The 115,343-nt window shown below is 40.5% G+C and carries 135 protein-coding genes, 1 other RNA gene, 2 pseudogenes and 2 other annotated features (2 of these 140 only partly in view); of the genes and pseudogenes, 21 read left to right on the forward strand and 117 right to left on the reverse strand.

The features are described 5' to 3' along the window. From lepA to gpr, 4 genes are all read right to left on the reverse strand, one after another. A protein-coding gene (gene lepA, locus QR42_RS11525) for a translation elongation factor 4 (protein WP_024423038.1) crosses the window boundary here: on the reverse strand, positions 1–72 show its beginning. It extends 1,767 nt beyond the left edge of the window; 72 of the gene's 1,839 nt are visible here — the first part of the coding sequence; its start codon is at positions 70–72; the stop codon falls past the left edge of the window. A 141-nt stretch (positions 73–213) separates the two neighbouring features. After that, positions 214–546: a YqxA family protein gene (locus tag QR42_RS11530; protein WP_034622832.1), complete on the reverse strand. Its 333-nt coding sequence runs from the start codon at positions 544–546 to the stop codon at positions 214–216. A 13-nt stretch (positions 547–559) separates the two neighbouring features. Then, positions 560–1,768, reverse strand: coding sequence for a stage II sporulation protein P (locus QR42_RS11535; protein ID WP_024427950.1), 1,209 nt, complete (start codon positions 1,766–1,768; stop codon positions 560–562). A 66-nt stretch (positions 1,769–1,834) separates the two neighbouring features. Continuing rightward, entirely contained in the window at positions 1,835–2,950 is a 1,116-nt protein-coding gene (gene gpr, locus QR42_RS11540) for a GPR endopeptidase (protein WP_024423041.1), read from the reverse strand. Between the two features lie 198 nt (positions 2,951–3,148). Between gpr and rpsT the strand changes: the two genes are divergently transcribed. Further along, positions 3,149–3,415 carry a 30S ribosomal protein S20 gene (gene rpsT, locus QR42_RS11545; RefSeq protein WP_024423042.1) on the forward strand — a complete coding sequence of 89 codons (267 nt, stop codon included), beginning with the start codon at positions 3,149–3,151 and terminating at the stop codon, positions 3,413–3,415. Between the two features lie 134 nt (positions 3,416–3,549). Here the strand turns inward: rpsT and holA are convergent, their stop codons facing one another. Beyond that, on the reverse strand, positions 3,550–4,569 hold the full coding sequence (gene holA / locus QR42_RS11550; RefSeq protein ID WP_039180071.1) for a DNA polymerase III subunit delta: 1,020 nt from the start codon (positions 4,567–4,569) through the stop codon (positions 3,550–3,552). Between the two features lie 237 nt (positions 4,570–4,806). Here holA and QR42_RS19060 point away from each other — a divergent pair, with 237 nt between their 5' ends. Then, positions 4,807–4,941 carry a YqzM family protein gene (locus tag QR42_RS19060; RefSeq protein WP_012010638.1) on the forward strand — a complete coding sequence of 45 codons (135 nt, stop codon included), beginning with the start codon at positions 4,807–4,809 and terminating at the stop codon, positions 4,939–4,941. A gap of 39 nt (positions 4,942–4,980) precedes the next feature. Here the strand turns inward: QR42_RS19060 and QR42_RS11560 are convergent, their stop codons facing one another. From QR42_RS11560 to QR42_RS11570, 3 genes are all read right to left on the reverse strand, one after another. Next, positions 4,981–7,308: a DNA internalization-related competence protein ComEC/Rec2 gene (locus tag QR42_RS11560; protein ID WP_039180073.1), complete on the reverse strand. Its 2,328-nt coding sequence runs from the start codon at positions 7,306–7,308 to the stop codon at positions 4,981–4,983. Beyond that, the gene (locus QR42_RS11565) at positions 7,301–7,870 is read right to left on the reverse strand and encodes a ComE operon protein 2 (protein WP_039180075.1); all 570 of its coding nucleotides are present in this window, start codon (positions 7,868–7,870) and stop codon (positions 7,301–7,303) included. Before QR42_RS11565 ends, QR42_RS11560 begins: the two co-directional genes overlap by 8 nt. 65 nt (positions 7,871–7,935) lie before the next feature. Continuing rightward, positions 7,936–8,565: a helix-hairpin-helix domain-containing protein gene (locus QR42_RS11570; RefSeq protein ID WP_039180076.1), complete on the reverse strand. Its 630-nt coding sequence runs from the start codon at positions 8,563–8,565 to the stop codon at positions 7,936–7,938. A gap of 90 nt (positions 8,566–8,655) precedes the next feature. On the opposite strand from QR42_RS11570, the gene comER reads away from it, so the two are divergent. After that, positions 8,656–9,504 (forward strand): late competence protein ComER, encoded by an 849-nt coding sequence (gene comER, locus QR42_RS11575; protein ID WP_024423047.1) that lies wholly within the window; start codon positions 8,656–8,658, stop codon positions 9,502–9,504. Between the two features lie 48 nt (positions 9,505–9,552). Here the strand turns inward: comER and QR42_RS11580 are convergent, their stop codons facing one another. From QR42_RS11580 to QR42_RS11615, 8 genes are read right to left on the reverse strand one after another with little or no spacing between them, the layout of a single operon-like run. Then, the gene (locus tag QR42_RS11580) at positions 9,553–10,296 is read right to left on the reverse strand and encodes a class I SAM-dependent DNA methyltransferase (protein WP_039180078.1); all 744 of its coding nucleotides are present in this window, start codon (positions 10,294–10,296) and stop codon (positions 9,553–9,555) included. Further along, positions 10,293–10,649 carry a ribosome silencing factor gene (rsfS, locus tag QR42_RS11585; protein WP_003217467.1) on the reverse strand — a complete coding sequence of 119 codons (357 nt, stop codon included), beginning with the start codon at positions 10,647–10,649 and terminating at the stop codon, positions 10,293–10,295. The genes QR42_RS11580 and rsfS overlap by 4 nt, the downstream gene beginning before the upstream one ends. A gap of 13 nt (positions 10,650–10,662) precedes the next feature. Then, positions 10,663–11,226: a bis(5'-nucleosyl)-tetraphosphatase (symmetrical) YqeK gene (gene yqeK, locus QR42_RS11590; protein WP_039180080.1), complete on the reverse strand. Its 564-nt coding sequence runs from the start codon at positions 11,224–11,226 to the stop codon at positions 10,663–10,665. Next, positions 11,216–11,785, reverse strand: a complete 570-nt coding sequence (locus tag QR42_RS11595; RefSeq protein WP_039180082.1) for a nicotinate-nucleotide adenylyltransferase — start codon at positions 11,783–11,785, stop codon at positions 11,216–11,218. Before QR42_RS11595 ends, yqeK begins: the two co-directional genes overlap by 11 nt. A 13-nt stretch (positions 11,786–11,798) precedes the next feature. Further along, positions 11,799–12,089 carry a ribosome assembly RNA-binding protein YhbY gene (gene yhbY / locus QR42_RS11600; protein WP_008342507.1) on the reverse strand — a complete coding sequence of 97 codons (291 nt, stop codon included), beginning with the start codon at positions 12,087–12,089 and terminating at the stop codon, positions 11,799–11,801. Next, positions 12,083–12,925 carry a shikimate dehydrogenase gene (gene aroE, locus QR42_RS11605; RefSeq protein ID WP_039180084.1) on the reverse strand — a complete coding sequence of 281 codons (843 nt, stop codon included), beginning with the start codon at positions 12,923–12,925 and terminating at the stop codon, positions 12,083–12,085. Before aroE ends, yhbY begins: the two co-directional genes overlap by 7 nt. 21 nt (positions 12,926–12,946) lie before the next feature. Next, positions 12,947–14,047: a ribosome biogenesis GTPase YqeH gene (gene yqeH, locus QR42_RS11610; protein ID WP_039180086.1), complete on the reverse strand. Its 1,101-nt coding sequence runs from the start codon at positions 14,045–14,047 to the stop codon at positions 12,947–12,949. A 2-nt stretch (positions 14,048–14,049) separates the two neighbouring features. Continuing rightward, positions 14,050–14,571 (reverse strand): YqeG family HAD IIIA-type phosphatase, encoded by a 522-nt coding sequence (locus QR42_RS11615; RefSeq protein WP_008356191.1) that lies wholly within the window; start codon positions 14,569–14,571, stop codon positions 14,050–14,052. A 361-nt stretch (positions 14,572–14,932) separates the two neighbouring features. Between QR42_RS11615 and QR42_RS11620 the strand changes: the two genes are divergently transcribed. After that, complete coding sequence (locus tag QR42_RS11620) at positions 14,933–15,073, forward strand: sporulation histidine kinase inhibitor Sda (RefSeq protein ID WP_003217327.1); 141 nt, start codon at positions 14,933–14,935, stop codon at positions 15,071–15,073. 135 nt (positions 15,074–15,208) lie between these two features. On the opposite strand, the gene QR42_RS19465 is transcribed toward QR42_RS11620, so the two are convergent. The 4 genes from QR42_RS19465 to QR42_RS11635 form a co-directional block, all read right to left on the reverse strand. After that, entirely contained in the window at positions 15,209–15,358 is a 150-nt protein-coding gene (locus QR42_RS19465) for a hypothetical protein (protein WP_162842499.1), read from the reverse strand. Between the two features lie 78 nt (positions 15,359–15,436). Further along, entirely contained in the window at positions 15,437–16,165 is a 729-nt protein-coding gene (locus QR42_RS11625) for an SGNH/GDSL hydrolase family protein (protein ID WP_039183205.1), read from the reverse strand. A gap of 84 nt (positions 16,166–16,249) precedes the next feature. Continuing rightward, positions 16,250–16,990, reverse strand: a complete 741-nt coding sequence (locus QR42_RS11630; protein WP_025092934.1) for a polysaccharide deacetylase family protein — start codon at positions 16,988–16,990, stop codon at positions 16,250–16,252. A 168-nt stretch (positions 16,991–17,158) separates the two neighbouring features. Continuing rightward, positions 17,159–18,280: a response regulator aspartate phosphatase gene (locus QR42_RS11635; RefSeq protein WP_024427938.1), complete on the reverse strand. Its 1,122-nt coding sequence runs from the start codon at positions 18,278–18,280 to the stop codon at positions 17,159–17,161. Positions 18,281–18,498: 218 nt separating this feature from the next. On the opposite strand from QR42_RS11635, the gene sigK reads away from it, so the two are divergent. After that, positions 18,499–19,227 carry an RNA polymerase sporulation sigma factor SigK gene (gene sigK / locus QR42_RS11640; protein ID WP_034738387.1) on the forward strand — a complete coding sequence of 243 codons (729 nt, stop codon included), beginning with the start codon at positions 18,499–18,501 and terminating at the stop codon, positions 19,225–19,227. Positions 19,228–19,359: 132 nt separating this feature from the next. Here the strand turns inward: sigK and QR42_RS11645 are convergent, their stop codons facing one another. The 9 genes from QR42_RS11645 to QR42_RS11685 form a co-directional block, all read right to left on the reverse strand. Beyond that, positions 19,360–19,875, reverse strand: a complete 516-nt coding sequence (locus QR42_RS11645) for an Imm6 family immunity protein (RefSeq protein WP_039180088.1) — start codon at positions 19,873–19,875, stop codon at positions 19,360–19,362. Positions 19,876–19,890: 15 nt separating this feature from the next. Beyond that, positions 19,891–21,702: a ribonuclease YeeF family protein gene (locus QR42_RS19640; protein ID WP_084096412.1), complete on the reverse strand. Its 1,812-nt coding sequence runs from the start codon at positions 21,700–21,702 to the stop codon at positions 19,891–19,893. 351 nt (positions 21,703–22,053) lie between these two features. Then, a complete protein-coding gene (locus QR42_RS11655; protein WP_039180090.1) occupies positions 22,054–22,470 on the reverse strand; it encodes a hypothetical protein in 417 nt (138 codons plus the stop codon). 35 nt (positions 22,471–22,505) lie between these two features. Continuing rightward, positions 22,506–22,931, reverse strand: coding sequence for an NUDIX hydrolase (locus QR42_RS11660; RefSeq protein ID WP_039180092.1), 426 nt, complete (start codon positions 22,929–22,931; stop codon positions 22,506–22,508). A gap of 259 nt (positions 22,932–23,190) precedes the next feature. Continuing rightward, complete coding sequence (locus QR42_RS11665; RefSeq protein WP_039180094.1) at positions 23,191–23,382, reverse strand: hypothetical protein; 192 nt, start codon at positions 23,380–23,382, stop codon at positions 23,191–23,193. A 108-nt stretch (positions 23,383–23,490) separates the two neighbouring features. Further along, complete coding sequence (locus tag QR42_RS11670; RefSeq protein ID WP_039180096.1) at positions 23,491–24,894, reverse strand: polysaccharide deacetylase family protein; 1,404 nt, start codon at positions 24,892–24,894, stop codon at positions 23,491–23,493. A gap of 155 nt (positions 24,895–25,049) precedes the next feature. Then, positions 25,050–25,604 carry a hypothetical protein gene (locus tag QR42_RS11675; RefSeq protein WP_039180098.1) on the reverse strand — a complete coding sequence of 185 codons (555 nt, stop codon included), beginning with the start codon at positions 25,602–25,604 and terminating at the stop codon, positions 25,050–25,052. A 16-nt stretch (positions 25,605–25,620) separates the two neighbouring features. Then, on the reverse strand, positions 25,621–26,187 hold the full coding sequence (locus QR42_RS11680; protein ID WP_326996189.1) for a GNAT family N-acetyltransferase: 567 nt from the start codon (positions 26,185–26,187) through the stop codon (positions 25,621–25,623). 50 nt (positions 26,188–26,237) lie between these two features. Continuing rightward, positions 26,238–26,516 (reverse strand): spore coat protein, encoded by a 279-nt coding sequence (locus QR42_RS11685; protein WP_039180101.1) that lies wholly within the window; start codon positions 26,514–26,516, stop codon positions 26,238–26,240. A gap of 250 nt (positions 26,517–26,766) precedes the next feature. Here QR42_RS11685 and QR42_RS11690 point away from each other — a divergent pair, with 250 nt between their 5' ends. Next, positions 26,767–26,979 carry a hypothetical protein gene (locus tag QR42_RS11690; protein ID WP_039180104.1) on the forward strand — a complete coding sequence of 71 codons (213 nt, stop codon included), beginning with the start codon at positions 26,767–26,769 and terminating at the stop codon, positions 26,977–26,979. A gap of 41 nt (positions 26,980–27,020) precedes the next feature. On the opposite strand, the gene QR42_RS11695 is transcribed toward QR42_RS11690, so the two are convergent. The 4 genes from QR42_RS11695 to QR42_RS11710 form a co-directional block, all read right to left on the reverse strand. Further along, complete coding sequence (locus QR42_RS11695) at positions 27,021–28,361, reverse strand: sugar porter family MFS transporter (RefSeq protein ID WP_034280034.1); 1,341 nt, start codon at positions 28,359–28,361, stop codon at positions 27,021–27,023. A gap of 84 nt (positions 28,362–28,445) precedes the next feature. Continuing rightward, entirely contained in the window at positions 28,446–29,867 is a 1,422-nt protein-coding gene (gene araA / locus QR42_RS11700; protein WP_039180110.1) for an L-arabinose isomerase, read from the reverse strand. Between the two features lie 17 nt (positions 29,868–29,884). Then, a complete protein-coding gene (locus QR42_RS11705; protein WP_039180113.1) occupies positions 29,885–30,589 on the reverse strand; it encodes an L-ribulose-5-phosphate 4-epimerase in 705 nt (234 codons plus the stop codon). Continuing rightward, positions 30,583–32,208, reverse strand: a complete 1,626-nt coding sequence (locus tag QR42_RS11710; protein WP_039180116.1) for a xylulokinase — start codon at positions 32,206–32,208, stop codon at positions 30,583–30,585. Before QR42_RS11710 ends, QR42_RS11705 begins: the two co-directional genes overlap by 7 nt. Positions 32,209–32,480: 272 nt before the next feature. Between QR42_RS11710 and QR42_RS11715 the strand changes: the two genes are divergently transcribed. Then, positions 32,481–33,569 carry a GntR family transcriptional regulator gene (locus tag QR42_RS11715; RefSeq protein WP_039180118.1) on the forward strand — a complete coding sequence of 363 codons (1,089 nt, stop codon included), beginning with the start codon at positions 32,481–32,483 and terminating at the stop codon, positions 33,567–33,569. Positions 33,570–33,587: 18 nt separating this feature from the next. On the opposite strand, the gene QR42_RS11720 is transcribed toward QR42_RS11715, so the two are convergent. The 35 genes and pseudogenes from QR42_RS11720 to QR42_RS11880 form a co-directional block, all read right to left on the reverse strand. Beyond that, positions 33,588–34,598, reverse strand: coding sequence for a serine hydrolase domain-containing protein (locus QR42_RS11720; RefSeq protein WP_039180120.1), 1,011 nt, complete (start codon positions 34,596–34,598; stop codon positions 33,588–33,590). Positions 34,599–34,604: 6 nt separating this feature from the next. Further along, entirely contained in the window at positions 34,605–35,069 is a 465-nt protein-coding gene (locus QR42_RS11725) for a MarR family winged helix-turn-helix transcriptional regulator (protein ID WP_235354768.1), read from the reverse strand. Positions 35,070–35,159: 90 nt separating this feature from the next. Then, the gene (locus tag QR42_RS11730) at positions 35,160–35,885 is read right to left on the reverse strand and encodes a DsbA family oxidoreductase (protein WP_039180123.1); all 726 of its coding nucleotides are present in this window, start codon (positions 35,883–35,885) and stop codon (positions 35,160–35,162) included. 139 nt (positions 35,886–36,024) lie between these two features. Further along, on the reverse strand, positions 36,025–36,582 hold the full coding sequence (gene hxlB, locus QR42_RS11735; RefSeq protein WP_039180125.1) for a 6-phospho-3-hexuloisomerase: 558 nt from the start codon (positions 36,580–36,582) through the stop codon (positions 36,025–36,027). Continuing rightward, on the reverse strand, positions 36,579–37,211 hold the full coding sequence (gene hxlA, locus QR42_RS11740) for a 3-hexulose-6-phosphate synthase (protein WP_039180128.1): 633 nt from the start codon (positions 37,209–37,211) through the stop codon (positions 36,579–36,581). Before hxlA ends, hxlB begins: the two co-directional genes overlap by 4 nt. Before the next feature lie 239 nt (positions 37,212–37,450). Further along, a complete protein-coding gene (locus QR42_RS11745) occupies positions 37,451–37,807 on the reverse strand; it encodes a transcriptional activator HxlR (RefSeq protein WP_012010675.1) in 357 nt (118 codons plus the stop codon). A 75-nt stretch (positions 37,808–37,882) separates the two neighbouring features. After that, the gene (locus QR42_RS11750) at positions 37,883–38,752 is read right to left on the reverse strand and encodes an alpha/beta hydrolase (RefSeq protein WP_039180131.1); all 870 of its coding nucleotides are present in this window, start codon (positions 38,750–38,752) and stop codon (positions 37,883–37,885) included. 80 nt (positions 38,753–38,832) lie between these two features. Further along, a complete protein-coding gene (locus QR42_RS19370) occupies positions 38,833–38,982 on the reverse strand; it encodes a hypothetical protein (protein WP_162473403.1) in 150 nt (49 codons plus the stop codon). A gap of 18 nt (positions 38,983–39,000) precedes the next feature. Beyond that, the gene (locus QR42_RS11760; protein ID WP_039180134.1) at positions 39,001–39,348 is read right to left on the reverse strand and encodes a YxiJ family protein; all 348 of its coding nucleotides are present in this window, start codon (positions 39,346–39,348) and stop codon (positions 39,001–39,003) included. A 192-nt stretch (positions 39,349–39,540) separates the two neighbouring features. Further along, the gene (locus QR42_RS11765; protein WP_039180138.1) at positions 39,541–40,011 is read right to left on the reverse strand and encodes a hypothetical protein; all 471 of its coding nucleotides are present in this window, start codon (positions 40,009–40,011) and stop codon (positions 39,541–39,543) included. 160 nt (positions 40,012–40,171) lie between these two features. Next, positions 40,172–40,772: pseudogene (locus QR42_RS11770) on the reverse strand (hypothetical protein). A 48-nt stretch (positions 40,773–40,820) separates the two neighbouring features. After that, complete coding sequence (locus QR42_RS11775) at positions 40,821–41,450, reverse strand: hypothetical protein (protein ID WP_039180141.1); 630 nt, start codon at positions 41,448–41,450, stop codon at positions 40,821–40,823. A gap of 24 nt (positions 41,451–41,474) precedes the next feature. Further along, positions 41,475–41,627, reverse strand: a complete 153-nt coding sequence (locus QR42_RS19645; protein ID WP_235354819.1) for a DUF2750 domain-containing protein — start codon at positions 41,625–41,627, stop codon at positions 41,475–41,477. After that, positions 41,620–41,859 (reverse strand): DUF2750 domain-containing protein, encoded by a 240-nt coding sequence (locus QR42_RS19650; RefSeq protein ID WP_235354769.1) that lies wholly within the window; start codon positions 41,857–41,859, stop codon positions 41,620–41,622. The genes QR42_RS19645 and QR42_RS19650 overlap by 8 nt, the downstream gene beginning before the upstream one ends. 53 nt (positions 41,860–41,912) lie before the next feature. Beyond that, entirely contained in the window at positions 41,913–42,593 is a 681-nt protein-coding gene (locus QR42_RS11785) for a hypothetical protein (RefSeq protein ID WP_039180143.1), read from the reverse strand. Between the two features lie 66 nt (positions 42,594–42,659). Then, positions 42,660–42,842, reverse strand: coding sequence for a DNA-binding protein (locus QR42_RS19755; protein WP_144246082.1), 183 nt, complete (start codon positions 42,840–42,842; stop codon positions 42,660–42,662). A gap of 221 nt (positions 42,843–43,063) precedes the next feature. Beyond that, positions 43,064–43,474, reverse strand: coding sequence for a hypothetical protein (locus QR42_RS11790; RefSeq protein WP_039180146.1), 411 nt, complete (start codon positions 43,472–43,474; stop codon positions 43,064–43,066). Positions 43,475–43,483: 9 nt separating this feature from the next. Next, complete coding sequence (locus QR42_RS11795) at positions 43,484–43,882, reverse strand: hypothetical protein (protein ID WP_039180149.1); 399 nt, start codon at positions 43,880–43,882, stop codon at positions 43,484–43,486. 328 nt (positions 43,883–44,210) lie between these two features. Then, positions 44,211–45,272: pseudogene (locus QR42_RS11800) on the reverse strand (RHS repeat domain-containing protein); the annotation flags it as partial. 6 nt (positions 45,273–45,278) lie between these two features. Next, complete coding sequence (locus QR42_RS11805; protein ID WP_039180154.1) at positions 45,279–45,461, reverse strand: hypothetical protein; 183 nt, start codon at positions 45,459–45,461, stop codon at positions 45,279–45,281. Positions 45,462–45,479: 18 nt separating this feature from the next. Then, positions 45,480–45,827, reverse strand: a complete 348-nt coding sequence (locus QR42_RS11810) for a YxiJ family protein (RefSeq protein WP_039180157.1) — start codon at positions 45,825–45,827, stop codon at positions 45,480–45,482. Between the two features lie 57 nt (positions 45,828–45,884). Next, positions 45,885–46,283: a YxiG family protein gene (locus QR42_RS11815; protein ID WP_039180160.1), complete on the reverse strand. Its 399-nt coding sequence runs from the start codon at positions 46,281–46,283 to the stop codon at positions 45,885–45,887. Between the two features lie 47 nt (positions 46,284–46,330). Further along, the gene (locus tag QR42_RS11820; protein WP_039180163.1) at positions 46,331–46,807 is read right to left on the reverse strand and encodes a hypothetical protein; all 477 of its coding nucleotides are present in this window, start codon (positions 46,805–46,807) and stop codon (positions 46,331–46,333) included. Positions 46,808–46,846: 39 nt separating this feature from the next. Then, positions 46,847–47,530, reverse strand: coding sequence for a DUF7003 family protein (locus tag QR42_RS11825; RefSeq protein ID WP_039180166.1), 684 nt, complete (start codon positions 47,528–47,530; stop codon positions 46,847–46,849). 23 nt (positions 47,531–47,553) lie between these two features. Beyond that, complete coding sequence (locus tag QR42_RS11830) at positions 47,554–48,162, reverse strand: hypothetical protein (RefSeq protein ID WP_039180169.1); 609 nt, start codon at positions 48,160–48,162, stop codon at positions 47,554–47,556. A 56-nt stretch (positions 48,163–48,218) separates the two neighbouring features. After that, entirely contained in the window at positions 48,219–48,848 is a 630-nt protein-coding gene (locus QR42_RS11835) for a hypothetical protein (protein WP_039180171.1), read from the reverse strand. A 24-nt stretch (positions 48,849–48,872) separates the two neighbouring features. Continuing rightward, positions 48,873–49,256, reverse strand: coding sequence for a DUF2750 domain-containing protein (locus QR42_RS11840; protein WP_084096414.1), 384 nt, complete (start codon positions 49,254–49,256; stop codon positions 48,873–48,875). A gap of 49 nt (positions 49,257–49,305) precedes the next feature. Continuing rightward, positions 49,306–49,986, reverse strand: a complete 681-nt coding sequence (locus tag QR42_RS11845; protein ID WP_039180174.1) for a hypothetical protein — start codon at positions 49,984–49,986, stop codon at positions 49,306–49,308. A 66-nt stretch (positions 49,987–50,052) separates the two neighbouring features. After that, positions 50,053–50,295, reverse strand: a complete 243-nt coding sequence (locus QR42_RS11850; protein ID WP_039180177.1) for a hypothetical protein — start codon at positions 50,293–50,295, stop codon at positions 50,053–50,055. Between the two features lie 55 nt (positions 50,296–50,350). Continuing rightward, the gene (locus QR42_RS11855; RefSeq protein ID WP_039180180.1) at positions 50,351–51,109 is read right to left on the reverse strand and encodes a hypothetical protein; all 759 of its coding nucleotides are present in this window, start codon (positions 51,107–51,109) and stop codon (positions 50,351–50,353) included. Between the two features lie 66 nt (positions 51,110–51,175). Further along, positions 51,176–51,832: a hypothetical protein gene (locus tag QR42_RS11860; RefSeq protein ID WP_039180183.1), complete on the reverse strand. Its 657-nt coding sequence runs from the start codon at positions 51,830–51,832 to the stop codon at positions 51,176–51,178. Between the two features lie 156 nt (positions 51,833–51,988). Beyond that, on the reverse strand, positions 51,989–52,447 hold the full coding sequence (locus tag QR42_RS11865) for a hypothetical protein (RefSeq protein WP_039180184.1): 459 nt from the start codon (positions 52,445–52,447) through the stop codon (positions 51,989–51,991). 84 nt (positions 52,448–52,531) lie between these two features. Beyond that, the gene (locus QR42_RS11870; protein WP_039180187.1) at positions 52,532–53,380 is read right to left on the reverse strand and encodes a hypothetical protein; all 849 of its coding nucleotides are present in this window, start codon (positions 53,378–53,380) and stop codon (positions 52,532–52,534) included. A 196-nt stretch (positions 53,381–53,576) separates the two neighbouring features. Continuing rightward, entirely contained in the window at positions 53,577–53,945 is a 369-nt protein-coding gene (locus QR42_RS11875; RefSeq protein WP_039180189.1) for a hypothetical protein, read from the reverse strand. Positions 53,946–54,663: 718 nt separating this feature from the next. After that, positions 54,664–55,266, reverse strand: a complete 603-nt coding sequence (locus QR42_RS11880) for a TetR/AcrR family transcriptional regulator (RefSeq protein ID WP_039180192.1) — start codon at positions 55,264–55,266, stop codon at positions 54,664–54,666. Between the two features lie 129 nt (positions 55,267–55,395). Between QR42_RS11880 and cyoE the strand changes: the two genes are divergently transcribed. Beyond that, on the forward strand, positions 55,396–56,301 hold the full coding sequence (gene cyoE / locus QR42_RS11885; protein ID WP_144246070.1) for a heme o synthase: 906 nt from the start codon (positions 55,396–55,398) through the stop codon (positions 56,299–56,301). 42 nt (positions 56,302–56,343) lie between these two features. On the opposite strand, the gene blaBPU is transcribed toward cyoE, so the two are convergent. Both blaBPU and QR42_RS11895 read right to left on the reverse strand, forming a co-directional pair. After that, on the reverse strand, positions 56,344–57,132 hold the full coding sequence (blaBPU, locus tag QR42_RS11890; RefSeq protein WP_039180195.1) for a BPU family class D beta-lactamase: 789 nt from the start codon (positions 57,130–57,132) through the stop codon (positions 56,344–56,346). 126 nt (positions 57,133–57,258) lie between these two features. Beyond that, on the reverse strand, positions 57,259–58,422 hold the full coding sequence (locus QR42_RS11895) for an acyl-CoA dehydrogenase family protein (protein WP_039180198.1): 1,164 nt from the start codon (positions 58,420–58,422) through the stop codon (positions 57,259–57,261). A 144-nt stretch (positions 58,423–58,566) separates the two neighbouring features. Here QR42_RS11895 and QR42_RS11900 point away from each other — a divergent pair, with 144 nt between their 5' ends. Genes QR42_RS11900 through QR42_RS11915 form a run of 4 tightly spaced genes read left to right on the forward strand, consistent with a single transcriptional unit; the run spans position 58,567 to position 61,604 of the window. Then, positions 58,567–59,331: an amino acid ABC transporter ATP-binding protein gene (locus QR42_RS11900; protein ID WP_039180199.1), complete on the forward strand. Its 765-nt coding sequence runs from the start codon at positions 58,567–58,569 to the stop codon at positions 59,329–59,331. After that, positions 59,328–60,188, forward strand: a complete 861-nt coding sequence (locus QR42_RS11905; RefSeq protein WP_039180202.1) for an amino acid ABC transporter substrate-binding protein — start codon at positions 59,328–59,330, stop codon at positions 60,186–60,188. Before QR42_RS11900 ends, QR42_RS11905 begins: the two co-directional genes overlap by 4 nt. After that, positions 60,185–60,883, forward strand: coding sequence for an amino acid ABC transporter permease (locus QR42_RS11910; RefSeq protein WP_039180205.1), 699 nt, complete (start codon positions 60,185–60,187; stop codon positions 60,881–60,883). Before QR42_RS11905 ends, QR42_RS11910 begins: the two co-directional genes overlap by 4 nt. Before the next feature lie 13 nt (positions 60,884–60,896). Next, on the forward strand, positions 60,897–61,604 hold the full coding sequence (locus QR42_RS11915; protein WP_039180208.1) for an amino acid ABC transporter permease: 708 nt from the start codon (positions 60,897–60,899) through the stop codon (positions 61,602–61,604). A gap of 41 nt (positions 61,605–61,645) precedes the next feature. On the opposite strand, the gene QR42_RS11920 is transcribed toward QR42_RS11915, so the two are convergent. The 7 genes from QR42_RS11920 to QR42_RS11950 form a co-directional block, all read right to left on the reverse strand. Then, positions 61,646–62,476 carry a manganese catalase gene (locus QR42_RS11920; RefSeq protein ID WP_039180211.1) on the reverse strand — a complete coding sequence of 277 codons (831 nt, stop codon included), beginning with the start codon at positions 62,474–62,476 and terminating at the stop codon, positions 61,646–61,648. A 126-nt stretch (positions 62,477–62,602) separates the two neighbouring features. Further along, positions 62,603–63,643, reverse strand: coding sequence for a 2,3-butanediol dehydrogenase (locus QR42_RS11925; protein WP_017358082.1), 1,041 nt, complete (start codon positions 63,641–63,643; stop codon positions 62,603–62,605). Positions 63,644–63,713: 70 nt separating this feature from the next. Next, positions 63,714–64,934, reverse strand: a complete 1,221-nt coding sequence (locus QR42_RS11930; RefSeq protein WP_039180214.1) for an MFS transporter — start codon at positions 64,932–64,934, stop codon at positions 63,714–63,716. 372 nt (positions 64,935–65,306) lie between these two features. Next, on the reverse strand, positions 65,307–66,056 hold the full coding sequence (locus QR42_RS11935; RefSeq protein WP_039183227.1) for an SDR family oxidoreductase: 750 nt from the start codon (positions 66,054–66,056) through the stop codon (positions 65,307–65,309). Positions 66,057–66,100: 44 nt separating this feature from the next. Then, positions 66,101–66,874: a class I SAM-dependent methyltransferase gene (locus tag QR42_RS11940; RefSeq protein WP_039180217.1), complete on the reverse strand. Its 774-nt coding sequence runs from the start codon at positions 66,872–66,874 to the stop codon at positions 66,101–66,103. A gap of 85 nt (positions 66,875–66,959) precedes the next feature. Further along, positions 66,960–68,174: a formaldehyde dehydrogenase, glutathione-independent gene (gene fdhA / locus QR42_RS11945; protein ID WP_024423097.1), complete on the reverse strand. Its 1,215-nt coding sequence runs from the start codon at positions 68,172–68,174 to the stop codon at positions 66,960–66,962. A 413-nt stretch (positions 68,175–68,587) separates the two neighbouring features. Further along, positions 68,588–69,190 (reverse strand): class I SAM-dependent methyltransferase, encoded by a 603-nt coding sequence (locus QR42_RS11950; protein ID WP_039183230.1) that lies wholly within the window; start codon positions 69,188–69,190, stop codon positions 68,588–68,590. A 267-nt stretch (positions 69,191–69,457) separates the two neighbouring features. Between QR42_RS11950 and QR42_RS19785 the strand changes: the two genes are divergently transcribed. Continuing rightward, positions 69,458–69,583, forward strand: coding sequence for a YjcZ family sporulation protein (locus QR42_RS19785; protein WP_008342643.1), 126 nt, complete (start codon positions 69,458–69,460; stop codon positions 69,581–69,583). A 43-nt stretch (positions 69,584–69,626) separates the two neighbouring features. On the opposite strand, the gene QR42_RS19345 is transcribed toward QR42_RS19785, so the two are convergent. The 7 genes from QR42_RS19345 to QR42_RS11975 form a co-directional block, all read right to left on the reverse strand. After that, the gene (locus tag QR42_RS19345; protein ID WP_155734654.1) at positions 69,627–69,788 is read right to left on the reverse strand and encodes a hypothetical protein; all 162 of its coding nucleotides are present in this window, start codon (positions 69,786–69,788) and stop codon (positions 69,627–69,629) included. A 160-nt stretch (positions 69,789–69,948) separates the two neighbouring features. Continuing rightward, a complete protein-coding gene (locus tag QR42_RS19075; RefSeq protein ID WP_064497892.1) occupies positions 69,949–70,083 on the reverse strand; it encodes a YrzI family small protein in 135 nt (44 codons plus the stop codon). Between the two features lie 450 nt (positions 70,084–70,533). Continuing rightward, on the reverse strand, positions 70,534–70,764 hold the full coding sequence (locus QR42_RS11955; protein WP_034279976.1) for a YrhC family protein: 231 nt from the start codon (positions 70,762–70,764) through the stop codon (positions 70,534–70,536). A 72-nt stretch (positions 70,765–70,836) separates the two neighbouring features. Beyond that, the gene (locus tag QR42_RS11960; protein ID WP_039180222.1) at positions 70,837–71,985 is read right to left on the reverse strand and encodes a bifunctional cystathionine gamma-lyase/homocysteine desulfhydrase; all 1,149 of its coding nucleotides are present in this window, start codon (positions 71,983–71,985) and stop codon (positions 70,837–70,839) included. A 1-nt stretch (position 71,986) separates the two neighbouring features. Then, positions 71,987–72,910: a PLP-dependent cysteine synthase family protein gene (locus tag QR42_RS11965; RefSeq protein ID WP_039180225.1), complete on the reverse strand. Its 924-nt coding sequence runs from the start codon at positions 72,908–72,910 to the stop codon at positions 71,987–71,989. Between the two features lie 46 nt (positions 72,911–72,956). After that, positions 72,957–73,652, reverse strand: a complete 696-nt coding sequence (gene mtnN, locus QR42_RS11970; protein ID WP_024423101.1) for a 5'-methylthioadenosine/S-adenosylhomocysteine nucleosidase — start codon at positions 73,650–73,652, stop codon at positions 72,957–72,959. Between the two features lie 15 nt (positions 73,653–73,667). Further along, a complete protein-coding gene (locus tag QR42_RS11975; RefSeq protein ID WP_039180228.1) occupies positions 73,668–74,309 on the reverse strand; it encodes a class I SAM-dependent DNA methyltransferase in 642 nt (213 codons plus the stop codon). A gap of 186 nt (positions 74,310–74,495) precedes the next feature. On the opposite strand from QR42_RS11975, the gene QR42_RS11980 reads away from it, so the two are divergent. Then, positions 74,496–74,699 carry a DUF2536 family protein gene (locus QR42_RS11980; RefSeq protein WP_039183233.1) on the forward strand — a complete coding sequence of 68 codons (204 nt, stop codon included), beginning with the start codon at positions 74,496–74,498 and terminating at the stop codon, positions 74,697–74,699. Positions 74,700–74,917: 218 nt separating this feature from the next. Here the strand turns inward: QR42_RS11980 and QR42_RS11985 are convergent, their stop codons facing one another. From QR42_RS11985 to greA, 3 genes are all read right to left on the reverse strand, one after another. After that, entirely contained in the window at positions 74,918–75,583 is a 666-nt protein-coding gene (locus QR42_RS11985; protein WP_039180231.1) for a YrrS family protein, read from the reverse strand. 67 nt (positions 75,584–75,650) lie between these two features. Continuing rightward, positions 75,651–77,393: a peptidoglycan D,D-transpeptidase FtsI family protein gene (locus QR42_RS11990; RefSeq protein ID WP_039180234.1), complete on the reverse strand. Its 1,743-nt coding sequence runs from the start codon at positions 77,391–77,393 to the stop codon at positions 75,651–75,653. 50 nt (positions 77,394–77,443) lie between these two features. Beyond that, complete coding sequence (gene greA / locus QR42_RS11995) at positions 77,444–77,917, reverse strand: transcription elongation factor GreA (RefSeq protein WP_039180237.1); 474 nt, start codon at positions 77,915–77,917, stop codon at positions 77,444–77,446. A 624-nt stretch (positions 77,918–78,541) separates the two neighbouring features. Here greA and QR42_RS12000 point away from each other — a divergent pair. Beyond that, the gene (locus QR42_RS12000) at positions 78,542–78,889 is read left to right on the forward strand and encodes an Ig-like domain-containing protein (protein WP_039180240.1); all 348 of its coding nucleotides are present in this window, start codon (positions 78,542–78,544) and stop codon (positions 78,887–78,889) included. A gap of 52 nt (positions 78,890–78,941) precedes the next feature. On the opposite strand, the gene udk is transcribed toward QR42_RS12000, so the two are convergent. The 13 genes from udk to QR42_RS12065 all read right to left on the reverse strand — a co-directional run bounded on the left by udk (position 78,942) and on the right by QR42_RS12065 (position 92,196). Continuing rightward, positions 78,942–79,574, reverse strand: coding sequence for a uridine kinase (udk, locus tag QR42_RS12005; protein ID WP_024423106.1), 633 nt, complete (start codon positions 79,572–79,574; stop codon positions 78,942–78,944). 7 nt (positions 79,575–79,581) lie between these two features. Further along, complete coding sequence (locus QR42_RS12010) at positions 79,582–80,850, reverse strand: peptidase U32 family protein (protein WP_039180243.1); 1,269 nt, start codon at positions 80,848–80,850, stop codon at positions 79,582–79,584. 20 nt (positions 80,851–80,870) lie between these two features. Then, positions 80,871–81,800 (reverse strand): peptidase U32 family protein, encoded by a 930-nt coding sequence (locus QR42_RS12015; protein WP_039180246.1) that lies wholly within the window; start codon positions 81,798–81,800, stop codon positions 80,871–80,873. Then, positions 81,797–82,462: an O-methyltransferase gene (locus QR42_RS12020; protein ID WP_039180249.1), complete on the reverse strand. Its 666-nt coding sequence runs from the start codon at positions 82,460–82,462 to the stop codon at positions 81,797–81,799. The genes QR42_RS12015 and QR42_RS12020 overlap by 4 nt, the downstream gene beginning before the upstream one ends. Positions 82,463–82,673: 211 nt before the next feature. Further along, positions 82,674–83,756, reverse strand: a complete 1,083-nt coding sequence (mltG, locus tag QR42_RS12025; RefSeq protein WP_039180252.1) for an endolytic transglycosylase MltG — start codon at positions 83,754–83,756, stop codon at positions 82,674–82,676. Between the two features lie 73 nt (positions 83,757–83,829). Then, positions 83,830–84,918 carry an acetyl-CoA C-acyltransferase gene (locus tag QR42_RS12030; protein WP_039180255.1) on the reverse strand — a complete coding sequence of 363 codons (1,089 nt, stop codon included), beginning with the start codon at positions 84,916–84,918 and terminating at the stop codon, positions 83,830–83,832. Next, on the reverse strand, positions 84,906–86,369 hold the full coding sequence (locus QR42_RS12035; protein WP_039183236.1) for an acyl-CoA synthetase: 1,464 nt from the start codon (positions 86,367–86,369) through the stop codon (positions 84,906–84,908). Before QR42_RS12035 ends, QR42_RS12030 begins: the two co-directional genes overlap by 13 nt. Beyond that, complete coding sequence (locus QR42_RS12040; protein ID WP_039180258.1) at positions 86,369–86,935, reverse strand: biotin transporter BioY; 567 nt, start codon at positions 86,933–86,935, stop codon at positions 86,369–86,371. Before QR42_RS12040 ends, QR42_RS12035 begins: the two co-directional genes overlap by 1 nt. Positions 86,936–87,089: 154 nt before the next feature. Further along, positions 87,090–87,371, reverse strand: coding sequence for a DUF1292 domain-containing protein (locus QR42_RS12045; protein ID WP_024423112.1), 282 nt, complete (start codon positions 87,369–87,371; stop codon positions 87,090–87,092). A 15-nt stretch (positions 87,372–87,386) separates the two neighbouring features. Continuing rightward, entirely contained in the window at positions 87,387–87,803 is a 417-nt protein-coding gene (gene ruvX / locus QR42_RS12050; RefSeq protein ID WP_034279935.1) for a Holliday junction resolvase RuvX, read from the reverse strand. Positions 87,804–87,806: 3 nt separating this feature from the next. Next, positions 87,807–88,073, reverse strand: a complete 267-nt coding sequence (locus tag QR42_RS12055) for an IreB family regulatory phosphoprotein (protein WP_008358522.1) — start codon at positions 88,071–88,073, stop codon at positions 87,807–87,809. An 89-nt stretch (positions 88,074–88,162) separates the two neighbouring features. Further along, positions 88,163–90,799, reverse strand: a complete 2,637-nt coding sequence (alaS, locus tag QR42_RS12060; RefSeq protein ID WP_039180263.1) for an alanine--tRNA ligase — start codon at positions 90,797–90,799, stop codon at positions 88,163–88,165. Positions 90,800–90,879: 80 nt separating this feature from the next. Then, positions 90,880–91,087: a binding site (T-box leader), on the reverse strand. 44 nt (positions 91,088–91,131) lie between these two features. Continuing rightward, the gene (locus QR42_RS12065) at positions 91,132–92,196 is read right to left on the reverse strand and encodes an AI-2E family transporter (protein ID WP_039180266.1); all 1,065 of its coding nucleotides are present in this window, start codon (positions 92,194–92,196) and stop codon (positions 91,132–91,134) included. A 230-nt stretch (positions 92,197–92,426) separates the two neighbouring features. Here QR42_RS12065 and QR42_RS12070 point away from each other — a divergent pair, with 230 nt between their 5' ends. From QR42_RS12070 to QR42_RS12085, 4 genes are all read left to right on the forward strand, one after another. Continuing rightward, positions 92,427–93,155: an amino acid ABC transporter ATP-binding protein gene (locus QR42_RS12070; RefSeq protein ID WP_024423116.1), complete on the forward strand. Its 729-nt coding sequence runs from the start codon at positions 92,427–92,429 to the stop codon at positions 93,153–93,155. A 13-nt stretch (positions 93,156–93,168) separates the two neighbouring features. Beyond that, on the forward strand, positions 93,169–93,978 hold the full coding sequence (locus tag QR42_RS12075; protein ID WP_039180269.1) for a transporter substrate-binding domain-containing protein: 810 nt from the start codon (positions 93,169–93,171) through the stop codon (positions 93,976–93,978). A 77-nt stretch (positions 93,979–94,055) separates the two neighbouring features. Then, positions 94,056–94,709 (forward strand): amino acid ABC transporter permease, encoded by a 654-nt coding sequence (locus tag QR42_RS12080; protein ID WP_039180271.1) that lies wholly within the window; start codon positions 94,056–94,058, stop codon positions 94,707–94,709. Between the two features lie 15 nt (positions 94,710–94,724). Beyond that, on the forward strand, positions 94,725–95,375 hold the full coding sequence (locus QR42_RS12085; RefSeq protein ID WP_039180274.1) for an amino acid ABC transporter permease: 651 nt from the start codon (positions 94,725–94,727) through the stop codon (positions 95,373–95,375). An 80-nt stretch (positions 95,376–95,455) separates the two neighbouring features. Here the strand turns inward: QR42_RS12085 and QR42_RS19085 are convergent, their stop codons facing one another. The 8 genes from QR42_RS19085 to cymR all read right to left on the reverse strand — a co-directional run bounded on the left by QR42_RS19085 (position 95,456) and on the right by cymR (position 102,316). Next, positions 95,456–95,587 (reverse strand): YrzQ family protein, encoded by a 132-nt coding sequence (locus tag QR42_RS19085; protein WP_064497881.1) that lies wholly within the window; start codon positions 95,585–95,587, stop codon positions 95,456–95,458. Positions 95,588–95,607: 20 nt separating this feature from the next. Continuing rightward, positions 95,608–95,799 (reverse strand): hypothetical protein, encoded by a 192-nt coding sequence (locus QR42_RS12090; RefSeq protein WP_003216308.1) that lies wholly within the window; start codon positions 95,797–95,799, stop codon positions 95,608–95,610. Between the two features lie 13 nt (positions 95,800–95,812). Beyond that, entirely contained in the window at positions 95,813–96,331 is a 519-nt protein-coding gene (locus tag QR42_RS12095) for a PRC-barrel domain-containing protein (protein WP_052196552.1), read from the reverse strand. A gap of 73 nt (positions 96,332–96,404) precedes the next feature. After that, positions 96,405–98,789, reverse strand: a complete 2,385-nt coding sequence (recD2, locus tag QR42_RS12100) for an SF1B family DNA helicase RecD2 (protein WP_024423121.1) — start codon at positions 98,787–98,789, stop codon at positions 96,405–96,407. A gap of 19 nt (positions 98,790–98,808) precedes the next feature. Then, positions 98,809–99,462, reverse strand: a complete 654-nt coding sequence (locus tag QR42_RS12105) for a tetratricopeptide repeat protein (protein ID WP_025092425.1) — start codon at positions 99,460–99,462, stop codon at positions 98,809–98,811. Positions 99,463–99,522: 60 nt separating this feature from the next. After that, positions 99,523–100,641 carry a tRNA 2-thiouridine(34) synthase MnmA gene (gene mnmA, locus QR42_RS12110; protein ID WP_039180282.1) on the reverse strand — a complete coding sequence of 373 codons (1,119 nt, stop codon included), beginning with the start codon at positions 100,639–100,641 and terminating at the stop codon, positions 99,523–99,525. A 94-nt stretch (positions 100,642–100,735) separates the two neighbouring features. Then, complete coding sequence (locus tag QR42_RS12115) at positions 100,736–101,878, reverse strand: cysteine desulfurase family protein (RefSeq protein WP_039180285.1); 1,143 nt, start codon at positions 101,876–101,878, stop codon at positions 100,736–100,738. A gap of 18 nt (positions 101,879–101,896) precedes the next feature. Then, positions 101,897–102,316, reverse strand: a complete 420-nt coding sequence (gene cymR / locus QR42_RS12120) for a cysteine metabolism transcriptional regulator CymR (protein ID WP_024423125.1) — start codon at positions 102,314–102,316, stop codon at positions 101,897–101,899. Between the two features lie 208 nt (positions 102,317–102,524). On the opposite strand from cymR, the gene QR42_RS12125 reads away from it, so the two are divergent. Further along, complete coding sequence (locus QR42_RS12125) at positions 102,525–103,790, forward strand: replication-associated recombination protein A (protein ID WP_039180288.1); 1,266 nt, start codon at positions 102,525–102,527, stop codon at positions 103,788–103,790. A 34-nt stretch (positions 103,791–103,824) separates the two neighbouring features. On the opposite strand, the gene QR42_RS12130 is transcribed toward QR42_RS12125, so the two are convergent. From QR42_RS12130 to QR42_RS19350, 5 genes are all read right to left on the reverse strand, one after another. After that, positions 103,825–104,589, reverse strand: a complete 765-nt coding sequence (locus tag QR42_RS12130; protein ID WP_039180291.1) for a tRNA threonylcarbamoyladenosine dehydratase — start codon at positions 104,587–104,589, stop codon at positions 103,825–103,827. 92 nt (positions 104,590–104,681) lie between these two features. Next, positions 104,682–104,862: non-coding RNA, 6S RNA (gene ssrS / locus QR42_RS19090), on the reverse strand. 77 nt (positions 104,863–104,939) lie between these two features. Next, positions 104,940–106,718 (reverse strand): aspartate--tRNA ligase, encoded by a 1,779-nt coding sequence (gene aspS, locus QR42_RS12135; RefSeq protein ID WP_099663571.1) that lies wholly within the window; start codon positions 106,716–106,718, stop codon positions 104,940–104,942. An 18-nt stretch (positions 106,719–106,736) separates the two neighbouring features. After that, complete coding sequence (gene hisS / locus QR42_RS12140; RefSeq protein WP_024423129.1) at positions 106,737–108,011, reverse strand: histidine--tRNA ligase; 1,275 nt, start codon at positions 108,009–108,011, stop codon at positions 106,737–106,739. Between the two features lie 73 nt (positions 108,012–108,084). Further along, positions 108,085–108,323: a binding site (T-box leader), on the reverse strand. Between the two features lie 58 nt (positions 108,324–108,381). Then, positions 108,382–108,552, reverse strand: coding sequence for a YrzK family protein (locus QR42_RS19350; RefSeq protein WP_003216250.1), 171 nt, complete (start codon positions 108,550–108,552; stop codon positions 108,382–108,384). 137 nt (positions 108,553–108,689) lie between these two features. On the opposite strand from QR42_RS19350, the gene QR42_RS12145 reads away from it, so the two are divergent. Continuing rightward, on the forward strand, positions 108,690–110,270 hold the full coding sequence (locus tag QR42_RS12145; protein WP_039180297.1) for an N-acetylmuramoyl-L-alanine amidase family protein: 1,581 nt from the start codon (positions 108,690–108,692) through the stop codon (positions 110,268–110,270). Between the two features lie 96 nt (positions 110,271–110,366). Here the strand turns inward: QR42_RS12145 and dtd are convergent, their stop codons facing one another. The 4 genes from dtd to recJ form a co-directional block, all read right to left on the reverse strand. After that, the gene (gene dtd, locus QR42_RS12150; protein WP_039180301.1) at positions 110,367–110,810 is read right to left on the reverse strand and encodes a D-aminoacyl-tRNA deacylase; all 444 of its coding nucleotides are present in this window, start codon (positions 110,808–110,810) and stop codon (positions 110,367–110,369) included. An 18-nt stretch (positions 110,811–110,828) separates the two neighbouring features. Continuing rightward, positions 110,829–113,039, reverse strand: a complete 2,211-nt coding sequence (locus tag QR42_RS12155) for a RelA/SpoT family protein (protein WP_024427858.1) — start codon at positions 113,037–113,039, stop codon at positions 110,829–110,831. Between the two features lie 142 nt (positions 113,040–113,181). Beyond that, positions 113,182–113,694: an adenine phosphoribosyltransferase gene (locus QR42_RS12160; RefSeq protein ID WP_024423133.1), complete on the reverse strand. Its 513-nt coding sequence runs from the start codon at positions 113,692–113,694 to the stop codon at positions 113,182–113,184. Positions 113,695–113,717: 23 nt separating this feature from the next. Further along, on the reverse strand, positions 113,718–115,343 hold the 3' portion of the coding sequence (gene recJ, locus QR42_RS12165; RefSeq protein ID WP_039180306.1) for a single-stranded-DNA-specific exonuclease RecJ. The gene runs 699 nt beyond the window's last position; only the last 1,626 of its 2,325 coding nucleotides appear in the window; the start codon falls outside the window, past its right edge; it ends in the stop codon at positions 113,718–113,720.

Here is a 115,343-nt window from a genome sequence, read left to right on the forward strand (position 1 = left end):
GTCAATATGGGCGATAATGGAGAAATTTCGAATTCTTGATTGCCGCTCTAATCGTTTTTCTTTATCTGTCACAATCTATCACTCCTACTATAAAACGCGGGTTGCGCTAGGTTAGATTATATCAATAGGGCTGTAAAGATTCAATCGAAATCAAGAAAAGCCGCTTATCGGTCAGCGGCTTTGATCAAAAGGATGATATCTCATGAAAATCGTTTATTTCCCATTCACCCAATCATAAAGAGAACGGGCTGCATGTGTCATGCCATCAGACAGGGCTTTTCCTGCCTTGGAAAAGGCATTAAAGCCCTCTATTTCCTCCAGCTGTTTTTGTTTTTCGGCAAGATCCTTTTCTGTAACAGCCGTTCCTAAGATAGAAGCTTCCTTCTCTTCATTGTCGTTTATTTGAATGGAGAAAGCTCCTTTTAATTGCGGATCATGGTAGCCCTTCATTTGCAGCATGCCATTATTCGCTTGCTGCATTCCTAAAAAGACACCAAACAGCAAGACCAATCCTAAAATAATGGTTTTTCCAATAAATGAGCCCATCCCCGTCACCACCTTAAGAGCGTTTTTTCTCATCCTTTGCTTTGCCGTCCACCTTTTCCGCGTCCCAGAAAATGTCGCTGAATACATCAGCTGCCGCATTGGATGCATTTCTTAATTCTTCCATATTATTATCTACTCCACCAAATTCTAAAAGAAGGGCTTTGTCGGATAAATCTTGATTATAGATTCCATTATCGCCAATTTCTCCTTTGGCAAACACACCGACACTAAGACCTTTATATTTTTTCTCCATCAAATGGTGGAACTCTGTCGCAAGCTTTAAGTTTTTCTCATAGCTTTGATTCTTCTTCCCAACAACAAACGCAATTCTCGCATATTTTTTCCCTTTGATTTCGACAGTCGTATCTTTCTTTCTTCTTGAGTCCCGGTGAATATCAATTAAATAATCGAGGTCATCATTTTTCGCTAAGGCTTCTTTCACGACCAATCTTGATTCATTATAAGACTGCGGATATTTTAATCCTTTTTTCACCAGTCTTTTTTCAATTTCCGTTTTGTCGACTGTATTGCCGATTCCTTGCTGATCAAGCGCCTTTCCAAACATGTCGCCGACAAGGGTGACATTCACTTTTGAGTGCCGTGCATTATTTGGATTCGTTTCTCCTTTTAAAAATGGTAAATATGATTCCGTATTATGTGTGTGGTAAATGTACACAGCTTTTCGTTTTCCTGTTGACCGGTCCGGTTCTTTGGCAGGCTTTTTCGGCGCATCATCATCGAGCTTGTCCAGCTCCGCCAAATTTGCTTCTTTTTCATCTTGGATCACTTCACTAGGCGGCGGCGATTCCATCGGCATATTGGTATAGTCTGTTCCTTCACCCGCTAAGATGATTTTTGTATCAAAATGTTCAAAGCCTGGGAGCTCTCTTCCTAGGAAACTGCGCGGGTCTTCTAAATTAATACTGGTTGCAAGCTTCAATGACAGCCCAGAGAAATGAAATCCTTTTTGATCTTCTGGAACTGCTGAGGCGAAATATTGGTTTTCCATGCCCATTAATGTGGCAAAAAATGCGCCAGAGAGCTCATCTGCTACACCATATAACGAGGCTTGCGGCCTCAGCTCGGGTTTTAAAGAGGTCAAAGCCCCTGACATCACAAACACCACAACAAGAGAGGCAATAAATAAGAAGATGCTTTTTACTACTTTCGTTCCATTAATCGCAACGACCAACTGTCGAGGACGGCGGGGTCTTTTTTTCATGATTTACTCCCTCCAGCACGCTTTCTAGTAATTACACTATGAGCGAGCTAGAGAAAGTAGAACCGATTAATGATTATATGAACCCATATTATCTTGCGTGATTTTTTGATGAAGCGCTGTGTTTAATCCGTTGGCAAGTACGTTTGCCATATCATCAATGAATGTATCGACTTCCTTAGGCGTGACCATTAAATTTTGCCCCAGGGGCGCAAGCACTTCGTGGATCAGCTGCCTTTTTTCTTCTTCAGGAAGGGTTCCTACGATGCCTAAGAATGACTGACGCGTTTCTTCATCTGGCAAGTCTTCTTCGTTAAGTACTTTTTTCTTCCCGAATGTCAAACCAGCCGGCACAAGAGAGCGGGACGGTCTATCATCTTTTAGTTCTCTACCAAAATGCTTTAAGACATAATCAATTGTGTCACTAGCAATCGTTACTGCATCCACCACTGTCGGAACGCCAATCGCAATCACTGGAATGCCCAATGTTTCTTTGCTTAATTCTTTTCGCTTATTCCCTACACCAGAACCGGGATGGATACCTGTATCAGAAATTTGAATGGTTGTATTCACTCGTTCTACCGCTCGAGCAGCAAGGGCATCGACCGCAATGACAAAATCAGGCTTAGACCGCTCAATCACGCCTTGGATAATGTCACTTGTTTCAATACCGGTCAGTCCCATCACCCCTGGAGACAAAGAGGAAACCGGGCGATAGCCTTCCTGAACATTTTCCGGCTGCAATTCAAAGAGATGGCGGGTTACAAGCAGATTTTCAACCGTGAGAGGACCTAGTGCATCTGGCGTAACATTCCAGTTTCCCAGCCCTACTACAAGGCAGCTTGCATCAGCCTGAATGCCTCTGTCTTTTAGAAACTGAGCAAAATGATGGGCAAAGACTTCAACGACTTTTTCTTGCATCTCAGAGTCTTTCTCCCGAATGCCTTGTGCCTCAAACGTCAAGTATGTCCCTGCCTTTTTGCCGGTCAGCTCCTCCCCTTCTTTCGTGATTTCCACAGTACGTATGCGGATGCCTTGCTCTTCTTTTTCCTTTTCGACAATCCCTTGGATCCCGTCCTTTTTGACGACATTCGGATCGTTCTCTTGTTCTAGTATCTCTTTTGTTTCAACAGCGAGGTCTGTCCGGATTTGATAAACGCTTAAATCAAGTTTTTGTTTCTCCATAAAAAGACTCCTTCCACCAAGTAATTAACAGTAGTCTTTCCATCTCTTGAAAGAAACATTCGAGCACGTCATCAATGAAAAATACTTTACATTTATATTGCATTCTAAAGGTGTGTTTGATAGAATACAATTTGTTCTATTGTGAAGATTTAACCTTAAGACAATTGTGTTTAGGTTGTATCTTAGGAGGTGAAACACATGCCAAATATTAAATCAGCGATCAAACGTACAAAAACGAATAACGAACGCCGTGCACATAACGTAACAATCAAGTCTGCGATGCGTACTGCGATTAAACAAGTTGAAGTTTCTGTAGCTAACAACGATGCTGAGCAAGCAAAAGCTGCTCTTGCTTCTGCTGCAAAACGCATTGACAAAGCCGTTAAAACTGGTCTTGTACACAAAAACGCAGCTGCGCGTTACAAATCAAGACTTGCTAAACAAGTAAACGGACTTTCTGCATAATGCTTGCAACGCCTCAGTGATGAGGCACCTGTTTAACTGTACGTCCGTCCTGACCGGCCGAGCCTTAAGGACAGACTGGCAATTATACATCTAAACAAAAACGACCCTCTTTTTAGAAGGTCGTTTTTTTATATTCATGCGCCTAACAAACGAAGCAGGAACAATTCTAACAGCAGCTGCTTGTCCTTTTTACCCGTTTTCATTTCGTAATCAATCGTTGAAAGCTCTTTGACGATCTGCTTGAGCTCTTCTTCAGAAAACAGTCTTGCCTGATCCATCGCAAGTTTGACCCGGAATGGGTGGACTTTTAGATTTGAAGCAATTTGTTTTTGTCCATAGCCTTGCTGAGCGAAGTACTTCGTCTGCAAAATCAATCGAAATTGAGTTGAAATGAGTGCTAATATTTTAATGGGTTCCTCATTTTGCTTCAGCAGATCATAAAACATCTGCATGGCCTCAGAGCGGCGTCTGTTTACAATTTGATTAATCAGCTCGAAAATATTTTGCTCTAAGCTTCTTGCAACGAGCTGATTGACATCCGCTAACTCAATTTCCTCCCGCTCTCCAATATATGTACTTAGCTTCCGAACCTCTTGGAATAGAGAGGAGAGACTCCCGCCGCATAGCATCACAAGCTGCTCAGCCGCTTCAGATGTAATCGTCTTTCCTTCTGTCTTCACCAGTGTGATGGTGAAATCAGTTGTTTCTTTTGGGTTTAACTCTTTCGCCTCAACAACAGCAGCTTTCTTTTTTAGCAATTTGGTGATTTTTTTACGCTCATCCAGCTTTTCATACGGTGCTAATAACACGAGAATGGTATAGGGCGCTGGCTTTTCTAAATAAGCTTCTAATACAGAAAGCTCATGCTCGATCTTTTCCTTTTTCTTTTCAGCTGTAAGAAAATAAGGATTCTTGATCACGACGAGACGTCGTTCACCCATAAACGGAAATGTTTCTGCATCCGTCACAGCCTGTTCAAGCGGCACCTCTTCCATATCGAAGATGGAGTAATTAAAATCTTTCGTTTCCTCGTCTACTACAGCTTGTCTCAATTTAGCGGCGGTTTCTTGCAGTAAATATGTTTCTTTCCCATATAAGCAATAAACGGGATGGATATCCCCTCGTTTTAAATTGTTCCATACATCAAAGACCATCAATTGAATCCCTCTCTTTCACTTCCTCCTCTATCCTAAAGTGTGTGAAGACATTAGTAAAGAGGAAGCTGAAAGTGCCGCCTCCTCATTTATAGTAAACGTCCGGCGCAAGCTCCCGGGTCAGCCTGCTGTCAGACGATATTCATAAAATGATCATGAAAATGGAAAACGGTTACTTTACCTTCTAGCAATTCCAAATGAGTTCAAGTATACTAAAATTAGCCAGGAGGGATGAAAATGAATGAATTTGAAAAAAATGTTCAAAGCAAGCGGAATGATGTGACCGACTCAGCCGTTGGTTTTATCGTCACATTCGGATTTTTCGCCTCAATGTTTATTTTGGCAACTATTATACACCTCGTTGGATCTTAACTTCATGAAGGTTACATGACTGCCGTTTTGGCAGTTTTTTTATTGAGTTTGTAAGATATCATATGGAGGGTGAGTGTAAAACGTTCCTTCCTCATCGAGAAATTCATACGTCACACTCCCGTCGGTATCTGTACGATACACCTTCATTTGCTGGTCCTTTAATTTTTTCAAGACTTCCTGATGTGGATGCTGATAACGATTGCGTTCACCTGCTGAAATGAGTGCATGTGAGGGCTTGAGATGCTGAAGCCATTCTTCGCTTGTTGACCCTTTACTCCCGTGATGTCCAACCTTTAAGATATCTGCCCGCAGATGAGGAAAGGCTTCTATAATGTCTCGCTCTCCTTCTTGTTCAAGGTCTCCAGTGAGCATAAACCGCTTCCCGCCTAAAGTACATGTCAAAACAAGTGAATCATTATTCTTAGTTGTCACTCGATTACGAGACGGATGAAGAACGTCAAATATTTGCTCTCCAATCTGAAGCTGATCTCCTCTCTCTAATTCATCAATCATGATCCCTTGATCAGCTGCTTCTTTTAACAGCTCCGCATCCTCTGGACTCCGTGCAAAGCCTTTTGGAATGGCCAGCCGCTTTACTTTATTTCGCTTGATTAAACGAACTGCTTCTCCCATATGGTCTTGATCCGCATGCGTCAGAATAAGGACATCAAGTTTCGCTATTCCTTTAGAATGCAAAAACGGGATCAGCGTTTGATCACCGATCGTAGACACTTTTCGTCTTTTTTTCCACGGTTCTTCTTCAAAAGAAAGCCTGCCTCCCGTGTCCACAAGCAGGTGCCCCTTTCGATAGGGCAGCTGAATAAACAAACTATCCCCCTGTCCTACATCCAGCATCGTCACTTCCCCTTTTTCGAAAAAATTCGGGGTGAAATAGTGAACACTCAAGACACTAATGAGAAAAAGGAGCGGCACAGCATAGGACTTCACAGACGTTTTGCACTCCATCACAACTAACAGAACAATTAAGGCACTCACCTCAAGAACAATATGCCACCAAGTTGACTTCATAAAAATCAAGTTGAATCCATCAAAATCAGCCATATAGGCTGACAATTGATGACTAAGCTGGATCACCGAATCAAGCAGTTGAAACAATGTTTGTCCAAGCGGAAGATAAACGATCGTCAAAAGAAAAAAGAGTAAGGATAATGGCATGACGATCGTCGTAAAAAAAGGAACAAATATCATGTTCAAAGGAACGCTCAGTAAAGAGAATTGATGAAAATGATATAAAAGAACAGGGAGCGAAGCAAGCTGTGCAATAAAGGAAATCAGGAATAATTGCATGACCGAACTTTTTGGTTTTGATAAAATCCCCGTCGATAACAAAATAAAAAACGTCACCACGAAGGAAAGCTGAAATCCGATATCAAATAAATAAAGAGGATGAATCGCTAATAAGAGTAAAAACGTTGCACTTAATACCACAGCAGAAGGCTGTTTCAATTCTTTTGGCAGACTAGTCATCACTAAATAGATTCCTGCCATGAGACAAGCTCTTAACACAGATGGTGCAGCACCTGTCAAACAAGCATAAATAGGAAGAAAGCATAATAGAAGAATACGTGCTGTCTCTCTTGTCACACCCACACGAAGGAGACACCAAAATAAACACGCAAGAAGCGTTTGCACATGCAATCCTGAGATCGCTAGTAAATGAATAATACCGAGCATTTGATAATCTCTTAATGTGTCAGGTTCTATCAACTCACGATCGCCAAAAATAAGTGCCTGTACAATGCCAACAGAGTGTTTTGGCACATGGTCCTCTAAAAATGTCAAACCCTTTTGCCTCATCGCTTGAAGATAGTAGGAAGAACCGCCTTTTTTTGTACAGTTTTTGATCGACTGCGGCAGAAAAATAGCGTCAATGCCTTTTGTTTTTAAAAATTGATCGTATTGAAACCCGTTAGGAATGGTGGCGTGTTTTGCTGGGCGAACATCACCTGTCATGTGACAGCTCATACCAGGTTCTACCTCTTTTAATGCCTCTTTTTCACGCTCTGTTTGAATTGTATAAAAAGTGGCTAGTCGTTCATGGTCTGTCGATACAGTCGCTGAAAAACGATTGCCATCTGTTTTCGGAATGCTTTCAATCACAACGGAATCAGATAGGAATTTTTCTTGTACGGGCAGCTCCGTTTCAAGAGACTCATGAACCATAAAAATAAGTATATAGACAGCCCCGCATAGGCTGGCCATTAAAAAGAGCTGAGGCATTTTTTTCAGTAGGCTGAGAAGTAATATGATGAGAAGAAAGAGAAGGAAATATATATGAAGATGATATGCAGCCAGAGCAATTCCAACAGCTGCTGAAATTGCCCCAAACGGCAAATATTTAAACATAGGAAGTAAATAATTGATTCGCCTTCTCATGCATATCGCGAATTTCTGTTTCGCTAAGTCCTGATTCACTCAGCTTCCCAATTAAATCTGCAACAAAGGCCAATTTTTCTTGATTTTTTAAGTCGATGATCATTTCATCTAATTCAACTTGCTCCGTTTGAACACCCGCCTGCTCGAATAAATCAACGGCATATGGATGATTTTTATAATCCTTTGCATAGTACACTGTCCGTATACCCGCTTGAATGATGGCTTTACAGCACTGTAAACAAGGAAAATGTGTGACATATATTTCAGCATCAGCTGTAGGTGCTCCAAATTTGGCACATTGTAAAATAGCATTCATTTCCGCATGGATGGTGCGAACACAGTGATGATCAATGACATAGCACCCTACATCCGCACAATGAACATCACCGGCAATGGAGCCATTATACCCCCCTGCAATTATGCGCTTGTCCCTTACGATGGTCGCCCCAACAGCTAACCGCTCACAGGTGCTTCGTAAAGCAAGCAAATGGCTTTGTGCCATAAAATATTGATTCCATGAAATTCTTTCCACGAGCTGATCCCTCCAGAATGATGGTTGATATTAAGTGTACATGCCTTTCTTCTATACCGTCAATTCTACTTCACGGTCAATTGACTTTTCAGCCGTTCAATCGTCTTTTCCCCAAAACCTGAAATGTTCCGCAAGTCTTCAATTTGTTGAAAATCTCCGTGTTCCTCTCTATAGGTAATAATAGCTTCGGCTTTAGCTGGTCCTATGCCGTTAATGGTTTGCAATTCGGCTGCATCGGCCTGATTGACATTTACCCCCTCACTCTTTTCAACGTCCGTTGATGCGTCATCTGATGCTGTTTGCGTCTCTCTTTCCGCTTCCCCCTGCTTCCGAACATAAATCATCATACTATCCTCTAATTTTGCTGCTTGGTTGATTTCAATCGAGTCTGCTTTGCTAGTAAAGCCTCCTGCCCTTCGAATCGCTTCTTCTACCCGAGCATCAGATTGAAACGTATAAACACCTGGCTTTCTTACAGCTCCTTTGACTTCTACAAAAATCGTCGATGGCTCTTTTTCTGTCTTTTCTTGTTTGTCTTCTAATGTGACTTGTATGTCTTTATTTCCCTTCAATACATTTGGTTCTCTGCTGCCTTCCCCTTTTCCAGTGAAAAAGAAGAAACTGGTGATCATCACAACCATGAGCCCAGCTGCAATATAAAGACTGTATTTTTTTAATGGAATGAGTCGTTTCACTTACTCACGCTTCTTTCAATCATATTTTATTACTGTTCGACATACTGTTTAGAAGATAACAGATCCTATGCGTCTAAGGAGGGAGAACGTTTGAATATAGGGTTAATCGGTACAGGAAACATGGGTACCATACTTACTGAGGCATTTATTGAATCAAAGGCAGTCAATCCCTCATCGATCACCATTACAAACCGAACCATTGAAAAAGCGTTCAATATAAAAAAGAACCATCCAGAGCTTGAAGTAACGAAGCAGCTTTCAGGGGCTGTCACGAATAAAGATTTCATTTTTGTTTGTGTCAAACCACTTGATATTTATCCACTTTTAAAAGAGCTGAGTCCTCTTTTAACGGAGCAGCAAACCATTGTCATCATTACAAGTCCGGTTCATCCTGAACAGCTTCAGGATATCGTTCCTTGTCAAACAGCCAGGCTAATTCCAAGCATTACAAACCGCGCTTTATCAGGCGCATCACTTTTAACTTTTGGTTCATCCTGCAATGCCGCGACGAAAACAGCGTTAAGACAGTTAGCTTCGTGCATTTCAACACCAATCGAGATCCACCATTCGATTACAAGAGCGGCTTCCGATATTGTCAGCTGCGGTCCTGCTTTTATCAGTTTTCTCGTTCAGAAAATGATTGAAGCGGCTGTAGAAGAAACGGATATTTCTAAAGAAGAAGCCACCACCTTATCAGAAGATATGCTTGTTGGACTTGGACGTTTGATTGAAAAAAGAGTCTATACCCTTCCGACACTGCAAGACAAAGTATGTGTGAAGGGCGGGGTCACTGGTGAAGGCATTAAAGCACTTGAAGCAGGTGTGCAAGATATGTTTCACCGTCTCTTTCAAAACACTCATGAAAAATTCGATGAAGATCTTGAAGCAGTTGCGCATCAATATCCACCAAGTGTGTTCACTGATGATCGCAGAAATTAATCATCTTTGCAACAAGCGAAAAAAGGGTTTTAAAAAACCATCGTTCTATTAAACGATGGTTTTTGGTTTCTTAGCTGAGATGAAATATCTTTCGGCAAATTCATCGGGGGCTTCATTTGTAAAGTCAGCGGTCACTTCTATTTGTTCGAAACCAGCGGACTTAAGGAACGCTGCATATGTTTCAAATGGAAATGTGCGCTGTTCATGCGTCTCATCATAACGCTGATACATGTCTCCATCTTTTACAAAAAAGCTTAAATCATGAATGACCGAATACATGTCATCCCCTTTATCACTCTGCCAAATATAGCTAATCTCTTCATCTTGATCTGCAAAAGTCGATCCCGGGAATACCTCTTCCATTTTATAAGGCGTATGAACATCAAAAAGTAAAACCCCATCTTCCTCTAAAAGCTGAAACATGTTTTTAAAGGTTTTTTTGACGTCATTTTCGTTTTTTAAGTAATTCAAGGAATCACAGCAAATAACGGCTGCCTGGAAGGCTTGCTCAAAGCCCGTAACCTCTCTCATATCTTGATGTAGAAATTGAATCGACTGCTTTTTCGCCTGGGCTTTTTGCTGCGCGAAGGCCAGCATTTCTTCACTGAGGTCAATTCCTGTGACCTTGTGGCCCTTTTCAGCTAACCGAAGAGAAATCTCTCCAGTTCCACAGCCTACATCGATGATGGCAGCATTCGGCTTCATATACTGCTGGATCCATTGAACCCATTCATCATAAGGTGCATGTGTCATGAGCTCGTCATACACACCTGCAAACCCTTGATAAATCATGAGTTAATGCCAAGTGAAAGCGTTTCTCTCGGCGCATCTCCCCAAAGCTTTTCTAGATTGTAATATCCTCTTTCTTCTTTGTGGAACACATGGGCAATGACATCTCCTAGGTCAATCAATACCCATCTTGCTTCATCAAAGCCTTCCATCTTCTTTACTTCAATTCCGCTTTCCTCTGCAAGATGTTTTACTTCTCTTGCAATGGCTTGCACTTGTTTATCAGAATTCCCGTGACAAATGAGAAAATAATCTGCAACAAGTGAGATTCCTTGCATATTAAGGGCAATAATATCCTCAGCCCGTTTATCATCGCATGCTCCTGCTGCGACGTTTAAAATTGATGATGAATCCATCCAAAATTCCTCCTTAGTTGTTCTTATGCACAAGCGAGTTGTAAGTAGCAAGCGTATCTGGAAAGACTGGCTGATTCTTTTTCATTAGAAAACTGATGGTGTTTTTTAATGATTGGATCAGTGCACGATCTAGATCATGTTCTGCTAACTCCCTTACTTCTTCGACACCAGGGAAATGTCGTCCTGGTTCAATATAATCTGCGACATAAATGACTTTTTCAAGTAAAGTCATGTCTGGTCTGCCGGAAGTATGAAATTCAATGGCTGTTAACACATCGTGATCATCAATTCCAACTTCTTTTTTGACCAAATAGGCACCAACCGGGGCGTGCCAAAGCTCGGGCGAATATTCAAGCAATAAAGGGTTCATCTGTTCTTTTTGGATAATCCCCTTCATTTCTTCCTTTGGTCTAAATTTCGCATAATCATGAAAAATAGCGGCGATCTCTGCTTTTTTCACATCTGCACCGAACCGTTCCGCTAATGAAATGGCTGTCTCCATGACTCCAAGTGTATGTGTATATCTATGCTCTGTTAACTGCTCTTTGACACAGTTCAATGCTTCTTCACGATTCATATAAATGATGCTCCTTTATATAACGCTCAACAGCTTTCGGAATCAAATAATCAACAGGTATTCCCTGCTCTATTCGCTGCCTAATCAATGTCGATGATACATCAAAAGCTGGAACATCTGCAAATAAAAGAGGATATGCCGTACTTCCAACGTAACCCGGTCTTTTCATCCCAATAAAAGTGATCATTTGAAGCAAGTCATCGATCCGATGCCATTTTGGCAAATACTCGACCATGTCCGCTCCTATCATAAAAAAGAACTGATCTTCTGGATGACGCTTCTTTAACAGATTGACTGTATCTACCGTATAAGACGGACCCTCCCGCTCCATTTCAATGAGCTCGAGCTGAAAATACGGATTTGACTGAATCGCCGCCTCCACCATATTTATCCGGTGATGACTATCTGCTCGTTTCCGCCCTGTTTTGTGAGGAGGCATATGGTTTGGGATAAACCAAATTTCATCAAGCCCAACTTGAATCCGCACCTCACTTGCCATCAGCAAATGCCCATTATGGGGAGGATCAAACGTACCGCCGAACAACCCTATTTTTTTCATATCGCATCCACCTTTACGGCAGCTTAATTTGTTTATTTTCCTTAGATTCTTTGTAAAGGACAATCACATTTCCGATCGTTTGAACGAGTTCAGCCTTTGCACCTTTTACAAGTGCTTTCGCAACTTCTGTTTTGTCCTCATCGCAATTTTGCAATACGCTGACCTTTAATAGTTCTCTTGCTTCAAGCGCCTCGGAAATTTGCTTGACCATATTGTCATTTACCCCACCTTTTCCAACTTGAAAAATAGGTGATAAATGATGTGCTTGTGCACGTAAAAAACGTTTTTGCTTACCTTTTAACATGGTGTTCCTCCTAATTTCTCTATGACAATTGACTTCATTTTTCCGGCGTCAGGCGTAATGCCTGTCCACAGTTCAAAGGCTCTTACTGCTTGTCCAACAAACATGCCAACCCCATCTACTGTTTTCAAGCCTAAACCTGCTGCTTCACTTAGCAGTTTTGTTTCTATTGGATTATACACAATATCACAAACGACCGCTGTTTTTTTTGCGTTCGCTAAAGAAATCGGGGTTTCCTCAACATTCGGATACATACCAATCGAGGTCGTATGGATGATGACATCATATTCCCCAAGTTGCTCTTCTGCTGTATTTAATGTGATTGCATGAGATGTAATTTTCCCCTCTGCACTTTCAATTAAAGCTTCAGCTTTTTCAATGGTGCGGTTCGTAATATCAAAGCTCTTCGGTGCATACTGAGCAATTGTCGTATAAATCGCTCTTGCCGCTCCGCCAGCACCAATCAAGAGAAATGACAGCTCTGATAACGGCTGATCCAAGGCTTCAAGCAATGAATGAAGAAAGCCTTCTCCATCTGTATTGTACCCAACGAGCTGATCTCCTTCGAGCCGCACCGTATTGACGGCACCGAGGCGTTCAGCTGTTACATCAATTTTGTCAAGGTACTTCATGATTTCTACCTTGTGCGGAACAGTAACATTAATGCCGCTGATTCCTAACGCTTTCATGCCGCTAATCGCATCTTTCAGGTCATCATTTTCTACTTGAAAGCCATGATAATGTCCATCAATTCCAGCATCCTTTAGTGCTGCATTATGAATATCCGGAGACATTGAGTGGCCAACAGGGTTACCGATTACTCCGTATAAAGGTTTCAAGGTCTCTCCCCCTTTGAACATTTAAATTAACGAACGTCTCATAAACACATGTACGCCTTTTGGCGCATAAACTTTGATTTGCTTGTCCGCATCATTTGCAGTGACCCAGCCTAAACCTGAAAAGACGATGTCCATTTTTGGCTGATCAATGGTAAAGGTATGCGGAACGAGCGGCGGGAAATCTTCTATTCCCTCTTTTGATGGCGGTGACAGCAGTTCTCCTGCATGTTTTTCATATAAATCATCTGCGTTCTCCAGCTTTGTACGGTGAATGTTCAGCTCATTTGGCATATAGCAGACAAATGACGTTCTGCCGCCTTTTACGTAATCAAATCGAGCCAGTCCGCCAAAATAAAGCGTTTGTGCTTCATTTAATTGGAACGTTCTCGGTTTCAATTCTTTTTTCGGCGTTAAAATCTTCAAGTCATTTTTGCTGACATAGTGCGCCATTTGATGGCGGTTGATGATGCCCGGCGTATCGAATAAAGCAGACCCGTCATCAAGCGGGATTTCAATCGCATCAAGTGTAGTACCTGGATATTGGGATGTAGTAATGACGTTCTCTTCGCCAGATACTTCTTTGATGATTCGATTGATAAATGTTGATTTTCCAACATTCGTACAGCCGACAACATAGACAGTTCTTCCCTCTCGGTAATGATCGATCGCTTCCATCACCTCAGGCACACCCTGGCCTCTGCTTGCACTGATCAAGAAAACATCGATAGGGTTTAATCCGTTTTCCTTTGCTTCCCGTTTCATCCAATGAATCAGACGATCTTTTTTCACGGATTTCGGTAAAATATCCACTTTGTTGCCGACAAGTAAAATCGGATTACCGCCGACAATACGGTTCAGCCCATTGATCCAGCTTCCGTTAAAGTCAAAAATATCCACGACCTTCACAATGAGAGAATCTGTCTCTCCAATGCTGTGCAATATATTTAAAAAGTCGTCTTCTGTTAAAGAAACATCCTGAATCTCATTGTAGTTCTTTAACCTAAAACAGCGCTGACAGATCACATCTTCTTTCAATAGAGATGCTGCCGGCGCATATCCTAATTGATCTTTATCTTCCGTCTGAATGGCTACACCGCAGCCAATACAAACAACCTTTTCCATTATTACTCTTCCTCCCACTGAATGTGGCCCTTACGCTTTAAGGCTCCTAAAATTCTGCGTTCAATCTGCCTGTTAAACTTTGTGAAAAATCCGTCCGAGGCAGCAACAGGAACGACCAAAATCGTATGGAAGCCATGACGATTCCCGCCAAGAACATCTGTCATGAGCTGATCCCCAATGACAACCACATCTTCTTTTTTCAACTGCATATCAGCGACTGCCTTATTAAAGGCTCTTCCCATAGGCTTTCGCGCTTTATAAATAAACGGGATATGAACCGGTTCAGAAAAAAGCTTGACCCTTTTTTCATTATTGTTTGATACAATCGTCACTTGTATCCCGTGATCTTTCATTTCTTGAAACCATTCAATTAAGCGCGGTGTCGCACTTGGACGGTCCCATTCTACTAGTGTGTTATCTAGATCGGTAATAATTCCTTTTACATTTCTTTCTTTTAATTTTTGCGGCGAAATGTGGAAAATACTTTTCACAAATTCATCCGGTAAGAAATACTTCTTTAGCACAATTTGCACCCTTTCTTCCATTGGTTTTCAGCGATTGTGTCGAATCAAATCACAATTTGTCTGTCTATCGAATACAATGAAAAAGTTTTCGACATATGATGAGGACCTTCAACAGGTGTGGATAATTTTACACACATTATCCACCTATATTTCATCATGCTTTCATTCAATTATAAACACTCTACCCACAAGTTATCCACTTAACCATGTGGATAACAGAACGATTGTTCTTGTTTCCCATTCATGGTAGATTAAAGGTACTTCAAAGACAGTCGATCAACCTATGATGATATGTCTTTTCCTCAAATTTTATGCCAACTTTTTCAGGGGAGGTGTTTTTCCCATCATATGGGTTTCTAGTATGAAAAAGCTGTCAGATGATTTACTTATAGAATCGTATTATAAAGCAAATGAAATGAACTTAAATCGCGACTTCATTGAATTAATTGAGACAGAAATGAAAAGACGTTCGCTCGGGCATATGCTCTCTGTTTCCTCTTAATTCCATATCACAGGAACCATGCCTCCCGAGCACTCTCCTTTTTTAAACTCAGGTGACTGATATTATATCACTTGCGCTATAGGCTTACTACTATTTTCCGTAAAAAACACCCCTTCTGATGAAAGAAGAGGTGTCTTAATTGCAAGGCTGTTCATTCCAAAACCATAACCCTCCGCCTACGACTAAAATGACCACAAGGAACACAACAAGAAAAGCGTAACCGATTCCTGCTCCTTGTGCTGGATAAGGCGAACACGCAGGGTAAGGATAAGGACATCCCCACATATCAGTTACCTCCTTCTAGGAAGATATACTGTTAGACTATGCTGGATGGATGGTCTTGTTTAGGCAGATGGCCATCATTTAAAAATGTTTGATGACATCACGCTCTTTGATTTCGTTATAAATAATTCTCGCCCCTTTTGGTGTCATATGATTGCCAGAAGGGTCGATCAATCCTGACTGAATCAGAGCATGATCACTATCTTCTCCAGCTTCTCGGATGAAAGCTTTCCAGTTGTCGACAAGCGGTACCTGCTCATCCTTCGCTACTTCTCTTGTGATGTCATTATAAGAGTTTTGCCAAGCTCTTGCCCCGCCTCTCCCGGCAAAATAAGATGACTTATATCTGGAGTAATAATACAGGCCCTTTTTCCCGCCTTCTACAACAGGCACACAGGTCATGAGAATCGGGGTAATGCCTTCTTTTCTACTTTCAGAAATGAAGTAGGTTAAATTTTCTTTAAACCGTTTTTTCGTCACTCGGGGATGTTTCCCGTCTAAAATCGCCGCATCATTCGTACCGAACATGATGAGGACGTAAGTTGGTTTCTGTTTTAAAATATCCTGCTCAAAGCGTAGTTTCGCGTCTTCAGTCGTCTGCCCGCCAATGCCTGCATTCTTCACTTGAATTTGGCCGCGCTCGACGTTTTTCATGAGATTCACCCATTTTTCAGATGTTGGATAATCTCGAAAGTCCCAGTTTGATCCTCTTGTATTGCTGTCACCAAATGCAATGACGCTTTCTTGTGCTGGCTTAGAGCATCCAGCAGCAACACATAATAGGATGAAAAGGAAAACATATTTCTTCACAACATTCACCTCCAAAAGCCCTCTTCATATAGTAAACGACAAGACTTTTGGTTTCAATGAATGAATGTTTTTGACGAATGCTGCCTATTGCATCTGAACAGGCATATATGCTTTGTCGTGGTGCAGCAGTTCACTTACTTTTACAAATTCATAGCCCCTCTTCTTCAACTCAGGAATCACTTGTTTCAATGCTTCTACCGTTTGCTTGCGATTTCCCCCGCCATCATGTAAAAGGATAATATCGCCGCCTTGAATATGATCAATAATTCGGCTTGCAATTTTACGTGCGCCTGGTCTTGACCAGTCCTTCGGATCTTGCGTAAAGGACCACATGACCACATCGTACCCTTGCTTTGACAGAATGCGGAATGATTTCATTGTTAAGCGTCCACCAGGAGGGCGAAATAATAAGGGACCGCCAGGCTGGAGTGAAGCGATATGAGCCGCTGATTCTTTTAATTCCCGCTTGATCTCCTTTGACGACAAAAGGTCAAAATACGTATGATTCATCGTATGATTGCCGAGTTCATTCCCTTCGTCCACAATCCGTTCTGCGATCATTGGATAAGCATGGATTCTGCTTCCTATCACAAAAAAGCTTGCATTCACTTGATGCTCCTTCAGCACATCTAATATTTGATTTGTATACACTGGATGAGGTCCATCATCAAAGGTGATCGCAATCTTTTTCCGTTCCGCTCTCATGTCCCAAAAGGCACGTCCTGTTTTTTCAAGATCGACTCGTTTTAATGTATGTGCCTCTACTTCATTAGGAACAAAAGCACATAGCAGCCATATACACATCAAGATATGCAGCCCTCTCATTCGACCGCCTCCTCCACCGAACATCATTACCGATAAATTGCCCGCTTTCGCATCAATTCATGCAAGCTTCATGGTGATATCTGCTTCTTTTTCAAATAAAAAAAGCCGGCCATATCGGCCCGCTCTTTGTTTCACGTTTGGTTTCTCTCTTCAACTGTCGAACGTTGCTTAGAATTCATACAGACACTCTCCTTCTTGGATTTGATTTTGAGCCCATAATAATTTCTGATAATACTGGTTGGACTTTTTGTATTGTTGAGAGGCTTCTAAGGCTGTCGCAATTTCTAGTGAGATATCCTCTATATAAGAGTATAGGCTAAGTTTTTCCAAATAATCAATGGTTTTTTGCAGTTGGTCTTCATTGATTTCCTGAACATATAAAGCATCCAGATACTCAAACATATGACAGAACAGCTGGTCTTCATGCTTCTTTGCAGCCAATTTCCCATCTTCTAATATGCGCAGGGCATCCGCCTGTTCATTCTGTCTAAAAAGCAGCTTCGCCAGCGTATAGAGCGTATGTGGAAGCGTTGGAAGCAGCTCTTTGCGGGCAAGATCAGCGGATTCCGTTAAATATCGTTCCGCTTCCTCTCTATAGCCAAGCTCGCCATAACATTTTCCTAAATTATAAAGCGCTGAACTGTATATGCGCGGGTGATCAATTTGAGATGCGAGCTGTTTTGCCTTTTTTAAATGAGGCAGTGCCCGGTCTTTTCGTTTTAAATCTTGATAATTTCCTGAAATGACAAAGAGACATTGAATGATGCGAATGGTATACGCATCATGCTGATCGTATATTTCCAGCGCCTTTAAAATATGGTGCATGGAGACATGTGTTTGTTTCATTATATAGTAGGCTTCTGCCACTTTAAAATGAAACTCTGCCTGCTCAATATCATCAAATACCATGGACAGCTGCTTTTCTGCGACTCGATAATATTTGACGGCTTCTAAATATTCTTTTTGACTAAATTCATGCATGCCACGAAAAAATGCATGGTAATAATGCAGCATATCAGATAACTCATGATTGGAATTTTCGATTTTATCGACTAGATTAGATACTGAGAAAGGTTGGTATTTTGAAGGGTGTATATAGTCAAGCATGATTTGGTGCCGAAAACACATGAGCTGATAATAAATCAGTAAATGCTGGTCCTCTTCCATCTGTTCAATTTCCGCTTCAACTTCCGCTTTCAAGATTTCCGCATCTGGAACACTGAACTGCCGTATCATTCGATACCATTCATTAATTTTCATACCTACATGTGAAGATAGAACCTTCCCCATGTTCCGAAATGACCCCTTCCTTTTCGGTCTAATATTACATATTTTAGCACGCTTCTTGACCGCCAAGCACCGAAAAGAAACCGCAAACATAAAAAAGAGACGAACAGAAGCACGATTTTTTTGAAAAAGATGATTTTTTCATCGTACAGACACAGACAATCCCTCCTTCACATACATTTGAGGATATAGGCAGCAGCCTAAACATGGTGGAGGTGAAAATCGTGGCAGGAGTATTTACAGCGATGGGATTGATGGTCAAAGAATTGGTGTTTTTAGTGTCCTATGTCAAAAACAATGCCTTTCCACAGCCCCTTTCGGGAGATGATGAAAAAAAATACTTAGCCCTCATGGCACAGGGCGATGAACACGCAAGAAACATGCTGATTGAACATAACCTTCGGCTCGTCGCCCATATTGTAAAGAAATTTGAAAATACCGGGGAAGACGCTGAAGACCTCATCTCCATCGGGACGATCGGACTCATTAAAGCCATCGAAAGCTATTCCTCTGGAAAAGGAACAAAGCTTGCAACGTATGCGGCGCGGTGTATTGAAAATGAAATTCTCATGCACTTACGCGCGCTCAAAAAAACGAAAAAAGATGTCTCCTTGCATGACCCAATCGGTCAGGATAAAGAAGGCAACGAGATTTCATTAATCGATGTCTTAAAATCCGAAAATGAAGATGTGATTGATACCATTCAGCTCAACATGGAGCTTGAAAAAGTAAAGGAGTATATCGACATTCTCGACGGCCGAGAAAAAGAAGTCATCGTCGGCAGGTTCGGACTTGATTTAAAGAAAGAAAAAACGCAGCGGGAAATAGCCAAGGAGCTCGGGATATCGCGGAGCTATGTGTCACGGATTGAGAAGCGGGCGCTGATGAAGATGTTTCATGAGTTTTATCGGGCGGAGAAGGAAAAACGGAAGCGGGAGAAGGGGAAGTGAAAATGAATTTTCCTAACTTATAACAAAAACAGACCTCATTAGGTCTGTTTTTTATTTAAGCACTAAGCTACTGTCTCTGTGCATTTCTTTTGATGATAGCTGCCTTTATTCATATCGCCCAATAAATCTAATTTAAATGACTGCGATGTCCTCTTTGTTAATTAAATATATTTTGTTATGATCGTGATCTTTGCTAGGATAATGATCAACTAAATATTTTCTCAAGGTATTTAATTCATCCATTTCAATCATTTTTGACTCAATTGCATTTTCCCACATTACAATTAAAGTTTCATCGTCTATTATCTCTAGCACTTGAGGAACAAATTTTTTATTTTCTCGTTTATACGCTTGATACGCCGTGTAAGAAACTGCATCTAAAACTGAATACCAGCCATATTGTTTTTGTTCATCTTTTTCTTTATTAGCGAACTCGGCTACATCCATATAATCTTCACTATCTATATAATTACATAAATCATCTGCACTTAACTCTTTCCCAGAAAGCCATTTCCAGCAATCATCTAAAGCTTTTTCTCCTATGTGGTAACCATCATCTTCTTTATCTATGAATGTATACATTTTTTCAGCTATTGCTAATCCTAGAGCAACTTTAGCTTCTTCACTAAGGTCATTTATAAAATCCATTCTATAGCCTCTTTCCTATTTTTTCATTTTAACAACATTTTCTGTAACACCATTTTTAACATCAAAAGATAAAGTATCTCTTGGATGTGGGACACTTGGATCTCGTTCTGTTGTTACTTTTATTTTCAATTCAGGATAGTGATCTGTCAGTTGCTTGAATATTCCTCTTTCCTCACTTGGAACTCGATCAAACAAACCTTTTGTACATTTATTACAAACTCCATTTGGATTGGATTGATGGATATTTAGTATACCTTTTATCTCTTCTGGTTTAAGTCCTGCCTTTTTAACTGCATCCTCAAATTCTGCTATTACGCCTTCTTCTGCATGATCCATAAATTGAGCGTGCCCTCTAACTGATCTTTTATATGGTGCCTTAATTTTCCGATCAGGATAAACTTCATCTAATGAAGGAAGACCTCCTTCTTTCCTAACTTTTGGTGACCCACCTTCGAACACGCTACGTTCCAAACCTCTGACATCTGTTTTTCCTACAGCAACAGTTTGAGTTTCTGGAACATTCCACTTCTTCCGTAAACGATCTAAATCAGAATTTCCTACGCTTGCTTGATTAAGGTGGGTGCTTTTCTGATTAATTCCCATTCTGCCATTAAACCCTTTCACCCCGAACGGCAAAAGCATCCCCAGAGCCGCGTTCATACTCGCTTCCTGCTGTTCTTTCGAGATCTTATTTCCAAACATGTCTCGGCCTGTGATTGCTTCGCTGAAGCCGTTGGTGGCGGTGAGGCCATATAAACCTTTTTGAGATGTTTTCAGGGCGTCAAAGGATTTTTGTGATGTCTTGTAAATGTCGACTGCTCTTACTGCGGCTGATGTGGCTTGGGTGGTTTTATAGACAGCCTTTCCGCCTTTGAAAATGCGGCCTGCCCAGCCGACGATTGGAATGTAACCGGCGGCTGCCATTCCACCTGCCGCGACACGCTGTCCAGCGGTGAGTTCCTCGCCTGTGATCGGATCAACGCCTGTTGCGGCACGTTTTGCATCGTTCACGCCGGTCAGTTCATTGACGATATTTCCACCGTAATCGAGCGCTTTTTCATACCAAGGACGGTTGGCGAGGGCTTCTTGTTCTTTTGCAATCTCGCGGGCTTCTTCTTGTTCTTTTTTGATTTTCAGATATTCAGAAGTTTGCTTTTCAATATCGCTTTTTGCCTTGTAGATTTCGCTATTTTGATACGCTTTCTTATCAAAATTCATAGGCGAAATCGCTTTTCCGTCATTTGTCGCATTCATCATTTCAGCGTACAATGCCATTGTAGCTTGCTGCTCTGTCTCTGACAAAGCATATTCATCTTTTAAATTTTGATCAAGCTCTCTTAAATCTTTGACTGTCTTTTTTCGTTCATCTTCCGCATCTTCTATTTTTTCATCGAAAGTTTGACTATCAAATACCTCTAGGGAAATAAGGTCATCGATGTCTTGAAAAATCGTTTTGAGTGCCTTTTTTTGATCCTTTACAATGCTTTTGGCGTTTTTGATGCCCATATGTACTGCGTTGTCTAAAAAGTGTTCTTCTATAAAGGTATCACCGCCAAAGTTTGTATCATCCAGTGTCCCAGAAATACCTTCATGAAAGGCTTTTTGCTTATCGATGAAGCTGATAAACATGTCTACATTTCCGGCGAGCTCTTTATAAAAGCTTTTAATGTTATCGGCACCTTTCCCAGTGAAGTCGTCACCGAGGTTGGCAACACCTTGTAATGCCTTTTTTAAATCTACCATTTGTTCGCGGAGTTCCTGATAGTGTTTTGCCCTTGTGTCCATGGCACTTGTTAGTGCTTTTGCATCAAGTATCTTCCCCAGCAGAATTCACTCCTTCCTATTCATTGACAAGGTCAATTTTACCAACACAAAGTTTGTCATTAAATAGGAATAAAGATACAAAAACAGCACTCAAATGATTTAGAGTTCTCGAAACTTTAAACCTGTAGTAAAGGGTACTCCTCAATATTAGCCCTACTTCGTCCCTCTTCTCATATTCCGTTGAAAACGTTAACCCGTAACTTTTCTGATCAAAAAACAATAGCCATCTGCCTGTTTCTAAACTCTTAACACACCTTCATAATCAAAACCTTGTTCAACATATCCTACATGTAAATGCATACTCTCATCTAAACTATGTATTCTTTTATTTATACACACTTTCACCTTACTCCCCTAACTTTTCACATTATGCTGAAAATCAATATTCCTCAACTCAACCCAAGCAACAAAGTCAGGGACTTTTTTTGTCGTCAAAAAATGTTGAACGATTTGATACGCTTGATTGCGGTCGACATAGCTGCACGATGGCACATACAATGGTGATCCAGCGACCAAATGCTCGATCGTTTCGATCTTTTCTACCTTTTGAAAAGGGACTAAAAAATCTGGATATCTGATGATAAAGAATCCATACGGTTCAGTATAAAAGAAAACTAGACTTTCGCATTCCAAATCTCCCTCTAACTCAATGGAAGATTCCCCGTTTCCTTGTTCCCAATACTCTTCACGCTTCTGAAAGAAGATCCTTTTCATGAATTCTTCTCCCGGATTTTCTACTGGAGCTCCTGTGGGGCCATAGTATAAAAACATCCATATCGCTCCTTTATGCCTATATCAATTTGGATTTAACCAATTGTTCTATTTCCCTCAAAATCATAAAAAGCTTGCGTTTGTTGGTTTAATTTTAGCATGTGATATAGCTTTGGGTTTAGCTTTTGAAAGGTTTGAGTGCTGACCCATTTTACTTCTTCAATATCATGATCCGGATCTAGAATGTTCATCTCTCCCCCGATCATTTCCGCAAAGAACGTAATGATAAGTGCATGATGCTTTTTATCTTGAAAGAATGCTTCACGAACCGAATGAAGTTCATTTACTTTGACAACATACCCTGTCTCTTCTTTCACTTCACGGATGACAGCCTGCTGCAGGTGTTCACCTTTTTCCACAGCACCGCCCGGAAGTTCCCAATATCCCTTTACATTCTTGACCGTTAATAGATTTTCTTCCTCGTCATAAATAATAGCTGAAACCACGTCTACTCGTTTCAAATGAATCCCCCTTAACATTCCATTCACTGGCACGAACTGTTCATTTTATACACTCTTATTGTACTGTATCCTTCATACCGATTGGAGGTCATTGCTTGTAGATGGTCATCATGTTACTTATTGTCCTCATACGATTTACGGGGAATTTCGTTTCTCTTTTGAGACAAATCAAAGCACCAAACGGGAAAATCATCAAACTGTTAGAACATAAAAAAAATAAAACCTCACGCAACTAGAGGTTTTTTCCATAGGAGGAATCTTACCGTTTTTCCTCAAACAACATATATCTAATTCGCCGAATATAATGGAGCGCAATATGACCGAGACATAAAATGAGCCCAATCATCGCAAGAATATAGATGGGCAGCATCAAACCAGGTACATAGTTTATAACAAATCCCAAACTAAACACTGTCAGCATATATATGCTGATCAACCTCATCAATACCATTCGAAGCCCTCCCTTTCTACAATCACTTTAACATAATTTTCCCTTTACCTTCATAATTGGCTTTAAAAAAGATGCGAATCCATTAAGACTCGCATCTTTTTAACGTATTCAATTCACCTTTTTCGCCCGGGCTTCCTTCCACTGCTCAAGCTCTGATACCGTTAGTAACTGATATCCTTGTTTGGTCAATTCCTTGATGATCGTGACAGCTGCGTTGACAGAGGTGTCATAGATGTCGTGCATTAAGACGGTTTCTCCGCTAGACGCATGTGAAAGAATGTAGTTTGCGACGTATTGGCTGTTGCGATATTTCCAGTCTTCAGGATCAACGTCCCAAAGCGTAACTTTCATGTTGACAGCCTCGTTGATCTGTCCGTTTGTTCCACCATATGGCGGTCTAAAGTGAGTGGGTGTGAATCCGCTAGCTTTTTCAATAATTTGCTGCGTATCTTCTACTTGTTTGATGGCTTGTTTTAATGGCAGTCTTGTGAGTAAAGGGTGGTTATAGGAATGATTTCCGATTTCATTTCCACCTTTTCTGATTTCACCTAGCATATCGGGATAATATTGAACCCTGCTGCCTAATACAAAAAATGTCGCGTGTCCTTTGTTTTCTTTTAAAGCTGTTAAGATTTTTGAAGTCGTTGATGGATTTGGTCCATCATCAAATGTAAGGGCAATGGCTTTTTGATGTGGGTTAAATATTCGCTGTTTAGGCAGTTTTACAATCTTTCTTTTTGCGATCGGTTCTTTTTTCTCGTTTTTGTTCTTTTCTTTATTGATGTATTCTGGCTTTAACATTCCTTTAAGCAGTGTTTTCTTAATCGCCAGCACTTGAGGGCCTTTCTTGTCTGGTGCAATTTGCCCTGCTGGGAAGTAGAATTCAATAAAACGATCTTTGATGGCAAAATACTGATAATGCTCTGCCTCAGGAGATGTTCCTTGTTTAAGCAAATGCTTGTTTTCAGCAAGAGAGCGATCTTTTTTTAACTCCTCAAATGTCATTTGAGACAGTTTTTTCAGACTTTCTTTCTTTGATAAAAATAGATCATCTATCGATAAAAAATGCTGTTTCTTGAAATCAAAATTGAATATCTTCGTTTCATGTGTGCCTTTTACTCCGCCTTTCAATTCATATGTATTGAATTTGATTGCAGCAGTTTGTTTGGCATAATGAGTAATCTCGTAATCTATGTTTAATTCGTATCGATGATCTTCATCGACATCACTTGCTTCACTAAATGATGTTTTGAATTTATCGAGCGCTGTTTCTGCAAATCTTTTCATCTCTTGATCTAGCTTTTTTTGATGAAACACAGGATAGTTCACAGCATATCTCAAGTATCTCCCGTCATTCACGAGGGTCACAATTTCAACTTCTTTATAGCTCGCATCGGGTGCTACCTTCTTCTTCTCTGTCCCGCTTGCCTGCTGATTATGATAAAACGCGGCGATTCCTATGATCATCGCAAGTCCGCATAGGACGAGACTGACTTTCCATTTAATTGACACAATGATTCTCCTCTCGTGATGCCGTCATACCTGAATGACGTGTTTGTAGGATAGACTTTGCATGCCCCCTTTTTAGTTTGCAAATCACACAACTGTCACATTTTCGACACATTTTTAGAGAGGAATAAAAAAGGACTGATTTCTCAGTCCTTTGATTACTTTTGCATATATAGTTGAAATAATTTCGTTTCTTCATCAATGGAACGCGCTCGATCAAATGCGGCTCTGACTGTCTTTGTATTGTTCATGAGCTCGTACATCATGGTCAGCACAAAGATAAAAGCTGCATTCCCATCTATGTAATCGTCCGGCGCCGAATAAGATGTAGCTCCTGCCTCTAAAAAAGCATCTGCTAGATTTTTCTCTCCTAGTGTGCAGCCTGTAGAGATAACATGAAATCCTTCTAAGGAAGCATACCGCTTGATTTCATCCGCTCCAAAAGCAGTATCCCTAGGCTCTTCATCTTCGTATACATCTTCCCCTAATTCAGGCATGATAAATGCTCCTTCTTCACCATGAAACGATAAAAGAAGGTAATCTATTTCTCCTCTATTTCTACCAGATAACACATGAATCAGGTCATTCGGTCTTCCGATCCAATGCATATCGACTTTCGCGCCGAAGTTTTCAAGTGCTGCACGCAGTGCAAAAGATTCCAGCTCACTATTGGGACCTGCTGCTAACGTAATGCGCATGGCCTGTTGATTCACTTCTATCTCCTCCAGTCTATGATAAAAATAAAACCATTTTTTCCTCATCTGTATATGTATAAGCCCATTTTAACGCTTTTTCTTCAACAGCGTACGACTCAAACCCAACGGAGCGATAGAGGCGCTTTGCTGAATGATTAGTTGTCACCACTGATAAATACACTTGCTCGATGTCCTGCTGTTCTTGCGCGAACGAAAGAGCTTTCGTCATCAAGGTCTTGCCTGCTCCCATTCCGCGGGCACTAGGTGTTACATACATCGCAGTCAAATTCGCTCGGTGCTTTAACTTCTGCAAGGTTTCTTGGATGAGCGTGACTGCCCCCACAAGCTGCCCTTGATGAAAAGCGCCGAATGTCCACATAGATTGCGCCGAAGCAAAACGCGCTTTATATTTGTCCTTTGTATTGAATTGCTCTTCCTCATAGCTCATCGCAAAACCCTCTGGATTTAATTGCAGTGCTTCTAATCTGAGTGCTGCATATTCTTCAGCATCATCTGGTGTTAACAATCGAATATTCAGAAAATCACCTCCAAAAGAATGATGGATACTTCCAATTTTATCTTGAAAAGAACTTTGGATCAAAATTTTATTCCTGAATATAAAAAGGCATCCCATAAAAGGATGCCCCTTCACTACCACTTACAGCGCTTCACCGGACGGCAGCAAGGGTTTTTGATATCACTGCCGCAATCGTATTCTTCTACAATATACTCGTTGTGAGTCGATTCAGTGACCGGATAGTAGTTTTCTATTCTTTTAATGTTTTTATTGACGTTTGTGATATGCGTTGGATGAATTTTTCTGATCGTTTGTTCATTCGTTCTTGTGTTGACAATTTGACGTGTGGGGAAAACAACCGTTTCTTCTCGGCGAGGTCCAAAGAAGAAATCATCTAATCGATTTCGGCTCATCTTAACACCCCTTCAAGTTGTCTTTCACTTACACTCTATCGTATGTTAGAGTTACCTTTCGTGATTAGATGCATGTCTATTTTTAAAGAAATCCACTTTCTATCTAGTTTTCTTTTTATTTACAAAAGGACAATTTTAACATATTATAAAAATGATATATTGAGAAGATAGGACATCCATGAAAACAACACATAAGCTCTTTTTATTCACTGTATTTTCTCTACACATCATCAAATAAGAGGTGCACGATATGATTAACACGACACAGCCATTCGAACGAAACAAGCTAGACATTGCACTAGAACTAACTCAATTACATCTGAATCAATATCAAACCAATCATCCTGATCAGCTGAGTGAAATTTACGCGAAATATTATGCACTGATTGAAGTGCTGGATTTGTCTTCCTACGATCAATTAATTGATTTACTGCCAGATGAGCTTAAACAGACGCTTGAGTAAAAAAACCATCTATCCCGTGTGGGTAGATGGTTTTCTTAAATTTATACACGTGCAGCCATATCGGTTTCGATTTGCTCTAAGCTTCTTCCCTTTGTCTCGACTAGCACAAATCGGGTGAATAATAGTCCGATTAAGCAGATGACGCCAAATGAGGAGAAAATAACCCCAAAGCTGAATTGATCTGCCAGGATAGGGAAAACGAGTCCAACTGCTAACGATCCGGTCCAGTTAAAGGCAGAAGAGATACCTGCTCCGATGCCTCTGACAGAAAGCGGGAAGATTTCGCCAATGATGATCCAAGTGATCGGTGCCCACGAGAAGGCATAGCACAAAATAAAGCAGCAAAGTGAAATCAATGTCACCCAGTTTAAAATTCCTTCACTTACGCCAAGTGCACCTAATGCGGCGGGAGCAAAGAAAGAAAGAGCCATGCCTGATCCCCCTACAGTGAGAATCGTTCGGCGATCGAAGCGGTCAACAAATTGTAAAAAGATCACGGTCGTGACGACAAAAATGACACCGACAATGACTGTAAAACCTGCGGCGACCTGCGGCGCAAGGCCTACATTCCGAGCGATACTCGTTGCATAATAGACAATGGAGTTCGCGCCTTGAATTTGTTGAAGGGTCGCCATTCCAACCCCAATGAAAAGAGCCATTCTGAATTTCTTTTGAAACAATTCACGAATACCCGAACGTTCTTCTTTGGCGACTTCTAAAATTTCCTGCATTTCTGATTCGATTTCTTCACGGGAAGAACGCAGTGATCCTAATACCTCTCGTGCTTTATGAGCCATTCCGTGTTTAATCAAATATCTCGGAGATTCAGGAAGCTTCAGCATGCCAATATAAAGCACGATCGCAAATAAAGCAGCACTTCCCAGCATCCAGCGCCAGCTGTCTGGGATGGGTTCAAACACAAACGCGACAATATAGCTGAGCAATAGTCCAGTTACAATCATGAGCTGATTGAGTCCAGATAATTTCCCGCGGATTTTAGCAGGAGCGATTTCAGACATGTAAGCCGGAACCAATGATGAGGCTGTTCCTACTGCTGTCCCTAAAAAGATCCGAGCGATGGTGAGTGAAATCTCTTCTGGTGCGACAGCTGATCCGATAGCCCCGACAAAAAAGATAACGGATGAGACCAAAATGAGTTTTCTGCGGCCAAATTTATCCCCTAAGAGACCGCTTAAGATGGAGCCAATGATGGCCCCGCCCATTAATGAAGAGACAACAATTCCAAGCCATAATGGGCTGAGCTGAAATTCTTCCTGAATATGTCCTTCCGCCCCTGCAATAATACCAATATCATACCCAAATAAGATGCCTGCAAAGGACCCGAAAAAGAAGATAAATTTGCTTGACACTTTTTTCTCCAAGTGGATAACCCCCTCACTTAATTAACCGCTTTCATTTCTCCCTGTGCTTCCACTGTAAACAGTAGAAGACCTTTCACCCTTCTTCTATAAAACCACATATTCTGCATTGACAAGCTTTGCAAATTGAACAATTTGATCAACCGTTAAATTGAGAGACACGACTGTATGATGGCCTCCGCCTTGCTTAATCCATGCTTTGACGCCATCCTGAAAATTCGGTTTGATTTTCCACAATACACGCGCAACTGGTAAATGAGGTGCCGCTTCCTCCGGTTTAAAGGCTTCGACTTCTTGTATCAGCCATTTAAAATGTGTTCCAAAATCAGCTATGGAGACAACGACACCTTCGCCTGCTTTTCCATCAAATACAAGACGTGCTGGATCTTCCCGGTTTCCAATCCCAAGTGGAGACACGACAATGACAGGTTTTGTATGGGCGAGCGCTGGATCTACTTCCAGCATATGAGATTGCAGCACTGCTTCCTGCCCAGAGGTCATTTCATATGTGTAGTCCTCCATAAAGCCAGTAGATTGATGATGGCTCATCACCTTTAATAAGCGGGATAGTGCAGCCGTTTTCCAATCGCCTTCCCCAGCAAAGCCGTATCCCTTTGCCATCAGCCGCTGTACCGCAAGTCCAGGCAGCTGCTTCATCCCATGTAAATCTTCAAAGTTTGTTGTAAAGGCATGATAGCCGCCTTCATCTAAGAAACGTTTGATGGCGATTTCATATCGCGCCTGCACCTTGACACTTTTTTCCCATTCGTCAACTGAATACGTTCCATAATTCACATCATATTGCGTTAAATACTCAGCAAATAATGCATCTACCTCTTCTTCCTCTACTGCATTTACATATTCGACGAGATCGCCTATTCCAAAGTAATCAACGGTCCATCCTAATTGAATCTGCGCTTCGATTTTATCGCCTTCTGTCACGGCCACATGCCGCATGTTGTCACCAAACCGGGCTACTTTGATGTGAAAGCTCTCATGATAGGCAGCCGCAACGTCCATCCAATCAGCAATTTGCTGCTGCACTTCAGGCTTCGACCAATGACCGGTTACAATTTGGTTTTGTTTATTTAAACGTGCATTGATATAGCCATATTCTCTATCTCCATGTGCGGATTGATGAAGATTCATATAGTCCATGTCGATCGTGTCCCACGGGATCTTTTCATAATATTGTGTGACAAGATGCAAAAGAGGTTTTTGCAAAAGATTGGTCCCGCGTATCCACATTTTCGCTGGAGAAAATGTATGCATCCACGTCATCACGCCAATGACTTCATCGCGATAATTAACCTCTTTCATTAGCTTTGTGATTTGATCGGCGCTGACAGCCAGCTCCTGCAAGATCACGGGATAAGGAAGTAAACCGCTCTCATTTAAGGCATCTGTCATCTTTTGTGCATTTGCTTTTACTTTTTGCAGTGCTTCATCACCATATAAATGCTGTGACCCAACGATAAACCAAAATTCTTTTTTCTGACTTGTTAACATTGATATCCCTCTTTTCTTTATCTTGAAGGTTTTTGTCCGTAATACGCATGCTTTCCATGTTTTCTTAAGTAATGTTTATCTAAAATTCGCTGCGGCAATGGCTCCGCAAATTCGTTCAATTGCTTGGCAAAAAGGTTCATTTTGGCAACTTCATCTAAAATCACACTGTTTGTGACCGCACTTTTTGCATCCTTCCCCCATGTAAACGGACCATGACCTTGAAGCAATACACCGGGTACTGCCATGACATCTAGGTTTCTTTTCTCAAACGTTTCGATGATCAGCCGGCCGGTCTCTACCTCATAACCGCGATTGACTTCTTCTTCTGTCAGAAAACGAGCGCACGGAACGGCGCCGTAAAATGTATCGGCATGTGTTGTGCCCATTGCTGGTAAATCAAGACCTGCCTGCGCCCAAACGGTTGCCCACATAGAATGGCTATGTGAAATGCCCCCTATTTCCTCAAAGTGTTTGTAAAGAACCGCATGTGTAGCTGTATCTGACGAAGGACTGAATTCTCCTTCCACCACTTCACCGTCAAAGTTCACCACGACCATATCTTTTGCTGATAGTTGGTCATACGCTATGCCGCTCGGCTTAATCACAAACAAACCACTGTCACGATCACATGCACTGACATTGCCCCATGTAAATTTCACAAGTCCGTATTTTGGCAAATCTAAATTTGCTTGATACACTTCTTCTTTTAAGCGATCTAGCATACCGTCGTCACTCCTTTCTTTTGCATCAGATGCGCTACTGCCGCCTCTTCAATCGGAAGCCCCTTTTGATAGCGCTTTAAAAATTCGTCAAAGCCTTTGACATCGAGTGGATCGGGCTCCATGGGCTCTTCTGATGTATGGGCAAATACCCGGTGGGTAAGAAATTCAGCCAATGTTTGCTGATGATGATGGACCATATATGAAGCAAGGACCGCCATCCCAAACGCACCGCCTTCTCCCGCTGTTGAAACGACTGATACAGGTGTATTCAGCGCTGCGGCAACCATTTTTTGTCCAACGAGCGGTGTTTTAAATAATCCCCCATGTCCTAGTAAGCGGTCAATCACTACATGCTCCTGTTCCTTTAACCGGTCCATGCCTATTTTCATAGCACCAAAAGCGGAGAACAAATGGGTGCGCATGAAATTAGCGAGGTTAAAGCGGCTTTCAGGAGACCTGACAAAAAGAGGTCTTCCTTCTGGCAGTCTCGTAATATTTTCACCAGAGTAATAGCCATAGCTTAAGAGTCCGCCGCCATCTCGATCTGCTTCTAAAGCTTGCTGCAATAGGGACTCGTATAACCTTTCTGACTCCACTTGCATGCCTAGTGCTTCAAATGCCTCTCTGAATATATTCATCCAAGCGTTTAGGTCACTTGTACAGTTATTCGCATGAACCATGGCAACTGGCAGTCCATCCGGCGTCGTGACAAGATCCACTTCTGGATAGACACCTTTTAGATCCTGCTCTAGCACAATCATGGCAAAAACAGATGTCCCAACAGAAATATTCCCAGTCCGTCTTTCTACACTGTTTGTCGCCACCATTCCCGTTCCAGCGTCACCTTCCGGCGGGCAAAATGGAATGCCTGGCTGCAAATGTTTTCCTTGATCCAAAATGGCTGCCCCTGCTGCCGTTAACACGCCTGCTTCTTCACCCGCTAAATAGACACGCGGCAGAAGGTGGCGAAGCTTCCACGGGTAGCCTTTTTCTGCAATCAATGCTTCAAATTGCTGGAGCATTTCTTCATTGTAGTCCTTCGTTTCGTCATCAATTGGAAACATCCCTGACGCATCGCCAATACCAATGGCCTGCTTTCCGGTTAACAGCCAGTGAATATATCCAGACAAAGTGGTCATATATTCTAATCGGGATAGATGTTTTTCCTCTTCTAATACCGCTTGATACAAATGAGCAATACTCCATCTTTCTGGAATATGAAATTGAAATACATCTGTTAGCTTTTGACTCGCCTCGATGGTCGTTGCATTCCGCCATGTTCGGAACGGAACGAGAACCTCTCCTGTATGATCACATGCCACATAACCATGCATCATCGCTGATACCCCGATTGAGCCAATGGTTTGAATGGTCACACCATACTTTTGCTCAGCCTGTTCTTTCATCTCTCGATACGCCACTTGCAGACCTGTAATAATATCAATTAAGTTGTACGTCCAAATTCCATCCTGGAGAAAACTTTCCCATTCATATGCACCTTGTGCAATTGGCTGAAATTCCTCATCTATTAAAATCGCTTTAATTCGTGTTGAACCAAATTCAATGCCTAAAGATGTCCGTCCTTCTTTCAAGGCTTTGGCCGTCTCTTTATGATTCAATCTACGTTCACCCCCATTTTGATAGCGGTTTCAATTTTGTTTTTCTAGATTCATTGATTATCTGGTACAATCACAATATAATATTTGTACGTACATATGTCAATAATAAATATAATTGTACATACAAAATGTGACAAAAACCTGCATTTTTTCTGGAGGGATCATGACAGAAAAGGAAAGCGCCTGTTTTTGATTCGACAACCATGTTAAAATATGTCCATACAATTTCTTCTCAATCCGAGTAGATGATCAACTGAGAAAGAAGTGAAACGATGAAAAAGAAGTACCAGATCATTATTGATGATATAAAAAGCAAAATACTCACAGGGGATTATCGGATCGGGGAGCGCATTCCAACCGAATCAAGCCTGCAAGACATGTATCAAGTAAGCAGACATACAGTTCGAAAAGCCATTTTGGAATTGTCCAGCGAAGGATTTTTGCGCAGCGAAAAAGGTTCAGGCACATTTGTGACCAATCAATATCAAACAAAACCTGCGGGACATGCACATATGAAAACGATTGGGGTCATTACAACATACATATCCGATTACATTTTCCCTTCCATCATTCGAGGCATTGAAAGCCGATTAAACGAAGAGAACTATTCCTTGTTACTGGCAAGCACAAATAACGATGTTGAGCAGGAGAAAAAAGCACTGGAAATGATGCTGTCTTTTGGGGTGGACGGACTTATTGTCGAGCCAACGAAAAGCAATTTATATAATCCAAACATTTCGTACTACTTATCCTTTAAAGAACAGGATGTACCGCTCATTATGATCAATGCCTATTATGAGCAGCTAGAGGTTCCTTTTCTCTGTTTAGATGATGTGCAGTCCAGCTATTTAGCCACAAAAGAGCTGATCACCTCAGGCCATCAGCAAATTGGACTTATTTCAAAAACAGATGATTTACAGGGAAAATATCGGATGAAGGGCTATATTCAAGCGCTAGGTGAAGCGAAGCTTAATTTCATGCCTGAGCATGTGCTCTTTTTCGATACAGAATCGAAGCAGCATTTGGGAGAGCAAATTCACTCATTCCTGTTGGCGCACAGACATGAACTGACCGCCCTTGTTTGCTATAACGATGAGGTAGGATTAGAAGTCGCCAGCGTATGCAGCGAAATCGGGCTGTCCATTCCAGATGATCTCTCGATTATTGGACAGGATAATTCGTATATTGCCCAGAAAAATGCCCATGTGAAGCTGACAACACTGACCCATCCACAGGAGCAAATGGGCCGTGATGCAGCAGACTGGATGATTAAAAAAGTACAAGGGAAAAAGAATCTCCCTGATCAAACGTTTTACGAGCCTGAATTGGTTCCAGGTGAAACGATCAAACGAATAAAATGAGCCCTTACTCCAATTGGCTCATTTTATTTTAGATTCCAGCATATCCATCAGATCATACGCTATACGATCGGGAGAGTCTTGCGTGATTCGATTACGGTAGTTGGATAAAACGACCACGCCTGCTTTTGAATGCGGGCGAAAGCCAATAAAACTGGAGAATCCCGACGTCGCCCCATTATGGCAAATAAGTCCTGTGTCATCGATGACCCAGCCGAGTCCCATTGACATGTTCCTGCCCATATCCCCTCTTGGTTCATGCGTGATTTTCCAAAAAGAATCCGCATCTGCGTGTAGATGGGCCGAGAGAAATGACAATAAATCTGTGATGGTCGAGCGAATAGCGCCAGCTCCTTGATAGTCAAGCATATGAAGCGGCGGAACCTCTTTACCATTTTCTCGATGACCTAAGATCATCTTTGATTTTATATCATCCTTGATAGTAATAAAGGTACTTGATAGATGAAGCTCATCCACGATATATTCCATCAATAGCTGTTCATATGTTTTGTGACGAGACCAGCCCATGATTAAACCAAGCAGCCCGACACCCACATTGGAATAACGAGATGGAAAGCTTTTTGGCTGATTCCACTTTTTCGAGTTTAACAGTTTCATTAATTCATCGAGTGAATATTGACAGAACATATCTCTTCTCACTTTAGGAAGGAAGCATAGCTGCAAATCTCTAAGAAGACGATGCGGAGGAAGTCCAGACGTATGGGTTGCCAGCTGCTCTATTTGAATGGGATGATTCTTTCGAATATGAGAACAATACAGTGAAATCGAATCATCGAGTTTCATCTGCCCTTTTTGCAACATGCTTGACAATATACTTGTCGTAAAGACTTTTGAAATCGAGCCAATCTCAAAAATGACATCCTCTGGCTCCACTCGCTTTTGTATAGGGTGATCCCCGAAATGAAAGACATGTGTTTCCCCTTGATGAATCAATCCGATCACAAGCAGTGCGTCCTTCTTTTTCTCTATATAAGAGGAAGCGATTCTCTGTACTTCTTGTTTGAGCGTCATTCATTCTCATCCTTTCTCTTCGTTTTGATGTGGGATCAATTGATCGAGCTTTTCATAAATCGATATCAATGTGGAGATCTCATCGAGGGATAATGCTGAATAATATTTTTCAATAATCGCAAGCTCTACCTTTCTCATATTCTCGAGGTACGTTATGGCCTTCTCAGAAAGTTCAACATGCAATTCCCTCCGATTATGCGGGTTAATGCTGCGGCAAATCCATTCTTTTTTTTCAAGCGTGTTTAACAATTGACTCACTGCACTTTGAGTGATACCTAATTGCTGGGCAATTTGAATAGGAGAACTTCCCCCTTTCTGTTCAATAAAATTCAGTACAATATGCTGCTTATCGGTTAACTCATCTACAAATAATTCTTCAAACTCTAATCGGAGCTTTTGATGGATGCGAGCTTCGATATTGTTTAGCTCTTGGATCATAGCTGTTTTGGATATCAATTTTATCATCTTCATAATTAAGATACCTTAATCATGAAGTAAACTTTATATTAATTCAACAAAAATCCCCATCTTTTAGAAAGATAGGGAACTTGCCTTTGCCTATTACGATTCTTCTTTAGGGGAAGGCACCGCACATACGCCATCTGCACATGCTGCTTCAAACGCATTGTCAGCAGCTTTCTCTGCTTGAGCTGCTTCCTCTGTCCAAGCTGTTTCAAGTGCGCGCAGGAACGTATCTGCTGGCTGTGCACCTGCCACTGAATATTTGTTATTGATTAAGAAAAATGGTACGGCATTAATACCAAGCTGTCTCGCTTCTTTTTCATCTTCTCGTACATGATCTGCAAATTCCTCGCTGTCAAGAGCTTGCTCTACTTCCTTTAAGTCAAGACCTGCTTTTTCTGCAATGTCTATAAGAGTTTGACGGTCACCAACATGCTTTCCATCTGTAAAATACGCTTGAAACAGCTCTCCCATGACGAAATCACCTTTCCCCTTTTGACCAGCATATTGCGCCAATCGATGAGCATCAAAAGTGTTTGTCAACACGAGCGGATCGAATTGAAAATCGATTCCTTTCTCTTTACCAGCCTGCTTCACCTGCTCATTCGTTGCCATGGCCTGGCTGCGGCTCATGCCATATTTTTTGACAAGCATATCGTGAACGTCATGATCGACATCAACAGGTGCATGTGGATCAAGCTCAAAGCTTTTAAACTCTATCTCTACCTGTTCCTTCTCTGGAAATTGTTCTAGCGCTGTTTCCAGCTGTTTTTTTCCTATATAACAAAAAGGACAGGCGATATCTGACCAAATTTGTACTTTCATGTTCATCTTCCTTCCGTGCTGCACTTTTTCTTTAACGATGTAACAATTATAGTTACATCAAATAGATGATGTCAAGATTCTGATCTTGATTTAAATGAAAAAGCCTCTCCTTTTAAGAAAGGAAAGGCTTTGAAAATATCTATTCTAAATTTGCATGGTGACCGTACATTGTATGTGTGTCGAGCTCTTTTATTTCCATTAACCTTAAAATGACCGCATCGTATGTCAGAAGAAGCGATTGCTCAAATAGTGAGCCCATTGGCTGAATGGTATGATGGTTTCCTTCCTGTTGATCCTTCGGTGCACCTGACAATAAGATGACTTCATCCGATAAATCAGCTAAAGGTGACTCAGCAGAAAGCGTGAATGCTGCCACTTTTCCGCCAATTGCTTTTGCCTTTTTTGCAAGGACGAGTAAAGACTCTGTACGGCCAGAGCCGCTCCCGACAATCAAAAGATCCTCTTCTGTAAAAGAAGGCGTATTCGTTTCTCCAATTACATATGCCTTGACGCCAATATGCGTAAGTCTCATCGCAAACGATTTTCCCATCAAGCCGGATCTGCCCGCACCTGTCACAAAGACTTTTTGTGCAGATAAAATCTTTGTGACCAGACGCTCTGCTTGTTCGTCTTGAATGGCAGACGAATGATCAGAAAGCTCATTTAAAATGGCTTTCACATAGTCGCTGGTCTTCATGATTGTGCGATCAGCTGTTTCATTTGTGCAGCCACTTCTGCTTTATTGTCCTGGCTTGCAATACCGCCGCCGACAATGATTAAATCAGGGTTTAATTTCACGACTTCAGGTAACGTATCAAGCTTAATTCCACCTGCAATCGCTGTTTTCGCTTGCTTGACAACTTCTTTAATCGTCATAAGATCAGCAAATGAATTTTGACCAACCGCTTGCAGGTCATAGCCTGTATGCACACAAATATAATCGACTCCAAGCGCATCCAGCTCTTTTGCACGGCCTGCGATATCTTTGATGCCAATCATATCAACTAAAATTTGTTTTCCTCTTGCTTTCGCTTCTTTCACCGCTCCTTGAATAGACATATCTTCTGCCGCTGCAAGAATGGTGACGATATCTGCTCCAGCTTCAGATGCCTGCTGCACTTCATAGCCGGCAGCATCCATAATTTTCAAATCAGCGAGTACACGTAAATTCGGAAAAGCCTGCTTGACTTCTTTTACAGCACGAAGCCCTTCGTTAATCACAACAGGTGTCCCAATTTCGACCACATCAATGGATGCTTCTACTTCTTTGATCAGCTCAATTGCCTCTGGTATATTCACTAAATCTAATGCTAATTGTAATTTCATCAACTTTCACTCCCGTTTTTCATCTCATCTTCAAGAGCTCCGCGGATGATGCATCTTGAACGATGAAATGAGTATAACAACAGGAATGACGCAATGTAAGTACGCACTTTTTTTTTACATACTATACTTTTCCGCATATGGTTACAAAAAAGATACTGTCTTTTGGGCAGTATCTCAGGGTAAAGACAAAGGGCTAAAATAAAGTTATTTTAGCCCTTTGTCTACAATCGGTAGTCTTTCTATTTATCATCTTTTAAGAAATTGCTGTCGAGATACTGTTTTCCCCAATCATACATCGCCTCTAAAATCGGCATTAAGCTTTCTCCTAATTCTGTGAGAGAATACTCAACCTTTGGCGGGACGACAGGATAAACCTCCCGGTGCACAATGTGATCTTCCTCTAATTCTCTTAGCTGATTGACAAGCATTCTTTGCGTAATCCCAGGCATTAACGACTTTAACTCACCAAAACGTTTTGTCCCTTCTCTGCCCAGATGCCATAAAATCAGCATTTTCCACTTACCGCCGATAATATTCAGCGTCAGCTCCTTTTCGCAGTTGAACACTTTATTTTCCATTCGTGATGACAACGACATACACTCCTTTAATAACAAACCACTTAGGTTTTATCATAACTGCAACAAAATGGATTGCCTAGCATATGGTCTTCGTTATTGATTTTGTTTTTTAACAAAAGCCATCACAGCCTCCGTCATTTTTTGTGCTTCTTTTGGCGCCCTGTCTGATCCAAACCATTTGTTCAAGTCACTGTGGCTCAGCGTATGCACCCGAAAAACAAACCGAGAGCCTTTGTCATGATTCAGTTTTTCAGCAAATCTGTACACCTCAGGATTTTCCCAGCCCGTGACCAAATAGACAGGTGGTAAATTCTTTTGATTCATATAAGTGACAGGTGATGCCTTTGTCCAGTTCTTCTCTTGTTTGCCAAAGACTTTTTTGTACGATGGGATGGCTTGTATAAATTGATTGATGTTTAACGGCCCATCTAAAATCACGATGGAATTGATCGTTGTTGGCGACAGCCCCACACGTTTTAAGTAGGTCGAATCTGTGGCAACCAGCGCCGTCAAATGACCGCCCGCTGAGTGACCCATGACATTGATTTTTGATGAATCAATTTGATACTCATCCGCATGATCCTTCACCCATTTAATGGCGTTTACCGTATCATCTGCCATCTGCTCATAGTTGGCATTAGGGTGAAGCCTGTAATTCATCGAAACAAACACATATCCTTGACCTGTAAAATAATCAGCTTTAGAAGCGACTCTATTCTTATCGCCGCCTGTCCAGCCGCCGCCATGGAGATAGATCATGACTGGATGCTTCTTCTTTTTGTCTTCATCTTTGCCCTTCGGCATATACATATCGAGGGTTTGCTGTTTATTTTGTGTGTCTGCATAATGGATGTTTGTCGTCGGTTTAGGCTGGTTGAAACGGAACACAAAGAATGCGCATACCAATAAGCCAGCGATGACCGCCGCAAATAAGAGCCATTTCAAGATTCGATTCAATGTCATTGCACCTTTCTGTGTTGGGATGGGGAAACATGAGTAGAAGATATGTAGATAAACTAGCACCATTCAATTCGATACTAGATTCATATTGGATGTGCAAAAGCAAAACAATTGATCAAGTCGTCATATTCATTATACTCTTTAAAGTAGTGGAATTCATTGATTTGCTTTAGATGACTGATATCGAAATCAAGGATTTGCTTCTGGATTTTTCCATCTAAAAACCATGTCATTGTTTGTCCTCCAAGACGTTATTGTATAAATGCAATGATTCGTTTTCTTGTTTCTTCATGGTATTGAACGTAGGAATGCAATAAAGGATACGATTCAAGGATATGTTGAAACGATTTGATTTGAGGGAATTGCTCTTCAAATGACTGACGCAGCACGTTTAACTGTTTTTTGGGTATTCGTTTATGATCGATCACATAACTTAAGCTGCCTGCAACAAGTGAAAAAAATAAATAAAAATCATCTGAGGGCATACCAGTTTCTTCTTCAAAAGAGACGATATCATCTGGATAAGCGGAATCTAATAAGTATTGATAACGCTGCTTCAAATCATTGATTAAGCCTTGTTTATCTTGGCTGAACTTCATGGACCTTTCCCCTTTTCTCTCATTGTTTCTAAATTCTCATCTAGACTTTTATGTTAAATAGAAAATTTGCATTTGCATCAGATTCTTCAAGTATTTCATTGTTCAAGTGCCATATCCCATGAGGATGGTAGCTGCATTAGATTCATCTTTCTAAACTACTAAACATTTCATTTACTCTCCTAACAAATCATGTCACGGAGTTTGTATATATTCTTCAAATGATATAAAGTCCGCTTTTTCTCGAAATTCGCTTAAGATTTTCTGATCTCCTGTAAAAATAACATCTGTCGAATCAAAAAAACCGATTTCGAACACAGCTTGAGGAATAACGGGTGTATAATTTACATCCCAATATTTTTCATTTTCATCAATTTGAGGTATTGAGTTGATATTCAAATGATGTACATGACGAGGCAATGCGGTCAAAACAGCGAATATAAATGAATAAGAATAGTCATTTAAGAATTTTTTGAAATGTTCACCCTTTAGAAATAAAAAATCCATATAATCTGGCATCACTTCTGATTGGGATTGATTTTTACTATCATGAAGCATTGTGAGTGTCACATCGCTTATGACCCAGTTGTAGTCTTCTACGTTTAAATTCACTTTCTTAACTAATTCATTTGCTTCGAATAAATCTTCTGCTAATACGATTCTCATATACTTGCTCCATTTCATAAAATTTAAATCCCATTAGGCAAACTAAAAATATTCTACAGTATCGAAGTCTGTCCATAATTTCCAATCAGTGTTCGTGTTTACATTTAAAATCAATAAATCTAATCTTCAAATACATAGAACATGTAGATATATGTAAAATTTATTTTCTAGTTTTATAATTTCGAATAAGTTCTTTTTTAAAATCATCAGGAAGTCTTTGATTCGGAAATACAACTGAAATCCAACCTAATACAACCTCATCTAGAGTTCTCCACGTTTTTAACGTTTGGCTATTCATCTGTTCTAATTGATGAATCGCTAATACTCCTATCTCATAACCTCTTTCGCCATAAATGATCCATTTCGCAGAAGGGGAAACCCATATCACACGTGAAGTAATATCCATTATGCTATCATTTACACTCTCTATCGGATAATCCGTTAAGAGATCCAGGTAACCACTTGGTGTAAGGTTTAACGGGATTTTCACCCAAGGATAATAACCAAAACTATGATAATAATCATCCATCGTCTTCTTCTCATCTAATACTGCCATTAGTATATATTCATCTCTATGGTTCAAAGCTAAATCTTTTAGTGTCTCCCAGCTATCGTCTGATAACAACCAATGAAATTCTTCGAATAAGTATTTTTGTTTTCAACACTTGATCAGGGAATGTCTTTGTCCTGTGAACGAGCATATGAATAAATGATTGAACATGTTCAAATTCTTTTGGATCGGATATAAACAAATGTTTCACTTTATGCTCCTTTTATATCTTTGGGTGAGTCTATCATCAGTCATCATTTCACCGCTTGTAACATGACGCATAATGAGATAGCATTTGATTGAGATAGTCATCAAATGTTTTTTGATCCTTCAATATTAGTTCTAGCCAATTTGCTAAATCAGGGTGGTTCAGTGGCTTCCACTCTTCTTTTAATAACCTATTTTTCACAGAATTTTTTGTTGACACCATACCTATGATACAAATTTCCATATCTCTATCTCCCCAAATTGCCCACTGTAAAGAATGAGATAACCAGACCACTATGTTCGAATTCGTGATTATATCACCCGCTATGTAACCTTTTGGGTGCGTCCATAGTGCATTTACATAATCCTCATCTGAAATGTTCACACTCGTTTTCAGCCAATTATAATAACCAAATTCCTTCAAATAGTATTCGGTTGGATCTGGTTGAAGGACTGCAGTCAAAAATTCTCTATCTTGTGTAACATTTGATAACTCTTTTATTGTTGGTAAAATATCATCACTCAATGCCCAATCAAACTCTTGAAACAAAAAACAATCAAAATTCTTACGGAAAACTTGTTGTGGCAGCATTTTATTTTGGTCAAACACATTGTCCACTAAATTCTGATAGGATTTGAATTCTTCTTCTGAACGAATAAATAAGTCTTCAAGCTGTTTCAAACAAATGCCTCCACTCGTGTCAATCTAGTAGTTTTTTAATTCTTCCTCTATATCTTTCTTTAATGTTTGAATTTCAATTGAAACCGAATCTTTTCGATTATAGAAAATGGACGGATTGATTCCATCTGCTATCATGCCCGGAAGCCACTCTTCTATAAAATCGTCTAAATCAATCATTTCTGGCACTGTTTTTTTCCCATGGATCGATTGCGCTATAAGCGGCATGATTCTCTGTCGGCCAAAAATGAAGCTGCGGCACACCATGTTCATCCTCTGACATCACCCATCCATTCTCATTTCTTAATGACCAAACCTCTTCAAAATCAACAATCTTTTTGATGAAATAGGCATAACGCTTTTTCGCAGATAACTGGATGGTGGTTTCTAATTCTTTCGGGTGCATGGTCATTGCGTCACTCCTTATCTATTTATTTACTGTAGAGCGCGACATGATTTTAGAGATTACTTATTGAATACGACGACCCCATATGGATTGTAAAACAAATCATCTTCAGGATAAAAATCGTATTCAATCAGATCTAACTTTATTTGCTGACCTTCATCATAGATAATCTTTTCTTTTAAAGTTTCTCTTTTTTCTTGAATAGATTTGTTTATCCAATTTAAAAAGTGCCGCTCTATTTCATCAGCATGAAACCCTTCAAACATCATTTCAGGCTCTCCAAATTGTTGAAAACCACTGGTGACATACACAACATCACTTTCTTGCACAATAGAAGTCATATATTGATAAGTGTTGAATTTTTCCATTAAACTTAACCATGACTCCTTCATAAAAGATCGACCAGATGATTCAACTTTTATCGCCGTGCCATCAATCTTTAGTAAAACCGTAGTACATTGTACAAGAGCGTTTATTTCTTCTAAAGATTCAGTCATCCCAATGATATATAAGCATGTTTGATGCTTATCTATTTGTTTAAGTTCTTCTGCATTGAATTGTTCTTTTGGAAGGAAAGTCTCGCTTAATTGATCAATATGATCAACTACTTCAAGGTCGTAATAAGTTCCAGTTAGTTTATGTATAATTCGATGATTAACATATATATAATCATTCAATTCTTCGAGTTCTTTTAAATGATGTGACCAAAATCCTGGAATTGCGATAACTGTTTCAGGCATAAAATTTACTCCTTTTATTTAAATTAAGGCTAAGCCATAAGAATATAACAAGATGTTCTATAGGAACTATTTGTATTTTTCTAACCAGTCATTCAAATCATCTACAGAATGTAAGTAAGAATTAGGTGAATCTTTCAAATCAATTCCACTCAAAAGAACCAACATATCCCAAACTTGATCATCGTCTATTTCTGGATCGTCTGAAGAAACGTAATTTTCAGCCCAATCAGAAACTTGTTCTCTGGTGATCGTCCCCTATAAGACACGGAGTAAGACAAATATTAATAAAGCTGTTATAAATCATCAATTCCGACTTATTTTTTCTGTTTATGAATAAAAAAAGAATATTTAATATGAAATACCATATTAAATATTCTTTAGGGAGAATAGCCGTTATTACTTAGAATCTTTTACAATACAACTCTCTATATACACAAACAAAAAATTCAACAAATTGATAAACTTCTTGCCTAGTTAGCAATATTTTTATAACTAGATATGAAGTGTTCTAGCTGATTCTTTAAGTCTATTATTTTGAATTGGTCTAAGTTTAATTCAAAATCAAGTGTTTCTTCAAAATCAACTTCATTATATTCAAGTTTAATTAAAGTTTGTTTAGTGCTTCTTTCAATTATAACTTTAAGTTTTCCGTCTAATGAACTTGATACATTTTTCTTATTAACATGTAAAAGACTTTTATGCCAACTGTTGAAGAAACGAAGATTTAATTCAATTTCTTCAAAGCGAATGTAAATATTTTTTTTAGATAATAATAATTGACTTACAAAATGATAACCATTATCAAATTCATCTGACTGTTTGGCTCTCAGTATCTTAAATTCTATTTTGTCATCATTATTTATAAAACTAAAACTCTCCATACAATCCTCCTAAAATACAGAGATAAATTCTACTATGTCATTATGCAATGATTTCAGCAAAAAATGATCTATTTTCTGCTCAAGATAAATAGTACATTGCGGATTTTCAGAATCTTTACTGATAATTATAGAAAAAGTATAATCATCTACTTTTTCTATAATTAGTTCAACTTGTTTTGTAAAATCTCTCAAACAGCACTCTTTTAAATGACCGTTAAGTATACTTTTTACATCAGCCAAAAATTCATTCAATAACTTCTTATTAAAATTAAGTTTGTAAAGAAGAATTTTTTTATTTAAGGATGAGTAATCAAATCGACATGTAAATATCTCATTTTCACCCTCAATATATTCATCTAATTCAAGTGAAATCTGGCAAATGGTATTGTTTAAAGAAAAAACTTTCATGTGTATGCTCCTTATTAAGGTTACCGGAAATCTAACGTTTCTTTTTCTTCTTAATATCTTCATAATGGAAATGTCGAATCTTTTTTGATTTCGAATTATATACAACCTTGAGTTTGCGTTTTTTTTCATTTTTATACATAGTCGTCCAATATGCGCTATAACCTTTTGCTCCATCATATCCCTTTTTACCTGTTACTATAGCAGTAGCTAAATAATACCTTGGTACAGATCTGGATGGATCTTCAGCATGTTCAGCAGCTGTCGAATCGTATTTTAAAATTTTTGCTAACTTATTTATTCTTTTACTATCCTTTTTTATTTTTTTGCTTTTCTTAGATTTCTTAGATTTCTTAAAGCCTTTAGATATTTTTTTTATACCTTTTAACTTTCCACCACCTAAAAATCCTGATGCGGCTGCAACCGTTACACCCTTCCAATCTTTTCCTGATTTATAAGCTTTGTATCCGTCATATGCCGCAAATCCTGCATTGATAACAAACCATACCCAATGACCGTCTGGGTCTACATTCATGACTGGGTTGTTACTTCCATAGGTATATCCGTTTTGATCTAGTGAATCTCCATCGCTTCCTGGGTCTGGATCTAGTGACAAAAATACGCCGTTTCTCGGTTCATAGTAGCGGGCGATTAAATAGTAAAGTCCTGTTTCTTCATCGAAGCGGTAACCAGCATAGCGATATGGGTTTCCTTTTACTTCTTCATCTTCTTTTATTTTAGTTGGAACGCCCCATGTATCGTATTCGTACTCGGCAACGATTTTTCCTACACTATTTGTGATGGCTATGACATCACCGTGTGCATTGTAGTGATAGAAATATTTGTTTTCATTTTGCGTGAATGCAAGGAGTTGTCCACTGTCACCGTATGTGTATGCTTTTGTGACTTCATTGTCTCCATCTGTTTCGTATAAAACATTCAGGCTGTCGCCGTCATAAAAGTAATTGGTGACTTTTCCATTCACTGTTTTTTGAATTCTATATCCACGCTCATCATATTTGTAAGTGACAACTGGCTTGTCTTCGCCTTTTTTCGTGATAGCCGTTATGTTATCTTCTGCATCCCATTCATAAAGGAATTGCCTGTCAGACGTTCGGTTGCCATTTTTGTCATAAGTTAAAGTCTCATCATTTACCTTTGTCAGCTGGTTCATGATGTTGAATGAAGCGTTGATTGTTTTTTTAGTGCCATTTTTTTCTGTTGTGACTGTTTTTCTGTTCCCAAATCCATCATACGTGTACTCAATGACCGTTCCATCTGGATGAGTTTCTTTAATCAATTGATCTAATTTTCCATACTCATAACGAATCTTCCCGTTACTTCCTTGATCAATCGTTATTCTGTTTCCATTTTGATCATATTCGTAAGCTTCGTTTGCTTAACCAAAAATGTCTGCTTTATGGGTTGCAGATTCGTATGGGATGTGTAGATGAATACAGTTGATCAAGTCGTAATGTTCATTATACTCTTTAAAGTAGTGAAATTCATTGATTTGCTTTAGATGGTTGATATTGAAATCAGGGATTTGTTTCTGGACTTTTTCATCTAAAAACCATGTCATCGTTTGTCCTCCAAGAGGTTATTGTATAAGTGCAATGATTTGTTTTCTTGTTTCTTCATGGTATTGAACATAGGAATGCAATAAAGGATATGACTCAAGGATCTGTTGATACGATTTGATTTGGGGATATTGCTCTTCAAATGACTGACGCAGCACGTTTAACTGTTTTTTCGGTATTCGTTTATGATCGACCACATAACTTAAGCTGCCTGCAACAAGTGAAAAAAACATATAAAAATCATCTGAGTACATACCAGTTTCTTCTTCAAAAAAGATGATTTCATCTGGATAAGCAGAATCTAATAAGTATTGATAACGTTGTTTTACATCATCGAATAAATCTTGTTTATCACGGCTGATTTTCATGGATTTCCCCATTCTCTCATTGTTTTTAATTCTTATTTAGGAGCTAATGAGATCTTCCTATACACTGCAAATAAATTCTTGTGAATCAAAACATACGTTTTTCGATTCTATTGCGAGTAACATCCCATTGATGTTAAATAGAAAATTTGCATTTGAATCAAATTCTTCAAGAAGTACATTTTTAAGGTTCCCTATCCCTTGAGGATGGTAGCTGCATTCGAAAATTTGCCAATTCATCTCTTCTTGTATCAATTCTTCAAATCTATCATTACCTTCACCCCCATTATAATAAAAACTCGCCACATTCATAAATCGCAATTCATGTTGAGTAACTTTATTTAATTCTGATACTTTTACGCTCAGTATTAATTCTTTATGAAACAAATCAAATGTGACTCCAAGTACATTACAACCACCATCTAGATAATCGATCCATTTTTGTACACTATTAAACATCTCATTCACTCTCCTATTTTTTCAGGATGAACTCTATTCTTATCATGTCACAGAGTTTGTAAATATTCTTCAAATGAAATAAAGTCCGCTTTTTTTCGAAATTCGCTTAAGATATTTTGATCTCCCGTAAAAATAACATCTGTCGAATCAAAAAAACCGATTTCAAACACGGCTTGAGGGATAACGGGTGTATAATTCACATTCCAATATCGTTCATTATCTTCAATTTGAGGTATTGAACTGATATTCAAATGATCTACATGACGAGGCAATGCGGTCAAAACAGCGAAAATAAAAGAATAAGAATAGTCATGTAAGAATTTTTTAAAATGTTCACCCTTCAGAAATAAAAAATCCGTATAATCCGGCATGACTTCTGAATGAAATTGATTATTCCAATCATGAAGCATTGTGAGTGTCACATCGCTTATGACCCAGTTATACTCTTCTACGTTTAAATTGATTTTCTTTATTAATTCATTTACTTCGAATAAATCTTTTTCTTTTGCTAATACGATTCTCATTACTTGCTCCACCTCATCAATTTAAAACATCAGACGAAACTAAAAATATTCTACAGTATCAAAATCAGACCATAATTTCCAGTCAGTGTTCGTGTTTACATTGACAATGAATGTTGGATCTTGATAGATCAAACTCTTAGCAATCGATTGAAAAAAAGAAGATTGACTAGGTAGTTGACCATCCGTTTCTGGATGAAACCATGATTCAGTTGTATAAAGCGGTTTATCATATACATGCTGAACGATGTCAAATTGTTCTTGATCTGTCATCCATAATCTATCCAGTAAATCTCGGTGTTTAGCTATTTCTCTTAACAAAGTAATCCATTCATTTTCTTCTGTTACATTAGCTTGGCATGACTCTGGTATTTGAATATTAAAATAGTCTCCATTTAATTTAATTCGTAAAGGATGCTTTGTGAACCCAGGTTCTATCTCACCTTCATCTATTATTTCATGATGATGATCCACGAAATCAAAAAGCTCATCCAATAAAAAATTGATTGATCCATTCTTCAACTCATGACCAATAGCAAAAAAATCAATAGCCGGTCCTACCTTCGATAAACCGAATAATTGAATCGTGATCAGCCAATTTTCCTCTCTAATAAATAGAGCAAGCTTCCCTTTGGCAAAATCAAAGTTCCCATTATCTAATAGAGGAAACTCTTTATTTAGGAAAGACTCATCTAGTATAGATAACACATTGTCTATTTGATTCATGTCTTCCTCCTTATGAAGTTATTTCATTCTACGTTTGTATAATTCCGAATCAGTTCTTTTCTAAAATCATCAGGAAGTTTTTGATTCGGAAATACAACTGAAATCCAACCTAATACAATCTCATCTAAAGTTCTCCACGTTTTTAACAATTGTTTATTCATTTGTTCTAATTGATGAACTGCTAGTACTCCTATCTCATAACTTCTTTCGCCATAAATGATCCATTTCGCAGAAGGGGAAAACCATATCACACGTGAAGCAATATCCATTATGCTATCATTTACACTCTCTATCGGATAATCCGTTAAGAGATCGAGGTAATCACTTGGTGTGAGGTTTAACGGGATTTTCACCCAAGGATAATAACCAAAATCATGATAATAATCATCCATACTCTTCTGCTCATCTAATACAGCCATGAGTATATAGTCATCATGATGATTCAAAGCTAAACCTTTTAACATTTCCCAGCTATCATCTGATAACAACCAATGGAATTCTTCGAATAAATAATGAGGGGGGTTCGTTTGCAACACTTGATAAGGGAATGTTTTTCTCCTGTGAACGAGCGAATGAACAAACGATAAAACATGTTCAAATTCTTTTGGATCGGATATAAACAAATGTTTCACTTTACGCTCCTTTCATATCTTCGGGTAAGTCTATCATCAGTCATTGATACTCCATTTCAACGCTTGTAACATGACGCATAATGAGAAAGCATTTGAGTGTAATAGTCATTGAATGTTTTTTGATCCTTCAATAATCCTTCAAACCAATTTGCTAAAACAGGGTGATCCATTGGTTTCCACCCTTCTTTTAATAACCTATTTTTCACAGAATCTTTTGTTGATACCATTCCTATGATACAAATTTCCATATCTCTATCTGCCCAAATCGCCCACTGCAAAGAATGCGATAACCAGACCACTATGTACGAATTCGTTATGATATCATCTGCTATAGACTCTTTTGGATGCGTCCATAGTGCATTTACATAATCCTCACTTGAAATGTTTACATTCGCTTTCAGCCAATTATAATAACCAAATTCCTTCAAATAATATTTGGTTGGATCTGGTTGAAGGACTGCAGTCAAAAATTCTCTATCTTGTGTAACAGTTGATAACTCTTTTATGGTTGGTAAAATATCATCACTCAATGCCCAATCAAACTCTTGAAACAAAAAACAATCAAATGTCTTACGGAAGACTTGTTGTGGCAGCTCTTTATTTGTGTCAAACACATGATCTACTAAATTCTGATACAATTCGAATTCTTTTTCTGAACGAATAAATAAGTCTTCAAGCCGTTTCAAATAACTACCTCCACTCTTGTTGAACTAGTAGTTTTTTAATTCTTCCTCTATATCTTTTTTTAATGTATGAATTTCAATTGAAACCGAATCATTTCGATTATAGAAAATCGACGGATTGATTCCATCTGCTATCATTCCGGGTAGCCACTCTTCTATCAAATCATCTAAATCAATCATTCCTGGCACTGATTTTTCCCATTGGTCGATCGCACAATAAGCTGCATGATCCTCTGTCGGCCAAAAATGAAGCTGTGGTACACCATATTCATCCTCTGACATCACCCATCCCTTCTCGTTTCTTAATGACCATACTTCTTCAAAATCAACAATCTTTTTAATGAAGTAGTCATAACGCTTTTTCGCAGGTAATTGGACGGTGGTTTCTAATTCTTTCGGATGCATGGACATCGCGTCACTCCTTATCTATTGATCTACTGTAACGGCTTGATTTTAGACATTACTTATTGAAGACGACGACTCCATATGGATTGTAAAACAAATCATCTTCGGGATAAAAATCGTATTCAATAAGATCTAACTTTATCTGCTGACCTTCATCATAGATAACCTTTTCTTTTAAAGCTTCTCTTTTTTCTTGAATAGATTTGTTTATCCAGTTTAAAAAGTACCGCTCTATTTCATCAGCATGAAACCCTTCAAACATCATTTCCGGCTCTCCAAATTGTTGAAAACCACTTGTCACATATATAACATCACTTTCTTGAACAATAGAAGTCATATATTGATAAGGATTGAACTCTTCTATTAAACTTTGCCATGTCTTCTTCATAAAAGAACGACCTGATGATTCAACTTTTATCGCCATGCCATCAATCTTTAGTAAATCCGTAGTAACTTGCACAAGCGCGTTTATTTCTTCTAAGGATTCAGTCATCCCAATGATATACAAGCATGTTTGATGCGTATCTATTTGTTTAAGTTCTTCTGAATTGAATTGTTCATTTGGAAGGAAAGTCTCGCTTAATTGATCAATATGATCCACTACTTCAAGTTCGTAATCAGTTCCAGTTCGTTTATGTATGATTCGATGATTAACATATATATAATCATTCAATTCTTCGAGTTCTTTTAAATGATGTGACCAAAATCCTGGAATTGCGATAACTGTTTCAGGCATAAAATTTACTCCTTTTATTTAAATTAAGGCAAAGCCATAAGAATATAACAAGATGATCTATAGGAACTATTTGTATTTTTCTAACCAGTCATTCAAATCATCTACAGAATGTAAGTAAGAATTAGGTGAATCTTTCAAATTAATTCCACTCAAAAGAACCAACATATCCCAAACTTGATCATCGTCTATTTCTGGATCGTCTGCAGAAACGTAAACTTCAACCCAATCAGAAATTTGTTCTCTGGTCATCGTCCCCTCTAAGACTTTTCGTATTTTATTTAAACAGTCTAGCATTTTGGGTTCGTCCATTAATTACATCCTTTATATGTAATTTTTCCAAAATTCACTTCACGCTGTAAGCTGCCTATATTTCATATTTGATAATATCCTCCATTGACATACCTTTAAAATATAAAGAAAGAATGCTTATAATAGTGTATTCACCAAGTATACCAATCGGGTTAAATATCATTTTAGCCGTTTTTGGGTCAGCAACCTCTAAGTCCATAACAGGTGCAATGGAACCTTCTTTTCCCTCGCTTACGTAATAATTTTCATCTCTATATGTCACGAATTTCAGATTTTGAAGATCATCTTCTTTTATAAAATCTTGATTTATTTTTGTGATGACTTTCCATAAACCATTTAAAAAGCCTGTCAGGCCTGTATTTGCAACAAATAGCCCCTTCTCTTTTTTTATCAATTGTTTTAACTCACTTTTTTCTATTCTGTCATCAACAAATAAATCATAGTATTGGATTAAAATATCATCATATTGATTTTTCCCCTCACCCGAAATGATCAAAGCATAGCTCAATTTTCCAACTTCTTCTAACGGGAGTTCAATAATAGCTCCCGGTTCTACTTTACTTAAAGTTTTTGCTTTTTTAGTTGCTATTTTAATGTCCGTTACTTCTTTCTCATTTAAATCATCAAAATAGTGACTGCCTCCGTTATTTAAGACCGTCATGATTGTCAAAAGCATCTCATCAATCGTTGGCTTTCTTTCCAAATGTTCCTCAGTCATTTCATAAAATTGTTCAATCGCTTCTTCAAAAATATCTAATCCGTCATCACCGATGATGATGTTCTTTTTCTTATGTTCTTCTTCCCAAAAACCCATAGAAAAACATCCCCCTTTTTGCGTTCTAGATTTTCACAAGTGTTATGTTATTCTCATTTGGCTTTATCACGATAATCGTATACTTGTATAAACAGTTTTATGTGTACGTTTGAATAGTGCCGCTTCATGATCCGTTAGCCATTTGAGCTCTCGCATGTGGTATGAAACTTCTTCTAAATAAGTATCGGTTTCAGCAATTAATTTTTTATCTAAAATATTTCTTTTATTGTCTTCAACTACAAGATAAAGAGTAAACTGCTTTAAATCTAATTTGATAAGTGGGTAAGCTTTCTTTTTTTTATCGGGACTTAGTTTTGTTTTCCCTTTAATCTCCGCTTTATATTCCTTCTCTTTCATTTTCTTAAATGTCGCTTTGACTAACTGACTGTCCCAATTTTTCAGTTCACACAGATAGAGCATCGCTTTTTCCAAAGTATCTGCTAAGATCTTTTTCTTATTTGTTGCATTTCCAAATTCACTGTAACAAAAAGGTACTTCTAGCTCATACGTATTTTTTAAAAATAACATGTTAGGTTCTTCTTTTGAGGTACTAATTAATTTGTAGTCTTTAAAAGAGCCACAAATCAAAACAATGGCCTCACAATCTTTCGTTTGTAATCTCTTTTCTAATTCGTATAAAAACATTTCAGTCATACAAAGGGATTGGCTAGCTAAAATTCCATGATCATCATCTGACATTAATTGTATATTTTTCAAATGCACTCTTTATAAGCCTCCTAATAAGATTTTATTCATCATGGCTTTGAATGGTTTGCTCATTCTTTTTCCTTTACTTGCTTTCTTTACTGCAAATGCTCTACCTTATCTTGTTCCTATCTTAGCACCATTTCTCTCCCTTTTAGACCGGTTAAAAAAATCCTAACTGCTTAGGGTTTGAAGAATTTCTGTTGCTTCTTTATACAATTCATCAATTAATGGTATAATCATTCCCCGCAAATCTGATTCATTTTCAAAATCTATTAAATATCCTTTTTTGCTCACGAGATTATTCGATACACAAATCCAAATATCGAGATGGTCTATACAGTAACCTTGATCACCTTCTTCACCATCATGAAACTCTTCGCCATTTAGATAATCTACTGAAAAATATATGGATGAATGATATCCTGCTGTAAAACAATCTGAGACTTGAATTTCTCTCCCTCTAGATTTTTTTCCATATACGAATCGTCCAAATTCAGCATTGATCGTTAAATCTAAATCTTTAAATTTTGCTTGTTTTTCTTTTACTAGATTCAGTGCGATATTTGTTATTTCTTTTTCAATATCTGCGATAGATTCTTTGGTCATCGTGTTTAATTTAACTTTCTTCAACTTTTCCTCCAGTATAAAACCCTTCCTATTCTTAGAGAGGGTTATTTAAACTAATACTAAAAGTAATTCATGACATTATTACTACTACATTAGTTTACTTTTATACAGCTTATTTTCTACAAAGATATAAAGATATCCTTCAACTACTTTGTAAGTAGGATCACACTGTGAGGGATCAATTCCATCTAAAAATAATTTCATTATAAACGTTTTATCGTCAACTATTTTAAAAGCATACTGTTTATGTTCCATATTATTAAATAACAAGATTTGACTCTCAGAAACATATAGTTGGTCACAGTACCTGTATTCTTTTCTATCTAGGTGGTACATTTTCTTTTTTTGACATGACTGATTATCAGGGTTTAAATCATAAGAAAAAGTTGAAATAACAATTGTTTGCTCTTCTTCATAGCTAGTGTATAGTTCTGAACCTAGAGTTTGTATTGAAGAGCATTCATACATTATCCCTTTAAACTCTTCCTCAAATAACACTTCTCCTATAATTAAGTTCATACAGTAAATTCCTTTACCCTTAGGGTTTAATTCATCAAATATCCCCTCTTCTGAGATACCAATCCATAATAATCCGTTTTCATCCAGATGAAATGTATTAACACTTAGTAAAAAAGAACATATTTCTACCATATTATTTTGTTTTAAATCTAAAAAATTTATTTTACATATATCATCTTGTTCAAACACAATGACAATGGTATCGTTTATTTCTTGTATTAAATAAATATAGCTATCAGAATCAAGTTCATTTAATGATTTATTCATTATAATACTATGATCCTTGACTACTTGAAGTATTAGTTGATCATCAATAAGAAATACCATATATATTTTCTCATCTCTTCCAACATTAAAATAAATTAGATCTTCTTTTGGACAATCAATTACTTTCTCTGTAGTTATTTCACTTATCAATCATCTCAACTCCTAATATGAAAATCTTGTTCTTAGAGTACCATCTTTTTGGACTACCACTCTAACTCTCTTTGTTTTTTCCTTTCCCATTGACATCAACATGTTTTTTATAGGTTTTCTCATAAACTGTTGATCTTGGTTTATTCCCAGCTCCAGGCTTTCCAGTCCTCGAGGTTAGTTGCACAGTACTAATACTTCACACTTTTAAGACACTAAGAACTTTATAATCTTCACAATAGAATTTAAAGGTCTCTTCTTCGAAATCTTCAACTAAATAGTTTAATCTTTCCCAACCTTTGTTAAGTTTTGATATGTTAAAACTTAATATCGACTCTTCATGAAAGTCTAAATCTTTTATTTCAATAGATATAACATTTATAAACTTAAGATGTATTTCAAAATTTTCTTTTGAGTTTTTATACGGTATGTTTAATTCGATTGACTTTATTCTTTCATAGGCTTCATTATAATCTTTGTAATAACGAAATTCGTTTAATTGCATTAAATGGATTACATTAAAATCTCTTATATATTTTTGAATTTTACTATCTAAATACCAATCCATTTCATTCACCTCCAAAAATGATATGTTTTTTCCTTACCTCTATGCCCATAGTAACTTTTATAATTCATAAAGATGTGGTTTTGAATGGTCTTTTGGCATTCCATGATCAGAGTGATCGACTCGATATTTCTTACGGCCGAACTTATCATTTATTACAGTTGATTTCTCCTTTATACCATTCTTAATACCCAATCCTCTTCGCAATCAGTAGTTTTCTTGTTTAAGTATGAATATCGTTTGTTTACATCCAAATGTATTGTTGATTCAAATACTATCTTATTACAGAATGGCTAAAAATCAGTTTTCCCTTATACACAAATCCATATATCGAGATACGGATTTTAAAAACAAATCATCTTCTGGATATAAAAAATCGTATTCAATAATATCTAACTTTATCTGCTGACCTTCATCTTAGATAACCTTTTCTTTTACAGCTTCTCTTTTTTCTTGAGTTGAACTCTTCCATTAAACTTTGACTCTTCTTCATAACAGATTGACCAGATGATTCAACTTCAATTTCAGTAATTCCGTAGTGAATTGTACAGGAGCCTTTACTTCTTCTAAAATTCAGTGTACCTAGAAATTAGGTGAATCCTTCAAATCAATCCCACTCAAAAGAACCAATATATCCTAAAATCGATCATCGTCTACTGAAACGTAAATTTCAGTCCAATCAGATTTCTCCTCCATATTAAAATCTGAAGAACCTTCATTTTTATTTAAAGGAAATTATTTTTTTTAGAGATTTTTCTAATAAATCAATTGGTATATGGTCATGACTAATATAGTGAAATATTGCAATACCATTTTCCAATGAGAGAATTGTCCATGCCATTTCTTCAGGTGAAAGAGTAGATGTAAGGTTCTCTTTTTCTATTAAATTCTCAATGGATTGAGAGATTTGTTTTACCGATTGTAGGATCATATTTGACCACTGACACCTTACTTCCTCATTTCTCATTGAATACAAAAGAAATTCCATATTAAGCAGGCTCCACGTCCGATTTTCTTCACAATTTTGAATAGACATTTGATTCATTTTTTCTGGAAAGTGTAAAAGAGAAGGCTGTTCTGCTAATAAAGCATTGATTTTTTTAACATGTAATTGCATTTGTTGTTCCAATAGAGCCAGAAATATCTCTTCCTTTGAATGGAAATGCGCATAAAAGGCCCCTTTGCTAAATCCTGCATATTCTGCCAATTTATCAATGGAGACCCCATGAAAACCATACTTGGCGAAATTCTCAACTGCAGAATTTATGAGTAATTTCCGTGTTTCATCTTTCCTTTCATTTTGCGTTTTTCTTTGTCTAATCATTCCTTTACCTCCTTATCTTGACAATCATACCATATAGAATTAATATACCAATTAGTATATAAATTCTATATGGTATATATCTTGATGTACAGCATAAACAATTAATCGCTATGGAAAAGGAGCAAAACAATGCGAAAGATGGGGAAAAAAATTCACAAAACGAAAAGGGACATAATCGCTCAAACAGTTAAATCAGGGATTATTACATCAAATTTAATCCCAATGTGTGCTGGCTTAACCTTGGCATTATACACTTATCAAATTGACATCCTTCATAAATCTATTGAGATACTATTTGCATTTGCAGGTTCAATTTTATTAATTGGTGCTGCTGGAGCTTTAAACAATTTGTATGATAGGGACATAGATTCCGTGATGAATAGAACAAAAAACAGACCTACTGTAACAGGAGAAGTCAATCTTAAAAAAGTTCTATGGCTTAGTATCTTAATGTCTATTTTAGGATTGATTTTTTTAGCATTTACAACCTATCTAGCAGCTATTATAGGATTGATTGGTTTACTTTTTTATATTTTCCCTTATACAATGTGGAGTAAAAGAAAAACCGTTTACAACACAGAAATTGGTAGCATTTCTGGGGCAATGCCGCCTCTCATTGGTTGGACGGCTATTTCACCAGACATCTCACACCCAGCTATTCTGGGGTTATTTTTCATTACAATTATTTGGCAGATGCCGCATTTTTACTCAATAGCTATTAGAAAGCAAAATGAATACAAGGCAGCAAACATTCCCATGCTACCTGTTGTAAAAGGAATGAAAAGAACATACTTGCAAACCAATCTTTATATCTTAGCAATAACCTTAAGCAGTTTTCTTTTCCGTTCTTTAAGCATAGGGCTTGTGCTTATGTCTTTTTTTCTAGGTTTTATATGGATTTGTTTAAGTATTTTAGGTTACAAACGAATGAATTCAGAGAAGTGGGCATCATTTATGTTTGTCTATTCACTAATTTATATGACAACTCTTTATTCAATGGTCATTATCTATACTCTTATTCGTCAAATTTTTTGATTTATTCAAACCTTAGTTGTGTAGATAACCATAAAAAGCATCCTAAACGGATGCTTCAATCAAATGATATTTCTCCAAAATACGATAGGTGATTTCTTTTGCTTCTAGTCCGGTGCCTTCGATATTTGTGGCGAAGATGTAGGTTTTGTTTTCATGTTTGATGAAGCCTACGTACCAGCCGATGCCTGAGCCGGAGCCTGTTTTTCCGTATAGGGTGGCATGTTTCTCTTCTTCTTGTATCATCATTCGTTTGACCGTTCTCATGACAGATAGGTCAAATGGGAGACTTTCTTCATATAGCTGTTTGAGGAAATGGACTTGTTCTATTGGAGAAATGCGCAACGAACTGCTTAACCAAAATTGATCGATTCCGCCAGATATGTCTTCATTGCCATAGTGAATGGCTTTCACCCAATGGCTCATGCGCTCTTCCCCGATGTCACGCGCCATGGCTTGATAGTACCAGACGACTGAATCTCTCATGCCAGAGCCCAGTGTATGATCCTTATTCCAGTTATCAATTTCTCTTTTTACTCCGTCCCAATATTTGATGTCATATTCATCTCTTACCGCGCCGGTTTGGAGTCCGATGAGGGCATTTGCCACTTTAAATGTTGATTGTGGGGCAAAGCGCTGATTCGCTCTTTTTTTGTTATACACCCATGGAGATTTTTCTTTTACTTCTTGTATCACAAATGTGCCTTCCCTGTCTTTCAAGAATTCATCTACTGACCATGCTGGTGATGTTCCCTCACTTGATGACGGCTGACCGATACAAAGCGCCATCAGCATAATGGATGAAACCAACCATTTCATATGCTTTTTCTTCAAAAAAAACCGCTCCTTTTCCCATGATTTGTATCGATTGTAGCATGCCTGAGCGATGAGACATAAGGTACGCTTGTCCTCTTTTCTGCCAAATAAAAAAAGCCGGTTTCATCCGGCTTTCTGATCATATTAGCTTTCTTTTTTCTCTTCAATGGCCTGCTTCGCGATTTTTGAAATCGTCATATCATCCATTGGCGGGTTATGGAGCCCAGCCCGAATATCTCGATAGTAACGCTGCAGCGGACAGCCAAGACTCAAGCTTTTTGCACCGACTAAACGCATGGCTTTATCGACCACCTGCAGACTATGATTGACGACTGTATGCTTCACTGCACCGAATTCATTGATTAACAGCTCTCTTTTCTCAGGCTGCTCATACAATGTTGTCGTTGAATAGATGACGTGGCGTGCTTGCTTTAGTAGTAAATCAATTTCGCCAATCAGTGTTTGGACATTTGGCAGGTCACTAATCGTTCCGCTAATACTGTTCGGTGAATGGGTAATGGCATACTGAACAGCATAATCTCTTGCCGCTTGCGCAATCCCTAAATAGCAGGAAGGAATATGTGCGATCCAAGGGTTTAATGTACCGCCTCGAGGTCCTTTTTGCACTTCAACAAGCATGTCATCTGGGACTTCCACTTGGTCTAGGATTAAATCATGGCTTTCTGTTCCTCTCATGCCGACAACATCCCATGTTTCTTCTATAGAAACACCTTCCGTATCACGGTGAATTAAGAAGAATCCCATCGCTTCTTTTTCTTCAATCCATACGCCAACTAAAAAGTATGTGAGAGCTGGTGACATCGTTGTGAAAATTTTACGTCCATTGATCACCCAGCGATCACCTGATTTAATCGCTGTTGTTCCAGGCTTGCCGCCTCTTGTTGGGCTGCCTGTCTGGGCCTCACTCACAGCGCGGTTGACAAGGGCGCCCTTCTTCACTTCTTCCGCAAAGAATTGCAGCTGTTTCTCATTCCATAGTTTCTTTTCATAAATTTCACCTACAACTCCTTGGTGCCAGCCGATCGATAAGGCAGTCGCTCCGTCCATGCTCCCAAGCGTTTCTTGAAATAGAACCATATCTGTTACAGATTGACCTCCGCCTCCATATTCAGCGGGGAGAGACAGGGTTGTATATCCCATGTTTACTAATGATTCGATATTCTTTTTAGGAAAATAGGCGCCTTCATCATGTTTTTTTGCGTTTTGTTCGATCGTTTCACGAAGAGATTCCAGCTGATTGAGCCATGTTTTTTGAAAATCGGTATCGACAAATAATGCTTTAGACAAAATGTATCCAACTCCTCTGTTTCTCACAATCTATGATATCTCATTTTTCCAATTGGAATGAATAAAACACACTTTACTTATAGGATTTAATGTGTTAAATTTTATCAATATTAAGTACATCTGTCAAAGGAACGTGATGCTTTTATGATCTCAGCTACTAATCTACATAAATCTTATGGGCAGACCCATGTGTTAAAAGGCATTGATTTTTCCGTACAAGAAGGTGAAGTGGTCGCAATTATTGGACCGAGCGGATCAGGAAAAACAACACTTCTCCGCAGTTTAAACAGCCTCGACATTCCAGACAAAGGAGAGCTGACTGTTGGAGAAGCCACGATTCAATTTGAACGATATCATAAAAAAGATCTTTTAAAACTAAGGCAGCAATCTTCCATGGTATTTCAGCATTATCACTTGTTTCAAAATAAACGGGCACTTGAAAATATTACAGAGGGATTGATTGTGTCTCAAAACATGTCTAAGAAAGAAGCAGAAAAGGTTGGAGAGCAATTTTTAACGCGGATTGGACTGCTTCATAAAAAAGATGCATTTCCGAGTGAACTATCCGGCGGTCAGCAGCAGCGGATTGGAATTGCCCGTGCTCTTGCGATGAATCCTGCGGTGCTTTTGTTTGATGAACCAACGTCCGCACTGGACCCAGAGATGGTTGGAGAAATCCTTGAAATGATCAAAGATATTGCAAGCCAAGGGATGACGATGGTCATTGTGACGCATGAAATTTCGTTTGCAAAGAACGTAGCGGATACGGTGATCTTTATGGCAGATGGGGAAATTGTTGAAAAAGGCTCACCAGAAGATGTTCTGATGAAGCCTCAGCATGAACGTACGAAACAATTTTTATCCAGAATTCATCGCGGAATGTGGCAAGGATCGGAGGAAGACATATGAAGCAAAAGACAGCATTCATGACATCTGGTGTCCTTCTGTTTCTCCTCTCTCTGATTGGCTGCAGCAGTGTAAAAACAACAACAGATGATGGGAAACAAATTGTGAAAGTCGCACTGAGTGCAGAGGTCAATCCACCCTTTTTAGCGACAAATGACCGAAACGAACCGATTGGCTATAACATTGATTATTTAAATGAAGTGGAAAAAAGACTTCCGCACATCCATTTTGATTACATCTTTGGCGAGGAAGAATCCAATCTTATTGGTGTTGGCGCGGGGAAGTTTGAAATGGCAGCTAATTGGTTTTTCAGTAACCCTGAACGCGAAAAGCGGTTTCTTTATCCTAAGGTTCCGTACGGCTATTCGATGACAGGTTTAATTGTGAATGAATCAAACCAGGATATTCAATCGCTTGACGATATGACATCTAAAAAGCTGGCTCCTGTCAGTCCTAGCGGCGGATTGCGTTCCATATTAAATCAATATAATGAAGAACATGATCCAGATATTCCGCTGACAACCATTGAAAGCCCTTCAAATGAACTCAACTTAAAGCGCGTTGAAAGCGGACGGTCTGATGCTGCGTTTATGAATATTTCAACCTTTGATACCATTCAAAAGCATCTGAACCTGAAGGTCAAAGTGGGCGGGATCGTGTCAAAGGAGCCGATCTATCTTGTCTTACAGCCAAGTCAAAAACAGCTTGCAGCAGATTTGGACCGGGTTACACAAGAGATGATTGATGATGGAACATTGCCTAAGCTTGCCAAAAAGTGGTTTGGAGTTGATTTCTTTCAAGATATTGACTACATCTCAGAGCAAGGCTATCAATATGAAGAAAGGAAGGAAGCGTCATGACGTTTACAGCTGGAGATTGGCTGCGGATCTTTTTACAGGTGCTTGAACGCCTGCCACTCACTTTTCTCATTATTGTAGTGTCATTGTTTTTTGCCATCTTGATAGGGCTTTTATTTGCATGCATTCGTATTAAGCAAATCCCAGTGCTGAAGCAATTGGCTGTTGTCTATTTATCTTTTACACGAAGTACGCCATTAATTGTTCAGTTATTCTTAATTTATTTTGGACTGCCTCAGCTTTTACTTGTGGCAGGAATTCAAATCAACCATTGGGATCGTGTGTTATTTGTGATGATGACGTTCTCTTTACATACGGGCGCTTATTTATCTGAAGTCTTTCGCAGTGCGTATTCATCAGTTGGGAAAGATCAGCTGGAAGCCGCCTACATTGTTGGGATGACAGATACACAGGCCTTGATCAGGATCATTATCCCGCAGGCCTTTCTCATTGCCCTGCCAAACCTCGGAAATTACACCATTGATCTTGTGAAAGACACGGCGATTGCCTTTACGATCGGGCTCATCGATATTATGGGACAGGTGAAGATCATCTTAGGAAATAACTATGGAATCGGCATGTTTGAAGTGTATGTAATCATTGCGATTGTGTACTGGCTCATTTGTATGAGCATTGAACTAGTCACCATGCTGCTTGAAAAGAAATTTGTAAAAGGCCGCACCAGCCTGTCACGTTAAGGAGGCGATTTAGATGCAAACCATTGATATTCCATTTGCGATTGACCAAGTACCTCATATTCTAAAAGGCGTTCCTTTCACCTTATTAATTGCACTAGTTTCTATGGCTGTGAGTCTTGTGATCGGATCTGTTTTTGCTTTCATTCGTCTCTTTCGCATCCCTGTACTCAGGCAGCTGGTCACGCTCTACGTCTCCTTTTTTAGAGGTACACCTCTAATTGTTCAACTGTTTGCTTTCTTTTATGGGCTTCCTTTTGTTCTAACTAGCATGAGCGGCACATTCGGGCTGACCTTTCATCCGGATATGGTCTCCCCATTAGCTGTTGCCCTCATTACCTTCAGCCTGCATTCAGCCGCCCATTTAACAGAGGTGGTGCGAAGTGCACTTCTTGCAGTAGACAAAGGGCAGCTGGAAGCGGCAAAAATTGTAGGCATGACCACAAGGCAGGCGATGCTTCGCATTATTTTGCCGCAGGCATTTGTTGTGGCCTTACCGAACCTAGGCAATCAGCTCGTTCAGCTATTAAAAGCGACATCTCTTTCGTTTACAATTGGGGTACTCGAAATCATGGGTATTTCCCGGATCATTGCAAATGACGGCTATCAGTTTTTAGAAACTTATCTCGTCTCTGCTTTGATCTATTGGCTGCTAAGCATTGTCTTTGAATTAGCTTTTGCATTATTAGAGAAACGTGTCAGCGTGTACGGCAGAACTCTCTGACGTTAAAAAGTCGATCAGGCACAAAAACCTGATCGACTTTTTTATTCACCCTTTTTTGGTGTGTTAAACAGTTCTTTTGGTGCAGGTTTGAGCTTTGGTGCTGAGCCGAATACGACAGGTGCAGAAATATATCTAAACTCTCCTTTTCCATCCATGCTGCGGCCATGTGCCCATCTGCCTTCCTTGCTTTCTTCCCCTCTTGAGAAGTTAAACAAATCATAGGAAACCTGCTGTTTTTCTAGTGAACGAGGGAAAGTGGTTGGTACGACGACATCCCCTTCCCGCTCTTCTAATTCCTTAATTGCCGCAAGCCACATATTTTGATGATATGTATCACGAGCAATGAGGAAGGAAAGCATATCTTTGACGCCGCGGTCATCTGTCATCTCGTAAAGCCTTGTGACCTGAAGTCTCCCTTGTGATTCTGCATTTAAATTGGCTCTGAAATCCGCCATTAAATTTCCGCTTGCAATGATATACTTGGCATTCCACGGATACCCTTGACTATCCGCTGCCATCCCCCCTAAACCGGCAACAATTGCATGCTGCGGATTCATTCCGCCCATAACAGCTGCAAGTGCTGGATCACTTTGATACGCCTGTTCCTGTTCTTTTACCGGTGCTTTATCAAGTAGACGTGCAATCATTGTCGCCAGCATTTCGACATGACCAATTTCCTCTGTCCCAACATCAAATAATAAATCCCTATATTTTTGGTCTGCCCGGCAATTAAACCCTTGAAATAAATATTGCATCATCACACTGATTTCACCATATTGACCGCCTAATACTTCTTGCAGCTTTTTCGCGTAAAGCGGATCTGGCTTTGAGGGCTTTGCTTCATATTGCAATTCTTTGATGTGATAAAACATGATGTCATCTCCCTTATCATGAAACATCTTTTCAATTATCACTATTCAACCGCAGCTCTCATTATGAAAATGACCTGATCACATAAAAAAAGAGAATGGCTTATGCCATTCCCTTTGTCATCTTACTTATTCAGCACTGACTAAAATTTTCACTTGATCTTTTTCATTGATTAAAGCATGGAAGCCATCCTCGATCACATCGTCCAGCTTGATTTTTTTCGTGACGAGTGTGTCTGCAGAGAAATAGCCTTTTCTCATTAAGTTTAATACAGATGGGAATACGTCTCTGTAGCCGATAATTCCTTTCACTGTACGTTCTTTGATGACAATATCATTTGGCATAATTTCTGCGCCTTTTTCCCAAATACTTACAATGACGGTTTCGCCTGAAATTCTAGTTGATTGGATTGCTTGCTTCAATACAACAGGTACACCTGTCACTTCAAAAGAAACATCGACGCCACCGTTTGTACGGCGTGCGATTTCTTGAACAACATCTTCATATTGAGAAGGATCTACAATGATCGCTCCAAGCTCTTTTGCTTTCTCTTGGCGTTCTTTTGATAGTTCAACTGCATAAATATCAGTAGCACCAGCTGCTTTTAATGCTTCAATGACAAGTAAACCAATTGGTCCGCAGCCAAACACAGCCGCTGTATCCCCAGCTTGTACTTTACTAGAACGTACCGCATATAAAGCAACTGCAGAAGGCTCAACAAGCGCGCCTTGCTCATAGGAGATTTCGTCTGGTAATAAATGAAGTAATTCTTCATCAACTGATACATATTCAGAGAATCCACCGCCGCCTCCGGCAAGTCCTAAAAAGCCCATGTTTTCATCTAAGTTATAAGCACCTTGATGCCCGTGAGTTGCAAAAATAGGTTCAACAACCACTCGATCGCCTACTTTGTAATTGCTCACGCCTTCTCCTACTTCAACAACTTCCCCAGAGAACTCGTGTCCCAATGTAATTGGTGCTTTTTCTTTTGTAAGTGGATGAGGTTCATTCACAGGAATGAAGATCGGTCCGCCTAAATATTCATGTAAATCACTACCACAAATGCCGCACCATTTTACTTTCAGTTTCACTTTACCTGGAGCAACTGTTGGTTCGTCAATTTCCTCTAGTCGAATGTCCTTTTGATCGTGCCAGCGTAGTGCTTTCATTTGTAAGACTCCTTTTCTCATCAATTTAATTAACTTACTTAAATAATGATAACATAATTTTTTTAATTTTCTAAGTAGGATGCACTATTTTTTTGACAGTCAATGGACGAAAGATGACAAAACATAGCAATAGACAGATAAGAAGCATACATATACACCCAATGATGACGGACATTCTGATTGATAAAACATGAGCGAGCCCGCCGAATATTCCTGTCATGGCTATTGTCAAAATGGCTTCAATGAAAGCATAAAAGCTGGCTATCCTCCCCATCACCTCTACTGGGATATTTGTTTGATAGAACGTCATAAAACCTGTATTCGCAAAAGCTAAAAAGAAGGCTAAAACAAAAAATCCAACAGCGGCTGCACATAGGGTGCTGGAAAATGCATAAATAAGATAGCCAAACGCCACAAACAAACTGCCGATTCCAAGCATCAGCGAAACTGACAGCCTTTCGACAATGATCGAATTAAGACTTGCCCCTGCGATGATGCCTGCTCCAGCCACACTAACAAGAAGGCCATATTGGGTATCAGTCAGCATCAGTACTTCTTTTGCAAAGGCTGTTTCAAGTGAGTCAATGGCCGTAGGAAGGACCGATATCGCCGCACTAAATAATAAATATACCGCCATGATCTGGCGTGACGTCAGACTAAATCGCAGAACAAGCTTTGCATCCTCTTTTAACATTGAAAGGGAAAACCCCTTTTGGCCAGCATCTGTTTTGAGCAAATTCGGTAAACACATCGTTAACAGAGCAGATATCAAAAGGCAGAACGCATTTACATAAATTGAAAGAACAGGCGTCCCGATGAGAAAAAGCAGACCTGCTGCTGCGGGTCCAAGTAAAAATCCACCGGATTGTAATAAAGAGCGAATGGCATTAAACCGTTTTCGGTTATCGGCCGGGATGAGTCCTGTCATATACACCATCGACGCTGGATGAAACATCGCTTGTGCCATCTGTATGAAAAACACCATGACATACAGGATGAGCAGATGTCCTGAAAATAAGGCAAAAGGGATGCATGCAATGAGCAAAGCACGGGTAATATCTAAACTGATCATCACATTCCGCTGATTCAGCCTGTCAATCAAACTGCCAGACCAGCTATTGGTCAAAAGAGAAGCTGCCGGTCTTAGCAAATAAACTGCTGTTACAGCAAGAACAGAGCCCGTTTCTTGAAAAATAAGCAGATGGAGGGCAATCATATAAATCCATTCTCCTATGTTTGCGATCCCGATGGCTCCAAGCAAAATACTCATATCCAGCCAATGTTTTTTCATCATTGTCCCCCCTATTTGTCATAAAAAAAATCCCGCCCCCAAGACATTTCTGTCTTGAGGACGGGATTTACTCCGCGTTGCCACCTCAGTTCATTCATCTGTTGCCAGATGAACCTTAGCGGGTGATCATTCACCCTTCTCTGTAACGGGAGAAATTCGCTGCACCACCATCCGAGAGAATCCGGTGCAGAGCTAAGAGGCTTGGTTCCATCATGCTTCCCAGCTCCTTCTCAGCTTCACGGAGTTCTCTGTGTGGGGCAGCTATGATGTACTCTTCTCTATTGGCGCTGTGTCTTTTTTTCATCACGATCTTCAGCTGAATTGTTACATATTGTACTGCCGCTCGATCAAAGCGTCAATGTTTTTTTCATGTTAATCCGCATAAATCATTTTTCTAGTCATGCCGCCATCAACAACCAAATCTGTGCCGGTCACAAATTGATTGTCTTCATCTGTTAAATAAAAACAAGCTTTCACAATATCCTTTGGCGTGCCGACTCGATTGGAAAGATGCTGCTGATGGTCAACTTCTCGAAGACTTTTCTCATCCTTCGTTTCAATCCACCCAGGGGAAATGCTATTCACCGTTATGTGATCCTGACTAAAAGAAACCGCCAAGGCATGAGTAAGCGCGGAAATCCCGCCTTTTGATGCAGCATAAGCTTCCGTATGAGGCTCTGACATGGTCGCACGGGTAGATGAAATGTTCACAATGGAACCGCCTTTTGGATTCTCTTTCATATAACGCGCTGCTTCTCTAGCACATAAGAAAGTCCCTCTTACGTTTGTATGCAGGACATGATCCCACTCATCGACTGTTAATTCATAAGGTGATACTGTGCACATGACGCCTGCATTATTGATGAGAATATCAATCGTTTTACAGCGCTCCGCTGCAAACGACATTAAGCGCTGGATATCCTTCTCTTGTTTCACATCCGTTTTGATAAAATAAACTTCATAGGACTCTTTTCTCAGCTGCTCCTCCAAACGCTCCCCCTTCTCTTCATCTATATCCGCAAACACCACACGCGCCCCTTCTTTTGCATAACCGCAGGCGATCGTTTCACCAATTCCATTGGCTGCGCCTGTGATGATGACGGTTTTTCCTTTAAAATTCAGCATTTGATTGATTCCTTTCTATGACTGGTTTGTATGATTAACTTTTACCCTTTCCTGAAAAGAGCAACCCAGTCATCTACCTCTATTGATTCTATTTGATCCTCTGTCATTTTCAATCTATAATATTGCTTTATTTTCTCGTTAGCATCTAACAAGTATTCTGTAACGATCTCTTCTTCCTTTAAAGTTTTCGTTGTTCGCTTGACCCATTCTTGAAAAGGGTAACGTTTTTTTCGTTCCATCGATTTTACTTCTTTTATTCCTTCTGTTAAAAACAATTCTCGCCATTGTTCTGTCGATAGACAGGAGACATGACTTGGGTCTCTCAATCGTTCTAGCTCATTGATAAATAGTGCAAGCTCTTCATCATTTGGCGAAACATTATCAATAAAGAAAAACAGACCATTTGACTTTAATACACGAGATGCCTCTTTGGCAAACTGTTCAGGGTGCGGGAAATGGTGTGCTGCAATTCGGCATGTGACCATATCAAATGTGCCATCTAAAAAAGGAAGGCTTTCTGCATCCGCTACTACATAAAAAATTTGTGGATACGCTTTTAAATGAAGTGATGTATGAGAAAGCATTTCTTTCGTTAAATCCGTCGCAAACACTTGTTTCACATATGGAGCCAGTGTTTTTGCGGTATGCCCGCCACCAGTTGCTATATCGAGAACGACCCAGCTTTCTTCTGGAGCTGCCCATTCAACAATGAGATCTAGGTCTGCTCCCTTTGCATGAGTTTGACTCGTCACATACTTTTCTGCATTTCTCCCAAATTGTTCTATAACTCTTCTTTTGGCTTGATCTGTATTCATCTGATTCCTCCCCTTTGAAATAGATTGGATTTTCCACAATAAAGAGCCGTCCCATTTTATTGAGCGGCTCCTTTCATGTTAAAAATTATCGAGAAAGCATCCCGTGCGGATCAATGACAAATTTCTTCGCCACACCCGAATCAAAGTCACTATATCCTTTAGGGGCTTGATCAAGGTCAATGACGGTCGCATTGACGGCTTTGGCGATCTGTGCTCTTCCGCTTAAAATGGATTTCATTAGACTGCGATGATATTGCATAACAGGGGTTTGACCTGTCACAAAGGTATGAGCTTTCGCCCAGCCAAGTCCAATTCGCACTTTCAGAGAACCGACTTTTGCATCGGCATCCACTGCTCCTGGATCTTCTGTGACGTAAAGCCCTGGAATTCCAAGCTTGCCGCCAACTTTGGTAATATCCATAATTGTATTTAAAACGGTCGCTGGTGCTTCTCCCTGATCTCCATGACCCGAAGCTTCAAAGCCGACACAATCGACAGCACAATCGACTTCTGGCTCCCCTAAAATATTCGTGATTTGTTCGCCGATTCGATCATGTTTTCGTAAATTGATCGTCTCGCAGCCGAAGCTTCTTGCCTGCTCCAGTCTTTGCTCATTCAGATCTCCAACAATCACAGCAGATGCGCCAAGAAGCTGAGCCGAATGGGCTGCTGCAAGACCTACTGGACCAGCACCTGCAATATATACGGTCGAACCAGGCTTTACTCCTGCCGTATAAGCACCATGAAAACCTGTCGGGAAAATATCGGAAAGCATTGTGAGATCAAGGATTTTTTCCATCGCTTGATCTTTGTCTGGAAATTTGAGCAGCTGAAAATCTGCATATGGAACCATGACATACTCGGATTGACCGCCAACCCATCCGCCCATATCTACATATCCATAAGCAGAGCCTGGACGGTCCGGGTTTACATTTAAGCACACATGGGTCTTTTGTTCCTTACACATGACGCAGCGTCCGCATGCAATATTAAACGGAACGGACACGAGATCTCCTTTTTGAATAAATTCCACATCTCGCCCAACTTCAACGACTTCACCTGTAATTTCATGACCAAGGACAAGTCCTTCAGGTGCAGTCGTACGCCCTCTTACCATGTGTTGATCACTTCCGCAAATATTCGTCGTCACTACTTTTAAAATGACGCCATGCTCACATTTGCGCCCCACATTGGCTTTAGGTACACCCGGGCCATCTTTTAAGACCAAATCAGGGTATCCAATATCCTCAACTGCTACTTTTCCTGCTCCTTTATAAACGACACCTTTGTTTCCCGACATGATTTCATTCCTCCCTTTTGTTTAAAAATGAAGTCTCTACAATTTTCTCTATTTCTTAAGCAATTTCCTTCTTCAAACCGCACATTATGTGAAAAAGAAGGAGGTACATGTCTACATGAGAAAGAAAAATGTGTCTTCCAGTGAAATAAAAAAGAAAATATTGAAAAAAAAGCTAAACTTTTGCAGAACGGTGTCGATATAAGAAATAAGCCAGACAGGTATCCTTAATCGACAAACAAATTCCTTATATATACTATCATTCCTTACACACCTGGCTGGCGCCTACCTTACATACAAAAGGCTCTTCTGATGAAGAGCCTTTATTTATTTTTACATTCAATTGCAGACAAAGAGGCTCCTCTGACGAAGAGCCTCTTTTTGAGTGCTTGTTCATTACCTGGGAAATATTTTCATCATTTTAAAGCTTTGATACAGATGTATGTATCATAGTGATAAACCGAGACTTCTCTAAAGTGATATGCTGAAAACAGATGGCTGATCTCTTGTTCACTGTACGATGAAAAAGATGTTGACCGTTTTTGTTCCTTTATCAGCTCCTGCTTTTGAAAAGATAAAAATACTTCACCATCCACTTGAAGGACGCGGTACACTTCCTTCATAACTTGCTCAATATCCTTCAAGTAATAGATCGTCTGCACCGTAAATAATTTATTGAATGATCTGTCTTCAAAAGGTAATTGCTCAGCCTTACCAAGCGTAATAACGGCTTTGTCCTGTTCCGCAAGCTTCTTATGTTTTCTTTTTGCATATTTAATCATATGACGAGAGGCATCCACTCCATATACTTTTCCGCGGTCAAGTTTTTCTGCTACCTTTGATAAGGTGATGCCTCTTCCAGTCCCAATTTCTAAAATTCGGTCATTTTCTTGTATATTTAAGAGTTGAAGCGTCCATTCATTGATATTATGATGATTTTTTTCCATATAGCGGGCAACCCATTTTGAGAACAAGCCTTTTGGTTCCCTCATTTGTTTTCCAATCCAGCTTTGAATCAATGTTAACACCTGCTTTTCACCAGTAAATATAACTATTTACAAATTTTCTTACTTTTCATATCGGCTCTCACCTAACAAAAATTAAGACCTAGTCCTAATTTATTTGTCCTTTATAAGACGCTCCTTTTCAGAAAATGTTTCGCAGAAAGTGAAAATTTTTTGACCTGAATAGGCGTTTTCATTATTTGTGCTCAGATTGATTTCGTTTTCTGCATGAGCTGCATAATTTATAAATGTATCTTGATAAGATAAAGGTGGTGCTAGATTATGGGCTTTGGCGGTTATTCTGGAGGCTACTGCGGTGGCTACGGTGGCGGTTTTGCAGGCGGATTCGCATTGCTTGTTGTACTGTTCATTTTGTTGATCATCATTGGTGCAAGCTGGATTTGCTAATGTAAAAGGAGCAGGAAACCATGACGTTTCCTGCTCCTTTTCTTTAATACCAATAAGTCCGGTACTGATACATATAACGTCTGAGCATTTCCTCTCGCTCTCTTTGCATGCGGTATGGATTGCCGTACCCGTGCTTTAAGGAATGCGGAATAGATGCATATCCGTGCCCCACAGACGGAAATCTCATATAGGGTGACATCGACATTTATTGATCACCTCACAATCTCCTTTTACGGTTATCATATGTGCAGGTGATCAATGTGGAGCGTGTCTAAACCTGGTCCTTCTCCCTCGTATAACAATCAAGCATGGCAAGCATCATAAACATGTCAATCTCCTCCTTTTCACTTTTTTCATTTCCTGTTTTAGTTCATATACTTTAGTTGTTTCTGTTTCATTTCTTCATAAAATGTTTCGACTTCTTGTTCGTAAAGAACAGTCTCAATATCCTTGTATTTACGTTTGATCGTCAATGTAATAAAAAATAAATGGATTGTCATATACGCTCACCTCCCTTCAGTTCGCAGCACGCGAAATAGCCCGCAGATCTTCTTTATCAGTTGACCTGCGGGCACACAAAAATACAGCTCAAAAGACATTGTCTTCCAACCTGCAATGGATGATACGTGTGAAATCCTCGTTTACTACTTAAACAGTTATAAAGCGTGCACCGTATAAGGCAAAGGAAGAACACGAACTCTTCCACAGGCTGATGACATGATGAAATTGTTGGTTGAATTGATCACAAGTAGATACGAATAACATATTCTTCAGCCTCCTTTACGTTTTTTTAATTACTTTGTAAGTATATCCAGCAAGCACCATTTTGTAAACCTGTTTTTAGTAATATAGATGATTTTTGTGTTTTTGACTAAATTTCTACAGTTATTCTTGTCCGATTGTCCAATACAATGAAAAAAGCCCCTCAGGCACATGAGGAGACTTTCGAATTAATCTTCATCTAATTCTTGCAGTTTCTTTTGAAAGAAAATCGCACGTTTAACACAAACAAAAGCTGCTAATAAGAAAACACAATCTATTCCCATCATCAGCATTTTTGGAGATGCTTCGATGTGCTGGTTCGGTAAGATCGTACCAATATATAAAAAGGTGCTGACAGCAAGCAAAATAAAAGCGTACTGCTTGTAATCTGTCACTAAATCACTCCACTTTTTCTTCACTTGTTTCACCTTCCAGTTATTAATGTCTATTCATAGCTTAACATAGTGAGAGAAAGTGAGGAGCATGTAAATCTATCCATTCGCCAGCGCGCTAAGTCCTTGCTTGATATCATGTAGTAAATCATCAACATCTTCAATCCCAACGGAAATACGAATTAAACCATCTGTGATGCCAAGCTCCTCCCTGCGGTCTTTTGGAATGGACGCATGGGTCATCCGGGCAGGGACAGAAATTAAGCTTTCTACCGCTCCAAGGCTTTCTGCGATCGTAAACAGCTTTAGCTGGCTCAAAAATACATCAACATGTTCTTCTTTTCCAATATCAAAAGAGATCATTCCGCCGAAGCCAGATGCTTGCGTTTTCGCAAGTTCATGGCCAGGATGAGTACCGAGACCTGGATAATAAACACGTGTGACAGCTGGATGTTGCTTTAAAAATTCAGCGATTTTCTGTGCATTTTGTTGATGTGCTTCCATTCTTAGCCCAAGTGTTTTCATCCCTCTCATGAGAAGCCATGAATCCTGCGGTCCAAGAATTCCGCCTGTCGAGTTTTGAACAAAGTGCAGTTCTTCTCCAAGCTCTTTCGTCGCTGTGACGACAAGCCCGCCCACAACATCACTATGACCGCCTAAATATTTAGTCGCACTGTGCAGAACAATGTCCGCACCATATTCAATCGGCTTTTGGAAATACGGTGTGAAAAATGTATTATCGACAATCATCAAGATGTTGGCTTCCTTTGTCAATTCGCCGATCGCTTTTAGATCCGTCATTTTGAGTAAAGGATTGGTTGGTGATTCAATGTAAACGGCTTTTGTTTCAGGTAAAATGGCTTTTTTCACCGCTTCAGGATCACTTGTGTCAACAAAGGTTGCAGTAATGCCAATTCGGTTTAGCACCTTTGTGATGACGCGGTAGGTTCCGCCGTACACGTCATCTGTCAGGACAATATGATCCCCGCTGTTAAACAGCATCATCACCGCCGTAATGGCTGCCATTCCTGAACCAAATGCGTAGCCGTTTGCTCCTCCTTCAAGATCACGAATGACTGTTTCCAGTGCGGTTCTTGTTGGATTTGCTGTTCTGGAGTATTCATACCCCGTATGTTCGCCTGCTTTCGGCTGCTTATACGTGCTCACTTGGTAAATAGGTACAGACACGGCGCCTGTTCTTTCATCACCCGTTGTTCCGCTGTGAATCATCATTGTTTTTGGTTTCATTCTATTTTCCTCCCTCATAAATTCCTTTACTTAAATATCGCTCACTGCTGTCAGGAAAAATGGTCACAATGACTGACCCAGGTGCTGCTTTCTTTGCTTCCTCTAAAGCGGCAAATAAAGCGGCACCAGAAGAGCTGCCGATGAGAACACCTTCTTTTTCAGCTGCTTCTTTCACCATTCGAAACGCATCATCATCACTGACAGTGTAAATCTCATCGAATAAAGCCTGCTCCATATAATCTGGGATAAATTCAAGACCAATTCCTTCTGTTCTATGCGGGCCCGGATCCCCACCATTTAAAATTGACCCTTCAGGCTCCACAACAACCGTTTTTAACGACGGATGCTGCTCTTTTAAATAGGCGGCACACCCTTGAAAAGTCCCGCCAGATCCTGCTCCTGCGACGAATACATCGATATTCCCTTTTAAGTCGGACCATAATTCCGGACCGAGCGTTCTGTAGTAAGTCAATGGATTTACTTTGTTTTTAAATTGTAAAACACAATAGGCATTGTCAAGGCTTGCCTCTAGTTCAAGGGCTCGATCAATCGCACCCTTCATGCCTTCTTTTCTCGGCGTATGAATAATCTCTGCACCGAGCGCCTTCATCACCTGCTGTTTTTCTTGACTAAAATGTTCTGGTACACAAAAAATGGTCTGCAATTGATGCTTTCTTGCACTTAGGGCAAGCCCAATTCCTGTGTTCCCAGCAGTTGCTTCAATAATGGTTCCGCCTGGACGCAGTTTGCCAGATGCTAATGCTTCTCTGATGAGCATATCACCTAAACGATCTTTAATACTTCCACCTGGATTCATCATCTCAAGCTTTGCATACACCTCAACGCCTTCTGGGACGCCAATCCCTGACAGCTTTAAAAGCGGTGTGCGGCCAATTAATTCGGTAATATCCTTTATGACAGCCATATAATTCCCTTCCTTTGCATGGAAAAGAAGGGGGAAACCCCTTCTTTTATTGTGTTTGCTTTATCATACGCAAGACAAGGTCGGTTGAGTGAATCGCTGCTTGCTCAAGGAATTGATCAAAGGAGATATTGGATTCTTTCCCAGCAATATCTGATAGCGCACGAACGACAACAAATGGCGTACCAAAGAGCTGACAGACCTGTGCAACAGCTGCAGCTTCCATTTCCACCGCATATAGCTCTGGAAACTTCTCTCTTACAAACGCTACACGATCCGGATCATTCATAAATGAATCTCCTGTTGCAATCGTTCCTTTTGCCACTTGAATATGATCGATCTCTAAAGCAGATTCCTCTGCAAGCTTCACAAGCTTTTCATCCGCAATGAAAGCAGCTGGAAGTCCCGGCACTTGTCCATATTCGTAATCAAAGATGGTCACATCTACATCATGATGTCTCACATCAGTAGAGATGACAATATCACCTACATTTAATGAGTGATGGAAACCGCCAGCAGATCCTGTATTGATCACATAATCTGGCTGAAAGCGGTCAAGCAGTAATGTTGTGCTGACCGCTGCATTTACTTTTCCAATCCCTGATTTTAATAAAATCACTTCTTTATCTTCATAAACACCTGTTGTAAATTCACACCCAGCGATGTTTTCTTGTGTAGCATTCTTTAGTTGATCTCTTAAAATCGTCACTTCTTCTTCCATTGCACCTATAACTGCGATTTTCAAAACAAAAACATCCTTTCATTCCCTTTTCTTCGCTTCTACGATCCAAACAAAATCATTCATTTGATGAAAGGATGTGCTAAAACCTTCTTCTTCAAAGATTTGCTTTAACACATCAATGGATGGATAATATTCCGTTTCTAAATCCTCTGCAAGCTGATCGAACCCTGCAGCTCTCGCTTTGTCGATTTCAGCTTGATGTGCTGCTTGATTTTGAAACATTGTATCAGCAAAGACTATTTTACCATCTGAGTGAAGGATGTTGCTATAGGTGTGAATGGCTTGTTTTTTTTCTTCATTCGTTAAATGGTGGAATGCATATGAGCTGACGATCGTATCCGGCTCAAAAGGCGGCGCTGGAAATGATAAAAAATCCCCATCATGAAGTATATTTGGTAGTCCTTTTTGAAGAGCTGCTTTCTTCATGGCATCTGATGGTTCAACACCAAACACGTTTTTATCAGCTGCAAGCAGGAGCGCTGTTAGATTCCCCGTACCGCTTCCAAACTCAAGAACATATTGGCCTGAACGGCGGGTAATTTCATTTAAAATAGCCGGATACCGGCGAAACACTTCTTTATACTGCTCGTCATGACCACTCACCGTGTCGTCATAAGAGTCAGCCCAATGATCAAATAAAGAAAGAAATTCACGTCCCATTTTCTTTCCCTCCACTTTATCTTTTTATTCCTATGCGTATAGTATGTTTTATTCCGTCGAACAGTTCCTATCCTACCACAACTTCTGTTTCTTTCCTACTAAAAAATACTGGGAGAGGTAGAAAAATATTTGCCCTTCTGAGGGAGAGAGATTAAGATGAATGAAGAGTATAGAGAGGTGAATCAAATGGATTTTCAGCTGGATTTTTTAAAGGATAAAATTGAATTTTTTGAAGCAACATCTTTAAAAGAACTTGAACAAAAGATCCAAAAACAAATTGAACATAATCAGGCGATTCTGCTGACCGTTCATTCTGTCAGTCATCAAACGACTGTGATCGATGAGCAGATTTTGTATACAGCAGTTGTTCATTTTAAAGCGAATGTTTAAACAAAAAAGATAGCAGATCTGCTATCTCAGCGTGTAGACAAACCCTCGCATTCGTTGTCAGTTCTGCGTGCCGGTGCTCACGAATGTCAAATTCGCTCCGCTCCGGTACTCGTCCTTCCTAGACTGCAAAGGTTTTCTATCACGCTGAAAAGAAGACAAAGGGCTAAAATAAACATCATTTTAGCCCTTTGTCAACAATCTGCTATCTTTTTTCGTGTTTATCTTAATTTTTCAACCTTCACAGGTTTCCAGCCTTTTTCATCTACCCACGTAATTTCCACGCGGTAGCGTTCACCTGTTGATTTATCACGGATGGTTCCTTTTGCATCTTGAGGACCTCCGTTATTTCCTAACCAAAGAACGGTCATTTGATCTTCTGAAATTCCTGTCGCATAGGACATGGCTTTGATCATTTCTTTCCAGTCTGTTGAGCTCGAATCATAGGTTGCTGTATGTGAACCGGATTGCTCTGTTCCTACAGGCTCCCAGTCATCGTTTTCGTATGTTTTGTCGACGTCACTTGTTTTGCCGCCGTCTGTTTCTTTGGCGTCTTTTAACGCATCTTTATTAGGTTTTTCTTCATCATCTGTCTTCTTCGTATCGTCGTCTTGATCAGATGAATCATCTTTTTTTGCATCTGAATCATCGGATGTATCTTTCTTTGGATCTTTCACATCTTCTTCTGAGTTTTGTTTATTTTCACTTGTTGCAGGTGCCGTTTTTGATGGTGCATCCGCTACATCTGGATCTTTCGGCTTATTAAAAATTAACAAACTCGATGCGACAACCAAAATAAGCACCACAACGATACCAATTAATATGTTAAGCACCATATTTGCCTTTCTGCGCTTATCACGATGTTCAAATCGAGAATTTCTACTCAAAATCTCTGCACTCCTTTGCCTCTGTTCCCTAAGTCGTTTCTATTCTAACATGTCATGAAGGGATGTTCTATGTCTGTTTCTTTTCAATTTCATTGACCTTTTTTACAATATCATAAAACGCATCATTTGTCTTAGCCCGGGCACTTGTCTCGTCAAGGTGAACAACCACAAGGGCGTATTTTGGTTTTTCTACCGGAAAGTATCCAGCAAACCACTTATGATAAAGCGGATTCCCCTTTTTGTCTTGACCGCCGGTTTGGGCAGTACCTGATTTCCCCGCTACATCGTATGGCAAATCTTGAAACCTTCTTCCGGTTCCCTTGTCAGAGGTCACCACCTGTCTTAAGAATTTTTGCAGCTTTTGAGCTGTATAGCGGTCTATGCTGCTCCCTTCAGGCCGTTTGTTTTGAAAGGACAGCATCGTAGTTCCGTTTTGATACAGCACTTTTTCTGCGATTTTCACTTCTTTTCGTTCTCCTCCTCTTGCGATCGTAGCCATCATATTCGCGATTTGCAGAGGAGTCGTTTTAACATTTTTTTGTCCTATTGCGGTTTGTGCAATGGCTTTTTTGACATGCTTGTCTCTTTTATCTCCCCACACACTGCCTGTTTCTTCACGATCAAACTGTTTGAAGTGCTGCTTATGATAGACATCCCCTTCCCAGCCAGCTCGATCTAATAGTCCAAGCTTTGCAGCCGTCTTTTCGATGATTTGATCATCTGTTTGAATGAGCCTTTCAGCAAGTGTCGCAAAGGTATAATTGCAGCTCTCTGAGAAACTGTCCGTCAGATTTAGCACTTCCTGTTTTCCTTCAGGCTCTCCATATAAATTCTTTCGACAGTCATACAAGGTTTGTGGCTGGTCAAGATTTTTTTCGATTGCTGCGGTAAGCACAGCCGTTTTAAAGACAGAGCCTGGTGCAATAGCTGTCAGCATGTAATTTCTTGCCTCATGCCGGTTTTTGCTTGTGACATTTGGGGTACTCGCCATCGCCAGCACACTGCTTTTTTCAATGTCGAGCAGAACGGCACCGCCTTTTTCAACGCCTTGTTCTTTGAGCACCTTTTCCATTTCAGCCTGCATGTCCTCATCTATTGTTGTCTGTACCTGAAGTGGATAAAAGGAATGAGCTTCTGCTGTATATTTGACGTCCATACCGAACAAAGGGTTTCCCCTTCCGTCCACATGATATAACAATTTTGTGTCTTGCTCGGGTAATAGAAATTCGTCAAAGGTGCTTTCCAGCCCAAATGTGCCGATTTCAGTACGAATGGAAAGCTCTTTTTTGTCAGGATAACGCTTCCTCAATAGTTCTGGATTCTCGCTTGTGAAACCTAATGTGTGGAGGGCAAGTCTTTTTTTGTCCTTCTCTTTCATATATACGCCGTACACACCTGAATATTTCATATCATTGATGTCTTTCAGCTTTTTTTTCGTGATGTCATCTTTTAAAATGAGCGGTTTTTTCGTTTCTGTTAACTGTTTTTTGAGTTCATTCTCTTCTATCTCTAGAATAGAGGCGGTTTGCTGTAAGCGCGGAAGATCATATTGCAGGAAAGGAAATAAGATAACCGCGGGCTGTTCTTTTGTAAGAAGTGCTTGGCCGTTTCGATCTAAAAACTCACCGCGTCCGTCTGAAATGACGACTTCTTCTGTTCGCTGTTTGACACTTTCTTGTATTAAATTGATATCAAGCTTTGAAAACGATTCTGTGAAGAACAGCTGAATTTCTGCCAGTCTCATCAGAAGACCGAGAAATAGCATAAAAATAATCGCACCTGTCCATTGAATTCTTCTTTTTTTGCGCATAAAAACACCTCGTCCCTATTGTGGACGAGGTGTTTACCTGATAAACGTGATTATGAAATTTTTACAATTTTGACGAACATTTCTCCGCCAGGTGTTTGAACGGTTACTTTGTCGTCTACTTGTTTACCTAAAAGGCTTTTTGCAATCGGTGAATCGTTTGAAATCTTGCCTTCAAACGGATCAGCTTCTGCACTTCCCACAATGGTGTAAGACTCTTCTTCGCCGTCTGGTAATTCAACGAATGTCACCGTTTTACCAAGTGAAACAACATTTGAATTTCCTTCATCTTCGATAATTTTGGCATTACGAATCATATTATCAAGCGTTGTAATACGGCCTTCTACAAACGCCTGCTCTTCTTTAGCAGAATCATATTCCGAGTTTTCAGAGAGGTCTCCAAAACTTCTAGCGATTTTAATACGCTCTACAACCTCTTTACGTTTAACCGTTTTCAAATGTTCAAGTTCTTCTTCTAATTTACGCTTTCCTTCTTCTGTCATTGGAAATACTTTCTCTTGTGCCATGAATCATTCACTCCTTCTATTAATCCTCATCATACAAACTTTCTGCACGTGAGTGACGACTGAAATATACAAGAATGAGGACATGTTCAGGCCCTCATTCCTTCTGTCCCATATTCGTAAAAGTCCATCTTACATGGCGTCCCTTTTAGATGCAACTATTATGCCTTTTATTAGACAGGACCACTCCGCAGCGGTCTAAAATCGCACAAACTGTGGAAAGGCACAGGAAGCTCCTGTACCTCGTTCGGCCATTTCGATCATATGTAGAAGAATAGCTTACCCATTCTCCATCTTCCAATACATAATATGGTCAGTGTACGATATGTCTATGCTATATTATTACAAAATTGCGTTTTGATCAAGAATTGTTTGAAAATTTGTGATGATTTGTTTGTCGTTTTTTTAATATACTTTTTCAACTTCATTCTTTCGCTATGTGGTAGTGATTTCTCCAACTCTTCTTTTCTTCATTGTTTTCTTATCATATCAAACCCTCAAGATTTTTTCCGAGAATGCTGCTTTCATAAATGTTCACATATTATTAACAAATATTAACAAGGAAATATTTGGTTTTTGTTGAATTCTATCAATGCAAGACCAAATATATGCTAGGGAGTGTTTTAAATGAACATGAAGAAAACAATTGTTTCTGTTCTATCCATCTCTACCTTATCTTTTTCACTAATGGGCATGGCTTCAGCCAAAGAAACAGCGGATTTCACAGTCAATAGCAGCTCGTCTGGATTTCAAACATTAGATGTGATTTCGATTCAAGATTACAGTGTATCTTTAAGAGTTAGTGAGCAATACTCGGTCTATAATTCTGCAGCTACACGTTATTGGACAGATAAACAGAGTGTAGCTTCTGTTAGCTCTAATGGAATAGTGACCGCAAATTCACCTGGCAAAGCCACGATCACTCTTTATAAAGGGACGTCTGTCTTAGGACAAGTTTTCGTGACTGTTTATTAATAGGATGCTGAAAAGACCTTTACACTGTAAAGGTCTTTTTCTTCGCCACCATTTACTCTGCTCGGTTTTGAAGAATGGTTTGAATTTTTGTGACCATTAAGTCTATTGCCACATGGTTTTGGCCGCCTTCTGGGATGATGATATCGGCGTATCGCTTTGTCGGTTCAATGAATTGATTATGCATCGGTCTGACAACAGATACATATTGTTCAATCACAGAATCGATCGACCGGCCTCTTTCCTTCGTATCGCGTAAAATGCGGCGGATGATGCGAAGGTCTGCATCTGTATCGACATACAGTTTAATATCCATTAAGTCTCTCAAACGTTCGTCTTCTAGTGCAAAAATGCCTTCAACGATGATGACATCCTTCGGCTCAACATGAACCGTCTCTTCTGAACGTGTGTTTAGTTTAAAATCATATATTGGTTTTTCAATGGATTCGTACCTTAGGAGCTGTTCCAAATGCTCAAACATCAGGTCATTGTCGAATGCAAGCGGATGATCATAGTTCGTGAGCAGGCGCTCTTCAAATGGCATATGACTTTGATTTTTGTAATATAAATCTTGCTGAAGCATGAGGATGGAATGTCCTTTAAATTTTTCATAAATTGAATTGGTGACGCTCGTTTTACCTGAACCCGAGCCGCCAGCAATTCCAATGACAACTGGTTTACTCCTCATGTGGCTGTTATTTCCCCTTTCTCATCATGTTGCTAGGGTATACTTTTTGATCAAGCTTGAATTTCACGATTTGCAGCGGATGACGAGCGGCATCTAGTTCATTGCCTTTTTCATCCCAAATCGTCTCAATTTTGCATGTGAAATTCTCAATTTCTGGTCCGAAGAATTCAACTTCATCCCCAGATTTAAAGAAGTTACGCTGCTGCAATGTCACGATTTGTTCTTTTTCATCATAATGAAGAACAAGACCTGCGAAGTCAAATGTCGTTTTCTTTCCATGACTGCCAAACATTTGTTCATCTGTTCCTGGTACGCCTTCGAAAAAGGCCGGCGCTGTGTCACGGTTTGCACATTTATCTAATTCATCTAACCATTCCTGCTGAATGACAAAATTGTCTGGATCAGCACAATAGGCATCGATGACTTTGCGATACACACTGACAACAGTGGCAACATAATGAATGGATTTCATCCGTCCTTCGATTTTTAAGCTGTCAATTCCCATTTCGATCATTTGAGGAATGGATTCAACAAGCTTCAAATCTTTTGGACTCATCGCAAATGGTGCATCTTCTTCACCAAATAATGGTGCTTCCTCAGAACCTTCTAGTTTATAAAGATCATAATCCCAGCGGCAGGACTGGCAGCAGCCTCCGCGGTTAGAATCTCTTGCCGTCATATGGTTACTGAGCACGCAGCGGCCAGAGTATGCGATACACATCGCACCATGAATGAATGTTTCGATTTCAATATCGACTTTTTCTTTCATTTCTCTAATTTCTAGCGCACTTGTTTCACGTGCAAGCACCACACGCTCAAGCCCTTCTTCCTTCCAAAATTGAACAGCTTTCCAATTTGAAAGAGATTGCTGTGTGCTTAAGTGGACTTCAAGCTTCGGTGCAACACGTTTACATGTTTCAATGATCAGTGGATCAGCTACGATAATGCCTGCTACTCCAGCGCCTTCAATCCCTTGAAGGTATTCCTCCAGCCCATCCATGTTTTCATTGTGGGCGAAGATATTCGTTGTCACATAAATGCGTGCGCCATATTTGTTTGCAAATGCGACGCCCTCTGCCATTTCTTCAATTGAAAAGTTATCTGCATTAGAGCGAAGCCCGAATTCTTTCCCGCCAATAAAAACAGCGTCAGCTCCATAATGTACAGCAATTTTCAGCTTTTCCAAGTTTCCTGCGGGTGCAAGCAGTTCTGGTTTTTTTGTAATGACACGTTTCCCATCAATCATTTCAGAAATACCATCTTTCAATAATGCCATTTCCTCTGCCTCCTCTTATATTAATAAACCGTTTCTTTAAAGAAGAATCCTGTATCAATCGAACGATTCACTGGCTGAATCTCTTCAATCCGCTTCACCCAGTCCTCTTTCTGATCTTCATACGCGTCTTTGTCAGTCGTCAGTAAATCAATTGCTTTTCTATAAAGTGATGTCACCTCTGTCATATAAGAAAGTGACTTTAAAATTCCGTCAATTTTAAATGAGTCAATGCCTGCGTCAACAAACTCTTCTAATTCGTCAATCATACACACATCATTTGGACTCATAATATGTGTCCCGTTGGCATCCTCGAAAATAGGGTATTTGTTTTGACGCTCTTGGTCATGCAGGAATAGCCCTTCCTCCATATGTCTGCCTACGACATCCATTTGTTTGCCCTGGTATTCAAAGTAGTTGCCGATGAGCGTACGTTTTGATTGAAACATACATGTCATGCCATGGACTTGAATTTCAATCTCTACCTCAGCATTTTCTTTGATGTCGATCACACTGTCCATATTCAGCTCTTTTGCAAGAACAGCACGCGATGCGCCTTTTCTGCCCCAGTAGTTACAAGTGTAATAGTTTGTCCCAGTCGTTTCTGTACTCCAGTGAAGATTCAGGTTCACTCCTGTTTCCTTTGCAGCCATGATCACGGCTGGGTCTCCAAAGACGACACCGTCCACGTTTAATGAATCGAGAAAAGTTAAATAATCTCCAAGCAGCTGGACGCGGTCATTATGAAAAATTGCATTCATCGCCACATACACTTTTTTGTGATGGGCATGTGCAAGCTCAACCGTTTGTTTCACATCTTCTCTTGAAAACTCACCTGCAAGACGAATACCGTATGTTTGTTCGCCTATTAAGAATGCATCAGCTCCTGCCTCAATTAATGGCATGACGTCTGACACGCTGCTTGGCGTCACAAGCAATTCTGGTTTCTTCATGATTGGTCACCTCTTTTTGTACTAATGGCGATCCCGTCTCCAACTGGAATAATGCACGTTTGGAAATCAGGGTTTGACATGAGCCATTGATTGTATCGATCAATTTTTCCAATTAATTGTTTTTTTCGTTTATCTTCAATTTCTTCTTCATAATTCGTTGCCACTAAGCCTTTGAATAATACATTGTCTGTAATAATCATTCCGTCATGAGCAAGCATCGGTTCAAACAATTCAAAAAAACGCTTGTACTGCCCTTTTGCAGCATCAATAAAAATCACATCATAGGGCGCCATCGTTTGGACCGTTTTAGCCGATTCCATCGCATCACCAAAAAACACGTGTATTCTTTCTTTTAACTTTAATTCTTCAATGTTCCGTGTCGCTTCTTCATAGCGCTTTGCATTTCGCTCAATCGTATAAATCTCAGCATCTGGCAGAGCTGTTGCCATTCGAATAGCGGAATAGCCAATCGCTGTCCCAACCTCAAGAATTTTCTTCGGCTTTTTCATCGAAAGAAGCTGCAGTAAAAGCTCGATGCTCACCTTTTCCATAATTGGCACATGATGCTCTTTTGCATATATCTCTAATTGAGCGATTGCATCAGGACTTGGGTGAATTAAATGTTCAATATAATCATTTATTCGATCATCTTCGATAGTCATTATCTGTCTAGCTCCTTCATGACCTGAAAAAGAAGAGTCCTGCCTATTGCAGCTCTCTTTCTCGTCAATCTTTCGTTCATCTAAGTAAAAACAACCCGATATATTTTACCACAAAGAAGTGGTAATTGCGAACCTATAAAATGGATATTCCAACGAAAAAAACTGCAGGCAATCTCGTATTGTCTACAGTCTTTTTCGATTCACTTGTACGTTAATTGCTGCCTGTGATGTATTTCGCTTTTGCTTTATTATGCTCATTTAACGTTTTCGTAAATACGACTTCTCCATTTTTCTTCGCAAGGAAGTAAACGTAATCCGTTTTCTCTGGATGCAGTGCTGCTTTCCAAGAGGATTCACCAGCATTTGCAATAGGTCCAGGCGGCAGCCCTTTGTTGTTATACGTGTTATAAGGAGATTTCACTTTTAGGTCTTTGTAATAAACGCGGGATTTATGCTCACCAAGTGCATAAAGAACGGTTGGGTCAGTTTGAAGCGGCATGTCCTTTTTCAACCGGTTATAGAATACACTTGAGATTTTTGCCCGATCTGTCTTTTCTGTTGCTTCCATTTCAATGAGTGATGCCATCGTTAACACATCATGTATGGACATGTTTCTCTTTTTCATGTCTTTTTCATACGTTTTCACGTATTGATCTGTTTGTTTAATCATCGTTTCAATGATCGTCTCGAGTGATTCATCCTCACGATAAAATGGATACGTAGCAGGGAATAAGTAACCCTCTAACGGATGTTTCACCTGTTTTCCATTCACCTGTGATGTCACGGTTTTCGGATATTTTTTCATTAGTGTTTGAATAAAAGCAGGATCATCCAGCTTTGCTTCAACTTCCTTCGCTGAAAAATTCGTCTGATTTGCAATAATCGCTGCAATATCAGATAGCTGTCTTCCCTCTGGAATCACAAGCTGAAAGGCGTAATCTGTTCCGCCAGATGTCAGCTTTTTGATCAGCGTGTCTGCGTCCATTGTTTGTTTCAAATGAAAATAACCCGCTTTAAAGCCGGACGCATTTTTGTATTTCGCATAATAAGTGAAAATCGTGTCATTCGAAATGAGCCCATTTTCTTTTAAAATGCCCGCAATTTCGCGCACAGATGTCCCATTTGGAATATGAATATTAATCGTTTGTTTACTTTTTTGATCGACCGGTCCGAGTGCTGATTTAACATATAAAAAGCCTGATAATGCTGCAATGATGATGACAGCAAGGACAGATAACAGGACGATCCCCATTTTTCTTTTGAAGAATGGTCGTTTCTTTTGTTCTGAAAACATGCATGGCCCTCCTCACATCTAGCTTTTATAGTACATGATTCGACGGAGTTCGGCAATTCCTTGCTCATGCATGTCATGACAAAACTTGCCACAAAACGGCTAAACCAACACCGCCACCGCTTCCAATAGCAGCCATGACATAGCTTCCATTCGGTAAGGTGTGCGCTTCATAAAATAATCTCACCATCATAGCAGCTCCTGACGCGCTGTATGGATGCCCAAGGCATAGTGCACCGCCTCTTCTATTGATCCGGTCATATGGTATCCCCAGCGTGCGGGCAATAAGTGCTGCTTTCAGCGCAAATGCTTCATTGATTTCAAAAAGCGCCACTTCCTCTGCCTTGATGTTCTCTTGATGTAAAAGTTTCTTGATCGCATCAATCGGTGAAGCAGCTGGAAAATGAGGATGTATCGCTGTCACAGCACTTCCGGCATACCGCAGCATCGCCTTACATCCACTTGCTTCCGCTAACGATCTTTCCATCACAGCGACAGCAGCTGCTCCGTCTGCTTCCTTACAGCTATTGGCGGCAGTCACAGTTCCTTTCCCCGGCAAAAATACAGGTTTTGCCCGCTTGATCAGCTTTGTCATCGGTCTTATTTTAGCAGCTGCTTGATCTATGCTCAGCCCGTCAACCGAAACGATTTCTTCTGCATATGTACCATGTTTGAATGCCGCTAAACTTCTTTCCCAGCTTAAAAGGGCATAGTCATCTTGTTCTTTTCTTGTAACAGAAAATGCCGACGCGGTCAGCTCTGCTGCTTCTCCCATATGCGGATCTCCTATCCACTCCGGTGAAAAGCGGGCTCTTTCTTTCATTGGTGATCTGGAAATGCTCTCAGTCCCGCCAGCGATATACATCGAGCCCTCCCCCGATTGAACCATGATGCAAGCTATTCGGATCGCTTCAAGACCAGAGGCACATTGCCTGTCAATCGTCATACCGGGAACGTGTAAAGGAAGCCCTGCTTCTAATGAGGACAGACGGGCCATATTTCCACCGCCTCCGACGACATTGCCTAATATGACGTCATCCGGTGTCATGTCCTGGGACAAATGCCGAATAAGGGGAGCGGCTAATTGCTCTGGGCGATAATTTTTCAGCATCCCATTTTTGTCACCGAAGGGTGTTCGTTTTGCTTGTACGATCACCGCTTGCATGACAATTGCTCCTCCGCCCACCTTTTCATGCTCACGCGGGCAATTTTCCCGCCGGATGTTTCCATCATTTGATCAATCATAAGCCATTTTTTTGGTACCTTGTAGGCCGCAAGCTTTTCTTTAACAGCTTGTCGAACCACCTTTATTTGCTGCACTTGCTCCAGTATGGCAACAGGGATTTCACCCCAATATGGGTCAGGAACGCCCACCACAATCGACCGCTTCACCTCTGGCTGTTCATTTAGCACACGCTCAATTTCCTCTGGGAAAATATTCAGACCTCCATAGACGATCATGCCATTCTCACGACCGCTCATATACAGATAACCGTCTTTATCCAGCCACCCCATATCGTAAACTGTCAGCCACTCCTGCGGCGGTTTCTCCTCATGTAAGTAACCTGAAAAAGTCATTGGGCTCTTTACATAAATCCTCCCTGTTTCATTTGGCTGACAGACAGATTGATCGGGCCGCCTTACTTCAACTTGAATGGAGGAAAAAGGCCGTCCAACAGAAGAAGGTTTTTGCAGAAAGTCATTTGAAGACAAATAAGAGACAAAACTTAACTCTGATGTGCCATAAAAATCAAAAAAAGTAACATGTGGATAATTGGTGACGAGCTGTTCTTTTGAAGAGATTCTCCAATCTGCTCCCGATGACATGACAAGAAGCGGATTGTCTCCTTTAAAAGCATCGATTTGCAGTAACGTTTCTGTCATTGTTGGGACAGTATACATCACGGTGATATCACCTGTCTCTAAGGCTTGCTTCGCTTTTCTTGGCACAAATTTTTCTAAAAGCGTCACTGTGCCGCCAAAGTATAATGTACTGATAGCACCATATAAAAAGTGAGAGGATAAGAGTGTACCTAATATAAGAGCATGATCTTGATGAGTGATTCCAAATGAAGCAGCTGTCATTCGAAAGCTCTCGATCCATGATTGCTGACGTCTAATAAAGGCTTTTGGTGAGCCTGTTGAACCTGACGTAAATCCCATATAAAAGACTGGGTCCTTCTCGGTATCGCAGGTGTTATAAGGACTGTTGTCTGTGAGAAGGCTGATTCTATCCTTCCATTCAGATAAAGAAAGAATCGGCATGTCCACGCTTCCCTGTTCAAATCTTTTCATCAATCGATCCTCTATAATGGCGAGATCCGCCTCACTTAACAAGAGCTTTTCTACACATTCTTCATGACTCCATCTCGGATCAAGCGGAACGGCTGTCCACCCTGCACAAGCAGCGCCCGCAAATATTTGAAGAAAAGAAGCACCATTTGATAATAAAAAAGCGATTCTTTTTTGCTGATGAGCCGTTCCTTGTAACCACTGTGCCGCTCTCTGCACACGTTCATACCAATCTTCATATGTAATGCTTTCTTGCTCATCTATGATGGCAATCTGATCTCGTTTCATTTCTGCATGTACTGCATAGCTTTCCGTTATTCTGATCAAACTGCTCGCCTCCCTTTAGGCAAATCCCTTTTTCGATAGGACATGGCCTGAATGATTTTGACCGTAAAGACAGCACACATTCCCGCTTTGATGAAATCACCTGGAAGATAAATCAGACTAAGAAAAGCGGCCTGTGAAACCTTAATATGCATCATCATGGCTTGAAAAGGAATACCGCACATATACAAAATCACAATACTGCAAACCGCATAGATCACAAAAAGACGCAGTGCGGTTACTTTTTTCAGCCGGTTCACCCATAAGCTGATCATGAAGGCAGCAACAGGATAAGCAAGAAGAAAACCACCGCTTGGACCAAAAAAGACCCCTATCCCGCCTCTCCCACCTGACAAAAGAGGTGCGCCTGCTGCCACAATCAAAAGAAAAAGACATAAACTGATCAGTGCTTGTTTTGGCTTTAACAGCCCCCCAGCAAGCAAAAGACCTGCGGTTTGCAATGTAATCGGTACAGGTGTAAATGTCAGTAAAATCGGCGGGATCAAGCCTAACATCCCGATGACTGCTGTCATTAACGCTATTTGCATCATATCTTGAATTCTCAATATTCATGCCCCTCACTCAATTTATTGTTAAAAATAGAGTAAAAGGTACAGTTCATTATGTCAACATGAAATAAATCTAAGTTAACATAATGATCGTAAAAAAAGACCTGTAAAGAAAGATCAAGAAGATCTGTTCACAGGCCTTTTATTCGTTCTATTCTTCGTCTTCTTGATCTAAGAACGTGTTTAACGTTTCTTCAATCATGTCCCACTCTTCATCCGTTTCAATCGGCTCTAGCTCGCCATCTTCACCGTCTTCGTTCGGTGTGAAGCTTGATGCATGAATTTCAATTTCCTCATTGTCTTGCTCAGAAATTGGGTAGTAAAGAACATAAGATTTGTTAAAATGGTCGCTTTCAAAAGTAAATAGTACTTCGCAAAGCTGTTCATTTCCATTATCATCAACGATTGTAATTTGCTTTTCTCCGTGTTCCATTTGATTCACCTCATTTTAATTTAAGCTGTCTAAATATCCTTGCAGGATCATGACAGCCGCCATTTTATCAATGACTTTTTTACGCTTTTGTCTGCTCACATCTGCAGAGATGAGCATTTTTTCCGCTGCCATTGTTGACAGACGCTCGTCCCAAAGCACAACAGGAACATTGTACGTGTTTTCTAGCACTTTCGCAAATGATTGGCTGGCTTCGCCTCTAGGGCCGACCGTACCGTTCATATTTTTTGGAAAGCCAAGTACAATTTTATCCGCTCCATATTCTGCAACAATCTCAGACAGGCGGCTGAGACCAAAGTCTCCGCCTGCTTCATCAATTTTAATTGTTTCAATCCCTTGCGCTGTCCATCCCATTTCATCACTGATCGCAACACCAAGGGTTTTCGTGCCTAAATCTAAGCCTAAAATTCTCATGTTTTACGCCTCTTTATGTGTCTCTAAGTACGATTTAACCAATTCCTCAATTAATTCGTCTCGTTCTAGTTTACGAATTAGGTTGCGTGCATCCTGATGTCTTGGAATATAAGCAGGGTCGCCTGACAGCAAGTATCCGACAATTTGATTGATCGGGTTGTATCCTTTTTCTTGGAGTGCGTCATGAACTGTAATGAGCACTTCATTCACATTGGTTTCAGCTGAATCATCAGAGAAGTTAAACTTCATTGTCTTATCAAATGAACTCACTGCTTCTTGCACCTCTCTTCCAACATTCTACTAGCAAGCTTTTTTCTAACCGCTCATCTAATACCATTATTCTACACTACATCGCCTGATTATAAAACGGATTTGACAGATTCTTCGACAGATGCCAGTGCTTCTTCAAGTTTTTCTGGTTGTTTTCCGCCTGCTTGTGCCATATCTGGACGTCCGCCTCCGCCTCCGCCGCAGATTTCAGCTGCCTGCTTCACAAGCTTCCCTGCATGCAGACCTTTTTCGATCACGTCTTTTGTCACTCCTGCTGAAATGTTTACTTTTCCGTTTTGAACGGCTCCCAGGACGATGACAGCTGATCCTAATTTAGCTTTCAAGTCATCAACCATTGTTCTTAAATGGTTCATATCTTTAGCATTTACTTTTTCAGTTAATACTTTCACTCCGCCAATTTCAGTCACTTTCTCTAAAATAGAGCCTGCTTCTGCTTGGCTTAATTTCGCAAGAAGTGATTCGTTTTCTCTTTGAACCTCTTTTAAATCCGCCTGTAATGAAGCGATTCGTTTTGGTACGTCCTTCGTATTTGACTTCAGCTCACTTGCTGCCTGTTCTAAAATCGCCAGCTGGTCATTTAATTCTTCATAGGCACCTTGACCAGTCACAGCTTCAATACGGCGTGTTCCAGCACCAATACCCGACTCAGACGCAATTTTAAACAAACCGATTTCCGCAGTGTTTTGTACGTGACAGCCCCCGCATAGCTCGATGCTGTAATCGCCGACTTGGACTACGCGGACAATATCGCCATACTTTTCGCCAAACAGCGCCATTGCGCCCATTTCTTTTGCTTCAGCAATTGGCTTCAAGTCAATCGCAACCGAAATGCCTTCCCAAATCTTTTCGTTCACGATTTTTTCAATTTGAGACAATTCTTCTTTCGTCACTTGTCCAAAGTGAGAGAAATCAAAACGAAGTCTGTTTTCATTCACCAATGACCCTGCTTGGTTCACGTGACTGCCTAATACATCTTTTAGCGCCTGATGCAGAAGGTGTGTCGCTGTATGGTTTTTCACAATGCCTTTTCGAAGAGCTGATTCCACTTCTGCAGTGACTTCGAGACCTTTTTGAGCCGTACCGCTTACGACGACTCCTTCATGGACATGCTGACCGTTTGGCGCTTTTTTCACATCTTTGATCTCAATGATGGCTTCCGCACTTTTTAGTGTCCCTTTATCCGCTACTTGTCCGCCGCTTTCCGCATAGAATGGAGTTTCATCTAACAAGATTTGCACCGTGTCTCCTTCATGTGCTTCCGAGACAATTTCACCATTTTGAAGCAATTCAATGATATGCGCATCTGCTGTTAGATTTTCATAGCCAACGAAGGTGCTTTCTACTTTAATATCGCCTAGAGCGCCCCCTTGAACCTGCATACTGCCGACATCTTGTCTCGCATTTCTTGCTCGTTCACGCTGCTTCTCCATTTCCGCTTGGAAGCCTTCTCGATCAACTGTCATGTTCTCATCTTCTGCGTATTCTTCTGTCAGCTCGACAGGGAATCCATACGTATCATACAGCTTAAATACATCTTCACCTGAAATTTGTGAGCTGCCTTTGTCTCTTTCTTTCTTGATCACTTCTGACAAAATGGCTAACCCTTCGTTCAGTGTTTCGTGGAAACGTTCTTCTTCGTTTTTGATGACTTTCGCAATAAATTCTTCTTTTGCTTGTACATCTGGGTAGAAATCCTTCATGATTTCAGCAACAACTGGCACTAAATCATACATAAACGGACGGTGGATATGGATCGTTTTTGCATAACGCACAGCGCGGCGCAGCAAACGTCTTAATACATATCCGCGGCCTTCATTGGAAGGAAGCGCTCCGTCACTTACAGCAAAGGCAACTGTCCGGATGTGGTCAGCAATCACTTTGAATGCTGTATCCTTTTCCTTTGTTTCGCCATAGCTTTCTCCAGAGATCGTTTCGACTGCGCGAATAATTGGCATGAATAGGTCTGTATCGAAGTTCGTCGGCACATTTTGAATGACAGATACCATTCGTTCAAGACCCATCCCTGTATCAATGTTTTTCTTCGGCAGTGGTGTGTATGACCCATCTGGATTATGGTTGAATTCAGAGAACACAAGGTTCCATACTTCTAAATAACGCTCGTTTTCCCCGCCTGGATATAATTCTGGATCGTTCATGTCGTGACCGTATGATTCACCGCGGTCATAGAAAATTTCTGTATTCGGTCCGCTTGGGCCCTCGCCAATATCCCAGAAGTTGCCTTCCAGACGGATAATACGTTCTTCAGGCACACCAATTTTATCTCTCCAAAGGATATACGCTTCTTCATCCTCTGGGTGGACTGTCACAGATAACAAATTCGGATCAAAGCCAATCCACTCGTCACTTGTGAGGAATTCCCACGCCCATTCAATGGCCTCTTCTTTAAAATAGTTACCAATAGAGAAGTTGCCAAGCATTTCAAAGAACGTGTGATGGCGTGCTGTCTTCCCTACATTTTCAATATCATTTGTACGAATCGATTTTTGCGCGTTGCAAATACGCGGATTTTCAGGTACGACGCGGCCATCAAAGTATTTTTTTAATGTTGCCACACCACTGTTGATCCATAAAAGTGTCGGATCGTCATGCGGTACAAGAGACGCACTCGGTTCTACAGCATGTCCTTTTTCTTTAAAGAAGTCTAAAAACATTTGACGTACTTGAGCTGAAGTTAAAGTTTTCATTCAAAAATCCTCCCTTATCATTCATCAATCTCCACACAAACGAAAAAACATCCCGCCCTATGCAAGCACAAAACGACTTACACAGGGACGAGATGTTCTCGCGGTACCACCCTGATTATAGACAAATTCGTCTATCACCTTCACATCCGATAACGCCGGAAGAGAGCGGCAGTGTTTATCTGCACTCGGGACTAGCTTCCGCTAAAGGTCTGATAAGGCTTTTCTCAGCAAATAAAGCCTCTCTCTGCAACAGCTTTTTAACGTACTCGGGTCCGTCATTGAATTTCAATATGTATGAATCGAAATTATTATAGACAACTCGGCTCGTCTTGTCAATGAACGCTTCGTCTCATCAGGATATATTGCACAATGATCACCCTGATAATTGCAGCTGCTGGTACGGCTAAAATCATCCCAATTAAGCCAAACAGCTCTCCTCCTGCAAGCAAGACAAGCATAATGACGACAGGATGCATATGAAGACTTCGCCCTACAATAATTGGGCTGAGAACATTGCTCTCTAGAAATTGCAGCACCGCTACTGTGATCAGTACAATGATGACCGATTTCACCGAGATGGTAAACGCAATAAAGATGGCAGGAACTGCGCCAATAATCGGCCCAAAATAAGGAATCACATTCGTTGCCCCTATCAGCATCCCAAGAACAAGCGGATACGGGATATGAAAAAGCCAGAGCACAATGGCTGCTGCACCCCCGATTAAAGAACAAACAAGCAGCTGCCCTCGAATATAATCACCAAGTGATTCATCCACTGCTTTGACAAAAGCTTTTCCCCTCTTTCTAAATGATGGCGGCGTTAAATACCATGCCGCCCGCTTCATCGTGTTCATATCCTTCACCATATAAAAAACAAGAAAAGGAATGAGTGCAGCGACTAATGCATAATCAAATAAAACCTTACAGCTAAGAATCATCCGCTCAGCACTATTGGCTGCATATGTCTCCGATTGAACAATGAAGCGGTCCAAGCGGTCGTGAAGTCTGTCAGGCCAGTGGCTCGTATGACGATGAATATGTGATAAAGCGCCATTATAAGTTTCGGCGAGGACAGGAATTTGTTCTGACAGCTCATTTAACTGTGCGATCATCACTGGCGCTCCTTTATAAACCGCAAACCCAATCCCGCCAAAAAACAGGACATAGATGAGTAAGAGACTGACTGTTCTCGGCAGCCCTCGTGCATGCAATCTTTCCACAATCGGATAAAGCAGATAAGAAATAAAAATGGCGATGAGAAGCGGAATGAGAACCGCCTTCAGCAATAAAAAAACAGGCATCCATAACTCGTCGAGCTGCAGTAAAATGAGCAAGGATGCAAGGACAAGCAGGATCCCTGCAGCATATATCAGAAATTGGATCGGACGTTTCTTCACCTTTTTCACCTCTTTTCTTATTGTTTAACCATCTTCTGCAATTATCCACGTAAATAAAATTTGTCCTAACTTTGTTAAAAATGAATACACATGAAACATACAGCTCCATCCAAAGTCACTATTTGCTGTAAAATCTCGTCAGAAAATATTCCATCATTTACTTCTTATTACACAAGTTGTGCTAGAATCCACTTTAGCTTTAGCCAATGAAACACAAGAGGAGGTTCTTCATGATCACATTCGAAGAAGTCAACAAGCATTATGGCCAGTTCCATGTACTTAAGGACATTAACCTACATATTCAAAAAGGGGAGGTTGTTGTGATCATCGGTCCTTCAGGATCTGGTAAAAGCACGATGCTCAGGTGTATCAATCGTCTTGAAAGCATTGATGCGGGAAAAGTTCTCGTCAACCAAGTGTCTGTTCAGCATCCGAAGACCAACATCAATCTTGTCAGGCAAAATATCGGAATGGTCTTTCAGCATTTTCACCTCTATCCGCATAAGACGGTGCTTGAAAACATTATGCTTGCGCCGATGAAGGTCAAAAAAGTGAGCAAGGAAGAAGCAAAGGAAACAGCTGAATTTTATTTAAATAAAGTCGGCATTCCTGAAAAAGCAGACACCTACCCTTCACGACTCTCAGGCGGACAGCAGCAGCGCGTTGCCATTGCAAGAGGGCTTGCGATGAAACCAGAGGTGATGCTTTTTGACGAACCGACATCTGCACTTGATCCAGAGATGATCGGCGAGGTATTAGATGTGATGAAGCAGCTGGCCCGTGAAGGCATGACCATGGTTGTTGTCACACATGAGATGGGCTTTGCCCGTGAAGTGGCCGACCGCATTGTCTTTATTGATGAGGGCAGAATTCTTGAAGAATCAACACCGGCTGCATTTTATGAAAAACCGCAAGAGAAACGTGCTCAATTATTTTTAAGCCGTATTTTAAATCACTAGGGGGAATGGTTTAATGAAAAAAATGAAACGCTTTGGCCTGCTGCTCTTTATGACTTGCTGCATCGCCGCTTTGGCTGCTTGCGGATCTACAGAAAAAGGCTCAACTGATGCAAAACAAGGAAGCTCATTAGAAACCATTAAGAAAGACAAAAAAATCATTTTCGGTGTAAAAAATGACACACGGCTATTCGGTCTAAAAAATCCGAGCAGCGGTGATATTGAAGGATTTGATATTGATATTGCAAAAGCCATCACAAAGGAAATACTCGGCGATGAAGGAAAAGCAGAATTTAAGGAAGTGACATCTAAAACAAGAATTCCCTTGCTTCAAAAAGGAGATATCCATGCGATTGTAGCCACCATGACAATTACAGAAGAGCGTAAAAAAGAAGTCAATTTCTCAGATGTTTACTTTGAAGCAGGACAATCACTGCTTGTAAAAAAAGGAAGCGACATTCAATCCATTGATGATCTTAAAAAAGGAACGAAGGTGCTGGCCGTGAAAGGATCTACTTCTTCTCAAAATATCCGTGAGAAAGCACCTGAAGTATCCGTATTAGAATTTGAGAACTATCAAGAGGCTTTTACAGCATTAAAATCAAATCAAGGGCAAGTGCTGACAACTGATAATGCAATCTTATTTGGTATGGCAGATGAGGATTCAAATTATGAAGTGGTCGGCGGCACCTTTACAGATGAGCCTTATGGCATTGCTGTGAAAAAAGGGGATCAAGAATTAACTGATGCGATCAATAAAGCCTTAAAAACGTTAAAAGACAATGGTGAATATGAAAAAATTCTTAAAAAATGGATCAAAGAATAATATTTGATTGGTTAACATCAATGCCTCAGGTGAGCCGCTCAATGGCTCCCCTGTTGATCAGGAAGGAAGTGAACTGATTGCTGCGGTTTTCCATTCTCACTGAAAATTTTCATCTTTATTTAGAAGGCTTTAAATATACCATTGGTGCAAGTGTCATTGCTCTGATTGGAAGCTTTTTGATCGGTACACTCATTGCCATTATGAGAATTGCGCCATTTAGGCCGCTCAACTGGTTCGGAACGGCTTATGTGGAATTTATTCGGAATATTCCGTTATTATTGATCACCTTTGTTTTCTTCTTTGGTTTACCCGTGCTAGGTATTGTAGCAGATGGCTTTACTGCTGGAACGATCGCCCTTGCCATTTATACGTCTGCCTTTATTGCTGAAGCCATTCGTGCAGGGATACAAGCTGTACCGCTTGGACAAATGGAAGCAGCCCGCGCTTCAGGTCTGTCATATGGCGGGACGATGCGGTATATCATTTTGCCTCAGGCGATTAAAATCGTCATTCCCCCTCTTGGGAATCAATTTATTAACCTTGTCAAAAACTCCTCGATTTTAGGTGTCATTGCAGGGTTTGATCTCATGTATCAAGGTGACCTTATTGCATCTAGAACATTTGTGACGTTTGATGTCTACATCTTTGTTGCCATGTTCTATCTGCTATTAACCATTCCGCTTAGTCTAGGCGTTGGTTATTTAGAAAGAAGATTAGCAAGAAGCCACTAGAGAGGAGGAAATATCTTGGATTTTATAGGTGCCTACCAGCCTGATCATCTCGCCTTTTTACTTGAAGGATTTGCTGTCACCTTAAAAGTGGCTTTTATCTCCATAATTTTGAGCTTTATCATTGGATTAGTCGTCGGCACATTGCGGTTCGCTCAAATTCCGGTTTTATCAAAAGTGCTTGCGGTTATTGTAGAAACCATACGGAACCTACCACTTTTACTGATCATCTTTTTCACGTATTTTGCATTACCTGAAATCGGCATCAAGCTAAGCATCACAGCCTCTGCCATTGCGGCTTTAACCGTGTTTGAATCCGCGATGCTGTCAGAAATTATTCGAAGCGGCCTTAAATCAATTGATAAGGGTCAAATCGAAGCAGCCAGGTCTTCTGGTTTAACCTATATTCAAACATTAAAAATGATTATTATGCCGCAGGCCCTGCGCAGAATGGTGCCGCCAATTGTCAGTCAATTCATATCTCTTTTAAAAGATACGTCGCTTGCCGTTGTCATTGCGCTTCCAGAATTATTACATCACGCTCAAATATTAAACGGTCAAAGCCAATCCTATTTACTGCCGATTTTCCTATTGGCAGCTATGATGTATTTTGTCGTCAATTTCAGCTTATCCATTCTTGCAAGACGATTAGAATACAGGCAAGCGTAACAGCTCAAGTTATTGACAACTCTGGGCCCCGGTCTGAAAAAAACAAAGGGCTAAAATGAAGATCATTTTAGCCCTTTTGTTTACATCATTCTCATAACACGTTTTTTTAGCTTTTTCATATCCCGCTTTGATGGCATATCATATCGGCTTGCAAAGTGATATGCAAGTGCACCTGCACCAAGCGTTAATAGTGAAGAAGTCATTTTGCCCATTCGAAATTCCCCCTTAACACTTATAGTTGAATTGAACGTTCATCGTCACTAAACAGATCATCTAAGCTGCTTAGTGTCCCGTCTTCCTCCACTTGGTGTGTCGATATTTTGCCTTTTGACAGCGTCAATTCAATAAAACAGCCCCAGCAATAATATTGATTGACCCCAATTTTTCCGATGTCTTTACATTTGCAATTTGGGCAAATGAGCATAATCAGCACCTCTTTACGTTCGGTTTAGAACCAGTGCTTCTTTTTGAACGTTCATCAAGGTTCCGGCAGCCTGCAGCTGTTTCCGAATCCCTGATAGCTCTGTAAAGAAGCCGTCCGAGAGTTCATATGCTACGATTGTGCCCGAATTTGTACAAAAGTATACATCTTCCAAAATGCCTAAATTTTCACCATCAGGCGACTGCATCATTTTCTTTTTTAATTTCGAAAATAACAAGAATGGAGCAGAGGAATCCATGCCTACTCCCTCCTGGCAGCTCACATATAAACCTTTGTCTGTCAGCTGATCAAATCCAGAGAATGGAATGAGTGCACAGTCTTTCTTTTTCCCCTCTAACACATACCCTCCGCAGCTGCCTCCGGCTAAAAAGCAAATATCTTTTATGGAACCAAGCGATTGGGACAGCTCATCTGAATAGATCGTCATTCCTTCAAGTTCTCGGCATGTTCTCAAAATGTGCTCAACCACCTTTTGCGGAACAGTCTTATCGTGTGCGTTTGCTTCATGACTCATACGAAGAAATGGCTTCCATGAACGGAATGGAAGAAGTTCTTTCCACGCTAAAAGGCTTCCGTATGGAAGCCTTCTACTCATGCATAAAATCAAACGGAGTGATTCCCTCCATGCCAATATTTGCGTCATGTACGCTAAACGGAAGCTCTTTTTGGAGCGCTTCAAGTTCTGCATCCATGATTTGTTCGGTTTGCACAAGCCGCATCGTTAAGGACGTTTGTCTGAGGGAATCCTCATTGTTTTTCACGCCCCACTCCAGCGCTGATTCCTCGCCGCACAGTATTAAAAACTTTTTACTTCGTGTAATCGCTGTGTACAGCAGATTACGCCGAAGCATTCGGTAATAGCTCCTCACAACTGGCAGCACAACAATCGGAAATTCACTGCCTTGTGATTTGTGGATGGAGCAGCAATAGGCATGTGTAAATTGATGAAAATCCTTTTTCGTAAAGGTGATTTCATTTCCATCAAAGGAGATCACGGCCATGTCTTCTTTTTCTGTATTTTCTTTTGCATAAAAAATCGAGACAATTTCGCCGATATCGCCGTTAAAGATATTGTTCTCTGGCTGATTCACAAGCTGAAGCACTTTATCACCTGTTCGGTACACCACATCACCAAACGGGATTTCTCTGCCTTTTGGTTTTTTAGGATTCAAAATGTGCTGCAGCATTTTGTTGAGCTCATTGATGCCTGCTTTTCCTTTATACATTGGTGCGAGTACTTGAATGTCCTTTGCCGAAAACCCTTTTTGAGCAGCATTGCTGACAACTTTCTCAATGACTTCTTTCATTTGATCAGCTGAACATTGAATGAAGGACCGATCCTTTGAGCGTGCAGTAATATCCTTTGGCAGCACACCATTTTTCATATCATGGGCAAGTTCAACAATTGTTGAGCCGTCTGCCTGCCGGTAAATATCTGTCAGGGTAACAGCCGGCACAGCTTTTGAGGCAAGCAAATCCCGTAAAACTTGACCTGGTCCAACTGATGGCAGCTGATGTTCATCCCCTACCATAATCACCTGGATATGATCAGGAATGGCTTTAAACAAATGATTCGCCAGCCAAATATCCAGCATACTTGATTCATCAATGATGACAAGCTTTCCTTCAATCGGCTGTTCCTCATCATGCGAGAAGCCCTCCGACCCGTTCCAGCCTAGCAGCCGGTGAATGGTGACAGCTGGAAGCCCTGTTGATTCTGTCATCCGTTTAGCCGCCCGTCCAGTTGGTGCCGCAAGTACAAATGGGAAGGATTCATCCTTTTTATAATCACTCGGATCAAGAGATACACCGTGAAGATCACTGTAAAGCTCGACAATTCCTTTAATGACCGTCGTCTTCCCTGTACCAGGCCCACCTGTTAAAAGCAGCATTGGGGACATGAGTGCCTTTTGAATCGCTTCCTTTTGTGTCGGTGCATACTGGACGCCTAACCGCTCCTCCAACTCACCAAGTGCAAGCAGGAATTCTGATTCAGGAAATTGATCCGCGTATTCTGTTTGGGAGACGATTTTTTGAATGCGTTTGGCAACACTTTGCTCCGCGTAAAATAAGGATGGATGATAGCAGCGGTCATCTTCAATGATCATTTCTTTTCCTTCGCCAAGTGCAATGATCTGATTGGCAACATCCATTTCAGTCACTTTGTAATCATTGCCTGTTTGGTTGAGCAGCTTGCGGGTTTCGACGATCAAATCTTTCGTTTGTATGTACGTATGACCGTCCTGTAGACTGGCTGTCTCCACTGTATATAGCAAGGCTGCGCGAATCCGCTCTGGATCATTACCTGAGATGCCTGTTCTAGCGCCGAGCTCATCCGCCTTAATAAATCCGATCCCCTCAACATCCTTAACAAGCTGATACGGATTTTCCTCGATCTTTTGCAGCGTTTCACTCTCGTACACTTGGTAAATCTTCATGCTGAGCTGCGGACCAAAGCCATATTGATTCAGGCTGATCATGATTTGTTCCAGTCCTTGATGCTCCTGAAGCGCTGCGGCCAGCTTATCCGCCTTCTTTTTGGATAAGCGCGGTACATCGTACAAAACAGCTGGGTCACGCATAATTTTATGAAGCGTCTGATTGCCAAGCTGTCCCACGATTTCTTCCGCCGTCTTTTTTCCTATCCCCTCAAATAAATCACTTGAGAGATAATGTATAATGCCTTGCTTCGTTGTCGGTACTTCCTTTTGAAAATGAGTGGCCTGAAACTGTTCACCAAATTTCGGATGGCTTGTGACTTTGCCATAAAAGGTGTAGGTTTCCTCCTCATGAAGTGCGGGGAAGTAGCCTGTGACAGATGCTGTTTTTTCCTCTAAGTTTTCCGATGTTTCAATGACTTTCACCTTTAACACCGAGTATAAATTACTTTCATTATGGAAAATAACGGCTTGAATGGTCCCCTTTAAAAACGGTTCGTCCTCAAGCTTCATTTGATCTGGATGTTCCTGCACAGGTCTTCCCTCCTTCCATCTATTCTGCCTCTTGAATCAGCTTTTGCGCATGTAGTGCCAGCATATGGTCAGGCTGCACGTCAATGGCTTTACCCAGCATCTCAAGCGCTTCGTCTTTTTTCTCTAAGTACGCATACGCAACCCCTAAATTATAAAAGGCGTCTGCATGCTGCGGATCACGCGTGATGACTTCAGTAAAAGTTGTCACCGCTTCTTCCAGCATGTGTTCATTGGCTAAGCACATGCCAAATTGGAATCTTGCTTCATTATCTTCTTCGTTTAGTTCAACGGCACGCTGAAGATACGGCATCGCAAGCTTTGGCTGCTCTAATTTGATGAGCGTCTGCCCAAGCATATAAAACAAATCACTATTTTCCATGCCCGCTTTTAGTGCTTGTTCAAAATAATCTTTCGCTTTCATAAAGTCTTCTTTTAATGTATACACATTTCCTGCCCCGTAATAGGCTGCAGCGGCGGTATGATCAAGTTCAATTGCTTTTTGAAAAAAGTTTAAAGCACGTTCAAATTCATTGATACTTGAAAGTAAGTTCGCAAAGTTAATATATGGAACCGGGTCCTTCGGGCTTTCTTCGATCGCTTTTGTAAAAGCTTCAGCTGCTTTTTCGATATTCCCTTGATTCAAGGCTTCTATGCCGATTTCGTTATGATTCATTCGCTCTCTCATCCTTTCATTAAAAAACCTCAACAGCGACGTTGAGGTTTTGAAAACATGCTACACATACGACAGCTTTTGACCATCTTTGAAGACATCGTCAATTGTACCGCCGCCAAGACATTCGTCACCATCATAAAAAACAACCGCTTGTCCCGGAGTAACAGCACGAACAGGCTCATCAAAAATAACCATCGCTTCTTGCTCACCTGTCATTTTGACCTTCACATGGTGATCTTCTTGACGGTATCTGAATTTTGCTGTGCACGTTAATTCACCGTTTTCCCCGACAATATGAGGACGAGTCCAGCTGATATTAACGGCTGAAATGCTTTCAGAGTATAAAAGTGGATTGTGGAAGCCTTGTTCAACAAACAAGATGTTTTTCTCCAAGTCTTTCCCAACGACAAACCAAGGATCACCACTGCCGCCAATGCCAAGTCCTTGGCGCTGACCGATCGTGTAATACATCAGTCCATCGTGTTCCCCTTTTACTTCTCCGTCCATTGTCTGCATCACACCAGGCTGTGCAGGCAAATATTGACTGAGGAACGTTTTAAAGTTTCTTTCTCCAATAAAGCAGATACCTGTTGAATCTTTTTTCGTTGCTGTTGCGAGCTCTGCTTCTTTTGCCAATTCACGAACCCTTTTTTTCTCTAAATCACCGATTGGGAACATGACTTTATCAAGTTGTTCCTGTGTCAGCTGATTTAAGAAATACGTTTGGTCTTTGTTTGCATCAAGACCTCGCAGCATTTTGACTTCATCACCAGTTCTATCAACACGGGCATAGTGTCCTGTTGCCAAATAATCCGCACCGAGTGACAATGCATGCTCAAGGAATGCCTTGAACTTAATTTCTTTGTTACACATGACATCTGGGTTTGGCGTTCTGCCCGCTTTATATTCATCAAGGAAATATTGAAACACTTTGTCCCAATATTGCTTCTCGAAATTTACTGCATAATATGGGATTCCAATTTGGTTACACACGCGGATGACATCCTCATAGTCTTCCGTTGCTGTGCAAACACCATTTTCATCAGTGTCATCCCAGTTTTTCATAAATATGCCGATGACATCATAGCCTTGCTCCTTTAGCATAAGAGCGGCAACTGATGAATCGACTCCTCCGGACATACCGACCACAACTCTTGTATCTTCTGGTCTTTTTGTCATCTTCATCAACTCCAATTTCAATGAAACAACATACGCGTTTCGTTCTTCAGGTGCTTCGCTGTTTCATTTTTCACACACGAACAAAAGGAAGCATTTATTTGGCTAGGCGTTTGACAACAGCTGCTATCTTACGTGCCGCCTGCTTCACATGATCCTCTTCATTCCCAAGACCGAAGCTTATTCTGACTGAGGATGTCAGCTCTTTTGCTTCTTCGCCATACATGGCGCTTAACACGTGCGAAGGAAGGACAGATCCAGCCGTACATGCCGATCCGCTTGAAACAGCAATTCCTTCCATATCTAAATTCACAAGCAGCGATTCAATGGAGACGCCCGGGAAATGAACATTTAAAATGTGCGGCAATGTCTCTTTCGGATGTCCATTGATAGAGAAATTGAGAGATTCCTCTTCGAATACTTGCAGCATAGTTTCTTTGAGCTTACCATAATGCATCGCTTTTTCTCTTCTATTTTGCTTCGTTAATTGAACAGCTTCTGCAAGCCCAACAATTCCTGCCACATTTTCAGTGCCAGCACGGCGCTTTCTTTCTTGTTCCCCTCCGAATATTTGCGGAGAAAGTTTCACGCCTTCGTTTACATATAAAAAGCCTGTTCCCATCGGACCGTTCAGCTTATGGCCAGAAGCAGATAAAAGATCAATATGGAGATCTGCTGCATCAATAGGCACTGTGCCAAACGCCTGCACTGCGTCTGTATGAAAATGAGCAGTGTGATCATGTAGAAGTTCGCCAATGGCTTTGATTGGCTGAATCACACCTGTTTCATTATTGCCGTACATGACGGTCACAAGAATCGTATCATCTCTCAATGCTTGTTTTAATTGATCAAGATGAATCAATCCCGTTTCGTCCACATCTAAATACGTCACTTCAAATCCTAACTTCTCTAGGCGTTCACATGTATGCAGCACCGCATGATGCTCTGTTTTCACTGTGATGATATGTTTTCCTTCATGCTGTCTTGCCATGGCAACACCTGTGATTGCCAGGTTGTCCGCCTCAGTTCCACCGCTTGTGAGGATGATCTCCTGTGGTTTACAGTGTAATTCTCCTGCAATGACTTCTCTTGCTTCATCGAGCCACTTTCTTGCCTCGCGCCCATATGAATGAATACTAGAGGGATTGCCAAATATCTCTGTAAAGTACGGCATCATCTTGTCCACAATACGCTGATCCATCGGCGTTGTGGCTGCATGATCTAAATAGATTCGTTCCATTTCCGGTACACCTCTGATCTAAATATAGAACATATACGAGTCTTGATCCCCGTCATCTGTGTAGCTTGCCAAGTCTTCAAGAGTTGTATTGTCTAGTACGTCTTTTACTGCATCACGAATACGAATCCATAGTTCACGCTTTGCTGGTTCTTCGTTTTCGATGACTTCAACAGGACTAATTGGTCCTTCTAATACACGAATAATATCACCTGCTGTGATCTCGTTTGGTTCATGTGCAAGAACATAGCCGCCATACGCACCGCGGATACTTTTTACAAGACGGGCATTGCGGAGTGGTGATACAAGCTGCTCTAAATAATGCTCAGACAAATCATTGTTTTGAGCGATTGATTTTAATGATGTAGGGCCTTCGCCATGTTTTTTGGCTAATTCGATCATGATCGTCAGACCATATCTGCCTTTAGTTGATATTTTCAAGTTAAACACCTCTGCGTTTTCTATTCTATGTCATCAATTATTTTTCTGATTTCATATACGCTGATATATAGACCAAAAGCAATTATATCATACTTTCAGCCAACTTTCATTTACGGGTATTGAGCACAATAGGAGGACGCATCCCTTTTCTATTTGAAGAAATTTCGGTACTCTATACAAACAAGACATTGCTTTAGGAGAGATAATTATGAAACCTTTAGCGTACCGGATGCGCCCAAGTCATATTGAAGACATTATTGGGCAGGAGCATCTTGTTGGAGAAGGTCAAATTATTAAACGAATGGTCGAGGCAAAGCATTTATCCTCGATGATTTTATACGGACCGCCGGGCATCGGCAAAACATCGATTGCGACCGCAATTGCTGGCAGTACAAGCATTGCTTTTCGTACATTGAATGCGGTCATTCATAACAAAAAGGATATGGAAGCTGTCGCCGCTGAAGCGAAAATGAGCGGACAGGTGATCCTTATTTTAGACGAAGTCCACCGGCTTGATAAAGGTAAGCAGGATTTTCTCCTTCCTTATTTAGAAAATGGCATGATCATTTTAATTGGCGCAACGACGGCTAATCCCTATCATGCGATCAATCCCGCCATCCGAAGCCGGACACAAATATTCGAGCTGAAGCCGCTTGAAACAGAGCAAATCAAAGCTGCGTTAACAAGAGCCTTACAGGATGAGCATCGCGGGCTTGGCGGTTATGAGGTGACCGTGGACGATGAAGCGATGAATCATTTTGCCAATGGCTGCGGAGGAGACGTGCGTTCTGCTTTAAATGCACTAGAACTCGCTGTCTTATCGACAAAACCTGATGAGACCGGGCATATCAAAATTACTCTTGCCGCAGCAGAAGAATGCTTACAAAAAAAGAGCTTCTCACATGACAAGAATGGTGATGCTCATTATGATGTCCTCTCGGCTTTTCAAAAATCCATTAGGGGATCTGATACAGATGCGGCGCTGCATTACCTTGCCAGACTGATCGAAGCAGGAGACCTTGAAAGCATTTCAAGGAGATTACTCGTGATGGCTTACGAGGACATTGGCTTAGCCAGTCCGCAGGCAGGCCCCCGCGTGTTAAGCGCAGTACAAACAGCAGAAAGAATCGGTTTCCCAGAAGCACGGATTCCACTGGCGAACGCAGTGATTGAACTGTGTCTTTCTCCTAAGTCCAATTCGGCATATAAGGCGATTGATGCGGCACTTGGTGACATTCGTACAGGGAAAATTGGTGAGGTTCCAGTTCATTTAAAAGATGCACACTACAAAGGCGCCACAGCACTCGGAAGAGGTGTCGATTACTTATACCCACATGATTACGAGAACGGCTGGGTGAAGCAGCAATATTTACCTGATCCGCTGAAAAACAAGCAATACTATGTACCGAAGCAAACCGGAAAATTTGAAGGTGCATTGAAACAGGTCTATGAAAATTTAAAACGCCAAAAATAAAAAAAGCCCCCTGCATAATTAGCAGGCGGGCTGTTTATTTATCCTTCACACGTGTAATCGGAATATCCTTTAAAAGCTTCATAATGACATGACCACCCATGATCAGTCCGGCAACTGACGGAACGAACGCATTGGATGATGGCGGCATTTGCGCCTTGCGAATCTTCGCTTCATCATTTCCAACTTCTTTTCTGACATCTTCGCGAATGACAATCGGACTTTCATCAGAGAAAATAACTTCAATTCCTTTACGAATCCCTTCCTTACGCAGACGTGTTCTCACGACTTTTGCAATAGGATCGGTATGTGTTTTTGAAATATCATCAATTTTGAAGCGTGTCGGATCTGTTTTGTTCGCAGCTCCCATACTTGAAATGATGTTCACACCGCGGTTCAGACACTCTTTCATTAAATGAATTTTATAGTGAATGGTATCTGAGGCATCAATGACATAATCAAGCGGATACTCAAAAAATTGCTCGTATGTTTCCTCTGTATAAAACATTTTAAGCGCAACAACTTCACATTCTGGATTAATATCAGCGATTCTCGCCTGCATTAAGTCAACCTTTGGCTGGCCAACTGTTGATAGCAATGCTGGAAGCTGACGGTTTACATTTGTAATATCAATATCATCTTTATCAACAAGAACAATACGGCCAACGCCTGAACGAGCGAGTGCCTCTACTGCGAATGAACCAACGCCGCCCACACCAAGCACTGCAACTGTACTGTTTTTTAGTATATTTAAGCCTTCCTTGCCAATGGCAAGCTCGTTTCTTGAAAACTGATGTAACAAGTGCCTCACTCCACCTTTATTTAAAATGAATCGAAAGAATCATATCATATTCAGACTTCTCCGTCATCCTTCTCTAAAAGAAAAAAACACAAAAAAGTCCCGATGACGCCGCCAGCATTTCCTTCGTTTTGAACCCCGCACCATGCAGGTGGGTGCTTTCTTCCTGACTTTATAAGTCCTCTAATGAGGCATTTATGCAGAAAGGAAAGGCAAGCTCCCGTATAAAAAAATGTTCGGTCAAAACTAGGTAACCACCGTACGTATCAGGACTTTATTTATTGATTGATGAAAGCATATCATAGGCATATTTCTTTTTCAAGCGTTTACATACCTATAAACATGCACCTATTTTACTGTTTTACTTTTGTTTTAATCGCTAAACTCAGCTCATCAAGCTGCGCCTCGCTCACATGGCCAGGGGCATCTGTGAGAACGCAGCTCGCACTTGCCGTTTTCGGGAATGCAATCGTATCTCTTAAGTTAGAGCGGCCTGCAAGCAGCATCACTAAACGATCAAGCCCAAGCGCGATTCCGCCATGCGGAGGAACACCATGCTCGAACGCATCCAGAAGGAAGCCGAATTGTTCGTAGGCCTCTTCTTTTGAAAAACCAAGTAAGCCAAACATTTTTTCTTGAATGTCCTTTTCAAAAATACGAATAGAACCTCCGCCAAGCTCGTAGCCATTTAGCACAAGATCGTAAGCCTGTGCCTTCATATCTTCTGGGCTTGTTTCAATTAATTCAAGATCATCGCGAACTGGCATTGTGAATGGATGATGGGCAGCATAGAAGCGGCCTTCTTCTTCATCCTTTTCAAGCAGCGGCCAATCGACAACCCATAAGAAATTGAATACAGACTCATCGATCAGTTCAAGCTCTTTACCAAGTTTTAAGCGAAGCGCACCAAGTGCATCATGAACAACAGACGTCTTATCTGCGACAAAGAGTAAAAGGTCGCCTTCTTCAACTTGCAGCTGTTCTTTTAATTCAGCTTGCTTTGCATCATCAAAGAATTTAGCGATCGGACCTTTTAATTCAGTCCCTTCTGCTTTTAGCCAAGCTAGACCTTTTGCACCGTAGTTCGCTGCAAATGCACCAAGTGCATCAATGTCTTTTCTTGAATAGTTCGATGCAGCCCCTTTTACATTGATGGCTTTCACAGCTCCACCATTTTTCACAGCTCCACTAAACACTTTGAAATCGGAGTCTTTTACCGTATCTGAAATGTTAACCAGCTTCATCTCAAAACGTGTATCCGGTTTATCAGATCCATAGGAATTCATGGCTTCATCGTATGTCATACGAGGTAATGGCAATGTAAGGTCTACACCTTTGACATCTTTCATTACCTTCGCCATCATCTCTTCAGCAAGCGTCATGATGTCCTCTTGACTCATAAAGGACATTTCAATATCGACTTGTGTGAATTCCGGCTGACGGTCAGCACGCAAATCTTCATCTCTAAAGCAGCGGGCAATTTGATAATAACGGTCCATCCCAGAAACCATCAGCAATTGTTTAAATAATTGCGGAGACTGAGGCAGTGCATAAAATTCTCCCTCGTGTACACGGCTTGGAACAAGATAGTCACGCGCACCTTCTGGCGTACTTTTCGTTAAAATTGGTGTTTCAATGTCTAGAAAGCCGTTGTCGTCTAAGAAATGGCGGAATGCTTTTGTGACTTCATGTCGCATTTTCATTGTTTCAAACATTGCAGGGCGGCGAAGATCTAGGTAACGATATTTTAAACGAACATCTTCTGATACCTCGTCTGCTTGATCTGAAATCACAAATGGAGGAGTCTTCGCTTCATTTAAAACGGTGACCGTTTCGACTTGAATTTCAATTTTGCCCGTTTTTAAATTTGGGTTGATCGTTGCTTCTTCTCTTGCGACAACCGTTCCTTTAATATCAAGGACATATTCGTTACGAATTGATTCTGCTGTCTCAAGCGCCTCTTTTGATAAGTCTGGATTGAAGACAACTTGTACAATCCCTGAACGGTCGCGCAAATCAATAAAGATTAAACCGCCTAGGTCACGCCTTTTTTGAACCCATCCTTTTAATACAACTGACTGACCGATTTGGTCTTCTGTTACTTCTCCACAATAAAAAGTTCTACCAAACACAAACATTCCACTCCTTCTTTACGCTTTCTGGTGGGCCTTCAACATTTGAATCAGCTCATCAAGCTTCACTTCAATTTGTTCACCCGTAGTTGTATCTTTCACATTCACAATTTGCTGTGCAAGTTCATCTTCACCAAGAACTGCAATAAATTTGGCTTTTAAACGATCAGCTGCTTTAAATTGTCCTTTTAGTTTCTTCCCTGTATAGTCCATTTCACTTGAGATACCTTCTTTTCTCAGACGGTTTAATAATGAAACAGAATAATCCTTCGCTTCATCTCCGAGAGCAGCAATGTATAAATCAATACCATCTTGCAGAGGAAGCTCAATTCCTTCAGCATCGATCGCTGATAGGAAACGCTCAATACTCATCGCAAATCCGATCCCTGGTGATTCAGGACCGCCAATTCCTTCAACGAGTCCATCATAACGGCCGCCGCCGGCTAATGTTGTAATCGCACCAAAGCCTTCTGCATTACTCATGATCTCAAATGCTGTGTGATTGTAGTAATCAAGACCGCGCACTAAATTTGGATCGACGACATACTCAATGCCTATATCTGATAAGTATTGTTTGACCTTTTCAAAATACGTCCGTGATTCTTCATTTAAGTAATCTTGAATGGATGGAGCTGTTGTCATCAGTTCATGATCACGATCCTTTTTACAATCAAGAATGCGCAGCGGATTTTGATGTAAACGAGTTTGACAGTCGTGACAGAATTCCTCAATTCTTGGCTCAAAGTGCTTGACCAGTGCTGTGCGGTAGTCTGCACGGCTCTCTTTGTCACCAAGGCTGTTAATGACGAGTTTTAAGTTAGAAAGGCCTGCTTTCTCATACACACTCATCGCCAGTGAAATGACCTCTGCATCAATGGCAGGATCTTTGGAACCAATCGCTTCGATCCCAAATTGATAAAATTGACGATATCTTCCTGTTTGCGGACGTTCATAGCGGAACATTGGTCCGATGTAATACAGCTTAGTTGGCTGAGCCGGCTGTGCAAACAATTTATTTTCAACATAAGAACGGACGGTTGAAGCTGTTCCCTCTGGACGGAGTGTGATGCTGCGTCCTTTTTTATCTTCAAATGTGTACATCTCTTTTTGAACGATATCAGTTGATTCGCCTACTCCCCGTGCAAACAGCTCTGTATGCTCAAAAATCGGTGTGCGGATTTCTTTGTATTGAAAGGCTGCACATGTATCTCTCGCAATTTGTTCAACATACTGCCAGCGTTCTGACTCTCCAGGTAAAATATCCTGTGTGCCTCTTGGAATATTAAAACTCATTTTTCGTCCTCCTACGACCATCATTCATTTTTTATGTGGACATATAAAAAACCCCCGCCTCTACTATGTGTATAGTAGGGACGAGAGTTATACCCGTGGTGCCACCCTAGTTGGAACATGATCAAGCATGTTCCCGCTCAAATCCTTAACGCAGATTCACGTTCTCCGCCTATTGACTCATTTTTCGAGCGTTCAGCAGGAAACCTACAGAGTGTTCTTTCGTGATAAATGCCATGCGGATTCGCTTTCAGCCTAAGGCGATTCCTCTCTGCTCACGCAATTTACCCTACTATTCTCTATCATCAGTTCCACATTTTAAATTTTCAAGTGTGTTGATTTATATTATAATAAGGTCGGTGCTGCCACTCTGTCAACCCTTGCCGTGCCTCTTTTTCTTTTCCAGCTCTTCTTTTGACGTACATCCGTATTCAGATGCGGTTTCTTCAAGGAAGCCTGGCTGATCCATTTCGTCATGCTGCCAGCGGTCGATATCACGATGTCCATTATATTGCACTCGTCCTAATTTTCTGCTTAATCTCATGTTTGTACATCCTTTTATCACATTTTTATTTAGTATAAACAGATTGATTCATTTTTATTAGGGAAACTGCAAGGAATTCATCCACTACATAACGAATTAACATTCATCGGTTTTACAAGGGAGGGGAAAACACCGTTTTGAATCTGAAAAAACACAATCAAATGATGATGCTGCTTACTTGTTTTGTTCTCATCGCGAGTTCTTTGCCTATGACACATGCTACAGCACAAACAGATCAAGCTGTGGTCGCAACAGATGAAATCAATGTGAGAACGGGCCCTGGTTTAAGCTATGGAATTGCAGCTGTTGTAAAACGCGGCGAAAGTTATCCTATTCTCACTGAACAAGGAGAATGGGTGCAGATCCAATTATCAAACGGACAAAAAGGCTGGGTCGTCTCATGGTTGATCACCACATCATCCGGCGCTCAAAAAACAGAGAAACCAAAGGCGCAAGCTCAAAGCACGGCTGGAGGCAGTACCATTACATCGACAGCTTCCGACCTTCGCATCCGGACAGGCCCTGGGACTTCCTATCAAGTGATTGGTACTTTCCCGCAAGGCGCTTCCGCTAAAAAGCTCGAGACAAGCGGCGAATGGACGAAAATTTCTTATAAACAAGCAGAAGGCTGGGTTCACTCTGATTATGTTTCAGGGGGGCAGAAAACTTCTCAATCAAGCTCCGGCGGGTCTTCTCGCTCTAACCAGACAGGCACAGTTGGCGTATCGAGCTTGAATGTGAGGCAATCGGCCGCACCAAATGCACAAGTCATCGCTTCACTTGCCCGCAACACACAGATCACCATTTTGCGAGAGCAGAACGGCTGGTATGAAATTGAGGGGAAAGGCGTAAAAGGCTGGGTTGCAAGCTATTACATTGTCACAGGCAAAGGAGCAGGCTCTGCACCTGAAAAGAGTTCATCCTCTTCGGCTTCTGAGCAAAAAGCGTACATTGTCTATGACGGCACCAACATTCGAAAAAGCGCTTCTACCTCTGCTGGGATTGCAGAAAGAGCAACAAAAGGAGCTGCCTATCACATTGTTCGGACGCAAGGTGACTGGTACGAGGTGACACTATCGAACGGCGGGACTGGCTATGTAGCGAGCTGGGTCGTTCAAACGAAGAAAAATAGCAGCGAAGCGCCAAGACCTCAGCAGGATTCATCGTCTGGGACTGGTTCTTTAAAAGGAAAAACGATTGTTCTTGACCCTGGTCATGGCGGAAAAGACAGCGGCACAATTGGCGCAGACGGTGCTTTTGAAAAGAACATCACCATCAAAACCGCCAATTTACTGGCAGGCAAATTAAGAGCTTCTGGTGCAAATGTGTATTTAACTAGAAGTGACGATACCTTTATCAGCCTTCAATCGAGGGTGGCGACATCTCATTACCGAAATGCAGATGCATTTATTAGTCTTCATTATGATAGTTTTATGGATCAAAGTGTTAGAGGAAGTACAGCGTATTATTATCACGCAGCAAAAGATCAGCAATTAGCGTCAAGCGTTCATTCCGAAGTCGCAAAACGCTCTCAAATCCCTGATAAGGGTGTCAAATTCGGAGATTACTTTGTTTTAAGAGAAAACAAACGCCCTTCCCTTTTATATGAACTCGGGTATTTAAGCAATCCTCAGGAGGAAGCGATCATTTATAGCGCCTCTTACCAGGAACGAGTCACAGAAGGAATGACTGAAGGATTAAAACAATATTTCCGTTAAAAAAAGAGGCCTCTGCGCCTCTTTTTTTGTTTGACCACAAAAGAAAAAGACTCTAAACAAACTCCCGCATGAGTTCATCTACAGTCTAAAGAGAATCTATTCTTTGCTGTCCATCAAGATCGTGACTGGTCCTGAATTGGTCAATGACACGTCCATCATCGCACCAAAACGGCCAGTTTCAACATGGATACCTTTTTCTCTAAGGGTTTTATTGAAACATTCGTAAAGCGAATTGGCTGCATCCGGCTTGGCGGCTTTCATAAAATTCGGCCGTCTGCCCTTTCTCGTATCACCATAAAGGGTAAATTGCGACACAGACAGAATGCTTCCTTTTATATCCAATAGCGAACGATTCATTTTCCCATTTTCATCTTCAAAAATACGTAAATGTGCAAGTTTTTCAGCTAAGTAAAGCACATCTTCTTCTGTATCTTCGTGTGTGACACCAACAAGCACCATATATCCATCGCTGATGGCACCTGTGATCTCTTCTTCTACCTTCACAGATGCATTTGTCACACGCTGCACAACAAGCCTCATAGACGATATACTTCCTTTCTAATTCATGAATCGGCGAACAGAGTAAATGTCTTTGATTTGTTTAATGCGCTCGACTACTTTGTGCAAATGATTAATATTTTGGATAAAGATCGCCATATGGATCGTCGCCACTTTGTTACGATCAGACTTCCCAGAAACAGAGGAGATGTTCGTTTTGGTTTCGTTAACTGCTTGAAGCACCTCATTGAGTAAGCCACGTCTATCATATCCTAATATTTCAATTTCCACATTGTATTCTTTACGGTTTTGAGCAGGCTGCTCATGCTCCCACTCGACCGGAATTAACCGCTCCTGCGCTTCTCCTGTCTTCACGTTCGGACAGTCCTCACGGTGAACAGATACGCCTCGGCCCTTCGTAATAAAACCGACAATGCTATCGCCAGGAACAGGGTTACAGCACTTAGATAAGCGGACAAGCAGGTTATCAATCCCTTTGACCCTTACGCCAGCTTCCCGTTTTTTCCCGTGATACGTCTTTGGTTCCACCGTCACTTCTTGAACGGTTTTCTCTTGCTCTTCTTGATCTCTTTGTTTTCTTTCTTTTTCCGTTAAACGATTGGCGACTTGTAGTGCAGTAATGCCGTTATATCCAACAGCTGCATACATGTCCTCTTCGTTTGAAAAATTAAATTTGTCAGCCACTTTTTGCAGGTTTTCAGCGGTCAGAATGTCTTTGACATCAAACTCAAGGTTTTTGATTTCTTTTTCCACGAGCTCTCGGCCTTTTTCGACATTTTCTTCACGGCGCTGTTTTTTGAAAAACTGTCTGATCTTGTGCTTCGCTTGGGAGGTTTGGGCAAGCTTGACCCAATCCTGACTTGGCCCATAGCTGTGCTTTGATGTCAGAATTTCAATAATGTCACCTGTTTTTAGTTTGTGATCGAGTGTGACCATTTTGCCATTGACCTTGGCACCGATCGTTTTATTCCCAATTTCCGAGTGAATTCGGTAAGAGAAATCAATCGGAACTGAGCCCGACGGCAGTTCAATGACGTCTCCTTTTGGTGTAAACACAAACACCATATCAGAGAAGAGATCGATTTTTAATGATTCCATAAATTCTTCTGCATCTGTGGATTCGTTTTGGAATTCAAGAATTTCTCTAAACCAAGAAAGCTTCTTCTGGAAGACCGCTTCTTCCGTTGATTCTGCTGACTCTTTGCCTTCTTTATATGCCCAGTGTGCCGCAATCCCATATTCTGCAATTTCATGCATTTCCACTGTACGGATCTGAACTTCAAGCGGATCACCTTTTGGCCCAATCACCGTTGTATGAAGAGATTGGTACATGTTTGGCTTTGGCATCGCAATATAATCCTTAAATCTGCCTGGCATCGGTTTCCAGCATGTATGGATAATACCGAGCACCGCATAACAGTCTTTAATGCTGTCGACCAAAATACGAACGGCAAGCAGATCATAAATTTCATTAAACTGCTTATTTTGCAAGACCATTTTGCGATAAATGCTATAAATATGTTTTGGTCTTCCGGAAAATTCAGCCTTGATGTTCACCTCAGACACGCGGTCTTTCACTTCATTGACAACCTCGTCCAAGTATTCCTCACGTTCCGCTCGTTTACGCTTCATCAGATTCACAATTCGGTAATATTGCTGCGGATTTAAATAGCGGAGTGCCGTATCTTCAAGCTCCCACTTAATCTTTGAAATCCCTAATCTGTGCGCAAGTGGTGCAAAGATTTCAAGTGTTTCATTTGAAATTCTTCGCTGCTTTTCCTGCGGAAGATGTTTGAGCGTTCTCATGTTATGAAGACGGTCTGCCAGCTTAATCAAGATCACGCGGATATCTTGCGCCATTGCAACAAACATTTTTCGATGGTTTTCGGCCTGCTGTTCTTCTTGTGATTTATATTTAATCTTCCCGAGCTTAGTGACACCATCAACAAGCATTGCTACTTCTTCGTTAAAATGCTCTTTTAAATCCTGTAATGTCACATCTGTATCCTCAACTACATCGTGCAGGAAACCGCCTGCAATGGTTGATGGATCCATTTCAAGGTCAACAAGAATGCCCGCCACTTGAATTGGATGGATAATATAGGGCTCACCAGATTTCCGGTATTGCTCCTTGTGTGCATTTTCAGCATATTCATATGCTCGCTCTATAAATTGAATATGTTCAGCGGACAGGTATTCTCTTGCCTTGTCAATGACCTGCTGCGCCGTTAAAACTTGTTCGTTCGCCATGGAATCACCTTTTTAAATGAAAACTGTATTGTAGTTTATTATCAAGAAAAATTCGATAGATGTAAAGAGAAGAAGTCCGCTAAAAGATTTTTGATAGGAAAAAAGCACCCTTCTTACTGAGTGCTTTTTACGAAAAACTCCATTAGTATTGCATTAACGTCATGATGTCGTAGCCGTCAAGCTTCTTTCTGCCATCCAGATACGTCAGCTCAATCAAAAATGCAATCCCTGCCACAACGCCGCCTAATTCCTCTACAAGCTTGATGGACGCTTCAATTGTTCCACCAGTTGCCAGTAAGTCATCAGTAATCAGGACACGCTGACCGGGACGAATCGCATCTTTATGAATCGTTAATACATCTTTACCATATTCCAAGCCGTAATCGACTTTAATGACTTCACGAGGAAGCTTTCCTTCTTTACGAACCGGTGCAAAACCTACACCAAGTGCGTATGCTACAGGGCAGCCAATAATGAATCCACGCGCTTCAGGTCCAACAATGAGATCAATGTCTCTTTCCTTCGCGTATTCAACGATCTGATCCGTTGCATAACGGTACACTTCGCCTTTATCCATTAACGTTGTAATATCTTTAAATTGTACACCTTCCTTTGGGTAGTCAGGTACAACTGTCACATATTGTTTTAAATCCATCTTTTCCTTTTCCTCCTCGTACGTCAAAGCACAGGTGAGACTTCGCTCATCATGCTATTCAGCCATTCCTTCAGCTCTTTAGCTGAGGAATATGTTAGTGTTTGATCGAGTTCCATCAATCGTTGTTTTGCTGTATAGGACGCTGATGCCGTTAAATCTTTTTTAGGGGCATCAAGTACTATTGACAGCACACCATTCTCTATTTTAACAAAACCGAGTTCAAAAAACACCTTTGTCATAAAAATGATTGTATCTTTTGTCCAGCCTCTATGTTTGGCAAGCTCCATTCCTTGTTCTTTGATAGGAAAACTTCCCCGTTTAAACAAGAACCCATAAAACCATTTGAATTGATCACGGCTTGGGAAAGAGGACATAAAATGATCTTCTTCTCTTTGAAAAACCGTATAAATTCTGGCAGGCTTCTGATTTTCTAAAACCTGCTTCAGCAATTGGTCATCTGCCGGAACATCCGCAAAGACCACATACTTTCCGTGTACATCAAACGTTGATACATTTTCTGCATGAACATGATGAATGGGGATATCGACGTTCTGTTTTGTTGCTTCATCAAAACAGACAACCAAAGATTTTTCTGAATCCAGCGTCGAAACTTTCTTCTCCCAATCCTTTTTCCCGCGCAGATCAAACAGCTGCCATTCATCAACTCGTGCATCTTTTAACATCAGCTGGGGCTTTTTCCGGTTATTCCATTCATTGACGGACATTTCTCCAATCACGGAAATGCGGCTTCCTGGAACAATTTCTTCTTTTAATTTCCCTTGGTGAAAGCCGACACAGTCAAGCAGCTTGTCTTCGTCTTTCAGAGACATTTTAATATGGTTGTGATTTGCCCCAATTGTTCGGATATCTTCAAGCTTCGCATCTTCAATCATAATGAACGGTTTTGGGTTTGACATACCAAATGGTGACAGCATCCCCGCTTCTTCAATCGCTTGAACCGTCAATTCGTCTACCTTGCACACGGCATCGACCCGCTGAATGGGAATAAAATCTTCTTCCGTCAATGTTTCATTGGCATATTGATTTAATCTTTCCCTTAGTAAAGCGACATCATCCGCTCGAAGTGTCATCCCTGCTGCCATCGGATGCCCGCCGAAATGCGGCAGGATGTCGCGGCATTTGCTTAGATGGAAGAATAGATCAAAGCCAGGAATGCTTCGGGCTGATCCTTTTGCCATTTGCGTTTCTTCATCTATTCCAAGCACAATCGCTGGACGAGAAAAAGTATCCGTCAATTTAGAGGCAACAATTCCGACAACGCCCGGATTCCAGCCAGCTTTCGCTACAACGATCGCAGACTGGTCATCGCCTGCCTCTTCCACCATTTGAATGGCTTCTTCTGTGATCGTACTGACAATCTTTTGTCGTTCTTTATTCAGTTCCTGTACAAAACGAGCGAGCTCTTCTGCTTCATCCTTATCCTCAGTCATAAGAAGATGAACAGCTGGATCTGCCTGTTCAATTCGTCCTACAGCATTCAGCCTTGGCGCAATTTGAAAGCCGACCGTCTCCTCGTTCGCTTCTTCTAAAGTGGCTCCCGCTTCTTTCAATAACGCTTTCAGCCCCGGTCTATTCGACTGACGAAGCTGCATAAGCCCTTTTTTGGCGAGCCATCTATTCTCATCATG

It is taken from the genome of Bacillus sp. WP8 (assembly GCF_000800825.1).
Lineage (GTDB): Bacteria > Bacillota > Bacilli > Bacillales > Bacillaceae > Bacillus > Bacillus safensis.

Coding starts and splice junctions, on each gene's coding strand:
- QR42_RS11530 (WP_034622832.1), bottom strand. CDS start 546: ATGGGCTCATTTATTGGAAAAACCATTATTTTAGGATTGGTCTTGCTG.
- QR42_RS11535 (WP_024427950.1), bottom strand. CDS start 1,768: ATGAAAAAAAGACCCCGCCGTCCTCGACAGTTGGTCGTTGCGATTAAT.
- gpr (WP_024423041.1), bottom strand. CDS start 2,950: ATGGAGAAACAAAAACTTGATTTAAGCGTTTATCAAATCCGGACAGAC.
- rpsT (WP_024423042.1), top strand. CDS start 3,149: ATGCCAAATATTAAATCAGCGATCAAACGTACAAAAACGAATAACGAA.
- holA (WP_039180071.1), bottom strand. CDS start 4,569: ATGGTCTTTGATGTATGGAACAATTTAAAACGAGGGGATATCCATCCC.
- QR42_RS19060 (WP_012010638.1), top strand. CDS start 4,807: ATGAATGAATTTGAAAAAAATGTTCAAAGCAAGCGGAATGATGTGACC.
- QR42_RS11560 (WP_039180073.1), bottom strand. CDS start 7,308: ATGTTTAAATATTTGCCGTTTGGGGCAATTTCAGCAGCTGTTGGAATT.
- QR42_RS11580 (WP_039180078.1), bottom strand. CDS start 10,296: ATGATTTATCAAGGGTTTGCAGGTGTGTATGACGAGCTCATGACACAT.
- rsfS (WP_003217467.1), bottom strand. CDS start 10,649: ATGGATTCATCATCAATTTTAAACGTCGCAGCAGGAGCATGCGATGAT.
- yqeK (WP_039180080.1), bottom strand. CDS start 11,226: ATGAATCGTGAAGAAGCATTGAACTGTGTCAAAGAGCAGTTAACAGAG.
- QR42_RS11595 (WP_039180082.1), bottom strand. CDS start 11,785: ATGAAAAAAATAGGGTTGTTCGGCGGTACGTTTGATCCTCCCCATAAT.
- yhbY (WP_008342507.1), bottom strand. CDS start 12,089: ATGTTAAAAGGTAAGCAAAAACGTTTTTTACGTGCACAAGCACATCAT.
- yqeH (WP_039180086.1), bottom strand. CDS start 14,047: ATGGAAAAGGTTGTTTGTATTGGCTGCGGTGTAGCCATTCAGACGGAA.
- QR42_RS11620 (WP_003217327.1), top strand. CDS start 14,933: ATGAAAAAGCTGTCAGATGATTTACTTATAGAATCGTATTATAAAGCA.
- QR42_RS19465 (WP_162842499.1), bottom strand. CDS start 15,358: ATGTGGGGATGTCCTTATCCTTACCCTGCGTGTTCGCCTTATCCAGCA.
- QR42_RS11630 (WP_025092934.1), bottom strand. CDS start 16,990: ATGAGAGGGCTGCATATCTTGATGTGTATATGGCTGCTATGTGCTTTT.
- QR42_RS11635 (WP_024427938.1), bottom strand. CDS start 18,280: ATGGGGAAGGTTCTATCTTCACATGTAGGTATGAAAATTAATGAATGG.
- QR42_RS11645 (WP_039180088.1), bottom strand. CDS start 19,875: ATGGATTTTATAAATGACCTTAGTGAAGAAGCTAAAGTTGCTCTAGGA.
- QR42_RS11655 (WP_039180090.1), bottom strand. CDS start 22,470: ATGTTTTTATACTATGGCCCCACAGGAGCTCCAGTAGAAAATCCGGGA.
- QR42_RS11665 (WP_039180094.1), bottom strand. CDS start 23,382: ATGGTATTGATGAGGTTGATCAGCATATATATGCTGACAGTGTTTAGT.
- QR42_RS11685 (WP_039180101.1), bottom strand. CDS start 26,516: ATGAGCCGAAATCGATTAGATGATTTCTTCTTTGGACCTCGCCGAGAA.
- QR42_RS11690 (WP_039180104.1), top strand. CDS start 26,767: ATGATTAACACGACACAGCCATTCGAACGAAACAAGCTAGACATTGCA.
- araA (WP_039180110.1), bottom strand. CDS start 29,867: ATGTTAACAAGTCAGAAAAAAGAATTTTGGTTTATCGTTGGGTCACAG.
- QR42_RS11705 (WP_039180113.1), bottom strand. CDS start 30,589: ATGCTAGATCGCTTAAAAGAAGAAGTGTATCAAGCAAATTTAGATTTG.
- QR42_RS11715 (WP_039180118.1), top strand. CDS start 32,481: ATGAAAAAGAAGTACCAGATCATTATTGATGATATAAAAAGCAAAATA.
- QR42_RS11720 (WP_039180120.1), bottom strand. CDS start 34,598: ATGACGCTCAAACAAGAAGTACAGAGAATCGCTTCCTCTTATATAGAG.
- QR42_RS11725 (WP_235354768.1), bottom strand. CDS start 35,069: ATGAAGATGATAAAATTGATATCCAAAACAGCTATGATCCAAGAGCTA.
- QR42_RS11730 (WP_039180123.1), bottom strand. CDS start 35,885: ATGAAAGTACAAATTTGGTCAGATATCGCCTGTCCTTTTTGTTATATA.
- hxlB (WP_039180125.1), bottom strand. CDS start 36,582: ATGAAGACCAGCGACTATGTGAAAGCCATTTTAAATGAGCTTTCTGAT.
- hxlA (WP_039180128.1), bottom strand. CDS start 37,211: ATGAAATTACAATTAGCATTAGATTTAGTGAATATACCAGAGGCAATT.
- QR42_RS11745 (WP_012010675.1), bottom strand. CDS start 37,807: ATGTCGTTGTCATCACGAATGGAAAATAAAGTGTTCAACTGCGAAAAG.
- QR42_RS11750 (WP_039180131.1), bottom strand. CDS start 38,752: ATGACATTGAATCGAATCTTGAAATGGCTCTTATTTGCGGCGGTCATC.
- QR42_RS19370 (WP_162473403.1), bottom strand. CDS start 38,982: ATGACATGGTTTTTAGATGGAAAAATCCAGAAGCAAATCCTTGATTTC.
- QR42_RS11760 (WP_039180134.1), bottom strand. CDS start 39,348: ATGAAGTTCAGCCAAGATAAACAAGGCTTAATCAATGATTTGAAGCAG.
- QR42_RS11765 (WP_039180138.1), bottom strand. CDS start 40,011: ATGAGAATCGTATTAGCAGAAGATTTATTCGAAGCAAATGAATTAGTT.
- QR42_RS19645 (WP_235354819.1), bottom strand. CDS start 41,627: ATGATTGATTTAGACGATTTTATAGAAGAGTGGCTTCCGGGCATGATA.
- QR42_RS19650 (WP_235354769.1), bottom strand. CDS start 41,859: ATGACCATGCACCCGAAAGAATTAGAAACCACCATCCAGTTATCTGCG.
- QR42_RS11785 (WP_039180143.1), bottom strand. CDS start 42,593: ATGCCTGAAACAGTTATCGCAATTCCAGGATTTTGGTCACATCATTTA.
- QR42_RS11790 (WP_039180146.1), bottom strand. CDS start 43,474: ATGGAGAGTTTTAGTTTTATAAATAATGATGACAAAATAGAATTTAAG.
- QR42_RS11795 (WP_039180149.1), bottom strand. CDS start 43,882: ATGAAAGTTTTTTCTTTAAACAATACCATTTGCCAGATTTCACTTGAA.
- QR42_RS11805 (WP_039180154.1), bottom strand. CDS start 45,461: ATGACATGGTTTTTAGATGAAAAAGTCCAGAAACAAATCCCTGATTTC.
- QR42_RS11810 (WP_039180157.1), bottom strand. CDS start 45,827: ATGAAAATCAGCCGTGATAAACAAGATTTATTCGATGATGTAAAACAA.
- QR42_RS11815 (WP_039180160.1), bottom strand. CDS start 46,283: ATGTTTAATAGTGTACAAAAATGGATCGATTATCTAGATGGTGGTTGT.
- QR42_RS11820 (WP_039180163.1), bottom strand. CDS start 46,807: ATGAGAATCGTATTAGCAAAAGAAAAAGATTTATTCGAAGTAAATGAA.
- QR42_RS11825 (WP_039180166.1), bottom strand. CDS start 47,530: ATGAATCAAATAGACAATGTGTTATCTATACTAGATGAGTCTTTCCTA.
- QR42_RS11840 (WP_084096414.1), bottom strand. CDS start 49,256: ATGTCCATGCATCCGAAAGAATTAGAAACCACCGTCCAATTACCTGCG.
- QR42_RS11845 (WP_039180174.1), bottom strand. CDS start 49,986: ATGCCTGAAACAGTTATCGCAATTCCAGGATTTTGGTCACATCATTTA.
- QR42_RS11850 (WP_039180177.1), bottom strand. CDS start 50,295: ATGGACGAACCCAAAATGCTAGACTGTTTAAATAAAATACGAAAAGTC.
- QR42_RS11855 (WP_039180180.1), bottom strand. CDS start 51,109: ATGGGTTTTTGGGAAGAAGAACATAAGAAAAAGAACATCATCATCGGT.
- QR42_RS11875 (WP_039180189.1), bottom strand. CDS start 53,945: ATGGATTGGTATTTAGATAGTAAAATTCAAAAATATATAAGAGATTTT.
- QR42_RS11880 (WP_039180192.1), bottom strand. CDS start 55,266: ATGATTAGACAAAGAAAAACGCAAAATGAAAGGAAAGATGAAACACGG.
- cyoE (WP_144246070.1), top strand. CDS start 55,396: ATGCGAAAGATGGGGAAAAAAATTCACAAAACGAAAAGGGACATAATC.
- QR42_RS11900 (WP_039180199.1), top strand. CDS start 58,567: ATGATCTCAGCTACTAATCTACATAAATCTTATGGGCAGACCCATGTG.
- QR42_RS11905 (WP_039180202.1), top strand. CDS start 59,328: ATGAAGCAAAAGACAGCATTCATGACATCTGGTGTCCTTCTGTTTCTC.
- QR42_RS11910 (WP_039180205.1), top strand. CDS start 60,185: ATGACGTTTACAGCTGGAGATTGGCTGCGGATCTTTTTACAGGTGCTT.
- QR42_RS11915 (WP_039180208.1), top strand. CDS start 60,897: ATGCAAACCATTGATATTCCATTTGCGATTGACCAAGTACCTCATATT.
- QR42_RS11920 (WP_039180211.1), bottom strand. CDS start 62,476: ATGTTTTATCACATCAAAGAATTGCAATATGAAGCAAAGCCCTCAAAG.
- QR42_RS11925 (WP_017358082.1), bottom strand. CDS start 63,643: ATGAAAGCACTACGCTGGCACGATCAAAAGGACATTCGACTAGAGGAA.
- QR42_RS11930 (WP_039180214.1), bottom strand. CDS start 64,934: ATGAAAAAACATTGGCTGGATATGAGTATTTTGCTTGGAGCCATCGGG.
- QR42_RS11940 (WP_039180217.1), bottom strand. CDS start 66,874: ATGAATACAGATCAAGCCAAAAGAAGAGTTATAGAACAATTTGGGAGA.
- fdhA (WP_024423097.1), bottom strand. CDS start 68,174: ATGTCGGGAAACAAAGGTGTCGTTTATAAAGGAGCAGGAAAAGTAGCA.
- QR42_RS19785 (WP_008342643.1), top strand. CDS start 69,458: ATGGGCTTTGGCGGTTATTCTGGAGGCTACTGCGGTGGCTACGGTGGC.
- QR42_RS19345 (WP_155734654.1), bottom strand. CDS start 69,788: ATGTCGATGTCACCCTATATGAGATTTCCGTCTGTGGGGCACGGATAT.
- QR42_RS19075 (WP_064497892.1), bottom strand. CDS start 70,083: ATGACAATCCATTTATTTTTTATTACATTGACGATCAAACGTAAATAC.
- QR42_RS11960 (WP_039180222.1), bottom strand. CDS start 71,985: ATGAAACCAAAAACAATGATGATTCACAGCGGAACAACGGGTGATGAA.
- QR42_RS11965 (WP_039180225.1), bottom strand. CDS start 72,910: ATGGCTGTCATAAAGGATATTACCGAATTAATTGGCCGCACACCGCTT.
- QR42_RS11975 (WP_039180228.1), bottom strand. CDS start 74,309: ATGGGACGTGAATTTCTTTCTTTATTTGATCATTGGGCTGACTCTTAT.
- QR42_RS11980 (WP_039183233.1), top strand. CDS start 74,496: ATGGATTTTCAGCTGGATTTTTTAAAGGATAAAATTGAATTTTTTGAA.
- QR42_RS11990 (WP_039180234.1), bottom strand. CDS start 77,393: ATGCGCAAAAAAAGAAGAATTCAATGGACAGGTGCGATTATTTTTATG.
- greA (WP_039180237.1), bottom strand. CDS start 77,917: ATGGCACAAGAGAAAGTATTTCCAATGACAGAAGAAGGAAAGCGTAAA.
- QR42_RS12000 (WP_039180240.1), top strand. CDS start 78,542: ATGAACATGAAGAAAACAATTGTTTCTGTTCTATCCATCTCTACCTTA.
- udk (WP_024423106.1), bottom strand. CDS start 79,574: ATGAGGAGTAAACCAGTTGTCATTGGAATTGCTGGCGGCTCGGGTTCA.
- QR42_RS12010 (WP_039180243.1), bottom strand. CDS start 80,850: ATGGCATTATTGAAAGATGGTATTTCTGAAATGATTGATGGGAAACGT.
- QR42_RS12015 (WP_039180246.1), bottom strand. CDS start 81,800: ATGAAGAAACCAGAATTGCTTGTGACGCCAAGCAGCGTGTCAGACGTC.
- QR42_RS12020 (WP_039180249.1), bottom strand. CDS start 82,462: ATGACTATCGAAGATGATCGAATAAATGATTATATTGAACATTTAATT.
- mltG (WP_039180252.1), bottom strand. CDS start 83,756: ATGTTTTCAGAACAAAAGAAACGACCATTCTTCAAAAGAAAAATGGGG.
- QR42_RS12030 (WP_039180255.1), bottom strand. CDS start 84,918: ATGCAAGCGGTGATCGTACAAGCAAAACGAACACCCTTCGGTGACAAA.
- QR42_RS12045 (WP_024423112.1), bottom strand. CDS start 87,371: ATGGAACACGGAGAAAAGCAAATTACAATCGTTGATGATAATGGAAAT.
- ruvX (WP_034279935.1), bottom strand. CDS start 87,803: ATGAGAATTTTAGGCTTAGATTTAGGCACGAAAACCCTTGGTGTTGCG.
- alaS (WP_039180263.1), bottom strand. CDS start 90,799: ATGAAAACTTTAACTTCAGCTCAAGTACGTCAAATGTTTTTAGACTTC.
- QR42_RS12070 (WP_024423116.1), top strand. CDS start 92,427: ATGATCACATTCGAAGAAGTCAACAAGCATTATGGCCAGTTCCATGTA.
- QR42_RS12075 (WP_039180269.1), top strand. CDS start 93,169: ATGAAAAAAATGAAACGCTTTGGCCTGCTGCTCTTTATGACTTGCTGC.
- QR42_RS19085 (WP_064497881.1), bottom strand. CDS start 95,587: ATGGGCAAAATGACTTCTTCACTATTAACGCTTGGTGCAGGTGCACTT.
- QR42_RS12090 (WP_003216308.1), bottom strand. CDS start 95,799: ATGCTCATTTGCCCAAATTGCAAATGTAAAGACATCGGAAAAATTGGG.
- QR42_RS12095 (WP_052196552.1), bottom strand. CDS start 96,331: ATGAGTCATGAAGCAAACGCACACGATAAGACTGTTCCGCAAAAGGTG.
- QR42_RS12105 (WP_025092425.1), bottom strand. CDS start 99,462: ATGAATCATAACGAAATCGGCATAGAAGCCTTGAATCAAGGGAATATC.
- mnmA (WP_039180282.1), bottom strand. CDS start 100,641: ATGACAAAAAGACCAGAAGATACAAGAGTTGTGGTCGGTATGTCCGGA.
- QR42_RS12115 (WP_039180285.1), bottom strand. CDS start 101,878: ATGGAACGAATCTATTTAGATCATGCAGCCACAACGCCGATGGATCAG.
- QR42_RS12125 (WP_039180288.1), top strand. CDS start 102,525: ATGAAACCTTTAGCGTACCGGATGCGCCCAAGTCATATTGAAGACATT.
- hisS (WP_024423129.1), bottom strand. CDS start 108,011: ATGAGTTTTAATATTCCAAGAGGCACACAGGATATTTTACCTGGAGAG.
- QR42_RS19350 (WP_003216250.1), bottom strand. CDS start 108,552: ATGAGATTAAGCAGAAAATTAGGACGAGTGCAATATAATGGACATCGT.
- dtd (WP_039180301.1), bottom strand. CDS start 110,810: ATGAGGCTTGTTGTGCAGCGTGTGACAAATGCATCTGTGAAGGTAGAA.
- QR42_RS12155 (WP_024427858.1), bottom strand. CDS start 113,039: ATGGCGAACGAACAAGTTTTAACGGCGCAGCAGGTCATTGACAAGGCA.
- QR42_RS12160 (WP_024423133.1), bottom strand. CDS start 113,694: ATGGATTTAAAACAATATGTGACAGTTGTACCTGACTACCCAAAGGAA.